The 114,688-nt window shown below is 70.8% G+C and carries 118 protein-coding genes and 1 tRNA gene (1 of these 119 cut by a window edge); 38 read left to right on the top strand and 81 right to left on the bottom strand.

Features of this window, described 5'->3' with window-relative positions:
• Positions 1 to 533, bottom strand: partial view of a sulfite exporter TauE/SafE family protein gene (locus VHU88_03910; GenBank protein ID HEX3610811.1) — the 5' portion only. It extends 481 nt beyond the left edge of the window; only the first 533 of its 1,014 coding nucleotides appear in the window; the start codon lies at positions 531 to 533; its stop codon lies beyond the left edge, outside the window.
• 166 nt (positions 534 to 699) lie between these two features.
• Between VHU88_03910 and lnt the strand changes: the two genes are divergently transcribed.
• Entirely contained in the window at positions 700 to 2,322 is a 1,623-nt protein-coding gene (lnt, locus tag VHU88_03905) for an apolipoprotein N-acyltransferase (protein ID HEX3610810.1), read from the top strand.
• A 52-nt stretch (positions 2,323 to 2,374) separates the two neighbouring features.
• Positions 2,375 to 2,866 carry an FxsA family protein gene (locus tag VHU88_03900; protein ID HEX3610809.1) on the top strand — a complete coding sequence of 164 codons (492 nt, stop codon included), beginning with the start codon at positions 2,375 to 2,377 and terminating at the stop codon, positions 2,864 to 2,866.
• Here VHU88_03900 and VHU88_03895 read toward each other — a convergent pair.
• From VHU88_03895 to VHU88_03870, 6 genes are all read right to left on the bottom strand, one after another.
• Complete coding sequence (locus VHU88_03895; GenBank protein HEX3610808.1) at positions 2,863 to 3,231, bottom strand: RNA polymerase-binding protein RbpA; 369 nt, start codon at positions 3,229 to 3,231, stop codon at positions 2,863 to 2,865. The two genes, VHU88_03900 and VHU88_03895, sit on opposite strands and share 4 nt — an antisense overlap.
• Positions 3,232 to 3,518: 287 nt before the next feature.
• Positions 3,519 to 5,180: a S49 family peptidase gene (locus tag VHU88_03890; protein ID HEX3610807.1), complete on the bottom strand. Its 1,662-nt coding sequence runs from the start codon at positions 5,178 to 5,180 to the stop codon at positions 3,519 to 3,521.
• Positions 5,181 to 5,257: 77 nt separating this feature from the next.
• Positions 5,258 to 6,331 carry an ABC transporter ATP-binding protein gene (locus VHU88_03885; GenBank protein ID HEX3610806.1) on the bottom strand — a complete coding sequence of 358 codons (1,074 nt, stop codon included), beginning with the start codon at positions 6,329 to 6,331 and terminating at the stop codon, positions 5,258 to 5,260.
• Positions 6,328 to 7,089, bottom strand: coding sequence for a molybdate ABC transporter permease subunit (gene modB / locus VHU88_03880; protein HEX3610805.1), 762 nt, complete (start codon positions 7,087 to 7,089; stop codon positions 6,328 to 6,330). Before modB ends, VHU88_03885 begins: the two co-directional genes overlap by 4 nt.
• Before the next feature lie 83 nt (positions 7,090 to 7,172).
• Complete coding sequence (modA, locus tag VHU88_03875; GenBank protein HEX3610804.1) at positions 7,173 to 8,033, bottom strand: molybdate ABC transporter substrate-binding protein; 861 nt, start codon at positions 8,031 to 8,033, stop codon at positions 7,173 to 7,175.
• Between the two features lie 30 nt (positions 8,034 to 8,063).
• Positions 8,064 to 8,465 (bottom strand): TOBE domain-containing protein, encoded by a 402-nt coding sequence (locus VHU88_03870; GenBank protein HEX3610803.1) that lies wholly within the window; start codon positions 8,463 to 8,465, stop codon positions 8,064 to 8,066.
• A 603-nt stretch (positions 8,466 to 9,068) separates the two neighbouring features.
• Between VHU88_03870 and VHU88_03865 the strand changes: the two genes are divergently transcribed.
• The gene (locus VHU88_03865; GenBank protein ID HEX3610802.1) at positions 9,069 to 10,259 is read left to right on the top strand and encodes a hypothetical protein; all 1,191 of its coding nucleotides are present in this window, start codon (positions 9,069 to 9,071) and stop codon (positions 10,257 to 10,259) included.
• A 196-nt stretch (positions 10,260 to 10,455) separates the two neighbouring features.
• On the top strand, positions 10,456 to 11,454 hold the full coding sequence (locus tag VHU88_03860; protein HEX3610801.1) for an ATP-binding cassette domain-containing protein: 999 nt from the start codon (positions 10,456 to 10,458) through the stop codon (positions 11,452 to 11,454).
• Positions 11,455 to 11,466: 12 nt separating this feature from the next.
• Here VHU88_03860 and VHU88_03855 read toward each other — a convergent pair whose 3' ends face one another.
• Entirely contained in the window at positions 11,467 to 12,084 is a 618-nt protein-coding gene (locus VHU88_03855) for a LysE family transporter (protein ID HEX3610800.1), read from the bottom strand.
• 74 nt (positions 12,085 to 12,158) lie between these two features.
• On the opposite strand from VHU88_03855, the gene VHU88_03850 reads away from it, so the two are divergent.
• From VHU88_03850 to VHU88_03840, 3 genes are all read left to right on the top strand, one after another.
• On the top strand, positions 12,159 to 13,025 hold the full coding sequence (locus tag VHU88_03850; protein HEX3610799.1) for an ArgP/LysG family DNA-binding transcriptional regulator: 867 nt from the start codon (positions 12,159 to 12,161) through the stop codon (positions 13,023 to 13,025).
• A 183-nt stretch (positions 13,026 to 13,208) separates the two neighbouring features.
• Positions 13,209 to 14,423, top strand: a complete 1,215-nt coding sequence (locus VHU88_03845; GenBank protein HEX3610798.1) for an Ig-like domain-containing protein — start codon at positions 13,209 to 13,211, stop codon at positions 14,421 to 14,423.
• Between the two features lie 82 nt (positions 14,424 to 14,505).
• Complete coding sequence (locus tag VHU88_03840) at positions 14,506 to 14,958, top strand: hypothetical protein (GenBank protein ID HEX3610797.1); 453 nt, start codon at positions 14,506 to 14,508, stop codon at positions 14,956 to 14,958.
• Positions 14,959 to 14,970: 12 nt separating this feature from the next.
• Here the strand turns inward: VHU88_03840 and VHU88_03835 are convergent, their stop codons facing one another.
• Entirely contained in the window at positions 14,971 to 15,234 is a 264-nt protein-coding gene (locus tag VHU88_03835) for a hypothetical protein (protein HEX3610796.1), read from the bottom strand.
• Positions 15,235 to 15,545: 311 nt separating this feature from the next.
• Between VHU88_03835 and VHU88_03830 the strand changes: the two genes are divergently transcribed.
• Positions 15,546 to 16,736 (top strand): trypsin-like peptidase domain-containing protein, encoded by a 1,191-nt coding sequence (locus tag VHU88_03830; GenBank protein ID HEX3610795.1) that lies wholly within the window; start codon positions 15,546 to 15,548, stop codon positions 16,734 to 16,736.
• Positions 16,737 to 16,920: 184 nt separating this feature from the next.
• Complete coding sequence (locus VHU88_03825; GenBank protein ID HEX3610794.1) at positions 16,921 to 17,097, top strand: hypothetical protein; 177 nt, start codon at positions 16,921 to 16,923, stop codon at positions 17,095 to 17,097.
• A 95-nt stretch (positions 17,098 to 17,192) separates the two neighbouring features.
• Here the strand turns inward: VHU88_03825 and VHU88_03820 are convergent, their stop codons facing one another.
• A complete protein-coding gene (locus VHU88_03820) occupies positions 17,193 to 17,411 on the bottom strand; it encodes a hypothetical protein (protein ID HEX3610793.1) in 219 nt (72 codons plus the stop codon).
• Between the two features lie 137 nt (positions 17,412 to 17,548).
• On the opposite strand from VHU88_03820, the gene VHU88_03815 reads away from it, so the two are divergent.
• The 3 genes from VHU88_03815 (at position 17,549) to VHU88_03805 (ending at position 19,131) form a co-directional block, all read left to right on the top strand.
• Entirely contained in the window at positions 17,549 to 18,010 is a 462-nt protein-coding gene (locus tag VHU88_03815) for a hypothetical protein (GenBank protein ID HEX3610792.1), read from the top strand.
• A 143-nt stretch (positions 18,011 to 18,153) separates the two neighbouring features.
• Positions 18,154 to 18,579 carry a peptidase inhibitor family I36 protein gene (locus VHU88_03810; protein HEX3610791.1) on the top strand — a complete coding sequence of 142 codons (426 nt, stop codon included), beginning with the start codon at positions 18,154 to 18,156 and terminating at the stop codon, positions 18,577 to 18,579.
• Between the two features lie 156 nt (positions 18,580 to 18,735).
• Positions 18,736 to 19,131 (top strand): hypothetical protein, encoded by a 396-nt coding sequence (locus VHU88_03805; GenBank protein ID HEX3610790.1) that lies wholly within the window; start codon positions 18,736 to 18,738, stop codon positions 19,129 to 19,131.
• A 353-nt stretch (positions 19,132 to 19,484) separates the two neighbouring features.
• On the opposite strand, the gene VHU88_03800 is transcribed toward VHU88_03805, so the two are convergent.
• Positions 19,485 to 20,939, bottom strand: a complete 1,455-nt coding sequence (locus tag VHU88_03800) for a carotenoid oxygenase family protein (GenBank protein HEX3610789.1) — start codon at positions 20,937 to 20,939, stop codon at positions 19,485 to 19,487.
• Between the two features lie 67 nt (positions 20,940 to 21,006).
• Here VHU88_03800 and VHU88_03795 point away from each other — a divergent pair, with 67 nt between their 5' ends.
• Both VHU88_03795 and VHU88_03790 read left to right on the top strand, forming a co-directional pair.
• Positions 21,007 to 21,678, top strand: coding sequence for a TetR/AcrR family transcriptional regulator (locus tag VHU88_03795; GenBank protein ID HEX3610788.1), 672 nt, complete (start codon positions 21,007 to 21,009; stop codon positions 21,676 to 21,678).
• A gap of 548 nt (positions 21,679 to 22,226) precedes the next feature.
• Positions 22,227 to 22,493 (top strand): hypothetical protein, encoded by a 267-nt coding sequence (locus VHU88_03790; GenBank protein ID HEX3610787.1) that lies wholly within the window; start codon positions 22,227 to 22,229, stop codon positions 22,491 to 22,493.
• A 32-nt stretch (positions 22,494 to 22,525) separates the two neighbouring features.
• Here the strand turns inward: VHU88_03790 and VHU88_03785 are convergent, their stop codons facing one another.
• A complete protein-coding gene (locus VHU88_03785; GenBank protein HEX3610786.1) occupies positions 22,526 to 22,783 on the bottom strand; it encodes a hypothetical protein in 258 nt (85 codons plus the stop codon).
• A gap of 285 nt (positions 22,784 to 23,068) precedes the next feature.
• On the bottom strand, positions 23,069 to 23,242 hold the full coding sequence (locus VHU88_03780; GenBank protein HEX3610785.1) for a hypothetical protein: 174 nt from the start codon (positions 23,240 to 23,242) through the stop codon (positions 23,069 to 23,071).
• Between the two features lie 125 nt (positions 23,243 to 23,367).
• Between VHU88_03780 and VHU88_03775 the strand changes: the two genes are divergently transcribed.
• Both VHU88_03775 and VHU88_03770 read left to right on the top strand, forming a co-directional pair.
• Entirely contained in the window at positions 23,368 to 23,742 is a 375-nt protein-coding gene (locus tag VHU88_03775; protein HEX3610784.1) for a YchJ family metal-binding protein, read from the top strand.
• 301 nt (positions 23,743 to 24,043) lie between these two features.
• Positions 24,044 to 25,462, top strand: a complete 1,419-nt coding sequence (locus VHU88_03770) for a PLP-dependent aminotransferase family protein (GenBank protein HEX3610783.1) — start codon at positions 24,044 to 24,046, stop codon at positions 25,460 to 25,462.
• Here VHU88_03770 and VHU88_03765 read toward each other — a convergent pair.
• The 3 genes from VHU88_03765 to VHU88_03755 form a co-directional block, all read right to left on the bottom strand.
• Positions 25,419 to 26,078, bottom strand: coding sequence for a hypothetical protein (locus tag VHU88_03765; GenBank protein HEX3610782.1), 660 nt, complete (start codon positions 26,076 to 26,078; stop codon positions 25,419 to 25,421). The two genes, VHU88_03770 and VHU88_03765, sit on opposite strands and share 44 nt — an antisense overlap.
• A 157-nt stretch (positions 26,079 to 26,235) precedes the next feature.
• The gene (locus VHU88_03760; protein HEX3610781.1) at positions 26,236 to 26,604 is read right to left on the bottom strand and encodes a hypothetical protein; all 369 of its coding nucleotides are present in this window, start codon (positions 26,602 to 26,604) and stop codon (positions 26,236 to 26,238) included.
• A gap of 109 nt (positions 26,605 to 26,713) precedes the next feature.
• Complete coding sequence (locus VHU88_03755; protein HEX3610780.1) at positions 26,714 to 27,508, bottom strand: DUF899 family protein; 795 nt, start codon at positions 27,506 to 27,508, stop codon at positions 26,714 to 26,716.
• Positions 27,509 to 27,803: 295 nt separating this feature from the next.
• Between VHU88_03755 and VHU88_03750 the strand changes: the two genes are divergently transcribed.
• Complete coding sequence (locus tag VHU88_03750) at positions 27,804 to 28,271, top strand: hypothetical protein (protein ID HEX3610779.1); 468 nt, start codon at positions 27,804 to 27,806, stop codon at positions 28,269 to 28,271.
• Positions 28,272 to 28,290: 19 nt separating this feature from the next.
• Here the strand turns inward: VHU88_03750 and VHU88_03745 are convergent, their stop codons facing one another.
• Positions 28,291 to 28,674, bottom strand: a complete 384-nt coding sequence (locus VHU88_03745; protein HEX3610778.1) for an MmcQ/YjbR family DNA-binding protein — start codon at positions 28,672 to 28,674, stop codon at positions 28,291 to 28,293.
• A gap of 422 nt (positions 28,675 to 29,096) precedes the next feature.
• On the opposite strand from VHU88_03745, the gene VHU88_03740 reads away from it, so the two are divergent.
• A complete protein-coding gene (locus VHU88_03740; GenBank protein HEX3610777.1) occupies positions 29,097 to 29,756 on the top strand; it encodes a pentapeptide repeat-containing protein in 660 nt (219 codons plus the stop codon).
• Positions 29,757 to 29,780: 24 nt separating this feature from the next.
• Here the strand turns inward: VHU88_03740 and VHU88_03735 are convergent, their stop codons facing one another.
• Positions 29,781 to 30,935, bottom strand: a complete 1,155-nt coding sequence (locus VHU88_03735) for a CpsD/CapB family tyrosine-protein kinase (GenBank protein HEX3610776.1) — start codon at positions 30,933 to 30,935, stop codon at positions 29,781 to 29,783.
• Positions 30,936 to 31,149: 214 nt separating this feature from the next.
• Here VHU88_03735 and VHU88_03730 point away from each other — a divergent pair, with 214 nt between their 5' ends.
• Positions 31,150 to 31,968, top strand: coding sequence for a hypothetical protein (locus VHU88_03730; GenBank protein ID HEX3610775.1), 819 nt, complete (start codon positions 31,150 to 31,152; stop codon positions 31,966 to 31,968).
• Between the two features lie 60 nt (positions 31,969 to 32,028).
• On the opposite strand, the gene VHU88_03725 is transcribed toward VHU88_03730, so the two are convergent.
• Positions 32,029 to 32,451 carry a hypothetical protein gene (locus tag VHU88_03725; protein ID HEX3610774.1) on the bottom strand — a complete coding sequence of 141 codons (423 nt, stop codon included), beginning with the start codon at positions 32,449 to 32,451 and terminating at the stop codon, positions 32,029 to 32,031.
• Between the two features lie 129 nt (positions 32,452 to 32,580).
• Positions 32,581 to 33,489 carry a glycerophosphodiester phosphodiesterase family protein gene (locus VHU88_03720; GenBank protein ID HEX3610773.1) on the bottom strand — a complete coding sequence of 303 codons (909 nt, stop codon included), beginning with the start codon at positions 33,487 to 33,489 and terminating at the stop codon, positions 32,581 to 32,583.
• Between the two features lie 354 nt (positions 33,490 to 33,843).
• Between VHU88_03720 and VHU88_03715 the strand changes: the two genes are divergently transcribed.
• Positions 33,844 to 34,614 (top strand): DUF222 domain-containing protein, encoded by a 771-nt coding sequence (locus tag VHU88_03715; protein HEX3610772.1) that lies wholly within the window; start codon positions 33,844 to 33,846, stop codon positions 34,612 to 34,614.
• A 345-nt stretch (positions 34,615 to 34,959) separates the two neighbouring features.
• Positions 34,960 to 35,313, top strand: coding sequence for an extradiol dioxygenase (locus tag VHU88_03710; protein ID HEX3610771.1), 354 nt, complete (start codon positions 34,960 to 34,962; stop codon positions 35,311 to 35,313).
• Position 35,314: 1 nt separating this feature from the next.
• On the opposite strand, the gene VHU88_03705 is transcribed toward VHU88_03710, so the two are convergent.
• On the bottom strand, positions 35,315 to 35,983 hold the full coding sequence (locus tag VHU88_03705; protein ID HEX3610770.1) for a lysophospholipid acyltransferase family protein: 669 nt from the start codon (positions 35,981 to 35,983) through the stop codon (positions 35,315 to 35,317).
• A gap of 215 nt (positions 35,984 to 36,198) precedes the next feature.
• On the opposite strand from VHU88_03705, the gene VHU88_03700 reads away from it, so the two are divergent.
• From VHU88_03700 to VHU88_03685, 4 genes are all read left to right on the top strand, one after another.
• Complete coding sequence (locus tag VHU88_03700) at positions 36,199 to 37,560, top strand: hypothetical protein (protein ID HEX3610769.1); 1,362 nt, start codon at positions 36,199 to 36,201, stop codon at positions 37,558 to 37,560.
• A gap of 160 nt (positions 37,561 to 37,720) precedes the next feature.
• Positions 37,721 to 38,332: a sigma-70 family RNA polymerase sigma factor gene (locus VHU88_03695; protein ID HEX3610768.1), complete on the top strand. Its 612-nt coding sequence runs from the start codon at positions 37,721 to 37,723 to the stop codon at positions 38,330 to 38,332.
• Between the two features lie 151 nt (positions 38,333 to 38,483).
• Positions 38,484 to 39,209, top strand: a complete 726-nt coding sequence (locus VHU88_03690) for an anti-sigma factor (protein ID HEX3610767.1) — start codon at positions 38,484 to 38,486, stop codon at positions 39,207 to 39,209.
• Between the two features lie 178 nt (positions 39,210 to 39,387).
• Entirely contained in the window at positions 39,388 to 39,591 is a 204-nt protein-coding gene (locus VHU88_03685; GenBank protein ID HEX3610766.1) for a DUF5999 family protein, read from the top strand.
• A gap of 66 nt (positions 39,592 to 39,657) precedes the next feature.
• Here the strand turns inward: VHU88_03685 and VHU88_03680 are convergent, their stop codons facing one another.
• From VHU88_03680 to VHU88_03630, 11 genes are all read right to left on the bottom strand, one after another.
• Positions 39,658 to 40,176: a MerR family transcriptional regulator gene (locus VHU88_03680; protein HEX3610765.1), complete on the bottom strand. Its 519-nt coding sequence runs from the start codon at positions 40,174 to 40,176 to the stop codon at positions 39,658 to 39,660.
• A gap of 269 nt (positions 40,177 to 40,445) precedes the next feature.
• Positions 40,446 to 40,916 carry a bifunctional nuclease family protein gene (locus VHU88_03675; protein HEX3610764.1) on the bottom strand — a complete coding sequence of 157 codons (471 nt, stop codon included), beginning with the start codon at positions 40,914 to 40,916 and terminating at the stop codon, positions 40,446 to 40,448.
• Between the two features lie 43 nt (positions 40,917 to 40,959).
• On the bottom strand, positions 40,960 to 41,634 hold the full coding sequence (locus tag VHU88_03670; protein HEX3610763.1) for a MerR family transcriptional regulator: 675 nt from the start codon (positions 41,632 to 41,634) through the stop codon (positions 40,960 to 40,962).
• Positions 41,631 to 42,173: an FHA domain-containing protein gene (locus VHU88_03665; protein HEX3610762.1), complete on the bottom strand. Its 543-nt coding sequence runs from the start codon at positions 42,171 to 42,173 to the stop codon at positions 41,631 to 41,633. Before VHU88_03665 ends, VHU88_03670 begins: the two co-directional genes overlap by 4 nt.
• Positions 42,174 to 42,306: 133 nt before the next feature.
• The gene (gene gcvH, locus VHU88_03660; GenBank protein ID HEX3610761.1) at positions 42,307 to 42,690 is read right to left on the bottom strand and encodes a glycine cleavage system protein GcvH; all 384 of its coding nucleotides are present in this window, start codon (positions 42,688 to 42,690) and stop codon (positions 42,307 to 42,309) included.
• Between the two features lie 39 nt (positions 42,691 to 42,729).
• Positions 42,730 to 43,734 carry a DUF881 domain-containing protein gene (locus VHU88_03655; GenBank protein ID HEX3610760.1) on the bottom strand — a complete coding sequence of 335 codons (1,005 nt, stop codon included), beginning with the start codon at positions 43,732 to 43,734 and terminating at the stop codon, positions 42,730 to 42,732.
• A 3-nt stretch (positions 43,735 to 43,737) separates the two neighbouring features.
• Complete coding sequence (locus tag VHU88_03650; protein HEX3610759.1) at positions 43,738 to 44,070, bottom strand: small basic family protein; 333 nt, start codon at positions 44,068 to 44,070, stop codon at positions 43,738 to 43,740.
• On the bottom strand, positions 44,067 to 44,864 hold the full coding sequence (locus VHU88_03645) for a DUF881 domain-containing protein (GenBank protein HEX3610758.1): 798 nt from the start codon (positions 44,862 to 44,864) through the stop codon (positions 44,067 to 44,069). Before VHU88_03645 ends, VHU88_03650 begins: the two co-directional genes overlap by 4 nt.
• 83 nt (positions 44,865 to 44,947) lie before the next feature.
• A complete protein-coding gene (locus tag VHU88_03640; GenBank protein HEX3610757.1) occupies positions 44,948 to 47,452 on the bottom strand; it encodes a sugar phosphate nucleotidyltransferase in 2,505 nt (834 codons plus the stop codon).
• 27 nt (positions 47,453 to 47,479) lie between these two features.
• Positions 47,480 to 48,097 (bottom strand): CDP-alcohol phosphatidyltransferase family protein, encoded by a 618-nt coding sequence (locus VHU88_03635; GenBank protein HEX3610756.1) that lies wholly within the window; start codon positions 48,095 to 48,097, stop codon positions 47,480 to 47,482.
• Positions 48,098 to 48,175: 78 nt separating this feature from the next.
• The gene (locus VHU88_03630; GenBank protein ID HEX3610755.1) at positions 48,176 to 48,826 is read right to left on the bottom strand and encodes an ACT domain-containing protein; all 651 of its coding nucleotides are present in this window, start codon (positions 48,824 to 48,826) and stop codon (positions 48,176 to 48,178) included.
• Positions 48,827 to 48,971: 145 nt separating this feature from the next.
• Here VHU88_03630 and VHU88_03625 point away from each other — a divergent pair, with 145 nt between their 5' ends.
• Both VHU88_03625 and VHU88_03620 read left to right on the top strand, forming a co-directional pair.
• The gene (locus tag VHU88_03625; GenBank protein ID HEX3610754.1) at positions 48,972 to 49,853 is read left to right on the top strand and encodes a class I SAM-dependent methyltransferase; all 882 of its coding nucleotides are present in this window, start codon (positions 48,972 to 48,974) and stop codon (positions 49,851 to 49,853) included.
• Positions 49,854 to 49,945: 92 nt separating this feature from the next.
• Complete coding sequence (locus tag VHU88_03620; GenBank protein HEX3610753.1) at positions 49,946 to 51,721, top strand: cytochrome c biogenesis protein DipZ; 1,776 nt, start codon at positions 49,946 to 49,948, stop codon at positions 51,719 to 51,721.
• Positions 51,722 to 51,738: 17 nt separating this feature from the next.
• Here the strand turns inward: VHU88_03620 and VHU88_03615 are convergent, their stop codons facing one another.
• Entirely contained in the window at positions 51,739 to 52,893 is a 1,155-nt protein-coding gene (locus VHU88_03615; GenBank protein HEX3610752.1) for a serine hydrolase domain-containing protein, read from the bottom strand.
• A gap of 748 nt (positions 52,894 to 53,641) precedes the next feature.
• Here VHU88_03615 and VHU88_03610 point away from each other — a divergent pair.
• Positions 53,642 to 53,905: a hypothetical protein gene (locus tag VHU88_03610; protein HEX3610751.1), complete on the top strand. Its 264-nt coding sequence runs from the start codon at positions 53,642 to 53,644 to the stop codon at positions 53,903 to 53,905.
• A 92-nt stretch (positions 53,906 to 53,997) separates the two neighbouring features.
• Here VHU88_03610 and VHU88_03605 read toward each other — a convergent pair.
• The 10 genes from VHU88_03605 to xerD form a co-directional block, all read right to left on the bottom strand.
• A tRNA-Pro gene (locus VHU88_03605) sits at positions 53,998 to 54,071 on the bottom strand.
• 66 nt (positions 54,072 to 54,137) lie between these two features.
• Positions 54,138 to 55,544, bottom strand: a complete 1,407-nt coding sequence (gene der, locus VHU88_03600) for a ribosome biogenesis GTPase Der (GenBank protein ID HEX3610750.1) — start codon at positions 55,542 to 55,544, stop codon at positions 54,138 to 54,140.
• A gap of 2 nt (positions 55,545 to 55,546) precedes the next feature.
• Entirely contained in the window at positions 55,547 to 56,287 is a 741-nt protein-coding gene (gene cmk, locus VHU88_03595; GenBank protein ID HEX3610749.1) for a (d)CMP kinase, read from the bottom strand.
• Between the two features lie 156 nt (positions 56,288 to 56,443).
• The gene (locus VHU88_03590) at positions 56,444 to 57,538 is read right to left on the bottom strand and encodes a prephenate dehydrogenase (GenBank protein ID HEX3610748.1); all 1,095 of its coding nucleotides are present in this window, start codon (positions 57,536 to 57,538) and stop codon (positions 56,444 to 56,446) included.
• Between the two features lie 7 nt (positions 57,539 to 57,545).
• Positions 57,546 to 57,935 carry a chorismate mutase gene (aroH, locus tag VHU88_03585; GenBank protein ID HEX3610747.1) on the bottom strand — a complete coding sequence of 130 codons (390 nt, stop codon included), beginning with the start codon at positions 57,933 to 57,935 and terminating at the stop codon, positions 57,546 to 57,548.
• 1 nt (position 57,936) lies between these two features.
• Positions 57,937 to 58,719 carry a pseudouridine synthase gene (locus VHU88_03580; GenBank protein HEX3610746.1) on the bottom strand — a complete coding sequence of 261 codons (783 nt, stop codon included), beginning with the start codon at positions 58,717 to 58,719 and terminating at the stop codon, positions 57,937 to 57,939.
• 13 nt (positions 58,720 to 58,732) lie between these two features.
• Positions 58,733 to 59,374, bottom strand: coding sequence for an SMC-Scp complex subunit ScpB (gene scpB / locus VHU88_03575; protein HEX3610745.1), 642 nt, complete (start codon positions 59,372 to 59,374; stop codon positions 58,733 to 58,735).
• A 172-nt stretch (positions 59,375 to 59,546) separates the two neighbouring features.
• Complete coding sequence (locus tag VHU88_03570; GenBank protein HEX3610744.1) at positions 59,547 to 60,476, bottom strand: segregation/condensation protein A; 930 nt, start codon at positions 60,474 to 60,476, stop codon at positions 59,547 to 59,549.
• 60 nt (positions 60,477 to 60,536) lie between these two features.
• Positions 60,537 to 61,580, bottom strand: a complete 1,044-nt coding sequence (locus VHU88_03565; GenBank protein ID HEX3610743.1) for a ParA family protein — start codon at positions 61,578 to 61,580, stop codon at positions 60,537 to 60,539.
• A 157-nt stretch (positions 61,581 to 61,737) separates the two neighbouring features.
• Complete coding sequence (gene xerD, locus VHU88_03560) at positions 61,738 to 62,727, bottom strand: site-specific tyrosine recombinase XerD (GenBank protein HEX3610742.1); 990 nt, start codon at positions 62,725 to 62,727, stop codon at positions 61,738 to 61,740.
• Positions 62,728 to 63,052: 325 nt separating this feature from the next.
• Here xerD and VHU88_03555 point away from each other — a divergent pair, with 325 nt between their 5' ends.
• Both VHU88_03555 and VHU88_03550 read left to right on the top strand, forming a co-directional pair.
• Positions 63,053 to 63,448: a hypothetical protein gene (locus VHU88_03555; protein HEX3610741.1), complete on the top strand. Its 396-nt coding sequence runs from the start codon at positions 63,053 to 63,055 to the stop codon at positions 63,446 to 63,448.
• A gap of 155 nt (positions 63,449 to 63,603) precedes the next feature.
• The gene (locus VHU88_03550; protein HEX3610740.1) at positions 63,604 to 63,825 is read left to right on the top strand and encodes a hypothetical protein; all 222 of its coding nucleotides are present in this window, start codon (positions 63,604 to 63,606) and stop codon (positions 63,823 to 63,825) included.
• Positions 63,826 to 63,863: 38 nt separating this feature from the next.
• On the opposite strand, the gene ald is transcribed toward VHU88_03550, so the two are convergent.
• The 26 genes from ald to VHU88_03420 all read right to left on the bottom strand — a co-directional run bounded on the left by ald (position 63,864) and on the right by VHU88_03420 (position 92,390).
• Positions 63,864 to 64,976, bottom strand: a complete 1,113-nt coding sequence (gene ald / locus VHU88_03545; protein HEX3610739.1) for an alanine dehydrogenase — start codon at positions 64,974 to 64,976, stop codon at positions 63,864 to 63,866.
• Positions 64,977 to 64,985: 9 nt separating this feature from the next.
• Entirely contained in the window at positions 64,986 to 66,776 is a 1,791-nt protein-coding gene (locus VHU88_03540) for an ABC transporter ATP-binding protein (GenBank protein ID HEX3610738.1), read from the bottom strand.
• A 494-nt stretch (positions 66,777 to 67,270) separates the two neighbouring features.
• Positions 67,271 to 67,423 (bottom strand): hypothetical protein, encoded by a 153-nt coding sequence (locus VHU88_03535; GenBank protein ID HEX3610737.1) that lies wholly within the window; start codon positions 67,421 to 67,423, stop codon positions 67,271 to 67,273.
• Positions 67,424 to 67,571: 148 nt separating this feature from the next.
• Entirely contained in the window at positions 67,572 to 68,195 is a 624-nt protein-coding gene (locus VHU88_03530) for an NUDIX hydrolase (protein ID HEX3610736.1), read from the bottom strand.
• Positions 68,192 to 69,904: a CTP synthase gene (locus VHU88_03525; protein HEX3610735.1), complete on the bottom strand. Its 1,713-nt coding sequence runs from the start codon at positions 69,902 to 69,904 to the stop codon at positions 68,192 to 68,194. The genes VHU88_03530 and VHU88_03525 overlap by 4 nt, the downstream gene beginning before the upstream one ends.
• Positions 69,905 to 69,989: 85 nt before the next feature.
• Positions 69,990 to 71,090, bottom strand: coding sequence for a glycosyltransferase (locus VHU88_03520; GenBank protein HEX3610734.1), 1,101 nt, complete (start codon positions 71,088 to 71,090; stop codon positions 69,990 to 69,992).
• Positions 71,087 to 72,748, bottom strand: a complete 1,662-nt coding sequence (locus tag VHU88_03515) for a lipid II flippase MurJ (GenBank protein ID HEX3610733.1) — start codon at positions 72,746 to 72,748, stop codon at positions 71,087 to 71,089. The genes VHU88_03520 and VHU88_03515 overlap by 4 nt, the downstream gene beginning before the upstream one ends.
• Complete coding sequence (locus VHU88_03510) at positions 72,745 to 73,452, bottom strand: hypothetical protein (GenBank protein ID HEX3610732.1); 708 nt, start codon at positions 73,450 to 73,452, stop codon at positions 72,745 to 72,747. The genes VHU88_03515 and VHU88_03510 overlap by 4 nt, the downstream gene beginning before the upstream one ends.
• 53 nt (positions 73,453 to 73,505) lie before the next feature.
• Positions 73,506 to 74,447 carry a copper transporter gene (locus VHU88_03505; protein ID HEX3610731.1) on the bottom strand — a complete coding sequence of 314 codons (942 nt, stop codon included), beginning with the start codon at positions 74,445 to 74,447 and terminating at the stop codon, positions 73,506 to 73,508.
• A gap of 26 nt (positions 74,448 to 74,473) precedes the next feature.
• Complete coding sequence (gene steA / locus VHU88_03500) at positions 74,474 to 75,649, bottom strand: putative cytokinetic ring protein SteA (GenBank protein ID HEX3610730.1); 1,176 nt, start codon at positions 75,647 to 75,649, stop codon at positions 74,474 to 74,476.
• Positions 75,650 to 75,732: 83 nt separating this feature from the next.
• Entirely contained in the window at positions 75,733 to 77,502 is a 1,770-nt protein-coding gene (gene recN, locus VHU88_03495; protein HEX3610729.1) for a DNA repair protein RecN, read from the bottom strand.
• Between the two features lies 1 nt (position 77,503).
• Entirely contained in the window at positions 77,504 to 78,409 is a 906-nt protein-coding gene (locus VHU88_03490; GenBank protein ID HEX3610728.1) for an NAD kinase, read from the bottom strand.
• 58 nt (positions 78,410 to 78,467) lie between these two features.
• A complete protein-coding gene (locus VHU88_03485; GenBank protein HEX3610727.1) occupies positions 78,468 to 79,286 on the bottom strand; it encodes a TlyA family RNA methyltransferase in 819 nt (272 codons plus the stop codon).
• A gap of 6 nt (positions 79,287 to 79,292) precedes the next feature.
• Positions 79,293 to 79,496, bottom strand: coding sequence for a hypothetical protein (locus tag VHU88_03480; GenBank protein HEX3610726.1), 204 nt, complete (start codon positions 79,494 to 79,496; stop codon positions 79,293 to 79,295).
• Positions 79,497 to 79,589: 93 nt separating this feature from the next.
• Positions 79,590 to 80,858: a tyrosine--tRNA ligase gene (gene tyrS, locus VHU88_03475; GenBank protein HEX3610725.1), complete on the bottom strand. Its 1,269-nt coding sequence runs from the start codon at positions 80,856 to 80,858 to the stop codon at positions 79,590 to 79,592.
• 65 nt (positions 80,859 to 80,923) lie between these two features.
• Positions 80,924 to 81,520, bottom strand: a complete 597-nt coding sequence (locus VHU88_03470) for a DNA-3-methyladenine glycosylase (protein ID HEX3610724.1) — start codon at positions 81,518 to 81,520, stop codon at positions 80,924 to 80,926.
• A 231-nt stretch (positions 81,521 to 81,751) separates the two neighbouring features.
• On the bottom strand, positions 81,752 to 82,558 hold the full coding sequence (locus tag VHU88_03465; protein HEX3610723.1) for a methyltransferase domain-containing protein: 807 nt from the start codon (positions 82,556 to 82,558) through the stop codon (positions 81,752 to 81,754).
• A gap of 80 nt (positions 82,559 to 82,638) precedes the next feature.
• Positions 82,639 to 84,069 (bottom strand): argininosuccinate lyase, encoded by a 1,431-nt coding sequence (argH, locus tag VHU88_03460; GenBank protein ID HEX3610722.1) that lies wholly within the window; start codon positions 84,067 to 84,069, stop codon positions 82,639 to 82,641.
• 120 nt (positions 84,070 to 84,189) lie between these two features.
• Entirely contained in the window at positions 84,190 to 85,395 is a 1,206-nt protein-coding gene (locus VHU88_03455; GenBank protein ID HEX3610721.1) for an argininosuccinate synthase, read from the bottom strand.
• Entirely contained in the window at positions 85,392 to 85,913 is a 522-nt protein-coding gene (locus VHU88_03450; GenBank protein HEX3610720.1) for an arginine repressor, read from the bottom strand. The genes VHU88_03455 and VHU88_03450 overlap by 4 nt, the downstream gene beginning before the upstream one ends.
• A 2-nt stretch (positions 85,914 to 85,915) precedes the next feature.
• The gene (gene argF, locus VHU88_03445) at positions 85,916 to 86,842 is read right to left on the bottom strand and encodes an ornithine carbamoyltransferase (protein ID HEX3610719.1); all 927 of its coding nucleotides are present in this window, start codon (positions 86,840 to 86,842) and stop codon (positions 85,916 to 85,918) included.
• A gap of 52 nt (positions 86,843 to 86,894) precedes the next feature.
• Positions 86,895 to 88,085, bottom strand: coding sequence for an acetylornithine transaminase (locus VHU88_03440; protein ID HEX3610718.1), 1,191 nt, complete (start codon positions 88,083 to 88,085; stop codon positions 86,895 to 86,897).
• Positions 88,082 to 88,963 carry an acetylglutamate kinase gene (gene argB / locus VHU88_03435; GenBank protein HEX3610717.1) on the bottom strand — a complete coding sequence of 294 codons (882 nt, stop codon included), beginning with the start codon at positions 88,961 to 88,963 and terminating at the stop codon, positions 88,082 to 88,084. The genes VHU88_03440 and argB overlap by 4 nt, the downstream gene beginning before the upstream one ends.
• A 13-nt stretch (positions 88,964 to 88,976) precedes the next feature.
• On the bottom strand, positions 88,977 to 90,122 hold the full coding sequence (argJ, locus tag VHU88_03430; protein ID HEX3610716.1) for a bifunctional glutamate N-acetyltransferase/amino-acid acetyltransferase ArgJ: 1,146 nt from the start codon (positions 90,120 to 90,122) through the stop codon (positions 88,977 to 88,979).
• A gap of 2 nt (positions 90,123 to 90,124) precedes the next feature.
• Positions 90,125 to 91,150, bottom strand: coding sequence for an N-acetyl-gamma-glutamyl-phosphate reductase (gene argC, locus VHU88_03425; protein ID HEX3610715.1), 1,026 nt, complete (start codon positions 91,148 to 91,150; stop codon positions 90,125 to 90,127).
• A gap of 76 nt (positions 91,151 to 91,226) precedes the next feature.
• On the bottom strand, positions 91,227 to 92,390 hold the full coding sequence (locus VHU88_03420; protein ID HEX3610714.1) for a glycosyltransferase: 1,164 nt from the start codon (positions 92,388 to 92,390) through the stop codon (positions 91,227 to 91,229).
• A 247-nt stretch (positions 92,391 to 92,637) separates the two neighbouring features.
• Between VHU88_03420 and VHU88_03415 the strand changes: the two genes are divergently transcribed.
• The 8 genes from VHU88_03415 to VHU88_03380 all read left to right on the top strand — a co-directional run bounded on the left by VHU88_03415 (position 92,638) and on the right by VHU88_03380 (position 103,076).
• Positions 92,638 to 93,126: a hypothetical protein gene (locus tag VHU88_03415; GenBank protein ID HEX3610713.1), complete on the top strand. Its 489-nt coding sequence runs from the start codon at positions 92,638 to 92,640 to the stop codon at positions 93,124 to 93,126.
• Between the two features lie 301 nt (positions 93,127 to 93,427).
• Positions 93,428 to 93,670: a hypothetical protein gene (locus VHU88_03410; GenBank protein ID HEX3610712.1), complete on the top strand. Its 243-nt coding sequence runs from the start codon at positions 93,428 to 93,430 to the stop codon at positions 93,668 to 93,670.
• Positions 93,671 to 93,764: 94 nt separating this feature from the next.
• Positions 93,765 to 95,543, top strand: a complete 1,779-nt coding sequence (locus VHU88_03405) for a hypothetical protein (GenBank protein ID HEX3610711.1) — start codon at positions 93,765 to 93,767, stop codon at positions 95,541 to 95,543.
• Between the two features lie 142 nt (positions 95,544 to 95,685).
• Complete coding sequence (locus VHU88_03400; protein HEX3610710.1) at positions 95,686 to 97,041, top strand: hypothetical protein; 1,356 nt, start codon at positions 95,686 to 95,688, stop codon at positions 97,039 to 97,041.
• 4 nt (positions 97,042 to 97,045) lie between these two features.
• The gene (locus tag VHU88_03395; GenBank protein HEX3610709.1) at positions 97,046 to 99,220 is read left to right on the top strand and encodes an ABC transporter permease; all 2,175 of its coding nucleotides are present in this window, start codon (positions 97,046 to 97,048) and stop codon (positions 99,218 to 99,220) included.
• Positions 99,217 to 100,836 (top strand): ATP-binding cassette domain-containing protein, encoded by a 1,620-nt coding sequence (locus VHU88_03390; protein ID HEX3610708.1) that lies wholly within the window; start codon positions 99,217 to 99,219, stop codon positions 100,834 to 100,836. Before VHU88_03395 ends, VHU88_03390 begins: the two co-directional genes overlap by 4 nt.
• 152 nt (positions 100,837 to 100,988) lie before the next feature.
• A complete protein-coding gene (locus tag VHU88_03385; protein ID HEX3610707.1) occupies positions 100,989 to 101,897 on the top strand; it encodes a hypothetical protein in 909 nt (302 codons plus the stop codon).
• 132 nt (positions 101,898 to 102,029) lie between these two features.
• The gene (locus VHU88_03380; protein ID HEX3610706.1) at positions 102,030 to 103,076 is read left to right on the top strand and encodes a hypothetical protein; all 1,047 of its coding nucleotides are present in this window, start codon (positions 102,030 to 102,032) and stop codon (positions 103,074 to 103,076) included.
• 49 nt (positions 103,077 to 103,125) lie between these two features.
• Here VHU88_03380 and VHU88_03375 read toward each other — a convergent pair whose 3' ends face one another.
• From VHU88_03375 to VHU88_03320, 12 genes are all read right to left on the bottom strand, one after another.
• Positions 103,126 to 103,890 (bottom strand): SOS response-associated peptidase, encoded by a 765-nt coding sequence (locus VHU88_03375; GenBank protein ID HEX3610705.1) that lies wholly within the window; start codon positions 103,888 to 103,890, stop codon positions 103,126 to 103,128.
• A 20-nt stretch (positions 103,891 to 103,910) separates the two neighbouring features.
• Positions 103,911 to 104,762: a hypothetical protein gene (locus VHU88_03370; protein HEX3610704.1), complete on the bottom strand. Its 852-nt coding sequence runs from the start codon at positions 104,760 to 104,762 to the stop codon at positions 103,911 to 103,913.
• 110 nt (positions 104,763 to 104,872) lie between these two features.
• On the bottom strand, positions 104,873 to 106,159 hold the full coding sequence (locus VHU88_03365) for a helix-turn-helix domain-containing protein (GenBank protein ID HEX3610703.1): 1,287 nt from the start codon (positions 106,157 to 106,159) through the stop codon (positions 104,873 to 104,875).
• A gap of 54 nt (positions 106,160 to 106,213) precedes the next feature.
• A complete protein-coding gene (gene pheT / locus VHU88_03360; protein ID HEX3610702.1) occupies positions 106,214 to 108,751 on the bottom strand; it encodes a phenylalanine--tRNA ligase subunit beta in 2,538 nt (845 codons plus the stop codon).
• Positions 108,751 to 109,875: a phenylalanine--tRNA ligase subunit alpha gene (pheS, locus tag VHU88_03355; protein ID HEX3610701.1), complete on the bottom strand. Its 1,125-nt coding sequence runs from the start codon at positions 109,873 to 109,875 to the stop codon at positions 108,751 to 108,753. The genes pheT and pheS overlap by 1 nt, the downstream gene beginning before the upstream one ends.
• 117 nt (positions 109,876 to 109,992) lie before the next feature.
• Complete coding sequence (locus VHU88_03350; GenBank protein HEX3610700.1) at positions 109,993 to 111,045, bottom strand: ATP-binding protein; 1,053 nt, start codon at positions 111,043 to 111,045, stop codon at positions 109,993 to 109,995.
• 99 nt (positions 111,046 to 111,144) lie between these two features.
• On the bottom strand, positions 111,145 to 111,960 hold the full coding sequence (locus VHU88_03345; protein HEX3610699.1) for an RNA methyltransferase: 816 nt from the start codon (positions 111,958 to 111,960) through the stop codon (positions 111,145 to 111,147).
• A 25-nt stretch (positions 111,961 to 111,985) separates the two neighbouring features.
• The gene (gene rplT / locus VHU88_03340; GenBank protein ID HEX3610698.1) at positions 111,986 to 112,366 is read right to left on the bottom strand and encodes a 50S ribosomal protein L20; all 381 of its coding nucleotides are present in this window, start codon (positions 112,364 to 112,366) and stop codon (positions 111,986 to 111,988) included.
• Positions 112,367 to 112,427: 61 nt separating this feature from the next.
• Positions 112,428 to 112,622, bottom strand: coding sequence for a 50S ribosomal protein L35 (gene rpmI / locus VHU88_03335; protein ID HEX3610697.1), 195 nt, complete (start codon positions 112,620 to 112,622; stop codon positions 112,428 to 112,430).
• A 54-nt stretch (positions 112,623 to 112,676) separates the two neighbouring features.
• Positions 112,677 to 113,303 carry a translation initiation factor IF-3 gene (gene infC, locus VHU88_03330; GenBank protein ID HEX3610696.1) on the bottom strand — a complete coding sequence of 209 codons (627 nt, stop codon included), beginning with the start codon at positions 113,301 to 113,303 and terminating at the stop codon, positions 112,677 to 112,679.
• Between the two features lie 254 nt (positions 113,304 to 113,557).
• The gene (locus VHU88_03325) at positions 113,558 to 114,331 is read right to left on the bottom strand and encodes an SseB family protein (protein ID HEX3610695.1); all 774 of its coding nucleotides are present in this window, start codon (positions 114,329 to 114,331) and stop codon (positions 113,558 to 113,560) included.
• A 33-nt stretch (positions 114,332 to 114,364) separates the two neighbouring features.
• The coding region (locus VHU88_03320; protein HEX3610694.1) for a hypothetical protein at positions 114,365 to 114,688 on the bottom strand (324 nt) is incomplete at its 5' end.

Genomic DNA, 114,688 nt, shown 5'->3' with positions numbered 1-114,688 from the left:
TAGAGGAACAGCAGCGCGACGATGATCAGCGACCCGGAACCGACCGAGGTCATGCCCACGATCAACCCGCCGACCAGGCCGATCAGCAACGTCGGGATGGGCTTCACGACCACCGGCGGCGGAGTGGTCCCGCGCGCCCGGGCCCGCTTCGAGAGCAGCGCCCGCAGCGCGATCCCGGTGGCCGCGACCAGCAAGGTGATGCCGAGCAGGAGCTTGACGGTGTGCTGGACCCCGGAGTTGTTACCCCCGACAGCGCGCAGCACGAGCACGCCGCAGAACGCGGCCGGGATCGACCCCAGCGACAGCCAGCCGACCAGCGGCTTGTTCACCGTGCCCCGCCGCAGGTGGACGCTGCCACCGATGGGCTTCATGACCAGGGAGGCGACCAGGTCGCTGGACACCGCGGCCAGCGGGGTGGTGTGGAAGAAGATGACCAGGATCGGCGTCATGAGCGCCCCGCCGCCCATGCCCGTCAACCCGACGACGAAGCCGACGATCAGCCCGGCGACGGACATCCACAGATCCAGGTGCACGTTGCTCCTCCGCACGAGGCCGAGCAGTTAATCAATTTCGATAACTGTACTTTAGTTTAGCGGGCCCCGCCAAAGCCGCGCCCGCCGGACCGTGCTCGGGAAGCACCGTCCCGACCGGTCGGCCTTACGCTGAGGTGGGGAGCGCGACAGGAGGCAGGCCGCGGTGATGCTGCGAGCCGCCACGCTGCGATTGCGCCGTTCACGATCGGGTGTGCGGGACCGGCGGCGCCGGTTCGAGGGCCTGCCGTGGGTCGTCGCGGCGGCCGTGAGCGGGGCCGCACTGGCCCTGGCCTTCCCACCCTTCGACCTGTGGCCGCTGGCCTTCGCCGCGGTCGCGGCACTGAGTCTGCTCACCCGGGGGCGGACCGGTCGGCGCGGCGGGGTGCTCGGTCTGGCCTTCGGGCTCGGCTTCTTCGTGGTGCTGCTGCGCTGGCTGCACGTGATCGGCTGGGACGCGGTGCTCGCGCTGGCCTGCCTGCAGGCGGCGTTCCTGGTGCCGTTGGGCGCCGTGCTGGCCTGGACCTCGCGGTGGCGGGCCTGGCCGGTTGCGCACGCCGTCCTCTGGGTCGGCGTCGAGGCGCTGCGGGCCCGGGAGCCCTTCGGCGGGCTGCCCTGGGGCCGGTTGGCGTTCTCGCAGGCCGACAGCCCGCTGGTGCGACTGGCCGCGTTGGGCGGCTCGCCGTTGGTGTCGCTGGCGGTGGCCGGCGTCGGGGTGGCGCTGGCGGCGACGGCCTGCGCGATCCGATCCGTTCGATTGCGGGCGCTGGTGCCGGTGGCGGCGGCCGGTGCGGTGTTCGGTACCGCCGCGCTCGCGCCGGTGACGCACGGCGGGCCAACGCAGACCACGGCGGCGCTCGTCCAGGGCAACGTGCCGCGAGCCGGGTACGACACCGCGCAGCAGCAGCAAGTGGTGTTCGCCAACCACGTCAAGGCGACCCACGACCTGGCCACGGCCGTACGGGCCGGGACGGCCCCGAAACCGGACTTGGTGATCTGGCCGGAGAACTCCTCCGACATGGACCCCTTCGGCCACCTGCCGGTCCAGTTCGCGATCGACGGGGCCGTCGACGACATCGGGGCGCCGACACTGGTCGGCGCGGTGCTGGACGCCGGACCGACCCACGTCCGCAACGTCGGAATTGTCTGGTCGCCGAACACCGGACCCGGCGCGTTCTACACCAAGCGCCACCCGGTGCCGTTCGGCGAGTACCTGCCGATGCGTGGCCTGGTCAGCACCCTGTTCGCCCGGTTCCACCGGGTGCCCCGCGACTTCGAGGCCGGACACACCCCGGGCGTGCTCGACCTCGGCAGCACTCGGATCGGCGACGTCATCTGCTTCGAGATCGCCTACGACGGCCTGGTCCGGGACGTGGTCCGCGGCGGCGGCCGGGTGATCGTGGTGCAGACCAACAACGCCACATACGGCCGCACCGGACAGCCGCAGCAGCAGTTGGCGATCACCCGCCTGCAGGCGATCGCGCACGGGCGGGCCGTGGTCGTGGCCGCCACCAGTGGGATCAGCGCCGTGATCGACCCGGACGGCACGGTGCGCCACCGCACCAAGGAGTTCACCCGGGAGGTCGTGGTCAGCCAGGTGCCGCTGCTGTCCGGGAGCACCTGGGCCGACCGGCTGGGCGGGTGGCCGGAAGCCGCCCTGAGCCTCGCGGCCCTGGCCTGCGCCGCTCTGGCCGCACCGCGGCGACGCCGGGCGGCACAGGAGGCTAGCGTCGGGAGCACGGCACCGGCGGAGGTCGCCCTGCCCGAGGGACCCGACACCGCACCGCCGTAGCAGCCCGCCGGAATCCTGGCGAACCCGGCGGCGCCCGAGGAGGACCTGCCTCATGCCCGGCTTGATTCTGGCGCTGCTGCTCGTGCCGATCGCGGAGATCTACGTGATCGTCAAGGTCGGCGAGACGATCGGCGCGGGACCGACCATCCTGCTGCTGATCGCCGACGGCGTGATCGGCGCCTGGCTGATCCGCCACGAGGGTCGCCGTGCCTGGCAGGCGCTGATGCAGACGCTGGCGGCCGGGCGGATGCCCACCCGGGAGCTGGCCGACGGCGCATTGGTGCTCATCGGCGGAACCTTGCTGATCGCGCCGGGCTTCCTGACCGACATCGTCGGCTACCTGCTGGTGCTGCCGTTCACCCGACCACTGGTCCGCGGCTCGGTGGTCCGTTGGGCGGCGAGCCGGGTACAGATCGTCGGGCCGCCGGGAGCCCGCGGCGGCCCGCAGCCGGGCAAACGCGAAAGCGGCCGCCCGAAACCAGGCGGCCGCGTCGTCAGCGGTGAAGTGATCGACGACGGCCCGCAGCCGCCGTTCGGCCGTTAGGCCGTCTTGCGACCACCGTTGTAGCCCTGGATGCCGCCGGCGCGCAGGACCGCCAGCCGCTCGGCGAGGATCTCCTCGAGCTCCTCGCGGGTGCGGCGCTCCAGCAACATGTCCCAGTGCGTCCGCGGGGGCTTGGCCTTCTTGTCGTCGCGTGACTCGCCGTCCGAACGCATCGCCAGGGACCCGCAGACACGGCACTCCCAGACGACCGGTACCTCGTCGGCCTCGGTCGAGAACGGGACCTGGAGGTGGTGACCCTTGGGGCAGTCGTAATGAACGATCCGACGCGGGGCCAGTTCGATGTCGCGGTCGGTCTCGTAGCTGGTGGAACCGAGTCGCGAACCGCGCAGTGCGCGCTCACTCATAGGTCTCGCTCACCTTCCGGGCCGAGGCTCCGACCGTGCGGCCGGATCCCTTCGCCCCCGACTCCAACGATCCGGAGGCAGCAAGAATTCCCGCGTACTTGCCGGTAACCACTGCTGCCGTCTTGTCCGAACATCGGAGTACGAGGTCGTTCCGTTTCCATTCGACACCTGGATACCGGTGGTTCGGTCGCCGCGCCACCGAATTTCCAGGCTCCTTGCCTATAGCTGTTCCCCAGCACACGCGAACCAACCGCCGGGAGCTCCGGATGGCCGTCCGGACCACGCCCTCAGCCGACGACCACCCCGAACGGGACGGTCAGCGGACCGGCGACGGGCAGCCGCAGCGATTCGGCCAGTTGACTCCACGACCCCCAGCCCGCCACCCAGAGCGAGCCGGCCGCAGCCCGCGGGTCCTCGCTGGACCGTGGGGTCCGCAGGGCCGCCAGCGGGTGCGGCGCGGGCAGCTGGCGCACCGGGGCGTTGGCCGGCAACCCGGCCAGCCGTCGGGCCGCGGCGCCGGCCTCCGCCAGCCCGCCGAGCTCGTCGACCAGGCCGTGGCGCAAGGCATCCGCTCCGGTCCAGACCCGGCCCCGGGCCACCGCGTCGACCGCGGCCGCGTCCAGGCCCCGGGCGGCGGCCACCTTGCCGGTGAAGTCGGCGTAGATGCGGTCCAGCGAGGCCTCCATCGCGGCCAGTTGGTCGGAGTCCCACGGCTGCCGGCTCGAGTGGTGCAGCGCCCGCCGGCCGACGCTCACCGCGTCGTATCGCACGCCCAGCCGGTTCAGCAGCTCACCGATCGTGAACTTGCCGCCGAACACCCCGATCGAGCCGGTCAGCGTCCCGGGCAGCGCCACGATCCGGTCGGCGGACATCGCCACGAAGTACCCGCCCGAGGCGGCCGTCCGGGCCATCGAGACCACCAGCGGCTTGCCCAGCTGGGCGGTGGCCCGCCAGATGGTGTCGGAGGCGACGTAGGAGCCACCGGGGGAGTCGACCCGGAGCACCACCGCGGCGACGTTCTCGTTCCGGGCCGCGGCGCGCAGGGCCGCGCAGACCCGGTCGGAGCCGGCCGACCGGGACTGCCCGCCGCGGCCGTCGCTGCCCAGCCGGATCGTGCCGGAGACGTCGATCAGCCCGACCTGGCGCCGGTCGCGGCGCACGACCCGCCGCAGCGTCTCGCGCCGGCCCGGGCCGGGCCCGTAATGGGCGAGGCTGCGCAGCTCGACGTCGCCGAGCTCGCGACGTATCTCCGCGTAGACCTCGTCGCGGTAGCCGAGGCGGTCGACCAGGCCGGCGGCCAACGCGGCCGTGGCGTCCAGCGGGGCGGTGTCGACGCACTCCCGCACGGCGTCGCCGGACAGCCCGCGGGCAGCTGCCACCGTGGCGACGACTTGCTCGGCGATCGACTCGACCAGCGCGGTGACCCCCTGGCGGTGGGCGTCGGTGAAGCCGGTCTCGGTGAACAGGTTCGGGGCGTTCTTGTACTCGTGCCGGGCGCCGAACTGGGTGGCGACGCCGAGCCGGTCGAGCCCCTCCCGGACGAAGGTGGCCTCGACGGCCACCCCGGTCAGCGCCACGTCCCCGGACGGTTGCAGCCAGATCCGGTCGGCCACGCTGGCCAGCAGATAGGCGACGGTCCCGCGGCCGTACTCGCCGAACGACTCGGCCCAGGCCCACACCGGTTTGCCCGCCGCCCGGAATCCCGCCAGCCCCGTGCGAAGCTCCTGGGCGGTGGCCAGCGGCTGCGGCGGCCCACCGGTGCGCACGATCAGCCCGACCACGGAGGAGTCCGCGCCCGCCCGCCGCAGCGCGGCCAACGTCGTCCGCACCACCGGCGTCCCGCGCTGGGTCACCCGCGCCACCGGTGAGGTCGGCGGCGGGTCGAACATCGGGCGGGTCAGGTCGAGCTCGAGCAGCCACCGGTCACGGCCGGGCAGGGGAAGGTCCACGTCGCAGTATCCCTCGCAGCTGTGATCCCTCGCAGCGGTGCCACTTCCCATGGCGTGCGGGGGATCCGGGGCCGGGGTCAGGCTGGGTACACCTGGGTCTCGGTGGCCTTGACCGCCCACCAGACCTCGCAACCCGGCACCAGGCCGAGGTCGGCCACGGCCGCCGCGGTGACGTCGGCCAGCACCGTCTGCGGCCCGGCCAACCGGACCCGGACGACGCCCCCGTGCATCTCGACGTCGGCCACCGTGGCCGGCATGACATTTCGCGGGCTGCCCTGCGGACGTTCCCGGAAAACCGAGACCGCGTTGGGCGGGAACGCCACGTAGACCTTGCCGTGCGCCGCTTCGTGCGTGGCCATCTCGAACCCGCCGGGCAGCAGCACCACGGTGCCGGCCGCGGTGCCCTGGTACAGATTCAGCCCGACCAGCCGGGCGACGTACTCGGTCTGCGGGCGGCGGGCCACCTCGGCGACCGGTCCGCGTTGCACGACCGCACCGTCCTCGAGGACGATCACCTGCTCGGCCAGGACCATCGCGTCCAACGGGTCGTGGGTCACCAGAATTCCGGCCCCGCCGAACGAGCCGAGGTGCTGACGCAGGTCGGCGCGCAGGTCGGCGCGGGTCGCGGCGTCCAGCGCGGCCAACGGCTCGTCGAGCAGGAGCAGTTGGGGCTGCGGGGCCAGCGCCCGGGCCAGCGCCACCCGCTGTGCCTGGCCGCCGGACAGGGTGGACGGTCGGCGACTCGCGAACGCGCTCAACCCGACCCGCTCGAGCCAAACGCCGGCGACCCGGCGGGCCTCGCGGCGGGCCGTGCCCCGCGCGCGCAGACCGAAGGCCACGTTGTCCAACGTCGACAGGTGCGGGAACAGCCGGTAGTCCTGGAAGACCATGCCGATGCGGCGGCGCTCGGCCGGGACGTGGTGGGCCTCGTCGTCGAGCACGACGCCGGACAGTTCGACGCGCCCGGACCCAGAGCGGAGCAACCCGGCCAGCACCCGCAACGTCGTGCTCTTTCCGGCGCCGTTGGGGCCGAGCAGCGCCAACGTCTCACCGGCCGCGACGTCCAGATCGAGGTTCAGCTCGAACCGGTCGCGACGCACCTCAATGCGCGCGGCCAGGACGGTCCGCCGGTGCTCCGCAAGCTCGGTCACGTCGGGTTGATCCACCGCTCGCGCAACGCGGCCAGCACGATCACCGAGACCGCGAGCAGCACCAGGCTCAGCACGATCGCGGCGGCCGGATCGGACTCCAACGCCTGGTAGACGGCCAACGGCATGGTCTGCGTGGTGCCCGGGAAGCTGCCGGCGAACGTGATCGTGGCACCGAACTCGCCCAGTGCCCGCGCCCAGCACAGCACGGACCCGGCCAGCACGCCGGGCATGACCAACGGCAGCGTCACTGTCCGGAACGTGTGCCAGCGACGCGAACCGAGGGTCGCGGCGGCCTCGGCGTACCGCGGGTCCACGCCGCGCAACGCGCCCTCCACCGCGATCACCAGGAACGGCATCGAGACGAAGGCCTCGGCCACCACCACCGCGGTCGTGGTGAACGGCAACGAGTAGTGAGTGCGTTCGTACAGGTACTTGCCCAGGATCCCGGTCCGCCCAAGCGCGGAGAGCAGGGCGACACCGCCGACCACCGGCGGCAGTACCAGGGGGACGGTGACCACCGCCCGCAGCAGCGTTCGGCCCGGGAACCGGCCGTAGGCCAGCACCACGGCCAACGGCACCCCGAGCAAGAGGGCGACCCCGGTCGCCAGGGTCGCGGTCTCCAACGACAGTCGCAGCGCCTCACGCACCGTCCGCTCGGTCAGGCGATGCGGCATGGTGTGCCACGGGGCTCGGCTGAGAAGGCCGAGAAGGGGGACGATCAGGAACGCCAATCCGAGCAGCGCGGGCAGGATCAGCACCGGCGGAATCCGTGACGGGCCGGTCGTCCACCGGCCCGTCGCGGGTCTCGGAGCTTCTGTCCCGCCGTCCTCCTGACGGACCGTCACGGGTTCTGGAAGCCGGCGTCCTGGAGGATCTGCCGGGCCTGCGCTCCGGTGATGAAGGCAACCCACGCGGCCGCGGCCGCGGGGTTGGCCGCGGTGGTAAGCGCGGCGATCGGGTACTCGTTGACCGCCGCGGAGGCCTCGGGGAAGTCGATGCCCTTCACCTTGCCGGCGGCGCGTTTGACGTCGGTCTGGTAAACCAGGCCGGCGTCGACCTCACCGGACTCGACCTTGGTCAGCACGCCGGTCACGTCCTGCTCCTGGGTCGCCGGGGTGACGGTCAGGTTGGCGGCGGTGAACACCTTCTGGGCCGCGGCGCCGCACGGGACGGCCGGTGCGCACACCGCCACCTTGACGCCGGACTTGGCCAGGTCGGACAGCGAAGCGATGTTGGCCGGGTTGCTGGTCGGCACGGCGATCTCGAGGATGTTGCTGACGAAGTTGACCGGGGTGCCGACCGCGTCACCGGCGTCGGTGACCGTCTTCATCGTGGTCGGCGAGGCGGCCGCGAACACGTCGGCCGGCGCCTTGGCCACGATCTGCTGGGCCAGTGTGGAGGATCCGCCGAAGCTGAACTCGACGTCCACGCCGGGGTTCTGCTGCTGGAACACGGTCTTCAACTGCTGGAAGACGTCGGTCAGCGACGCGGCGGCCAGCACCGTGAGCTTGCCGGTGACCGGGCCGGAGCTGGCCGACGGCGTCGGGCTCGCCGAGTCCGACGGCGCCACGCTCGTGATGGGGGCCGGCGGCGGAGCACTGTTGTTGGAGGACTTCTTCAGGCTGCAGCCGGTGCCAAGAAGGCTCACGGCAAGGACCGAGGCGACCAGAGCGGTCCGACGACGGGCGGGCGGCATCGACATGGCAAATCTCCTTCGGCTGCGGCGGGTGCGTCAGCCGGTTTCGGGGATCTCCACCACGACGTTGGTGGCCTTCACCGTTGCGACGGCCAGGACGCCGGGTTGGAGATCGAGTTGGTCTGCGGCCTCGCGGCTCATCAGCGAAACGATCCGGTGCGGTCCGGCCTGGATCTCGACCTGAGCCATCACCGTGTCCCGGACGACGTTCGTGACTATGCCGCGCAACCGGTTCCGCGCGGAGGCACCGACAACCCGGCCGGGTTCCGGGTGTTCGGCCATCGAGCGGGCAAACTCAGCCAGGGCGTTACCTTCCACGACCCGGTGCCCGTGATGATCGCGCGTGGCGGGCAGACGCCCACCATCGGTCCAGCGGCGAACCGTGTCAGTGCTGACACCCATGAGGTCGGCGACCTCGCTGATACGGAACGTGCTCACGTCGGCACCCTATGGCAAACGCCAGATGGGCTAGGTCTCGGTCCCGACGCAAATCGGCAAAAACGATTCGAATGATCGTAAAACGCACTTGCGAGGCGCCTGATTACCGACCGGTCGGCGGGCCGCAGGCGCGGGCGGGCCGGTGCGCCTGCCCGGGCCGGAACAGCCTTCGACCCGCACCCTGCCGGCGGGAGGCGGGGTGCGGGTCGGGGCTGTCACGACCGGAGAGGGGTTTCCGGCTGCTCTGTGTTGATCGTCCGGTACCGCTGCTCAGCGGTGGTGCCGGCGCTTCTGGCGACGCAGCCAGCGGCGGTACGCGGCCACTTCCTCCTCGTACTTCCGCCGACTCTCGCCGTGCCTGCGAATCGGGAAGTGCTTGAACATGAGGTGCTCCTAGTTTCTCGGGGGATCGGCCCCACCGGCTTTCCGGTGGGAGCTCCGTGCACCTCTTGAAAGTAGAAATCCATTCTGTGCGGGCCATAAATGCGCGATTCGGATTTCCCTGGAGCTTGGGCGCACGGGTGACTGCCCGTCAGATGGCCACTGGAGTTGGATGGCTTCGGAACCGATCAGCAAACCTCGGACTCCAGGAGGGCGCCGGGCATGACAGTTCGGAAGAGGCAACCCGCGGCCGAGGCACCGCACGTGGCCGACAGCCACGGCCTGATCCGCGTGCACGGCGCCCGAGAGAACAACCTCAAGGACGTCAGCGTCGAACTGCCGAAACGCCGGCTCACCGTGTTCACCGGTGTCTCCGGGTCAGGCAAGAGTTCGCTGGTCTTCGACACGATCGCCGCGGAGTCCCGACGACTGATCAACGAGACCTACAGCGCGTTCGTGCAGGGATTCATGCCGACCCTGGCGCGTCCCGAGGTCGACCTGCTCGACGGCCTGACCACGGCGATCATCATCGACCAGGCGCGCATCGGGGCCGACCCGCGCTCGACCGTCGGCACGGTCACCGACGCCAACGCGATGCTGCGGATCCTGTTCAGCCGCCTGGGCAAGCCCCACATCGGGCCGCCCGGTGCGTTCTCCTTCAACGTCGCCTCGGTGAAAGCCGCCGGCGCGATGACCGTCGAGCGGGGCAATGCCAGAGCCAAGAGGGTCACGTTCAGCCGGGTCGGCGGGATGTGCCCGCGGTGCGAGGGCCGGGGGAGCGTCACCGACTTCGACCTGGCCGCGCTCTACGACGACAGCAAGTCGTTGAACGAGGGCGCGCTCACGATCCCCGGCTACAGCATGGGCGGCTGGTACGGCCGGATCTTCCGAGGCTGCGGATTCCTCGACCCGGACAAGGCGATCTGCAAGTACACCAAGAAGGAACTGCACGACCTGCTGCACAGGGAGCCGACCAGGATCAAGGTCGACGGGGTCAACCTCACCTACGAGGGCCTGATCCCGAGAATCCAGAGGTCGATGCTGGCCAAGGACGTCGAGGCGTTGGCGCCGCACGTCCAGGCGTTCGTGCAACGCGCGATGACCTTCGCAGTCTGCCCGCAGTGCGACGGGACCCGCCTGGCCGCCGCAGCCCGATCATCGATGATCGGAGGAAGCAACATCGCGCAGGCCTCGGCGATGCAGATCACTGACCTGCTCAGCTGGGTCCGCGAGCTGACCGAGCCGTCGGTCGCACCGTTGCGCACCGCGCTGGAGGACAGCCTGGAGGCGTTCGTAGAGATCGGGCTGGGCTACCTGTCGCTGGATCGACCCGCCGGCACGCTGTCCGGCGGCGAGGCGCAGCGGGTCAAGATGATCCGGCACCTCGGCTCGTCGTTGACCGACGTCACCTAGGTGTTCGACGAACCGACCGCCGGCCTGCACGCGCACGACGTCGGGCGGATGAACGACCTGCTGCTGCGCCTGCGGGACGCGGGCAACACGGTGCTGGTCGTCGAGCACGAACCGGGGACGATCGCGATCGCCGACCACGTGGTCGACCTCGGTCCGGCGCGGGCAGCGCCGGCGCACGGTCTGCTTCGCCGGCACCGTGGCCGACCTACGGCGCAGCGGATCCCTGACGGGCCGTCACCTCGACGACCGGGCCGCGCTGAAGGAGAAGGTTCGGACCCCCACCGGGAAGCTCGAGGTCCGGGGCGCGAGCACGCACAACCTGCGCGACGTCGAGGTCGACATCCCGCTGGGGGTGCTGGTGGTCGTGACCGGGGTCGCCGGGTCCGGGAAGAGTTCGCTGATCTCCGGCTCGGTCGCTGGTCGGGACGGCGTGGTCTGCGTGGACCAGAGCCCGATCCGCGGCTCGCGGCGCAGCAATCCGGCCACGTACACCGGGCTGCTAGAGCCGATCCGCAGCGCGTTCGCGAAGGCCAACGGCGTCAAGCCGGCGCTGTTCAGCGCGAACTCCGAGGGCGCGTGCCCGACGTGCAACGGTGCGGGCGTGATCTTCACCGACCTGGCGATGATGGCCGGGGTCGCCATCGTCTGCGAGGACTGCGAAGGCAAGCGGTACCGGGCGGCGGTACTGGAGCATCGCCTCGGCGGTCGCGACATCAGCGAGGTGCTCGCGATGTCCGTCGCCGAGGCCGGCGAGTTCTTCCGGTCGGCGCCGGCCCGAACCCCGGCCGCCGCCGCGATCCTCGACCGGCTGAACGAGGTGGGCCTGCGCTATCTGAGCCTGGGTCAGCCGCTGACCACGCTGTCAGGTGGGGAGCGCCAACGCCTGAAGCTGGCCACGCACCTGGGCGGCACCCAGCGGGTCCTCGTGCTGGACGAGCCGACGACCGGACTGCACCTGGCCGACGTCGCCCAACTGCTCGACCTGCTGCACCGGATGGTCGACTCCGGCAAGTCCGTGATCGTCGTCGAGCACCACCAGGCCGTGATGGCGCATGCGGACTGGATCATCGACCTCGGCCCGGGCGCCGGGCACGACGGCGGTCGGGTCGTGTTCTCCGGCACTTCGGCCGAGCTGGTGGCGACCCGCTCCACCTTGACCGGCGAGCATCTGGCGGCCTGCGTGGCGGCGGCGTAGGGCCCGGCGAGGTCAGCCGGCGAGCAGGCGCATGCCAGTTGTGGTCAGGACCAGCGCGACGAGGACGTCGAGCGCCTGCCACGACCGGTGGTGCGCGAACACGCCGGCCAACAGGCGCGCGCCGAAGCCGAGCAGCAAGAACCACACCACGCCGCCGGCGCCGGCGCCGGCGGCGAACCACCACCGGCCACCCGTTTGCGCGTTGGCCACCGAACCGAGCACGACCAGCGTGTCGAGGTACACCCCCGGGTTGAGCCAGGTGAACGTCAGCGTCGCCGCGACGATCGCCCGACGCGAGGATGCCGGGAGGCACCCGGCCGTGCTCACCGCCGCCGGTCGAGCGGCCCGCCGCGCGGCGGCGACCGCGCAGCCGAGCAGGAACGCCGCCGCACCGAGCCGCACTGCCGTGAGCAGCCACCGACGATCGCCCAGTACCGCACCGCCCGCCGCGACACCGGCGACGGTGAGGACCAGTTCCGAGACCGAGCACAGCGAGACGACCAGCAGCACGTGCCGCCGGAGCAGGCCCTGCCGCAGGACATGTAGGTTCTGCGGCCCGATCGCGACGATCAGCGAGAGCCCGAAGACCAGGCCGGCGATACCGGTGGCGAAGGAGTTCGAATGCAGCACGCCGGCGAGTCTGCGGTCCGGTGCTCTTCAAGTCCAACTAATTGTTCTTCGGAATCATTAATTATGCTTACTATGTGGAATTCGACCAGGCCCAACTCGCGGCGCTTGGCGCCGCGGTCTCCGCGGGCACCCTCGAGGCGGCAGCCCGCCGGCTGCACGTGACACCGTCCGCGGTCAGCCAGCGGATCAAGGCGTTGGAGACCCAGGTCGGCCGGGTGCTGCTGATCCGTTCGAAGCCGGTACGAGCGACCGCGTCCGGACAGGTGCTGGTCCGGTTGGCGTTGCAGATGCAGGCCGTCGCGCAGGAGGCCACCGCAGAGCTGACCGACGAGCACGACGGCCAGGGCCTGCGGATCCCGCTGGCGGTCAACGCCGACAGCCTGGCCACCTGGTTCCTGCCGGCCCTGGTCGACGCCGGGCCGGGACTGTTCTTCGACCTGCACTGCAGCGACGAGCAGGGGACGGCCGAACTGCTTCGCGAGGGCGCGGTGATGGCCGCCGTCACCGCCGCGGCACGGCCGGTCCCGGGTTGCGCCGTTCACCGACTGGGCCGCATGCGCTATCGCCCGCGGGCCCGCGCTGCCTTCGCGGCCCAGTGGTTCCCGGACGGCGTCACCCCCGCGGCGCTCGCCCGCGCACCGGTGGTCTGCTTCGACCAGCGCGACCAGCTCCAGGACACCTACCTGCGGCGACACAACCGGAAGCCGCTCAACCCGCCGCGGCACCACGTTCCCGCGTCCACCGAGTTCGCCACGGCGATCCGACTCGGGCTCGGCTGGGGAATGGTGCCGGACCTGCAGACCGGCGAAGAACTGGTCGAGCTCGACCCGAACAGCAAGGTCGACGTCCTGCTGCACTGGCAGCAATGGCGGCTGCCCAGCCCGACCCTCGAGCTGGTGTCCGCCGCGGTCACCCGAGCCGCCGCGAACGCCCTGCGCTGAGGCCGAGCAACCGCACGCTGACTGCCCGTCAGATCCATGCCCCGGATGCGCATCACGAACGGAAGATCAAGATAAAAGGAAATTTCCCGTATACGACCTTTCCAAGATCCTTCCCAGCTCTTGCTCGCGGAGAGTCATCGGTGCGCTACTGCTAGCAACGTCAGTGGCGCGGGGGGATCAGGAATGGGTGCTCGTCGAATGGACGCCGCCGGGTGGCGGCTGGTCGCGCTCGCGGTTGCCGCACCTCTGCTGGCAACCGGTTGCGCGGCCGCCATCGCGTCGAACGACACCCCGCCCGCAGCCGGGCAGATCGGGCCGGTCACGCCGGTCGCCGCAAGCTCCCCGATCCGGATCAGCCCGCCGGACGGCTCGACGCAACTGCCGCCCGGTTCGCGGGTCAGCGTCAACTCCGTCGGCGGAGCGCTGAAGCACGTCGACCTGACCGACCCGGCCGGCAACTACCTGCCGGGCGAGTTCAGCCTCGACCGCACGGTTTGGACCTCCGCCGCCCCGCTCGCACCGGGCCAGAACTTCGCCGTCGACGCGAGCACGCTGGGCACGAACGGCCGCAGCATCGAGCAGCGCTCCACGATCAGCACGGCGGACGTCCCGGACCCGAACCGGCTCGCGATCGCCTCGGTCACTCCGTCCGACGGCAGGCAGATCGGCGTCGCCTATCCGCTGATCGTGACCTTCAACCACCCGGTGACCAAGCGCAAGGCGGTGTCCGACGCCCTGACCGTCGAGACCTCCCCGCACGTCGAGGGGGCCTGGTTCTGGATGGACTCCTCCACGGTCGACTACCGACCGGAGAACTTCTGGACCCCCGGCACCCTGGTCACCCTGCACGCCAACCTGGCCGGGGTCGCGGGCGGCGACAACCTCTGGGGGGTCGCCAACACCACCTCGGCGTTCACCGTCGCCCGCAGCGAGGTCATCAACGTCGACCTGAAGAACGACCGGATGACCGTCGAGCGCGACGGTGCGACCGTCGGCGACTTTCCCGTGTCGGCAGGCAAACCGGGCTGGCGTACCCGCGACGGGATCATGACGGTCATGGAGAGGGACACCGACAAGACCTGGACCAACACGGCGATCGACGCGCCGGAGGCCTACGTCCTGCACTCCAAGTACGCGATGCGGATCACCAACTCCGGGGAGTTCATCCACGACGCCCCGTGGAACCGCGGCAAGATCGGCGAGTACAACTCCAGCCACGGCTGCGTCGGCATGCTGACTTCGGACATGGCCAAGGTTTTCGCCGGGGCGATGGTCGGCGACGCGGTGATCGTGACTGGCTCCGGCCGGCCGTTCGGATCGGTGGCCAACCGCATCGGCGACTGGAACGTGCCGTGGGCGCAGTGGGTCGGCGGCAACTACGACCTGTCGTTCCGGTGATCTGACCCACCGTCAGCTCCACTCATTCGATGCCGGCGACCCCGCCCCCGGTCGGCCGCCGCAGGTGGGGAAGAGTCGGGGTGTGGGCGGACTCGGAAGACTGCTGGTGCTCGCCGGCGCAGGGGGCGTGGCGGCCGGGGTTGCGCTGCCCTGGGTACGGGTGAAGAACGCCGTGCCGGGCCTGACGATCCTGGGCGCCCACCTCGGGCCCAGTGACGCCACGGTGCATGGGCAGAACACGTCGGCGTGGCCCGTGCTGGCCGGGCTGGGCGCGGTCGTGGCACTGCTCGCGCTCCTGGGCCGCGCACGGCGCACGGTCGCTCTGCTCGGCGTGCTGATCGCGGCGGCCGGTGGCGGGTTGCTCTACTACCTGTCCAACGTGATCGACATCAAGACCGCGCACCGCTCGGACCTGGAGCGGACCCTGGCGCACCTGGCCGTCCACACCAGCGTCCAACCCGGACCGGTGGTCCTGCTCGGCGCCGGCGCGCTCATCACCCTGGGCGCCTTGGTCAGCCGACCGCGGGCCGGCTGAGGGATCGGGCGCTCAGCCCGCCCCGGAGTCAGCCGGCGGCGGCGGCAGATCCGGCGGTCTCGTCGGGCACGGAACCGCCGACGGACCGGAACTCGGTGCAGCGCTCGGCGCCGGCCCAGCGGTCGGAGACGGGCAGGTCAGATGGTCCTGGGCGGCGACGAAGCTGATCAGCGGCGGCTGACCGGCCCGGCCGATCGCGCCGAAGGCCGTGGTCGCGATCGCGGAGGCCAGCGCACCGGCGGCCACGACGAGGGCCGCAGCCGCACCCGTCCGCATCGCTGCCGCCCTCCGACTCCGAACGCCGGTTGTCACCTACCCCGACGGGGCCCGTCGTCCCAATCAGCTGCGACGACGGCACGCGGACGCGGCGTCCGTGATCATTCTGCGCCTCGTCGAGCCCGGCGTGGAGGCCCCCACGCCGGGGTATCCGGATCGGAGGGCTTCTTCGGTGATGCATACCGGGTTCCAAGCCCATTCACAGGTGGCTGGGGAGGCCCGGCGTCATGGACGAAAACCTCGAAAACCCAGCGAACAACCCCTCCGACGACCTCGCCCCAGGAGGTTCCCCGACCCCGCCCCCGGCGCCCATGGGTTCACATCGCAGCCGCAAGATTGCCGTGGCCGTCCTGGTCGCGGCGCTGGTCGGCGGGGGAGTCGGGGTTGCCGTCGGGCACCGGGGCGGCGCCTCGGGCTCGATCCAACCGGTCGCCGACAGCCGATCCGGCGGCGACGCCGGAGGCATCCCGCAGGTCGCCGCGAAAGTGCTGCCCAGCGTCGTGTCCATCGACGTGAACAACCTTCCCAGCGCAGGCAACGGCGCGATGATCCCGGGCATGCCAGGTCTGGGTGGGCAGAACGGTAATGGCGGATCGGGAAACGGGGGATCCGACTCCGGTGCCGTCGAGGGCAGCGGCAGCGGCATCGTGCTCAGCAAGGACGGCTTGATCCTGACCAACAATCACGTGGCCGGGCAGGGCGATCTCGCAGTCACGTTCCAGAACGGCAAGACCGTGAAAGCCAAGCTGGTGAAGGCGGACCCAGTCACCGACCTCGCGGTGATCAAGGCCGACGGCGTCAACGACGCCACCCCGATCAACCTGGGCAACTCGGCCGATCTGAAGGTCGGGCAGCCGGTGGTCGCGATCGGTTCCCCGCTGGGCCTGTCCAGCACCGTGACCAGCGGCATAGTGAGCGCGCTGCACCGGCCGATTCAGCCGCAGCAGGAGAGTGGCGGCGGGGACGACGGGTCGGCCGCGGGCGGCGCCTCGTCGCCGAACGTGATCGACGGTATCCAGACCGACGCACCGATCAACCCCGGCAACTCCGGCGGGGCGCTGGTCGACATGAACGGCAACCTGATCGGCATCACCTCGGCGATCGCGAGCCTCGGCGGCGGTCCGTTCGGCGGGCAGAGCGGCTCGATCGGCCTCGGCTTCGCCATCCCGATCAATGAGGCCAAGGTCGCCGCCGACCAGTTGGAGAAGGGTCAGAGTGTCGCGCACGCCGTGCTCGGGGTCGGTGTGAAGAGCTCGCCGGACGTCGGGCAGCGGGGCGCGCTGATCGGCCGGCTCACCTCGGGCGGAGCCGCGGAGAAGGCCGGCCTGAAGACGGGCGATCTGGTCGTCAAGGCCGACGACCGGATCATCGACACCGCCGACGCCCTGGTCGCCGACGTGCGGTCGCACCAGCCGGGCGAGAAGGTCACGTTGACCTACGTCCGCGGGGGCAAGACCCAGACAGCCGACGTGACGCTGGGCAGCGACGCAGCCAATTCCTGACGTCACCGAACGCCTCGCCACCGTCGCCAGGGCGGTTCTGACGCCGGGTCAGAACTGACTGCCTGCGAGCCCCGACGCATTCGGCGCCGACCCGCTCGGCCCAATGGGCCATCCGCGCCGGGTTGTGTTCCGAATCATTGGTGAGCGGCGATCCGGAAGCCGTCCGTGGACGTCGTCGAGGGAGGTGGCGCGCGATGCACTGGTCGCCGTCTGGTACGTGCTTGTCGTCGCGCCGGCTCCGATCGCGCTGGTCCGCCGACGCACGCCCGCCCGCGTGCCGATACGCGCGGAGCCCGCTCGGCACGAACCGCTGACCGAGGGGTACACCGCTTGCGACGCCGCCGCCGGCTGGCCGTACTGAACGCGGCCCGGCCGGGTGTGAGCGGAGGACCGTACGCGCCGGCTGGTCGTGTCTGACTCACCGTCAGTATCGGGTGTGGCGGGTCAACGGGCTGCTCAGTTGAGCGACGGATGCGCGGGCCGTGCGGCTCGCAGGGCGACCATCGGCGAGCTCATGGCGCGCCCGTCAGCCGCTCGGCGGTTCTGTTCCCGCAGCCAGTGTTCAAAGCGCCGCGTGCTCGCGTCCAGGTCGGCAAGGACCAAGGCGATCGTCGCCGGGTCGAACGGACCGCTGTCGTCGCCCGACTCGGCCCCTTCAGTCTGCTCGTCCTGCATGGTCGCTTCCACCTTCGTCCGCGTCGGAGCACCTGCAGGTACGCAGCTCTCCGAGGACCGATTTTGTTCCCGGCGCCGGGGCACCGGCGATCGGCGCGTCGGGATCGCGACGCTGTGCCATGGGGCATGCTCGAGGGATGACGGTTCGGGGGGCGGGCTCGGCGCTGCCGGCCGATTGGGTGCGGCTGCGGCCGTCCCTGCCGCGGCGTTTCCCCTTGGCGGTGATGGTCGCGTATTTCGCGTCCACGGCCGGCTCCGGTCATCACGCCGTGCTGTGGTGGCTGCTGCTGGTCGCGGGCGGGTTGTTCGGCGCGGTGAGCCTGCTGGACAGCGTGACGTTGACCCCGACGCAGGCGGTGGTGCGCCAGGGCCCGAAGATTTCCGTGCCTTGGGACCGCGTGCAGGCGGTGCTGCTGGTGCGCGGTCGGGTGGCCCTGGTGACCGCGGACCGACGCGGGATGGTGCGGGCGCCGTCGTTGGCCTGGGACCCGCGGACCAACGAGGCGGCCCGAGCGCGGGTCGAGCAGTGGTGGGTCGAGCACCGCAGCCCGGACTGGACGCCGGCGCAAGGCCCAGCGAACGGCTCCGCCCCGGCCTGATCCACGGCAGTCCGCACCGTCCCCCCGCGCCTGTCCGGAAACGCCCGGTGAACTGCGCCGTTGCCGGCGTGTCGACAACCGGCGCGGCTCGCCTCCGGGCAACATTTCGCTCGAAGGATGTGCGGGATCCGGGGAGGCAGGGCATGAGGTACGGCGGTCGTCCTCCGTCGCGGGTCGGCGCCGCGGGCGCCACGCTGCACCGAGTCTTGCTGGTGGCCGGGCTCGCAGGCGCCGGCGTGCTCTCGCCGGTCGGTCTGTCGGCAGCGTCGGCCGCGACCAGCTGCCCGAAGGCCGCCTTGTGCATGTACCCGCAGGCGGACTACCAGGGCACGCCGAAGGTCGTGAAGCTGCCCAAGAGCCAACGTGAGCGGGCGCGGATGACCGACGACGCCGGCTGCATCCGGTTCGGCTTCCGGTCGTTGATCGACAACAGTCCGTTCGGCGGCACGGTGTACGGCAACGCCAAGTGCGACGACGGCGGCCAGAGCCAGGACTTCGCCGCCAAGGCCAAGATCGCCGGGTTCACCGGCTGGCCGGCCAAGAGCATCGTGTTCCCGACCGACTACTGAGCCCTGATACCGCGAGGCCGGTCGCCGATAATTGCGATTATGTCAAGTGGTTCAGCCGCAGCGCCGAGCGCGAATCATCCGAACGGGTGAGCAACCTGCTGCAGGCGTCGCACGTCCAATGTCGTGGCGAACGGACCAGGCACAGGAGTGAGGCCGATGAAGATTGGCCGGACTGTCGCGAAGGTCGGCGTGGTTTGCGTAGTGGTCGGCATCGGGCTGACTGTGAGCGTCGCCGCCCACGCGGCACATCACTCCACCGACGGCACTGTCCCCGGCGGCGTGTCGCCGGCGCAGACTCTCCAGTCCTGTCTGAACAATCCCGACGTCCAGCACGTCACCGTGGATGCGAACGACGACGTGTCCGCGGTGAACATCTACACCACGCTCGGCGGCGACATCGGCAGCTCGCTGGGCCAGGACCTGAACGACCAGATCACCGGGAACCAGATCGTGACGCAGTTCGACGGCTGCAACGCCGGTCAGTACGGGGCGAACGGCTTGGTCACCGTGTACAGCAAGAACGGGACCACGCTCGCCGGCATCGGCTACTGAGAATGGGCGCCCAAGGGCCGGCCGGGCACCTGTGCAGTGCCCGGCCGAGCCCCGAGGCGGAACTCTCCCGCCGGGGCGCGTGCAACGGTCAGTCGTCGTAAGGACCGTCGTAGCCGTCGCGGTCATAGCCGTCGTCGCCGCTGTAGCCGTCGTCGCCGCCGTACCGGTCCCAGTGGTGATGGTGATGCCAGTAATGGAAACGCATCCTTGAACCCCTTCCGTTCATCGGCCCACGCTGTTCCTGAGGTGCTGCGCAGGCATCCCGATGAAGGTCGCTTACCCAAGCGATTCCGCGAGTACGCAAGGGCCACCGAAATTCGGGCTGTAGTACAGGTCACGATGTGCGCCGGCGCTCAGTCCTCCGGTGCCCAGTTGCCGTGGAAGCCTGCAGGTACCCGAACCGGCAGGTGCACGGCGGCGACGGTCTCCAGGGTCTGCGAGTCCAGCAGCAGCAGGTCGCTGCGGTCGGTGCTCGGGTCGTACACGTAGCCCAGCAGGGTTCCGCGGTCCTCGGCGCTGTCGGGGGCGTCGGGCACGAACACGAACTCACCGACGTTGCTGCCGGTACCGAAGTGTCGGGTGATGATCTGCCGGGAGCTCAGGTCGTGGCGGATCAGGGACTCCGCGCGGGTGCCACGGAACCCCACCGCGTAGCCGTACCGGTGCCGGCGGCTCACCAGCCGTTCGTCGACCCTCGGGAACTCCTGGCCGACATCGCTGACCCGTTCCTCGATCACCTTCCCGGCGCCGAGGTCGACCCGCCAGCGGTCCAGGGTCGCGTCGCCCTCGTCGGGGCCGAGGCGCTTCACGTCGAACATCTTCGGGTGCCGGACGACGTCGAGCACGATCTGGTCGCCGTCGTCGTAGGCGTTCAGCGGGTGGAAGACGTAGCACGGCTCGACGTCGAACCACCGGACGTCGGCCGCGGTACCGGTGCGCGGCAGGACGCCGATCCGAGCGGGATAGGACGGGTCCCAGGCGTAGGGGAAAGCCGGTGTCGAACCGTCGAGCGTCTTGTGCGTGAAGTACTTGGCGAGGAGTCCCGGCGTCGGCCGCTTGCCGACGAACCGCGCGGCGCCCCACCGGGCGATGTCCCCGATCGGGCGCGGCCACAGTTTGCCGACCGGTCCGACGTCGAACACGCACGGTAGGTCGTAAAGCACTACGTGGTTCTCGGTGAGGGAGAAGTCGTGCATCATCGGGCTTCCGCCGACCTGGATGTCGACGATCCTCCGCACCCGCGCATCGGTGCCCAGCACGGTGTACTGAACCTTGTTGCCCCAGCCCCAGTAGTACGAGACCGCATGCAGTTCGCCGGTCGAGGGATCCCGTTTGGGGTGTGCGGACCATCCGCCGGGCAGCGTGCCGTCGAAGTCGCAGGCGCCGACGGTCTCCAACTGCTCGGTGAGCTCGTAGGGACGGGCGCCGGCCTCGACGATCGCGAACGTACGCTTGCCCTGGGTAATCACGTTGGTGTTGGCGGGGAAATCCCACCCGGCATGCGCCGTCGCGCCCGGACGAGGCTGCTCCCCCAGCGCCCGCGCCACATCGGCGGAGCGCACATACCGATTGCGGTACCACTCGGCCTTGCCGTCACGCAGTCGCAGCCCGTGCACCATGCCGGTGCCCAGGAACCAATGGTGCCGGGCCGGGTCCACCGGGCCCACCGGGTTGGGGCCGTTGCGCAGCACCCGGCCGTTCAGATGGGCCGGCACCGTGCCGGTGACAGGTAGGTCGAACGCCGTGGTCTCGGCGTCGACCGGGCCGAAATTGCCGGTCAGGTAAGGGTTTTCCGCGGTCACCGTCATTGCGGACCTCGATTCATAGCGACGCTATGCGATGTATTCATAACACTGTTGTGCAAAAATGCCAAGCATGAGTCCGAGACTCGCCGACCCGGGCGTGCGCAGCGCGCTGCTGGACACCGCGGCCCGACTGATCGCCGTCGACGGTTCGGCCGGACTCACGCTGCGCCGCCTGGTCGAGGAGGTCGGCACCTCGACCATGGCCGTGTACACGCACTTCGGCGGCATGCAGAACTTGCGTCAGGAGATCCGCCTGGAGGGCTTCGCGCGACTCAAGGCCCATCTCGAGGCGGTGCCGCCGGGGTCGGACCCGTTGAGCGACATCGCCCTGCTGGGCCGGGCGTACTACGACAACGCGATCGAGAACCCGCACATGTACCGGGTGATGTTCCTGGAGACCCACGAACCCGCCGAGGACCTGATCGGCCTGGACACCTTCCAGATACTGGTCGACTGCGTCGCCCGCTGCGTCGAGGCGGGCCGGTTCGACGCGGCCCAGCCCTTCGACCTGGCGATCCAACTCTGGGCAACCGCGCACGGCCTGGTCAGCCTGCAACTGGCAGGTTTGCTCAGTGCTGAACTGGCCGCCGAGATGCTCGTCGCCGGCCAACGGAGTTTGCTCCTGGCGTTCGGCGCCGACGGTCGGGCCCTCACCCGTGCCCTGGGCCGCGCGAACCGCAACCGAGGCGCTCCCCCGCGCGCGTCCCGCCGCGAACTTGGCTCGGCGACGCCCCGCGTATGAGAGAACCCGGCCCCGCGTATGAGAGAAGCCCATCCGATCATCGATGATCGGATTCGCGCCCCGTTTGTCCCATGCGTACGAGGGTGGGGCGCGAGCGGCCGTCGCCGGCTCGGCCCCACCCCCCGGCGGGCACGGTGCGACGGCCGGTACGGCCAGGCGTCGCGGTCCCCCCGCCTGCGTCGGACACCCGTCCCGAGGTGTCGACGCGGCTCACGGATGTCGGGCACCCTCGACCGACAACGGCAAACTAACCCGGCCGGCGCCGACGCGCCCGGCAGGACCGGTGTGATCCGGCTTTCTTCGACGTCGAAATCTGGAGACTTGGAGCTTCTCGGCCCCGCGGATCCGGTCAATCGTCACGGCCGACGGAGGACGCGGTCACGCCCGCCTTGTGAAGACTGCACGACCTGGCCCGCTGCGGCAGTCCGGTGGCCGGAACGCGCGGCAGGTGCGTTTTCCGGGGTAGAAGCGGGACGTCCGTCCGGCGCCACCGGTCGAGCCGCGCGGTGCTCGACCAAGGGCCGGAACCTCGCCACCGGGAGGTCCCCGTGCAGGTGCACATCGAGCCGAGCGAACCGTCTGTCCGGGGCGGGGAGCACTTGATGCTCGCCGCGGTTGTCGACATCGGCGCCGGCCCCTACTCGTTCAGGTGGAATTGCGCCTGTCCCGGCCTGTCGGTCGGAGACACGTACGGCGGCAGCCTCAACGTGACGGTGCCGCTGACAGTTGGCACCTTCGGCGTCCACGTCGTCGTCTTCGACCCCGCGACCGGTTCGCGCGCGGAGGCCGGCACCGAGGTCACGGTCACTGCCTGAGCCGCCCTACCCGAACTCCCCCGCTCCTCGGATCAGCGGAGCATTGTTCGGCACGAGGGGCACAGGCGTACAGCGACAAGTCCGGACTCGTCGGTCGCCGCCACCGGGTTGCCGTTGACCAGATCGCTGACGGCGTTCGGCGAGTCGAGCACGCGGCCCCAGCCTTCGAACAACCCCCCGCCGTCCGGGTTCTCCCCAACCTGTGCGCACACGCCGCCAGGCAGGTGGGCCAGCGAACCCCGGGTCTGGCCGTCGGCGCCGTACATCACCGTGGTCGGGCCGACCCACAACTCTCCGCTGCGGGCACGTGACGCGGCTTCGCGTGATCGCGACGCGGATTCGGTCCTCGCAGCCGCGGCGGTACCGCGGGGCTTGGCGGACCGACTGCCGGGCGGATCGACCAGACCGGCCCGTTCCGCCTGACGGCGGCAGACGGCATCGCGACAATCACTGCGGTCATGTGAACGGCATCGATACGAAGGCACGACAGACAACCCTAGTCGCGTGACCGGTGCCCGGGCGCCCCGAGTCCCCCGCTGTGCCAGGACTCGGGACGCTCCTGCGCCGTGCCGGGCTCAGTACCAGCCGCGCCATCCGCCGCCGTAGCCCGCGCCGGTGTACCAGGCGTTGTCGTAACGCCACTCGGGAACGTAGTCGTAGTCGTAGTCGCCGTAGTCGCCGTAGTCGCCGTAGTCGCCGTAGAACCCGTCGTCCCAGCGGTGGTGGTGGCGCCAGTGGCTGAATCGCATCAGATGACTCCTTCCGATATGGGCCCGTGCCACGCTGCGGTGAAGCACAGGAGATTCCAATACAGAGCCCCTACCCGACCGATCAATCGATCAAGCCTGGTAAAGAACACTGGTTGACTACGGTCATGGCACGAAACCGGAGTTGCCCGTGCGGCAGCGCGAAGGCCTACCAGGCATGCTGCGGGCCTTTCCACGCCGGCCGCTCGACGGCGCCGACCGCTGAGACGTTGATGCGGTCGCGTTACAGCGCGTTCGTGCACCACGAGGCCGACTACCTGGCGGCGACGTGGCATCCGAGCACGCGACCGGCCCAGCTCCACCTGGATCCCGACCGCGTCTGGACGCACTTGGAGGTCGTGCGGGTGCGCGGCGGCGCCGCCGATGACCCTCGCGGCATGGTGGAGTTCCGGGCCCATCACACCACCGGCGTGCAGGCCGAACGCAGCACCTTCCTGCACGAGGACGGACGCTGGTTCTACCTGGACTCCGAGCCCCTGTAGCCACCTCGGCGCTGGGCAGGCATCGGTGCCGAGTCCCAGTAGACCAGGGTTCCGCACACGCACCGCAGGCGGACGTGCACGACGCCCTCGCCCGGGGCACCGAACTCAACTATGCGACGGGTACCCAGCAGGACTCGGCAGCGGCAGTGCGGACACCAGGGCGCGAACACCGTCCCATCGTGACCGATGAGCCCACCCGCAGCCTGAGCCAATCCGAAGAGAATGGCCTACCTGTCTCCAGGCCAATGCCGATACGGTGGCGTGGACCGGTCGCCGAGGGCTCGGAGGGGTGGACGCGATGGTGGCCACTGCGCGTCTGGTGTCCTGGTTGGCGCCGAGTCTGGTGCATGGCGCGCTGAGCGAGGGTCTCGCGGCTGGGCTGCGCGGGCTGGTTCTCGACGGCAGGCTGTTGAGCGGCACGCGGTTGCCGGCCGAACGCGAACTGGCCGCGGCACTCGGCTTGGCCCGGGCCACGGTGAGCCATTCGTACGACCGACTTCGCTCCGAGGGCTACCTGGTGAGCCGGCAGGGCGCCGGCACAGTGGTGCGCCTGCCTGCTCCGCGGTTCGACCGTCCGGACGAGGGCGCAGTTTCCGGACCGGACGTGATCGACCTGACGGTAGCGGCGCTTCCCGCGCCGTCGGTGCTCACCCAGGCGGCAGCCGCGGCGCTCGACGGACTGTCCGGACAGGTGGCCGGCAACGGCATGCACCCACTGGGCCTGCCCGCGCTGCGCAGTGCCGTGGCCGCCCGCTACACCGCCCGAGGCCTGCCCACCACCGTCGAGCAGGTCCTGATCTGCTCCGGGGCACTGCACGGCTGGAACCTCTTGCTGCGCACACTTTCCCGCCCCGGGGCCCCTGTCGTGGTCGAGCAGCCGACCTACCCCGCGGTGCTGGACGCCGCGTTGGCCTACCACGTGCGCGTGCACCCGTTGCCGGTGGACGCGGGCGGCTGGGACCTGTCCCAGTTGGCCACCCCGGCCCGCGCGCCGGTGCTGGCCCATCTGACCCTGGACGGGCAGAACCCGACCGGCCTGTGGGCCGATGACCCGTCCCGCCGCAGGCTGTTCGCGGCCCTGCACCCCGAGACGGTCGTTGTTGTCGACGAGACCTTGACCGACCTGCCGCACGGCGCCCCGGTCACCCGGCCCGGCGCGGCCCTCGCTCGCCGCGGCACCACGGTGGTGGCGCTCGGGTCGATGAGCAAATCGTTCTGGGCAGGGCTACGGGTCGGCTGGATCCGCGGCCCGGCCGAGCTGATCCGACGCCTGGCCGCGGCCCGTTCCTCCGACAACCTGGCCACCTCGGTGTTCGACCAACTGCTTTCCGTGCAATTACTGGGCCTGGCCGACCAGGTGCTGCCGGACCGGCGCGCAATGCTGGCGGCCCGCCGCGACGCACTGCTCGACGCGCTGGCGACCTATGCCCCGGGCTGGTCGGCCGCCTCGCCGCAGGGCGGCCTGTCGTTGTGGGTCGACCTCGGCGGAGTGTCCAGCACCCGGTTGGCCCAGCGCGCCAGGGAATTCGGGGTGCGAATCACCCCGGGCCCGCGTTTCACGGTCACCGGCACCCACGACCGATGGACGCGGCTGCCGTTCGTGCTTCCCCAGGACCGATTGGCCGAAGCGGTGCGCCTGCTCGCGACTGCCGCGGCAACGGATGCCGGCGGCGCGGTCAGCCGCCGGCGAGGCGGGCCGGAGACCGCTTGGACCGCCTGACCGATCGTGGCGTCGCCGGACGCAACTGCAGCGCGGGCAATGTGAAGTGCACGATCGGCCCGATCGCACCGGCGTAGGCCAGCGTGCCGATCCCGACATTGCCACCGAGCAGCCAACCGGCGGTCAACGCGCCGACCTCGATGGTGGTCCGGACCACCCGGATCGACCGTCCGCGGGCCGCGATGCCGGTCATCAGGCCGTCGCGCGGCCCGGGCCCCAGCCCGGCCCCGACGTAGAGCCCGGTCGCGATTCCGCTCAGGCCGATGCCCGCGACCAGCAGGACGGTGCGGGCGGGCGTTCCGCTCGGTGCCGGCGCGGTGGCCAGCACGATGTCGACAACGGTTCCGATCGTGAGGATGTTGGCCAACGTCCCGATGCCGGGCCGTTGGCGCAACGGCACCCAGGCCAGCAGAACCACTGCCCCGACCAGGTTGGTCCACATCCCCACCGACAGGCCGACCGTCCGGCTCAGTCCCTGGTGCAGCACGTCCCACGGGTCGACGCCCAACCCGGCCAGGAGCAGCAGAGCGTCGCTGACCCCGTAGAGGACCAACCCGGCCCCGAGCCGCACGAACCGTTCCGCCCGCCGGTCCCCCGGCAACCCCCGAACTTCCATTTCCTGATGCTCACAGAATTGGACTACAGTTGAGTAGTCCAATTCCGAGTTCGTGGTCTGGGCCCGGTACGCCAATGTTGCGGTCCGCCACGTCGGCGTGCTGTACGGGAACGGCAAGGTGTTCGGAGCCGGACGCCCGCCGCGGCTGAGAAGGCTCTCAGTGCTGGGCGGGGTGCTGCTGCTCGTAGTACTGCTGCTCGGCAAGAATCGTGGCGTCCTGATAGATCGGCGTGCTCAGCGTCGTGCACGACGACGGGGTGATCACCGTTCCCCCACCCTCCGCGACGGCGATCTCCGGGACCAGCGCGGTCTGACAGGCCGTCGCGACCGCCCGGACCTGGTCGGGCAACGCATCGATCGCTGCCTGGGGGCTGACCGGGGTCGGTGCCGGCGAGGCGGTAGCCCCGGGAGACGGCTCCGGTCCGGCCGAGCCTTTGGACGCACCACTGCTGCCCCCGCAGGCTGCCACCACGGAGAGCAACGCGGCGGCCGCCCCGAGGGCACACAGGGATCGGCTGAGGGTCACGGTGTCTCCTGTCGGGCGGATCGGCTCCTGACCTTGGACGTCCGATCGCCCCGAACGCGTTCCCAGCTACACCCGTTCGGCGGTTCCGGGACCCGCGGAGGACGGCGCGTCACCGAATGTCGGACCCGCCGGGCGCCGTCGGCGCTGTGGCACCGGGCCGGGTCCACTGCGGCACGGGCCGACCGGTCGGGCCCCAGGTACCGGTCCCGGACGCGTCCATGCTCCAGTACCAGCACGAGTGCCGTCCCTCGGGCCAGCCGACCGGCTTGTCCTCCCAAGCCTCAGCGCGACCGTACGGCGTCATGTCGAGCAGACCGAGCGAGAAGTTGGCCGGTTCGTTGCCGCGGCCGGTAGTGGCGTAGGTGAGGAATGCCCGGGCGCCGACGCGTAGGTAACAGGTGATCTGCCCCATTTCGTCTTCGTCGCCGATGGGCGCGGGCAGGTCGCGCACCGAGTACCAGGACTGGGAGTAGCCCATGAACGCCACATAGGCGGCGACCTCATCCCATCGCCCGGTGGTCAGGATCGCGAACGACACGCCTCGGGCATTGAGGTACACCGCGTCCCGCACGTGCCAGGCGGTTGTCGTGCAGCCCGCGCACTGCCCCTCGTGCGGCTGCCCGTCGTGCCACATGTGCTTGTAGACGACGAGTTCCTCGCGGCCACCGAACAAATCCAGGAACGGCACCGGTCCATCAGGTCCGACGACCCGGACCGTCGGATCGAACTCCACCATCGGCAGCCGGCGGCGGGCGGCGGCCAACGCATCGCCCGCCCGGGTATGGGCCTTCTCGCGGACCAGCAGCTCGTCGCGGGCCTGTTGCCAGGTGGCCCGGTCGACGACGGGCGGGCAGCCGGACGGCATCGCGTTCGGGTCGTTCGGGGCGTTCGATTCGGTCGTCATGGGTCCTCCGTGGCGCAGCGGTCCGAGGACAGTCTCCGCGGGAACGACTCATGTCGGACAGCGGGTCCACTCGGTGGCATGCGCCCGCAACCTGGATCACGGCATCCGTCAAACCGGCCCGTTCGGGTTCCCGTTTCCGCAACGGGGTGTTCGCCGTGGTGAGGGCACCGCGGCGCCGGGGGCGAGCCACGCCATTGCGCCCGGCCCGGGCGGCTCCTAGCCTCGCCACGTCACCCGCGTCGCCGTGAACTGCATCCAGAACTTCACCGGATGGATGATTTCCAGGAGGCAGGAAATGATTCGCGTCCTTGGCTGGGCCACTGCGCTGGCCCTGCTGGCCCCAGCGGCGCCGGCATCGGCAGCCGGCACAACGGTGAACCTGGACATGTCCAACCTCAGGTTCTGCCGCCAGGCCCCGTGCCCACCGAGCGCCCAGGGATACCTGCGCAACCCGACGAGCGGGCCGATGCCGGGCACCGACAACCCCGCCGCAATCATCGACGTGCCGTCAGGTTCAACCGTGGTGTGGACCTACCGGGACAGCATGTGCGACCCGTTCCCGATGTGCCCGGGCCACATGATCATGATCGAGAACGGCACCCCGGACGGGCAGAAGGTCGGCATGGCGCAGGCTCGCAAGGGCCCGACAACCATCTCGTACCAAGTCACCCAACCGCCCGGCACGCTGATCCACTACTTCTGCAACATCAACCACCACGACGCATTCGGTCAGACGGGGATCCTGCGCGTCACCGGCTACTGACGGACCGTCAGCTCGAGGGTCAGCTCGACGGCCAGGTTGCCTCCGTTCCCTCCCGGAGGAGGTCGGTCGGTGCGCGCATCCGCCAGGCATCGGTGACCAGCTCCTCGAGACGTTCGAGGTCGACCTTCGCCAGGCGGAGCATCACCAGCGGCCAGCCGTCGTAGCCAGGGGCGGTGAAGAAGACGTCGGGTTCACCGAGCAGCAGCGCCTGCTTCTCGGCCTCGTCGCCGACGTAGAGCACGGCGATGTCCCTGCGGATCACCCGGCCTCGACCGGTCGATCGGTCCGGATAGGACCAGACGAAGCCCTTGCCCGCGACGCGGAAGTCGAATCCGTCGCTGTCGATCTCGACGACGTGCGACAGCGCCAGCGCGAGCCGGCGGACATCCTCGGCGTCGGCCATCCAGGCAGGATAGGCCGACCTCGACCACCTGCACCGGCCAAGGACGGCCTGCCCGCCGCAGTCGCCCTGAGACCGACGCCGGCGGTAGTTTCGTGTATCACGTGGTTCCGCGAGAGATATATCCACGGTTGGGCGCAAGCTCCGTGATTACCAATTTATTCTGATTGATCGTCAGATCACACCTGCGCATGACTTTTCGGTAATCTCTGGCTCGATCGGGTTTCCGACGCTTGTTCCGATGGTCCGGGACAGGAATTCAGTCGGGAAGACTTTGCCGTCTTCGGCCATCCGTGTGACGCCATATCCGGACAATTCCTCGTACCGTAACGGGCGCTTGGATCTTGATGATCAACTCTTGACCGGATGCCGGCCATATGGGCGGGCTCGGCTGCGCAGCGACGCCGGGCCGGTGCCGTTAGGAGATGATCGTTGTGAAGAAGATCGCCACGAACGTCGCAGTCGGGCTCGCGGCGGGACTCCTGGTCCTGGCCGGCGGGGCGGCGGGCAACGCCTCCCCGTACGGGCCGAGCGGATCGGTGGCGGTCAGCAGCCCATCGCCGTGCGCGGGGACAGCGATCACCGTGCAGCTGAGCGGATTCACCGCGAACGAGACGATCGACGTCTACCTCGGCACGGCGTCCGCCCCGGTGCAGAGCGTTACCGCCGGTAGCACCGGCGGGGCGACACTCACCATCGCCATCCCGGCGACCGATCGCGGCCCGCTGGTCGTCTCCGCCGTCGGCCGGACCAGCCAACTGACCGGGTTCGCCTCGCTGACCGTGCTCGACTGCTCGCGTTCGGGTGCCGGTTCCCTCAACACCGGCGACGGCAACGAGGGCTCGGACAACATCGGCGACGGCAACCAGGGCAACAGCAACCGCGGCGACGGCAACCAGGGCTCGAACAACATCGGCGACGGCAACCAGAGCAACGGGAACATCGGCGACGGCAACCCCGCGCTCGTCGAGCACGACCATGCGATCCAGAACTCCTCCGGCGACCACGATTCCCTGGCCATTTGGGTCGGAATCGGTGCCGCAGCGGCAGTCTCGGTGGCGCAGCGCAGGCGTCGGCGGTCCTGAGCCGGGCGGGGCAGCCCCCCGAAGCTACCGGCCGGCGCCGGACGCCGCCGCCTCCAAGCCCTGGTCGGTGACCACGGGACCCGTTACCGGCTCGGGCCGACCCCCACCGACCCGGTTCACGTGGACCGACGACCGACGGATCTGCCGGGGCAGGGCCGGGACGGCCGACGCCAGGGCGGCCGGAACCGGGTCGGCCGCCGGCCTCGGGCTGATCTCGACAGCTGGGGTATCTGCGGCGGACTCCGCCCAGCGGCGGCTCCGCCGGCTCGGAGCCATCGTCAGGACAGCACCGAGGATCGGGACCGAGCCACGAACCTTCCGCATGGCCGCCTCGACCTGCTGGCTACGCACGTGCCGGTACCGGGCGACGAACAGCAGTCCGTCGCAGTGCGAGGCCAGCAGCGGGCTGTCGAGCGCGGGGAGCAACGGTGGGGTGTCCAGGACGACCAAGTCGTAACGGGCAGCCAGCTCACCCAGCGTGCGGCCGACGGTCGGCGTCATCATCAACGCCGGCGGGTCCGGAACCGGACTGCCGCCGGAGAGGAAGTCCAGCGCCGCGCCCGGCCACCCACGAACCGCTGAGCGTAGATCGATCGTCTCGCGCAACACGTCGGCGAGCCCGAACGGTCCGGCCTCCACCCGCAGGCACTCGAGGACCTTGGGGCGGTGCAGATCGGCCTCGACCAGGACGACGCGCAGGCCCAGTCGGGCCGCGCCCAGAGCCAGGTTGCAGGCCGTGGTCGTCTTGCCCTCGTCCGGGATCGCGCTGGTGACCAGCACGATCCGTCCGGTCCGCCCCGCGGCGATCGTCCGGGAGAGGTGGCGGTAGGCCAACCCGGGCTGACTGTCCGGAGCCTCGAGCACCACCGTGCACCGCCGACCCCGCATGAAGCGCTGATGATCGGTCACCGCCAGGACCGCCGCGTCGCACAGCTCGGCCAGCGAGTCCGGTGAACGGAGGGTTGACCGCCCCCAGTTCCGCTCGATCTGCGGGGCCACCTGTCCGTCCGCCGCAGTCCCGGCACCACCCTGCGCGTTGAGCAGGCTGAACATGGCGACCTCCAGGAAGCCTTCGGCGGGCGGCCCGGTGTCCCCCCAGAGATCTGGCGAGCCGGGTTCGTCGGCGTCCCCGGTCGCCGTCGTGGTGAAGCCGGACAAGGCCAGATCATCTGGACCCAAGCCGCCCACCGGTACCGGATGCGGCCGAATGGGACATCTTGCCGCGAGTCGCCGCGGGTCGGGCGTCCTGCTACTTGCTCGGCAGCGGCCGCCGGCTGCCCCAGGAATGCGGGCCGGTGGGACGCCCGGACGGGCTAGTCGATCTTGACGGTCGCCCCTGCCGGAGCCGGATCATCTGCGCGGACGGAAGCTGAAAAATCCGAAAGGCGATGACATGCCGAGCAAGGTCTCAAAGGCACTCGTTGCCACCGCCCTGGTGGCCTCCGTCGCCCTCATCGGCTCCAGCGTTCCAGCCGCCGCGGCGACCCCGCCGGGCGGCGGCGGAACCATCAACGGCTCGGTCGAGCACCTGCTCACCACCCTGCTCGGCAGCCAGAGCGGCACCACGCCGACCGGTGGCGGCGACACCGGAAGCACGCCGCCGGGCGGGACGGAGAGCGGAGCGATCACCCAGCTGATCAGCACCTTGCTCGCCCAGCCCGGGGACACCCCCAACACCACCCCGACGACCCCGACGCCCGGGCCCCACCCGACTCTCATCAAAGCCCTGCTCGGCGGCCCGAGCGGATCGCCAAACCCCAACGGCAACGACTCGACGCTCGCGCTGCTGCTGGCGGGCCTGGTCGGCCGGCAGCCGAACCACGGTTTCGTCGGGGGCAGCGTCATCACCGTGCTGAACGAGTTGGCGGAGGTGCGCGACCTGGCGGTCCCCCACGGCTCGTCCGGCGGTTTCTTCGGCAAGACCTTCCGAGGCACCCTGGGCAGCCTGCTCGGCAACGGCGCCGGTTCGACCAACGGGTCCCCGACCGGTACCCCGAACACGCAGAGCCCGAACACGACCAACGGCACCAACAACGGCACGAACGGGTCGAGCAGCACGGTGGATCCCGACACGGCAAACGGGTCGGCCCAGGGTTACCCGAGCCTGTCCGAATTGCTCCTCGGCGGCGGCCTGATCACGCTGTGCATGCACAGCGGCGGCCAGACTCCCCCGCCACCCGGTGTGATTCTCATCGCCTGCCCGCTGATCTGACGCGCCGTCTGATCTGACGCGCAGTCATCGGTCCGGATTCGGACATCCGGCCGGCCATGGTCAGCCCAGCATCAGCGCCGTGATGTAGCCGGACATGGCCATCGTGGCGACCGCCGCGATCAAACTGCCGATGCGCAGCCAGTCGACCGGGGTTCCGGCCCGGTGCGCCGACCACGACAGCGCGGCCAACGCAACCAGACCGACCGACGCGGTCACGGTCGGCACGAGGTAGGTGAACAGCGCCACCAACCAGGCCAGTGCGCCGACCAGCGACGCCGGCCACGCCCACCGGCGCGCGGCGCCGATGGTCGGTGTGCCGCACTCGTCGGCCTCGTCCTCGCGCTCCTCGACCCAACGCAACCCCGCCGGTGCCATGTCCAGGTCCTCCAGTCGCGCCCGCGGCGCGGGAATGCGGGGGCGGGCAACCCGGACAGCCGCCTCTGAGGAGCCGGACAACTGGACTCGGGCACCGAGTCGGGTCACGGCGACTCCTCAGGACGTGGCACGCGGTTGGTTGACCGACTGGATCGGTACCGGGGGCGCGGGCCTTGAGGGCAAAGCCGCTCAGGGCGGGAAGAACGGAGGAGAACTTGACCTTTCCCGCCGGGCCGATCAGGCCAGGTGCTGCATGCTCGCGTCGAGATCGTCGACGGCAACGTCGTGCGCACCGAGTGCGAGCAGCGTGTTCAGCGACTGGGGGTGCCCGGCCGAGGCGATCAGTTGGCGGCCCTGCTTGGCGACCGTCGCGATGTCCGAGGCGGTGAGAGTCGCGTCCCAGGAGTACAGCACCGGGTAGGTCGTCTGGGCCACGGCCCAGTGCTTGTCGTAGCCGTGGAAGACCAGGCCGAGTCGCTTGCCGCCCGCAGCCTTGAGGCGCCGCAGGAGCGTGGCACTGTCGGCCAGCAGGGTCGTGCGGGTGCCCTGATCGAGGTGGTACTGCTTGACCGCGGCGACGACCACGGCGGCCTGATGCGTGTTCGCGACCGTCTTGGTGTGGATGTAGATCTTGACCGTCGAGGAGTGCGCGGTGATGTACGCCAGCGCCTCGTTCAGGGTCGGCACCGCCTGGAAGCCGAAGTTCTTGAATCCGTCGTTGGCGTTGCACTTCTCGAGCTTCGCCAACGTGTAGTCCGAGACCGTGCCGGTGCAGTTCGTGGTGCGGTCCAGCGTCGCGTCGTGCATGACAACCGGGACGCCGTCGGAGGTGTATCGGACATCGAAGACGATCCCCTGCGAACCCTGCTGGATCGCGTTGGCGAACGCGGCGATCGTCGATTCCGGGGTATCGATCTCCCCACCGCGGTGGGCCACGACCGCCACACCGGAGGTGCCGACGGCTGTGGAGTTGGTGGACGCGGGGCGCACTGCCGCCGGGGCCGCGGCGGGCGCAACCGGCGTCGTGGCCGCGACCGCATGTCCGGCGTGGAACGGAAGCCCGGCGGTCGTGATCGCGGCGGTGCCGGCTACCAGCGCCGCGACTCCACCCCGGACACTCCACGCGAATCGCCCGATTCTGCGCATGCTGTTTTGCCCCGTCCCCCCGGATCCCCACCGATTCGACGTACGAGACAGCGTTTCGGATCCCGAGCCGCGATCCTCGGCCGGCGCGCCGGCGTCGCGCAGAATTCAGCCGTCCGTCACCGGCCGGGAGGACTCACTCCCCCGCGACGCCGGTTCAGTCGTTCACGCGGGTCGATTGGTGGTCGCTCGCCGTTGGCTCGATTTTCGTGGTTGGTCGCCGTTCGTGGTTACCGATTTGGGTATCTGCTAGTGCGTCAGATCCCGGAATTCCCTTGCAGAGATGGGAATCAAGACGGATAATGGGACATGACCACACGATCCGATCCGGGGTTTCGACCCTGACCCGTTCGAGTCGTGGACGGTCGGGCCGGAACCGGGCACGGCGTTCGACGAGAGTACGACCTGGCCTGCATCGCCCGCTACGAACGCGCGGGCGCCGCGGTGCAGGGTGAGCAGGTCATCGCGATCGCCGCGTTCGTCGAGACCTACGTGTCGGACTACGAGGTCTCATACCGCGCCGCCGAGCCAGGGTCGCGGAACGTTCGGCCTACGCCGAGATCGCCCTGGCCCTCGGGATCGTCGAACGGACCAGCCGCTCGGGTCGCCACCGCCTGCGAACTGGTCGAGCGCCTGCCCGCCACGGTGGCGGCGATGCGAGCGGGGCAGGTGACCTTGCCGCGGGCGCGGGTGCTGCTGGAGGAGACCGTCCACCTCAACAGCGAGCAGCGCCTGGTGGTCGAGGAGACCCTGCTGCCCAAGGCACCCGCGCTGACCCCGGGCAACCTGCGCCGCTCGACCCGGCGGCTGGTCGAGAAGATCGATGCCGCGGCTTTCCTCAAGCGCACGGCCGCCGCGAAGGCCGACCGATGGGTGCGCTGGTGGGAGCTGCCGGACGGGATGGCCGAACTGTGCGCCCAACTTCCGGCGCAGGACGCCGCGGCGATATCCGGGGTCATCGACGAACTCGCCCACGCCGCCCGGGCACCCGGCGACCCCAGCTCCATCGAGCAGATCCGCGCCGACGCTTTCGTGGACGCGATCCTGCGCCCCGCGGATCTCTCCGAGCGGGTACACCGTCAACGTCACAGTCCCCGCGAACGTGTTGGTCGGCGCCACCGGTATTGACACGGTCGAGCAAGCAGCCGCCTGCCTGGCACCGACATCGATCACACCATCCCGGCCGAGAACGGGGGACCAACGATCCGTCGGAACCTGAGTTGCTTATGTCGTAAGCATCATCGGCTGAAACACTCCCCCGGCTGGAACTGCGAACAGGACAAGGACGGAGTCCTGACCTTCACCACCCCGACGGGGCAGGTGTAGCGCACCCGACCACCGACCGCCCACGGCGAGGAGCACCCCACGTTCTGACCCGCGGCGGGCAGCGGCGCCCGACCAAGGGGAATCGAGCCGGGGGCCGGCGTGGTCGCGCCGTTCCCCGGCCGGCCACCCGCCCCTAACCTCGCAGGCATGTCGATCTTCGGGGCGCACGCGGTTCTGCACAGCACGGACGCCGAGGCGGACCGGACCCTTCTGCGCGACGTCCTCGGTCTGGAGTGGGTCGACGCCGGACACGGTTGGCTGATCTTCGCGTTGCCGCCGGCCGAGGTGGCGGTGCACCCGACCGACGGCTCCCCGGCGGCGGAGCTCTACCTGATGTGCGACGACCTGTCCGCCGAGATCGACCGCCTGCGCGAGCACGGCGTGCGGTGTGCCCCGGTCCAGGAGGCCCGGTGGGGCTCGGTGACCCGGATCGAGCTGCCCGGCGGCGGGACCCTCGGCCTCTATGCGCCCCGCCACCCGTCCCCGGTGCGCCGCGGGTGAGCTACTGCGCGGCCTCGCGAGCGGCGGCCAACTCTTCCTTGACCGTGGTGGCGTAGATGTCGACGTACTCCTGGCCGGACAGATCCTGGATCGCCCGCATGATGTCGTCGGTCATCTCGCGGAACAGGCGGGCGTCGCGCTTGCGGCCGTCGTAGCGGCGCAGGTCGAGCGGCGGACCGAAGCGCACGGCCACCGGCGCCAGCCGCGGCACGCGTCGGCCCGGCGGTTGGACGACGTCGGTGCCGATCACCGCACACGGCAGCAGGGGCGCCGCGGACTCCAGCCAGAGGCGCGCCACACCGACCCGGCCGCGGTACAGCTTCCCGTCCGGCGAGCGGGTGCCCTCGGGGTAGATCCCGAGCAGGTTGCCCTCGGCGAGCACGTCGACGGCGGTCTGGATCGCAGCGAGCCCGGCCCGGCCGCTGCTGCGGTCGACCGGCTTCTGGCCGGCGGCGTTGAAAAAAGCGGCGGTCAGTCGGCCGCGCAGGCCCGGACGGTCGAAGTAATCGGCCTTGGCCAGGTAGATGACCTTGCGGGGCACGACCAACGGCACGAAGAAGTGGTCGGAGAACGAGACGTGGTTGCCGGCCAGGATCGCAGGGCCGCTGGTGGGGACGTGCTCCAAGCCGTCGACCCGCGGGTGGTAGGCCACGGTCAGCGCCGTACCCACAACCAGTTTGACGCCCTGGTACAGCAAACGTTCCTCGCAGACGTCGCTCGGCCCACCCGGTTGTCCCGGCAGTGGGACTCTACTGCGCGGCCCGTGCACCGCCCGCCGCCGTGCGGCACCCGCGGCGACCGGACGCCCTTGTCGGGCGGCAGACCTGGGTCCATTAATCTGTCTGCGCAATCCAAGCGTTCCGGACCCCTTGCAGCCTGACTGGAGTGAGAGTGCAGCGCCCATCGCGAGCGGTCGCCGGGGCCGTTCTGGCGACGATGCTGACGGTCGTCGCCGGGTGCGGCTCCGGTTCCTCGACCCGTACCGGGGCAGCGGCCGCGGCCCCCAGCCCGACGAGCAGTGCCGCCGCCGACGTGGGCGACCCGTTCAGCGGCGCCCGCGCCGCGGACGCGACCATGCCCCCGCTGGCCGACCTGCTCGGCACCGGCCTGGCCAAGTCCGCCGGGTGGTCCGGCAATGCCGCCTCGGCCGCCGCGGACCTGCGCGCGAAGCTGACCTTCCTGTTCACCGAGCACACCCAGCTGCTCGGGATGGTCTTCGCCGCGATCGACACCAAGGGCCCGAGCAACTCGGTGACCAAGGCAGCACAGGCCGCGCTGGACGCCAACTCGGCAGCGGTGATCGCCGAGATCGCCGAGATCAGCCACCCGGTCGCGGCGAAGAAGGGCAAGGCGACCGCGACCCCGACCGCGGACCCGAACTCCGACACCGCCGACCTGACCAGCGGCAACTTCGCCACCGCCTGGAAGGCCCACAACACCGAGCTGGTCAACTACGCGGTCGCCGCCAAGGACAAGGTCGACAGCGACACGTCCGACGCCAAGCGCAACCTCGGCGTCTGGCGGCAGTCCGCCGCGTCGAACCTCAAGGCCGCGGCCGGCAACAAGCTGCGCTCCACCGACGTCCGCGACGGCTTCGAGAAGTACACCAACGCGCTGACCGACGCCGCCGACTCCCTGGCCAAGCAGGACGGCAAGGGCTACGACGCGCTGCGTACCGCGGCCGGCGCGCTGTCCGACACCGCCGGGCTGCTGGCCGACGGCTTCGCCAAGGCAGGCAAGCTTTCCGGTGACAGCACCGACGACGCATCAACCGGCCGCGCGCGGCTCACCTACCTGCTCACCGAACACGCGGACCTGGTGACCGACGTGGCATACGCGGGCTATGCGGCCGCCGCCGACGGGGGGATGACCGGCGCCGCCGCGAACGCCGCCAAGGCGTCGCTGGACGCCAACGGCAAGGACCTGTCGGCCGCCTTCGGCAACGCCGCAAATGCCGCGAACCAGGCCTTGTTCGTCGAGGACTGGCGTCGACACATCATCGACCTGGTCGGCTACGCGACGGCGACCCAGCCGGCCAACTCGGCCGGCCAGGCCAAGTACCTGGGCGAGTTGGGCACCTACCGGACCACCGCGGCGAGCTTCTTCGCCTCGATCAGCGGCAATCAGGTCGACACCACCAAGGTCGCGGCCGCCTTCGCCACCCAGTTCGCCGCGCTGACCGCCGACATCCGGGCACTGGCGGCCGCCCTGCCGCCGTCCTCCGGTTCGGACGACAACGGCTCGTGAGCTCAACTCCACCTCGGCGGGGGTACGCGCCGACCCGCCAACCGGGGTACCGGCCCACCGCCGCGCGGAGACCAATCCTCGAGGGCGCCACGGTCGAATCCCAAGCGACTCGATTCCCGATCGGGTCGTCAGGAGAACTGCTTCCGATGGAATCCCGAGCATGACGCGGACCGCGACACTACGGGCCGTCACCCCGACCGAGGTGACCATGTCGCGACGCGTCCTCGTCGAACCACTCGAGGACCTGCTCGACCTCGTGGCACGCGGCGACGAGCGGGCCTTCGAGCACGTCTACGCCCGCGTCTCCGGTCCGGTCTACGGGCTCGTGCGACGCGTGCTGCGCGACCCGGCGCAGTCCGAGGAAGTTGCCCAGGAGGTCCTGGTCGGCGTCTGGAAGTCCGCGGCCCGCTTCGACTCGAAGCAGGGCAGCGGGATGGCCTGGATCATGACCATGGCGCACCGCCGCGCTGTCGACCGGGTGCGCTCCGAGCAGTCCGCCGCCGACCGGATACGCCGACTGGCCGGCCGCGACATCGAACCGGATTACGACCAGGTGGCGGAGACCGTCGAGATCCGCCTGGAGCGCGAAGCCGTGCGGCGGTGCCTGGACTCCCTGACCGAGCTGCAACGGGAATCGATCGACCTGGCCTATTACGGTGGCTACAGCTACCGCGAGGTGGCCGAGCTTCTGAACGTACCGCTGGGCACCGTGAAGACGCGGATGCGCGACGGCCTCATTCGACTGCGTGACTGCCTGGGGGTGACCGCGTGAGCGAGCTTGCGAGTGAACAAATGTCACAGTGTCCGCCAAGTTCCCACGCACACCGATCGACGGCGGTGAACCGCGTGAGCGAACTTGCGAGTGAACAAATGTCACAGTGTCCGCCAAGTTCCCACGCACACCGATCGACGGCGGTGAACCGGTGAGCGACTTGCACTCGCTGACCGGCGCTTACGCAGCCGGCGCGCTGGACTCCGCGGAGGAGGCCGAGTTCCTCGAGCATCTGTCCGGGTGTTCGCAGTGCGAGCTCGAGGTCCGCGAGCTGCTGGAGACGGCCGCACTGATGGGTGTGGCCGTAGCGCAGCCGACGCCGCCGGCGCTCCGCGGCGCCGTGCTGGCCGAGATCTCCCGGACCCGCCAGCTGCCGCCGAAGGTGGCCGTGCTCAGTGAGCACGCGCGCCGCCGTCGGCCGGGCAGACGTTGGACGATGACCGCCGCGGCGTGCCTGGCCGTGTTCACCATCGGCCTGGGCTCCTACACCTGGCAGTTGCAGCACGAGAACTCCGACCTGCGCGACCGCAGCGCCCGGATCGCCGCGCTCGCGGCGGCCCCGGACGCCCACATGTTGGCCGGGCGCGGCGGCGGCGGTACGGCGCAGCTGACGATGTCACGCTCAGCCAACCAGATGGAGCTGGTCACCTCGGGGCTCACCCAGCTGCCCGGCAACCGCACCTACCAGATCTGGCTGATCGGCCCCAACGGCCCGAAGTCGGCGGGCGTATTCAACTCGAACCGCACCCGGCCGGCCACGGAGATGTTCGTCGGACCGGGCGATGCCACCGCGCTGGCCGTGACCGAGGAGCCTCGCGGCGGGTCGGCCCAGCCGACCACCACACCGTTCCTGGTCATGCCGATCTCGGCGACCTGAGCGCTCCGACGCCGCTCGGACCCCTGCCGGCTGCACCCGTAAGACGGCCGGCCGGCGCGTTCTTGGCGAATTCCACCCGTGTTGGTCAGTGCGCTGGTGTCGCGCCACCAGTCACTATCAGAATCATCAGTATCAATAGGTATCAGAAGTAGTGGGTCAGCAGACCAGGAGAAGCACGATGACGTGCCCGCATCAGCCCCTGTGCCCGGCGCCGGATGACGCCGACCGCGAGGCAGCTCACACGATCGCCCACCACCCCGAGCAAGGCTGGAGCCTGCTCTGCAACGGCGTGGTGCTCTTCGAGGACAACGGTGAACTGCTGCCGAACGGGGCCGTCGTGGGACCCCGCCGCCCCAGCGACCGCCTCGTCAGCGTCGCCTGACTTCGCAACGTCAGCCAAAGCGTGCGCTGTAGCGCACGCTTGCGCTGACGTTGCGAAGGAGGAAGCTCAGCCGGTCCGACGGGCGCGGCGTGCGGCCAGCTCGTCGGCGGCATCGAGTCCGTCGTCGGACTCGGGGCGCTCGCCCGGCAACTCGGCCAGCGAGCCCTCAACCTCACGCCACACCCGGCCGACCGCGATGCCGAACACCCCCTGGCCGTTGGCCAGGATGTCGACGACCTCGTCGGGCGAGGTGCACTCGTAGACCGTGGCTCCATCGCTCATCAGCGTGAGGGTCGCCAGCTCGGCGATCCCGTGATGACGCAAGTACCCGACGGCCTGCCGGATCTGCTGCAACGAGACCCCGGCGTCCAGCAGGCGCTTGACGATCTTCAGAACCAGGATGTCGCGGAACCCGTACAGCCGCTGCGAGCCCGAGCCGTGGGCGGGGCGGATGCTCGGCTCCACCAGACCGGTGCGTGCCCAGTAGTCCAGCTGGCGGTAGGTGATCCCGGCGGCCGCGCAGGCGGTCGGTCCTCGGTATCCGAGGTCCTCAGCCAACGGCGTCAGTTCAGGGCCGAACAACAATCCCTGTTCGCCGCCCGGCGGGGCGGCCCGAAATTCACCGGGGCCACTGGCAGGCGTGTCCCTAGTGCTACTCATTCGATGACCTCACTTCGCGGGGCAGACCACCTGGCATGGCGGTACGCCGCTGGAATTACAATCGTCGATTTCCATTTGCGACGCTAGGCCCGGCCTGCGGAGACGTCAACGCAACGCGCCGCTCATCTGACGATGAGTAAGATTCCCCTGTGGCTGGTGTTGCACAAGTGAACTAAAGTCCGCGTTTTGCCTGGTCAACCTGTGGTTCCGAAGTCCTCGGGCGAGATCGTGTCGAGGAACTCGCGGAACTTCTCGACCTCGTCCTCCTGCTCGTCCGGGATGGCGATCCCGGCCTCGTCGAGCACCTGCTCCGACCCGAAGATCGGAGTGCCGGTGCGCAGCGCCAAGGCGATCGCGTCCGACGGGCGGGCGCTGACCTCGACGCCGCCGCCGAAGACCAGTTCGGCGTAGAACACGCCGTCGCGCAGCCCGGTGATCCGGACCTGCTGGAGCTCCTGGCCCAACGCCGCGAGCACGTCGCGGAACAGGTCGTGGGTCATCGGGCGGGCCGGCACCACACCCTGTTGCGCGAACGCGATCGCGGTCGCCTCGACGGCACCGATCCAGATCGGCAGGTAGCGCTCGCCGGAAACCTCACGCAGCAGGACGATGGGCTGATTCGCAGGCATCTCCACACGGACGCCCACCACGTCCAGGGCCACCACGCCGAGAGGATTCACTCTGCAACAGTACTCGGCCGAGATCGGCTCAAGTGGTCATCTCCCGGCGGGCACCGGTGCGCAACAGAGCGGCATGAAGTTCCAGGAACAGCTCCAACAGTTCGTCGGCCTCGGCCCGCGCCCGCGCCGTCTCCGCGGCGTCGCGATTGCGCGTCCCGGTCCGGACGGCCTGCTGCAGCAGACCCAGCTCACGGTCGGCCGCGCCCTTGAAAGCCCGCAGGTGTCGAGGTTCCAGGCCGAACTTCTCGATGCGCCCGACCAGCCGGACCAGCATCAGGTCGTCGGCGTCGTACTGCCCACCACGGCGCCGGTGCAGCAGACCGGAGTCGTCCAACGCGTCGAGTGCCGCCGCGCCCATCCCGGTCTCGGCCAGCATCTGCTCGCGGGTCAGCCGGATCGGCGGGGCCGGCGACCGGGTCGACGGCTCGGTCGGCACGGCGCCGGCGTCGAGTGCGTCGACCTGGTTCTTGATGACCTTCAGCGGCAGGTACTGGTCGCGCTGCGCGGTCAGCACGAACCGCAGTCGCTCGATGTCGAACAGGGAGTACTTGCGATAGCCCGCCGGGGTCCGGGACGGGTCGACCAGACCCTGCGCCTCGAGGAAGCGGATCTTGGAGACCGTCACGTCCGGGAAGTCCAGGCGCAGCGAGGCAAGGACGTCGCCGATGCTCAACCGAGCCTCGGACGACGCCGGGGAGGTCACAGCGCGGACTCCCCCGCCTGACTGGACACCGCGCTCGGCGCGGCGGCGAAGAACACCAGTCGGTACTTGCCGATCTGAACCTCGTCGCCGCCGGTGAGCAGGGTCTCCTCGATCCGCTCGCGGTTGACGTAGGTGCCGTTGAGGCTGCCGATGTCACGGACACTGAACCCGGAGCCCACGCGTAGGAACTGCGCATGACGCCGGGAGACCGTGACGTCGTCCAGGAAGATGTCACTGTCCGGATGCCGGCCTGCGGTGGTGGTGTCCGCGTCGAGCAGGAAGCGGCTGCCGGACTCCGGGCCGCGCTGGACGATCAGCAGCGCCGAGTCCGGCGGCAGGGCGTCGACTGCGGCCTGGTCGGCCGGCGAGAGCAGCCCGGCCTCGGACTCCATCAGTTCCAGACCCGAGATCTGGATGCTCGAGGTGATCTCCGCACCACTGCCGGCGGACGACCCGACCCCGGCCAACGCGGCTCCGCAGTTCGCGCAGAACCGCGCGTCGGCACCGGCCTGGTGCCCACATTGACTGCAGAACGGCATGACGGCGCCTTTCGCGCTCAACTGCTGGTTCGCGGTACCCGGCCGACCCCGAGGGCGTCGACCGCACCGGCCACCCTAAAGGTTCAGCGTAACGTCACGGTCGACGGAGGACCCAATGTCACACGACCCGGGTTCAATGCTCGATCAATGCCCGGTATTCCCCCGCCGACAGCAGCGAGTCCACGTCGGCGGAGGCAGCCGGCCGGACCTCGAACATCCAGCCCTTGTCGTACGGGTCGGAGTTCACCAGCTCCGGTGCGGTGACGATCGCGGCGTTCACGGCGACCACGGTCCCGGACACCGGGGCGTAGATCTCGCTGACGCTCTTGGTCGACTCGAGCTCGCCGCAGGCCCCGCCGGCGGTGACCTCGGCGCCCGCCTCAGGCAACGACACGAACACGATGTCGCCGAGTTGTTCCTGGGCGTGGTCAGTGATCCCGACCCGGACCGTGCCCGCGGACCCCGAAAGGGCCCACTCGTGCTCCGCGGTGTATCCGCGGTCCTCCGGAATCTCCATGTGCGGGGGCCTGCCCTTGTCTGAAGGTGTGCGGGGGGTTCAACTGCTGCCGACCGGCTTGGCGTACTGCGCGGCCGTGGCGGGACGGACGGCGTCGACCACCACGTCCTGCGCGGACTGCAGCGTGGGCGTGGCACCGCGTTCGTCCAGCACGGCGAACACCCCGCCGGGGATCCGGAGAGCGGGTTCGAGGGTATCCGGGTCGCCGATGACCGCTAACACGTACGGCTGCGTCAACAGATGACCGTCGAGCCGGATCTGGCCCGGGCCGGCGTCGAGGAACGCGCTGTTGGCGACCACTCGGACACCGTCGATCTGCATCGCCTCGGCACCGGCGTCGCGCAGTTCCTCCATGGTGTCCAGCAGGACCGCGCCGTCGATCTTGTGGTTGGGGTCGGCGATCTTCAGCGTTACGCCTGGCCCGTGCGCCGGGACGGTGCCGGACAGGATTCCGAGCACGGCCTTGCGCTTGAGCGCCTCGGACAGTGCGGCCTTGCCGGCGTTCGACCCGGACTGCAGTTGCGCACGCCGGTTCTCCAGGTCGCTGATCTCACCGGACAGCCGGTCGGACTTGGCGTTCAGGTCGTCGAGGATGCGGATCAGGTCGCTCTGCCGCGCGTTCTCCAGGCCTCCGTTGCCGGCCTGCAGCCGCAACTGCACGACCGCGAAGAAGCCCAGCAGACCGAGCAACGCGGCAATCATCAGCCGGGTCCCGCGGGGGTGCGGACGGCGCAGCACCAGCGACAGCAATGCCAACCCGTGCGGACGCGGCCCTCCCGCCGCCTCCGCGGTCGCCTCGCCCACCTCGGCGGGGGCGGCCGCGGCCGGCGCCGGGGCGATCCGCCGGATCCAGCCCAGGCGGTCACCGGACCTGGCCGGCTCCGCGGGCGGTGCCGGCGGCCGGGCCGGTTGCCTCGCGCCCATCGAGCCGCCGAGTGCGCGACCGTCGATCAGGATGGTCTCGTCCTCGTCGGTCTCGTCGGCCGGGACGACGTAGTCGAAGCTGGCGTCGGCCGCGGCGGGTTCGTCGGGTTCGGTGGACACGGTTCAGGCCGAGAGCAGATGGCGGCGGATCGCCGCGACGTTGGAGAAGATCCGGATGCTGAGCACGACGATGACGCCGGTGGTCAACTGGCCGCCGACGCCGAGGCGGTCGCCGATGAACACCAGCATCACCGCGACGAGCACGTTGGCGATGAACGAGACCACGAACACCTTGTCGCTGAAGATCCCGTCCAGCAGCGCCCGCAGACCGCCGAACAGCGCGTCGAGAGCCGCGACCACCGCGATCGGCAGGTAGGGCTGCAGCCAGAACGGCACGCCCGGCTGGAGGAACAGGCCCAACGCGATACCGGCGGCCAACCCGAGTGCGGCGATCACGACGGGTTCGCCTCCTCCGCGATCCGCAGGGTCGCTCCGGTCGAGCCGGGCAGCGACAGATCCTGCGCGGTGGCCACGTTGAACTTGATGCCGTACCGGTCGGCCAGGGTGTGGAACCAACGACCGCCCGGCCCGTCCACGAAGTCGACCTGCAGGTCGTTGGGCGACCCGATCGCCAGTACCTCGTACGGCGGGGACAGCGGCCGGTAGGCGACCAGGATCGCGTCGCCCGCGGTCCGGACCGCGGTCAGCACGGTCAGCCGTTGCCCGTTGACCGAGATCGCCTCGGCGCCGGCGGCCCACAGTCCGTTGAGCAACCGTTGCAGGTCGGTGTCGCGCACCCGACCGGTGGCGCTCGCGCTGTGGCCCGCGTCGGGTGCGTCGTCGACGATGACCCTCAGCCCGGGGCCATGCGCCGGATTCACCCCGGCCAGGATCGCCAGCCGGCCGTCGTCGCTCTGCACGGCGGAGTTGGCCGAGGCCACCGACAACGACTCGTTGCGGGCGCCGTCCAACGCATCGCGGGTCGAGGTGAACTCCTGCTGCAGGGAGTTGGTCGCGGCCGTGCTCGTGCGCACCTGGTCGATGAGCTGGTCGCGGGCGGCCTTCGCGGCCGGCGCGCTGTCGTGGGTCTGCCGCGCCGAGGTGCCGAGCACCAGACCGGCCAGCACCAGTGCCCCGCACAGCATCAGCTTGCGGCCGGCTCGGGTGATCGGTGGCGGGGTGTCCGGCGGCCGCGCGGCCCGGTAGGCGGCCTCGACCGTCTGGTTGGTCAGATCGGAGATCAGCGCCATCGACGCGTCAGGCCGCCGCGGGGCGTTCGATGATCCGGATTGCGGCGGCACGAGGTGAATCGTGTCATGCATGCCGCGTTGGGTCAGGCTCCGGCTCGCTTGACCTGGTCGATCCAGCCGGTGAGCAATTGCTCGGCGGCGTCGTCCTCGGCGGCCTCGGTCCACAGGTGGATCACCGCGGCTGCGGGGTCGGGCAGCACCAACGACCAGCTGCCGTCGCGCTCGACGACCCGGACCCCGTCGGTGGTGTCCAGAACCCGCTGCCCGGCGGCCTCGACCACCGCCCGCATGACGGCTCCCTTCGCCGACCAGGGGGTGTCGATCGCCCGGTAGCGCACGTGGGCCCGCGGGATCCGGGCGTCGATCTGACTGAGCGTCAGTTGGGTGCGGGCGACCAGGCCGACCAGGCGGACGAACGCCGCCGTCCCGTCGACCGCGTTGCCCACCTCGGGGATCACGAAGCCGCCCTTGCCGTCGCCGCCGAGGATCAGCGCCGAGTCGGTGACCGCCCGGGCCAGGCCATCCGGCGCGGTCCCGGTCCAGGTGATCTCGACGCCGTGGAAGCCGGCCACGGCCTGGGCGACCCGGGTCGTGGTGACCGGCAGCGCGATGCGGCCGGTGCGCCGTTCGGCGGCCACCAGGTCCATGACCACGAGCAGGGCCCGGTCGTCCTCGATGACCTCGCCGCGTTCGTCGACCAGCGAGATCCGCTCCCCCAGCGGGTCGAACGCGACGCCGAAGGCGGAACGCGAGGAGGCCACGAGTTCGCCGAGCCGATTCAGCGCGACCGCGCGGTCCTCGACCGTGCGGGTCGGTCGGGACTCGTCGATGCCGAGGTTGACGGTGAGCACGTCGACACCCAGACCGCCGACCAGGCCGGGCAGCAGCAAGCCCGCGGCGCCGTTGCCTGCGTCGACGACGACCTTCATCCGGGCGTCGGTGCCGGACGGCACCCCGGTGATGTCGATCGCGTCGAGCACCGCCCGGACGTAGGTCTCCCCGGCCCGCGGCGAGTACGTCAGGTCGCCGATCTCGCCGGGGAACGCCCGGCGGAACTCCTGGCGGCGGTAGAGCCGCTCGAGTCGGCTGCGTTGCGCTGCCGACAGGTCCGTGCCGGTGGCGTCGAGGAACGCGATGTCGACGCGGTCGCCCTGCCCGGGCGTGGTCCGGATCAGCACCCCACCCGCGATCCCGCGGGAGGCCTCCATGCGGGACACGGCCGGCGGCTGCATCTCCAGGTCGCGGACGTTGATCGCGGAGGCCTGCAGCGCGGAGATCACGGCCTGCTTCAGCGCCCGGGCGGCCCGGGATCCGTCGCGGGCGGTCAGCACCGTGTCGCCCTTCTTCAACGTGGTCGCGTAGGCGCTGGCCAGGCGAACCGCGAGTTCCGGAGTGATCTCCACGTTCACGATCCCGGACACCCCGCGCGGGCCGAACAATGTGCGGGCCCCCCGGGACTCCCAGATCACGCTCTGGTTGACCACCGCGCCGGCCTCGATCGTCTTGGCCGGGTAGACCTTGACCCCGGCGGCCAGGATCGCCTCCTCCTCGACCAGGCACTCGTCGCCCACCACGGCGCCCTCGTTGACCCGCGCCCCCCGCATGACGTCGGCGTTCTTGCCGATCACACAGCCGCGCAGGTTTGTCTGGGGCCCGATGTAGACGTTGTCGTGCACGACGGTCCGGTGCAGGAACGCCCCGTGCTTCACGACCACGTTGCTGCCCAGCACGGTGTACTCGCGCAGTTCGGCGCCGCTCTCGACCTGGGCGTAGTCGCCGATGTACAGCGGCCCGCGCAGCACCGCGGCCGGGTCGACGTGGGCACCCTCACCGACCCAGACGCCCGGAGCCATCTCGAACGCGTCGATCTCGACGTGCACCCGTTTGGCCAGCACGTCGGCCTGGGCCTGCAGGTACTTCTCGTGGGTGCCGACGTCCTCCCAGTAGCCCTCGGCCACGTAGCCGTACAGCGCCTTGTCCTTGGCCAGCAGCGCCGGGAACACGTCCTCGGACCAGTCGACCTGCTCCCCGGCCGGGATGTAGTCGAAGACCTCCGGCTCCATCACGTAGATGCCGGTGTTGACGGTGTCCGAGAAGACCTGGCCCCAGGTCGGCTTCTCCAGGAAGCGCTCGATGCGGCCGTCCTCGCCCAGGATCGTGATGCCGAAGTCCAGCGGGTTGGCGACCCGCTTCAGGCACGCGGTGACCAGCGCCCCGCGCTCCTGGTGGAAGCGCAGCAGGTCGGAGAGGTCGATATCGGTGAGCGCGTCGCCGGAGATGACCAGGAACGTGCCGTCGCACAGCGCGTCCTCGGCGTTCTTGATGCTGCCGGCCGTGCCCAGCGGGGTGGCCTCGTTGGCGTAGGAGATGGACATACCCAGCTCCTCGCCGTCGCCGAAGTGGTTGCGCACCAGTGCGGCGAGGAACTGGACGGTGACGACGACCTCGGTGAGCCCGTGACGGCGCAACAACCGCAGCACGTGCCCCATCAGCGGCTGACTGACCACCGGCAGCAGTGGTTTCGGGATCGCGGCAGTCAACGGGCGCAGGCGAGTCCCCTCGCCGCCGGCCATGACGACCGCTTTCACCCCGCATCACCTCCGTGCTACCCGTCGTCAGACCGGTGTCGGAACCCCGGTCTGCTCAACGGCCGACAGTGCACGCACCTGCATCACATAGAGGATTCCTGCCCACCAGTACAACCCGGTACCCCAGATTGCAAAAGCCCAGCCGAATACCGAGGCCAACGTCTGCATCGCCGTCATGCCGGCCCCCGAGTGGTCGGCGAGCAGCAGGAACGGGAACGCGTAAAGCAGATTGAAAGTGGCTGCCTTCCCCAGATAGTGCACGGGCAGGGCCGGGCCGTACCCGAGGCGACGCAGCCGCGGCACGCAGCCGGCGAGCATGACGTCGCGGGCCACCAGGAACAACGTGAGCCACACCGGCAGGATCCCGCGGATCGTGAGTCCGATCAACGTGGCCACGATGTACAACCGGTCGGCGGCCGGGTCGAGCAGCTGCCCCAACCGGCTGGTCTGGTTCAGCTTTCGGGCCAGCCAGCCGTCGAAGTAGTCGGTCGCCCCGGACAGCATCAGGATCGCCAACGCGGCGCCGTCGGCGTGCGGGCCCAGGATGAGGTACAGGAACAGCGGCACACCGAGCACGCGGACCAAGCTCAGCGCGTTCGGCAGCGTGAGGACCCGCTCCAGCGACGCCCCAGTCGGCTCGGCCACACGCTCCTCCTCGCCACCCGCCTTCGACCCTACTCGGGACGGGGCGGAGCGGCGGGGTCAGCGACCGACTGCCGCCGATCAGCCGGAGTGCGCCCGTTCGCGGGCCGGACTGCGCAGCGCGCCGGTCCCGGCGATCGCGCAGGCCACCTCGACCAGGCGGGTCAACCGAGCCAGTTCCACCCGGTGGAACAGCGGGCCGCCGCTCGAGCGGGCCACGTAGACGGTGGCGCCGGGGGTGGGCACCGCGGCCAGGTGGATCCCCGGTCCGGAGCTGAACGCGAGCGGGTGGGTCGGGCGGATGTCCGGTAGTGAGTCCTCCGGGGCATCGGGGCTGGCGGCGATCGTCGTCCGCTCCGGTCCGGTGGCCAGCACGACTGCCCAGTCCGCGTTCAGCGCCCCGGGCAGGGCGTCGACCAGCGTCTGGACGGCGCGCTCCGGTTGGGCCTTCACGTGCAGCAGCACGTCGAGGTCCGGGAACGCGTCCGGGCGGGCCAACGTGCGCCACGCCCCCTGCAGCACAACCCCCGGCACCGCCGTCAAAGCCTGTGCGAGCCGGTCGTCACCCGGGTAGTTCGACCACTCGACCGTGAACTCGTCGATCACCCGAGCCCCGATGTGGTCCAGCACGTTCATAGCCCGGATGTCGGCCCCCAACGCACCCAGCACCCGGCCGACCCGGGCCAACGACCCCGGACGGTCCGGCAGGTCGATCCGCAATTGCAGCAACACCGGCGACTCCTCCCCCGACGGCCTTCAGACTGACCCGCCGGTGTTTCCGGGATATTGCGCACGTGTCAACTCCTCGACCCGCTGGTTGTGCGAACCGGCGTTTTCGTGACGGTGTGTCAGAAAACCTCCGACGTAGGCTCAGGGGATGGAGACCGAGGGGATGCCGGACCGACGGGGCCGGGTACGGACCGATCTCGCGGGGGTTCCGGAGACGACGTTGTGGACGCTGTACCACCGGGCACGCGAGGCCGACTCGGCGTACTCGGTGATCGAGGACCCGAAGGCGATCGACGTGCTCGCCGCGATCGACTTCGACTTCTACGGCCGCTTCGGGTCGGCCCCGCCGTGGCTGGGTCGGTTCATCGGCCTGCGGGCCGCGGCCTTCGACACCCAGGTGCGGCAGTTCATGAACGCCTACCCCGGCGCGACCGTGGTGGTGCTCGGCGAGGGCCTGGAGACCCAGTTCTGGCGGGTCGACGACGGCAAGGTGCGTTGGTTCACCGTCGAACTGCCGGAGACCGCGGCGCTGCGGACCGCGCTGCTGCCCGACGACCCGCCGCGGCGGCGGACGCTGGCCGGGTCGGCGCTGGACCCGAAGTGGATCGAGGAGTTGGGCGCCACCGCGGACGACCACGTGATGGTCGTGGCGCAGGGGCTGCTCATGTACCTGCCACCGGCGCAGGTTCGGGCCCTGATCCAGCGCTGCGCCGAGGAGTTCCCGGGCGGGTCGATGGTGTTCGACACGGTGCCGCGCCGGGTGTCCCAGCTGACCGTGCGCGGGCTTCCCGGACCCGGCGGCTACCGGCCGCCGCCGATGCCCTGGGGGGTCACCCCGGGTCGACTGGTCGACGAACTGAGCGAGGACCCGGCGATCGGCCGGGCCCGACTGGTCGATCCACCGGCGATCGGCGACCCGCTGTCCAGCACCGTGCTGACCGCGCGCCGCCTGCTGCCGCTGATGCGCCGGCACGGGCCCGCTGTCGTGCGGCTGGACTTCCAACGCGGATGTCCGGGGAAACGACCTTAATAGGTCGGTAATCCGGATCGGTCTGGGCGCCGAATCCCTTGCGAACCTAACCTCGCAAGAGACGCCGCTCGACGATCGGAGTGCCCCGGCCCATGATCACCATCCTGATCGGCTTGCTGGCCGGGATGATCACCAGCCTCTCACCGTGCGTGCTGCCGATGGTGCCGATCCTGCTGGCCGACCCGGCCACGCTGGAGGAGAGCGACGCGCCGGCGCAGGCGAGTGTGGAGGAGGGCGGCGGGCCGGCAGTCGCGGCACCGCCCCGCAAGCGGGTGAGCGTGCGCCGTCCGTTGGGGATCGTCAGCGGGCTCGTGCTCAGCTTCAGCCTCTCCGCGCTGTTCGGCTCGATCGTGCTCGACGCGTTCGGTCTGCCGGAGGACCTGTTGCGCAAGATCGGCATCGGCGTTCTTGCGCTGATCGGCGTCGGGCTGGTCTCGCACCGGGTGGCCGCAATCCTGGAACGGCCGTTCGCTCGGCTGCCCAAGCGGGCGGTGAACACCCGCGGGAACGGTCTGGTCCTCGGGCTCGGCATGGGGCTGCTGTTCGCGCCGTGCGCCGGGCCGGTGCTGGCGACGATCGCGGTGGTCGGCGCGACACATCGGTTCGGGTTCCGGACGATCACGTTGACGTTCGCGTTCGCGATCGGGGCCGCACTTCCGTTGTTGGTCCTGGCCCTCGCCCGCGACGCGATCCTCTCCCGCGCCGGCTTCCTGCGTCGGCACGCGGTGCGACTGCGGACGACCGGCGGCGTGGTCATGATCGCGATGGCGGTGGTGCTCGCGTTCAACCTGGCCGACCCGCTGCAGCGACACGTGCCCCGCTACACCGAGGTGCTGCAGAGCAAGGTCGAGGAGAACAACGACGCCGCGTCCCGGCTGCGCTCGCTGGTCACCGGTGAGGACCGGAAGGCCTCACCGCTGGCCACCGACGAGGGCTGCGCCCCGGACAGCGACGTCATCCAGAACTGCGGACCGGCCCCGGAGTTCGCCGGGATCACCAGTTGGCTGAACACGCCGGACGGCAAGCCGCTGAAGATCTCCGACCTGGCGGGCAAGGTCGTCCTGGTCGACTTCTGGACCTACAGCTGCATCAACTGCCAACGCACCCTGCCCTACGTGGAGGGCTGGGCGAAGAAGTACGCCGCGGACGGCCTGGTCGTGGTCGGAGTGCACTCCCCCGAGTTCGCGTTCGAGCACGTGAAGTCCAACGTGGTCGAGCAGGCGGCCCGCCTGGGTGTGCGGTACCCGATCGCACTGGACAACGACTTCTCGACCTGGAACGCCTACTCGAACGAGTACTGGCCTGCCGAGTACCTGATCGACGCGACCGGAACGGTACGGCACCGCTCGTTCGGCGAGGGCAGCTACCAGACCACCGAGAACCTGATCCGGCAGTTGCTGAGCCAGGCCAAGCAGGGCGTGAACCTGGGCACGGCGTCGGTCGGCACCGACCCGGAACCGATCACCGGCGGCACCGGTGAGACCTACCTCGGCTACGGCCACGCCCTGGCTGTCTCCGGCACCGCGCCGGATCCGGTCAAGGACCGCCCGACGCCGTACCGATACGACGGCCGGCTGTACCCGGACACCGTGGCGCTGAACGGAACCTGGACGATCGGGCCGCAACAGATGACCGCCGGTCCGGGCGCCGCGCTGCGCCTGGACTACCAGGCCGACAAGGTCTACCTGGTGCTCGGCGGCGACGGCACGGTCGACGTCGTCCTCGACGGCAAGCACGTGAACACCGTGCCGGTGAAGGGGGTACCGACGTTGTACCAGCTGACCACGGCACCGCCGAAGAAGGGCCGAGGCGTCCTGCAGTTGAGCTTCGGGCCCGGCATCCAGGCCTACGACTTCACGTTCGGCTGAACCGATCTGACACAGCGTCAGACCAGGTCGTAGATCGCCTTCTCGAAGTCGGCGTACATCTGCACGTAGCCCGGGGTCGCGAACGGCAGGTACTGGGAGAAGATCGCGCCGGTGATCCCGCTGGTCGGGTCGATCCAGAAGTGAGTGTTGGCCAGTCCCGCCCAGGCCCCGCTGCCCGCGCGGCGTCGACCGGGCTCGTCCTTGGTGTTGAGCAGCAGACCCCAGCCCCATTTGCGATCGGGTCCGTAGACGAAGTCGCAGCTGTGCGCAGGCGAGGCAGCTGACACGCGCTCCGGGACCTCGAGCCCGCCGATCCGGTTGGTGAACGCCTCCGCGACGGTGTCCTCGGCCAGGATCCGGCTCCCGCTGAACACGCCGCCGCCCAGCAGCATCCGGGCGAAGCGCAAGTAGTCCTGCGCCGTGGAGTACAAGCCGTGGCCGCCGCTCCAGTAGTCCGGGTCGGCCGGCAGCTCCATGTCGGAGGCGACCCAACCGCCGCCCTCGGCCGGGAAGTGCAACGCGACCTTGCGCTCGCGGCGCTCCTCGTCAACTCCGAAAACGGTGTCGACCATGCCGAGCGGGCCGGTGATGTGCTCGGCGAAGTACGTGTCCAGTCGCTGGCCGGCGACCTCCTCGACAACGCGGCCCAGCCAGTCGGTGTTGGTGCCGTACTCGAACTTCGTGCCCGGATCGACCACCAGCGGCAGGAACAGCGCAGCGGTCGTCCCGCTGATCACGTTGGGGTGCCCCGTCAGTTCCTCGTACCGGACCATGTCGGCGTTCCAGAACCAGTACGTCTGGCCGGCGGTGTGGGTGGCCAGCTCACCCACGGTCGCCCGCCGCGTGGGCTGCCGCAGCCGCGGCGTGTCGCCGGCGAAGCCCTCGAGCACCTGCATCTTGTCCCACTCGGACAGGTATTCCGCCACCGGCGCGTCGAAGTCGAGCTTGCCCCGCTCCCGCAACTGCAGCGCGGCGACGGTGGTGACCATCTTGGTCATCGACGCGATCCAGAGGACCGAGTCGACCGCTACTTCCTCCGGACTGCCCACCGCTCGCGGACCGGCCGCGCCCTGGTAGCGGATACCGTCACGATCCGCCGCCACGGCCACGACGTTGGGCACCGCGCCGGTCTCAACCGCATTGCGCAGGACGTCATCGACAGCAGGGGACATAGCAAACTCCTGTAGACACTTCGAGACTTCCACCCAATCACCGGAATCGGCGGGTAGCCACAAGTCGGGACCGACATCACATCCGTGGGGTTAATCGATTTCGCCGCTTCGGAGATACTTGCAAATTCACGCAACAGTCGCGGGACGACGCCCGTGCCGGGAAACGGAAATCAGGCCCGATCCCGGGGTGGCGTCGGACCCGAATCTCGCGGTTGACCTGCGAATTCTCGGTCGGCGCCTGCGGCCAACCTTCGGGCCTTTGCCCGGACGACACGCCGGGAAGCGTCGCGGAAGCCAAGGCGACCGTGGCATAGTGCGACGCCGCTGCCCAGACCCCGCAGTTTCCAACGTGACACCGGGCCATACCCGTCAGGGTGCCCGCACACAGATGGAGCTGCCCTTGCGTCGGGCCACGCCCGCTTCGGTGTGTCCACCCCCACCCCACCCCAACGACACGTTGCGGCGATGCCGCCGATGACGTGTGCCGGCCCCGTCGACGCGTGAACATCGACGGGGCCTTCGACCATCCCGAAGCTAGCCGGGAGAACGTGAGGTCAGCATGGAGCACTCCGGGCCGCAGCCGAACCACTCACTCCTGCCGGCCGACTCCGCGCTCCTGTCCGGGAACGGCGGCGTACTCAGCGAGTCCGACGTATTGGCGGTCGGCCTCCCGAGCTGCCCTGCCTGGTGCGGTCGTGGAGACTTGGCCCGCTATTGCGTCGACTCCTGGGATCTCGAAGGCGTTCACGTGATTCACGGCGCGTACCACGCCAGCGACACGGGCCCTGGGTTCGGAACGCTGCGCACAGGCGGCGGGACGGCGCGGGTATATGTCTCCCGCAATGATGTACCGGACAGGCAGGGCCCGGTCGAGGTCAACCTCGACGAGGACTCCGATCTGCTCGCGTACAACCGGATGTCACCGGAGGTAGCACGGCAACTCGCGGTCGAGCTGGCCGCCGCAGCGGAATTCGCCGCCCGACTCAACGCCGCGGGAGTTACGCGCGCCTGACCGATCGACCGAACAACGGCGGCGAGGCAGTCAGAAACGACCGAGGCGGCCCATCGGGGAGAAGGGAACCAGCTTCACCTGCATTGTCTCTGTCGGGCTGGCCGGATTTGAACCGACGACCCCCTGACCCCCAGTCAGGTGCGCTACCAAACTGCGCTACAGCCCGTATTCCGTGCAGTCACCCGGCGGAACGGGCGGGGTTGACCCTACCGCACGCGAGCTGCCGTTCGTGTCAGCGCTTGCGCTTCTCCCTCACCTTGACCGAGATGTCGATCGGGGTGCCGACGAAGCCGAACTCCTCACGCAGCCGGCGCTCCACGAAACGCCGGTAGCCGGCCTCCAGGAACCCCGACGCGAACAGCACGAACCGGGGCGGGCGCGCCGCCGCCTGGGTGGCGAAGAGGATGCGCGGCTGCTTGCCGCCGCGGATCGGGTGCGGGTGGGCGGCGACCAGGGTTCCGATGAACGCGTTCAGCCTGGCCGTCGGGATCCGCTGGTCCCACGACGCAAGCGCGGTCTCCAACGCCGGGACCAGCTTGTCCACGTGGCGCCCGGTACGGGCGGCGATGTTGACCCGGGGCGCCCAGGGCACGCGCACCAGCTCGGTCTCGATCTCGCGCTCGAGGTAGTAATGGCGTTCCTCGTCGAGCAGGTCCCACTTGTTGTAGGCGATGACCAGCGCCCGGCCGGCGTCGACGACCATCGAGATGATCCGGGTGTCCTGCTCGGACAACGTCTCGTGCGCGTCGATCAGCACGACGGCGACCTCGGCGGCGTCGAGGGCCGCGGCGGTGCGCAGGCTGGCGAAGTACTCGTGGCCGGACGCGGTCGCGACCTTGCGCCGGATGCCCGCGGTGTCGACGAACCGCCAGGTCTTCCCGCCCAGTTCGATGAGCTCGTCGACCGGGTCGACGGTGGTGCCGGCGACCGCGTCGACCACCACGCGGTTGGCCCCGGCCAGCTTGTTCAGCAGCGAGGACTTGCCGACGTTCGGCTTGCCGAGCAGCGCGACGCGGCGCGGGCCGCCCACCGGTGCGGTGGTCTCGGCCGGGGTCTCCGGCAGCGCCTCGAGCACCGCGTCGAGCAGGTCGCCGGAACCGCGGCCGTGCAACGCCGAGACCGGGTACGGCTCCCCCAGGCCCAGCGACCAGAGCATCGCGGCGTCGGCCTCGGCCGAAGGCCCGTCGACCTTGTTGGCAGCCAGGACCACCGGCTTGCCGGAGCTGCGCAGGATGCGAACGACGGCCTCGTCGTGGTCGGTCGCGCCGACGGTCGCGTCGACCACGAACAGCACCGCATCAGCCGCCGCGACCGCGAGTTCGGCCTGGGCGGTGATCGAGGCCCGCAGGCCCTCGCCGTCCGGGTCCCACCCGCCGGTGTCGACGACGGTGAACCGGCGGCCGGCCCACGAGGCGTCGTAGAAGACCCGGTCGCGGGTCACCCCCGGCACGTCCTCAGTGACGGCCTCCCGGCGACCGATGAACCGGTTGACCAGCGTGGACTTGCCGACGTTCGGCCGACCCACGACGGCCAGCACCGGCAGCGCCTCGGCGGGGGCATCGTCGTCGAGGCCCTCCGGGAACTTGCCGTCGAAGTCGGCGTCCGCGAGGTCCTCGTCGAGGTGGTCGAGGGATTCCACGATCAGTGCGCCAGATCCGGGGCGACGGGCATCGGCCGCACCGCCGCGACCTGCGCGACCACGGCCGAGACGACCTGGGCGAGGTTCAGGGAGGTGGTGTCGATCGCCACCGCGTCGGCGGCCTGCAGCAGAGGTGCGGCGGCGCGGGTGGAATCGATCCGGTCGCGCCGGGCGAGGTCGGCGCGGGTCGACTCGACGCTGACAGCGGCTGCGGCGGCGGAGTTGATCTCGGTCGCCCGACGGTCGGCACGGGCGTCGATCGAGGCGGTGAGGAAGACCTTGACGCACGCGTCCGGGGCGACGACCGTGCCGATGTCGCGGCCCTCGACCACGATCCCGCCGTCGTCGGCGCGGCAGCGGGCGATGATCGCCTGCTGCATGGCCACCAGTCGGGTACGCACGGCTGGCACGGCGCTTACCAGGCTTACCGCCGCGGTGACCTCCGGACCGCGGATCGGCTCGGCGACGTCGGCGCCGTCGACGGTGATCGTGGGTTGCGCCGGGTCGGTGCCCGAGCAGATCGAGGGCGCCTCGGCGGCTGCGGCGACTGCTTCGGCGTCGGCGACGTCGATGCCGGCCTGGAGCATCCACCAGGTCATCGCCCGGTACATCGCACCGGTGTCCAGGTAGCGCACGCCGAGCGCGGTTGCGACCGCACGCGCGACGGTGGACTTGCCCGATCCGGAGGGTCCGTCCAGCGCGACGACGAGGGTCGTCGCCTCCGGCGCGGGACACGACTCCACGGTGCGAACTCCTGGGCCTGGGTGTCGCCGGTGCACGCGCAGGTAGGCGGAAAGACAGAGCCTTCAGACCTGTCACTTGCCTACCGAAGCGTGCATCGGTGAAGAATTACACTGTGACCGCCGGTCGGCCGGTCACCCCATCCTAACGGGGCTGCGTCACCAGTGGACGATCCAGCCGAGGGCGCGCAGTTGGGCGACCAGTTCCGCGGCGTTCGGCGGCCGGACCGCGAGCTCCACCAGGCCGACCGCCTGCCCGGGCGAGTGCTCGATCCGCATGTCCTCCAGGTTGATCCCGGAGCGGCCCACGTCGGCGAGCAGGCGGGCCAGCTCGCCCGGTTCGTCCGGGACGAGCACCGGGACCGGGGTCCACCGCGCGGGCGGTTGGCCGTGCTTTCCGGGCAGCTGGGCCCGGCCCTCGTTGCCCGCCCGCAGTGCGGCCGTCACCGGCTCGAGGGCTTCCGGGTCGGCCGGGTCGGTGGCCACCGCGCGCAGTGCGCGGACGACGTCGTCGAGGTCGGCGGCGACGGCCGCGAGCACGTCGGCGACCGCGGTGGCGTTGCTGGCCAGGATGTCCGTCCACAGCCGCGGGTCCGAGGCCGCGATGCGGGTGACGTCGAGCAGGCCCTGCCCGGCCAGGCCGACGGCGTCCGGGTCGGCGTCGACCAACCGGGCGGCGACCAGGCTGGCCAGCACCTGCGGGGTGTGCGAGACCAGCGCGACGGCGAGGTCATGGGTGTGGGGGTCCATCAGGACCGGGATGGCCTCGCAGAGCTCGACCAGCGCGGTCGCCCGGGCCAGGGCCGCCGGGTCGGTCCGGACTGAGGGCGTCAGCACCCAGGGCCGGCCGGTGAACAGGTCGGCCCGCGCCGCGCCGGGACCGGACAGCTCCCGTCCGGCCAACGGGTGCCCACCCACGAAGGTGGTCGGGTCGGCGATCGTGTCCACCGCACGCTGGGCCGCGCCCTTGGTGCTGGCCAGGTCGGTGTACGCGGCCGCGACGTCCTGCCGTTGCAGCTCGGCCAGCACCACGGCCACCGAAGCCGGCGGAACCGCGATGATCGCCAGATCCACGCGCGGGGTCGAGCGGGTCCGCGGCTCCCCGGCCCCCAGCGCGACGGCCAGTTCCACCGTCGCCCGGTCGCGGTCGTCCAGGTGCACCACGACCCCGTTCGCCCGCAGGACCATGGCCACCGACGTGCCCATCAGCCCCGAGCCGACGACGAGAGCGGATTCCAGCCGGTCGCCGCTCACCGGTGCGTCACTGTGCGATGTCCTTGCGCAGGGCGACCGCGCCGCGCAGGTAGACGTGCGCGACCGCGGACTTGGCCAGGTCGGTCTCGACGTGGGCCAGGATCCGGACCACCCGCGGCATCGCGCCGGCCACGTCGATCTCCTGGGCGCACAGCAGCGGCACGTCCGTGATGCCCAGGTCGCGGGCCCCGACCGCGGGGAACTCGCAGTGCAGGTCCGGCGTGGCCGTGAACACGATGCTGATCAGGTCGTCGACGGCGAGACTGTTGCGCTGCAGGATCGCCGAGATCAACTCCGTCACCGAGGCGAGCATGTGCTCGCGCTCGTCGGAGTCCAACTGGACCGCCCCGCGGATCGCCCGTACCGCCACCGGTTCCTCCCGTCCGTCGGCGGACACCCTAAGGCATCTTGCGGGCCACCCTTTTCTTCTTCGGTTTCGAGGCGGCCTCGGAGGCGGTGTACAGCGCCGAGACCTCGTGGGAGGTCAGGTGGCGTAGGCGGCCAGGAGCCAGGTTCCCGGTGGTCAGCGGGCCGATCTCGGTGCGGACCAGCCGACTGACCGGGTGGCCGGCGGCCTCCAGGAGGCGGCGGACGATGTGCTTGCGGCCCTCGTGGATGGTCACCTGCACGACGGCCCGGCCGTGGTGCAGGTCCAGCAGGCGGAAGCCGTCGATCTTGACGAGGCCGTCCTCGAGCTCGAGGCCGCGCCGCAGCGTCTTTCCCAGATCGCGGGCGATCGGTCCGGGGACCTCGGCGATGTAGGTCTTCGGGACGCCGAACGAGGGATGGGTGAGCCGGTGGGTCAGGTCCCCGTCGTTGGTCAGCAGCAGCAGCCCCTCGGTGTCGGTGTCCAGCCGCCCGACGTGGAAGAGCCGGTCGTTCCGATCCATCAGATAGTCGCCGATGCAGGGCCGGCCCTCGGGGTCGCTCATCGTGCTCACGACCCCACGCGGCTTGTTCAGCAGCAGATACACCGCGTCGGTCCGGGTCGAGACCACCAGGCCGTCCACCCGGATCCGGACCTGGTCGGGATCGACCCGCATTCCCTGCCCGGTGACCAGTTTCCCGTCGACCTCGACGCGGCCGGCCGCGATCATCTCCTCGCAGGCGCGGCGGCTGCCGAGGCCGGCTACGGCCAGAACCTTCTGCAGGCGGATGCCTGACGATTCGTCAGATTGCATGTCGGATTGCATGTCAGTTGGCCGGAAGTTCGGTGTCGCCCTCGAGGGCGGCGATCTCGGGCAGGAACGGCGCCAACTCCGGCAGGTCGTCGAGGCTGTTCAAACCCAACCGATCCAGGAAGTACGACGTCGTCCGGTACTGCATCGCGCCGAACTCCGAGTCGGTCCCGGCCTCCTGCACCAGTCCGCGGGCCAGCAGGGTGCGCATGACGCCGTCGACGTTGACCCCGCGCACCGCCGAGACGCGCGACCGGCTGACCGGCTGCCGGTACGCGACGACCGCAAGGGTCTCCAACGCAGCCTGAGTCAACCGAGCCTGCTGCCCGTCACGCACGAAGCGTTCGACGATCTCGGCGCACGCCGCGTTCGAGTACAAGCGCCACCCGCCGCTGACCTGACGCAGCGTCATGCCGCGGTTGCCCGCCGCGTACTCCGCAGCCAGGGCGGTGAGCACGTCGAGGACCTGACCCGGCCCGCACTCGCAGGCCTGCGCCAGCGCGACCTCGGTGACCGGGCTGTCGACCACCAGCAGCACGGCCTCGACCGCGCAGCGCAAGGCCGGCAGACCGTCCGCCGCGTCGCTCGGCGCGGGCTCGTCGACCGCGACGACCGCCCGGGAGCCGAACAGCACCTCGTCGATCACCGAACCACTCATCGGCCGACCTCGCTCGTTCCTCGCTCGCTCGACCGATGAGGCACAGGCGATTGAGGCGCGCGGAGCGCCGGCAGCGAGCCTGCGAGCCGTCGAGCGTTCCCGAGCCGATTGAGCCTGTTGACCGCAGGGAACACGGGAACGCTGTGTTGATTGATTCGCTCGCTGCGCTCACTCATGACTGTGCCTCGCCGTCGTCGTCGTTCATGGGCTCGTCGTTCACGGGCTCGTCGTCCCCGGCCAGTTCCGCTTCCGGCGCCGCGGCCGGCTCCTCCGGCACCGCGTCGAACTCGTCGCTGATCGCGATCTCGCCGTCGCCGCCGCCCGTCCACTGCACGTGCAGCTCGGCGAACGGGCTCTCCTGCTCGAAGCTGACATCGGCCGCCCGGAACAGCTCGAGCAACCCGAGGAACCGGGCCACCACGGTAAGCGTGTCCGGGCAGTCGGCGATCAGCTCACGGAACGTCGAGCGGCCCGTCACCCGCAGTCGCCCCACCAGCACCCCGACCTGCTCACGGACGCTGACGGTCGGTGCGTGCAGGTGGGCGACCGAGATGCCGGGCGGTGCCGGCCGCGGGGTCATCGCCCGCGCGGCCAGCGCGGCGAACTGCTCCGGTCCCAGCCCGATCAGTACCTCAGGCAGTAGCTGCGCGAACGGCTCCTCGAGCGCCACCGAACGGGCGTGGTAGCGCTCCTCCGCCGTGATCCGCTGGGCGAAGATCGCGGCCACCTGCTTGTAGGCCCGGTACTGCAACAGGCGGGCGAACAGCAGGTCACGGGCCTCCAGCAGTGCCAGGTCCTCGTCGTCCTCGACCTCGCCGGCCGGCAGCAGGCGGGCGGCCTTGAGGTCCAGCAGCGTGGCCGCGACGACCAGGAACTCGCTGGCCACGTCGAGGTCCCAGTCGCTGCCGTAACCGCGGATGTAGCCGATGAAGTCGTCGGTGACGGTCGCCAGCGCGACCTCCGTGATGTCGAGCTTGTGCTTGGCGATCAGGCCGAGCAGCAGGTCGAACGGACCCTCGAACATCGGCAGCTGGACGTGGAAAGCAGTGCTGCGCACCTCCGTCGCAGCGACCTCGGGTGCCTCGACGACCGGCGCGCTCACCACCGAACCCTAACCGACCTCAGGGGATGCCTGGCACCGCAGACGACGGCCCGCACCGGCTCAGCCCAAGCGGCCGAGGACCTCCAGTGCGAGTTGCCGGTACGCCTTCGCGCCGGCCGAGGTCGAGGCGTAGGAGGTGATCGGCTCGCCGACCACCGTGGTCTCCGGAAATCTGACGGTGCGTCCGATCACCGTGTGGAAGACCGCGTCGCCGAACGCCTCCACGACCCTGGCCAGCACCTCGCGGCCGTGCACCGTGCGGGAGTCGTACATCGTCGCGAGGATGCCCTCGAGCCGCAGGCCGGGGTTCAGCCGCTGCTGCACCTTGTCGATGGTGTCGGCCAGCAGCGCGACGCCGCGCAGCGCGAAGTACTCACACTCCAACGGGACCATCACGGCCTGCGCGGCGGTCAGTGCGTTGACGGTCAGCAGACCGAGCGAGGGCTGGCAGTCGATGATGATGAAGTCGTAATCCGGCAGCACCGGGGCCAACGCCCGCTGCAGGGCCTGCTCACGGGCAACCTCGGAGACCAGCTGCACCTCAGCCGCAGACAGGTCGATGTTGCACGGCAACAGGTCGACGTTCGCCATGTTCGTCGGGAACAGCACGTCCTGGATGTTGACGCTGCGGTCGAGCAGCAGGTTGTACAGCGAGAGCTCCAGCTCGTGCGGGTTGATCCCGAGGCCGACGCCGAGCGAGCCCTGCGGGTCGAAGTCGACGAGCAGCACCTTGCGGCCGTGCTCGGCGATCGCGGCACCGAGATTGATCGTCGAGGTGGTCTTCCCGACGCCGCCCTTCTGGTTGCACATGGCGATGACCCGGGCCGGGCCGTGAGTGGTGATCGGCGCCGGCAGGGGGAAATCGGGCAACGGGCGACCGGTCGGGCCGATGACCGGCTCAGACGCGACCTCCCCTGCCTCGGGAACCGGCGCGGGAGCGGTCGGCTCGGGCACGAACGCGGCCGGCCTTTCGACCATCCGACCGGTGGAGACCCAGCGGTCGTTGGGCACCTCGGCACGGAGCCCGGGCAACGGTGGGAAGACCTCGTCCGCCCGAGCGGTCGCACCGTGCTGCGATCCGTACCCGTAGGTCGGCGATTGCATTGCGAGCCTCATTCCCCTCGCGACCGGCGGTTGTGGTCCCACCATCGCGCACCACGTCGCCGCTCCTCGGCTCATCCGGCGGCGTGTCGCCGCGGTGCTTGACAGCCGGTCCGGAATGTGTTGTGGAAGTGGCCAGAGTGTCTTTTGTGCCGAATGTTCAGATGGCGGGAGGCACGACCCGAGCCCGCGGATGGGAGGTCGCGTAGACCTCACGCAGATGCTCGACGCTGACTTTCGTGTAGATCTGCGTGGTCGACACCGAGGCGTGGCCGAGCAGTTCCTGGACGACCCGGACGTCGGCGCCACCCTCCAGCAGGTGGGTGGCGAAGGAGTGCCGCATGGTGTGCGGCGAGACCTCCGCGCGCACCCCGGCGCCCTCGGCCGCGGCGCGCAGCGCGGTCCACGCGCTCTGCCGCGACAGCCGGCCGCCACGAGCGTTCAGGAACAGCGCGCTGCACCGGTCGGTGGTCCGCCGTGGCCGGCCGATCGGGCCGGTGCCGGTCGGGGCGCTGTCGACCAGCGCGGGCCGTGCCCGGACCAGGTACGCCTCGACCGCGGCGCGGGCACAACTGCCCAGCGGGACCAACCGTTGCTTGCCGCCCTTGCCGGACAGCAGCACCGTGCGCGATTCGAGGTCGATCGACTCGAGGTCCAGCCCGACGGCCTCGGAGATACGGGCCCCGGTGCCGTAGAGAACCTCGACGAGGGCGACGTCGCGCAGCATGAGCTCGGTCCGCGAGCCCTGGCCGGCAGCGTCGATCAGCGCGGTCACCTCGGTCACCGAGATCGCCTTGGGCAGCCGCTGCGGCGGACGCGGCGGACGCACCGGTCGCGCCGGGTCGGTCTCGGTCAGTCCCTCGCGCAAGGCGAACCGGTGGAAGCCGCGGACCGCAATCACCGCACGCGCCGCCGAACTGGCGGCCAGGGCAGGGTGGTCGGCGTCGCCGGTGCGCAGCCGGACCAGGAAGTCGGCAACGTGGTGCTGGGTGACCTCGGTGACCTGGTCGACCCCGTGCGAGCCGAGCACGTCGCGGTAACGCAGCAGGTCGCGTCGGTAGGAGGTGAGGGTGTTTGCCGCCAGCCCTCGTTCGATCGCCAGGTGGTCCAGGTAGCCGCGCAGTGCATCGGCCAGTTCGGCCTCGGCCACGGTGCTCCTCTCCGGACTTCTCGCGTGGCGAACCTAGTCGCGAAACCCCCGGGCAGACCGCTCGACACGCAGCGTCGGCGGAGCCCACGCACAGGCCGCTCCGATCATCGATGAGCGGAATGCGCACTCTCATACGCGGGATGCGCACTCTCATACGCGGCGCCCAACGAACGGCGCGCGCCGAACCGGGGCAATGCGTCGGCACTGGACGTTCGAACGGCCCATGCGAGGCGACCCGAAAGTACGCCGCCGGATCAGGCGCTCGGCGCGTCCAAGTTCCGGACCGATTTCGCAGGTCCGCCCGCGCTGAGAGGGACTGCCGCTGATGGCCACTGCTGCCGACGCCCCGCAGACCAAGTTCCCGAAACTCCCGAAGTTCCCGCGGCGCCGGCAGGCCGGGCTGGCGCTGATCGGCGTGGGCGTGGTGGTCGCGGCAGTCTCGGGCGGGATGGCCCTGTTCGGCGGCGGGGGCGGCACCACCAGTGCCAAGAAGCCGGCGGCGACGGTGAACAAGTACACCTACACGACCGGCGTCGTGGACAACTGGTGGAACAAGGCGCTGAGCGCCTCGGACCGCACGACGTACTGCACGGCGTGGAAGCGCGACCCGACGAGCACGGTCGCCACGATCCAGTCCGGTGTGAACACCAACGCGACCGCCGCGGCAGTCTTCGACCCGACCGCGATCAGCGCCTACTTCACCAGCCACTGCCCGAAATGAACCCGCCCGTCCGGATCTGACCTGACGTCAGAAAGCGACGGTGTAACCAAGATCCCTATCTGTTCACGTGTGCGACAACCTCCGTGCACCCACACCCGGCGCGCCGGCCCGAGCCACGGGCCGCCGCGTCGGGCCCGGACCTCAAGGAGACCACCGTGAACGCTTCCGCTCTGCGCACCTTCGTCCGTCCGCTCACCGGCCTCGCCGTCGTGGCGGCTCTGCTCGGTGTCCCGGCCGCCACGGCCTCGGCCGCCACCGCCCCGCACGCGGAGAATTCCTACTGCGACTTCGACTCCGGCTTCGGCTGCGCGGGCTACGGATACGGCTCGGACTACGGGTGGGACTACTCCGGTCATGGCGGCCACCACCGTTACTGAGCAGCTGTGCGTTGCAAAACCCGGTCCGGCCGCGCGGCTCAGAGCACCTGCTCCAACGGTGTGACGGGCAAGCCATGCGCGGCCGCGACCGGTTCGCAGACCACCGATCCGGCATGGGTGTTCACGCCCAGGCCCAACGCCCGATCGGCCCGGCAGGCATCACGCCAACCACGGTCGGCGATCGCCAGCACGTAGGGCAGGGTCACGTTGGTCAGCGCGTAGGTCGAGGTGTGCGGCACCGCGCCGGGCATGTTGGTCACGCAGTAGAACAACGACCCGTGCGCCTCGAACACCGGGTCGGCGTGTGTGGTGGGCCGGGAGTCCTCGAAGCACCCACCCTGGTCGATCGCGATGTCGACCAGCACGGTGCCGGGCTTCATCCGCGAGACCAGTTCGCTGGTGACCAACTTCGGTGCTTTCGCCCCGGGCACCAGCACGGCGCCGACGACCAGGTCGGCGTCGAGTACCGCGGCCTCGATCTCGTAGGCGTTCGAGGCGACTGTCTGGGCGTGCCCCTGGTAGATCCGGTCGGCCTCGCGGAGCTTGGCGATGTTGCGGTCCAGCAGCAGCACCTCGGCCTGCATGCCGATGGCGATCGCGGCCGCGTTCATCCCGGACACGCCCGCGCCGATCACCACGACCTTTGCCGCGTACACCCCGGACACGCCACCCATCAGCACACCGCGGCCGCCGCCGGACCGCATCAGGTGGTAGGCCCCGGCCAGCGGCGCCAGCCGCCCGGCCACCTCGCTCATCGGGTACAGCAAGGGCAGTGACCCGTCGGGCAACTGCACGGTCTCGTAAGCGATCCCGGTGGCGCCGGCGACCAGCAGGGCGTCGGTGCACTCCCTCGAGGCGGCCAGGTGCAGGTAGGTGAACAGGACCAGGTCCGGGCGTAGCCGGTGGTACTCCTCGGCCACCGGCTCCTTGACCTTCAGCACCAGTTCGGCGCTGCCCCAGACCTCGTCGGCATCAGCCACGATCCGCGCCCCGGCGCGGGTGAAGAGGTCGTCGGAGATGGAGGACCCGGCGCCGGCCTCGTGCTCGATGAGCACCTCGTGGCCGTGCCGGGTCAGTTCGTTCACCCCCGCGGGTGTGATCGCGACGCGGTACTCGTGGTTCTTGACCTCGCGGGGGATTCCGATCCGCATGGACGGACTCTAGGTCTTCACCTCGAGTGCCTCGGACAACGCCACGTGCGTGCCGTTATTCGGAGCTTTTCCCGAGCCGTTCGTCCGGGGGGTCGGCTCCAGTCGCACGATCACGTCAGCCTTGGTCAACGTGGTCATGTCGTGGGTCGCGACGATCACCGTCCGGTCGGTGCTGAGCTTCCGCAGCGTCGCCAGGAAGCGCTCGGCTGCCACGGCGTCCAGCCCGGTGGTCGGTTCGTCGAGGATCAGCACCCGGGCGCCCCCGACCAGGGCCCGCGCCAACGCGATGCGTTGCCGCTGCCCGCCGGAGAGCAAGCGGCCGCGCTGCCGCAGCCGGGCGTCGAGCCCGCCCTGCAGCACCTTCACCTCGTCGTCGATCCCGGCCAGGCGCAACGCCTCCCAGACCTCGTCGTCGCTGGCGTCCGGCTTGCCGAACGTGATGTTCTCCCGGACCGTGGCGTCCAGGACCGGTGCCTCCTGCAGCAGCACGGTGACGCTGTCACGCACCGTGCGCAGCTTGAGGTCGCGCACGTCCATGCCGTCCAGCCGGACCTGCCCGGAGGCCGGGTCGTCGAGCCGGGCGAGCAACCGGATCATCGTCGACTTGCCCGAGCCGCTCGGCCCGGCGATCGCAGTCAGCCGGCCCGGGAAGAACCGGGCGCTGGCCGACCCGAGCACCGGGTGCTTGGCGCCCGGGTAGGTGAACGTGACGTCGCGCAGTTCGACCTCGCCGCGGACCTGCGCCGGGTCGAGCCCGATCGCGTCCTTGCGCTCGGTGACCCCTTCGGGCACGTCCATCAGTTCCGCGACGCGCTGCACACCGGCCGTCGAGGAGACGATCGTGTTGCCGAGATCGCCCAAGGAACGGACCGGGGTGTACATCTGCGACAGGTAAGTGAGGAACGTCATCAGCCCACCGAGGGTCATCTGGTGGTGCTTCAGCGCCCAGGCCCCGGCACCCATTACGGTGAGCATGCCGAGCAGTTCGAGCAGGTTGACGACCATCGGGTACGTCGCCCGCAGTCGGGCGGCGTCGAGTTCGGCAGCCAGCGCGGCGCGGGCCTCGCGGTCGAACCGCGCGGCCTCCTCCGCCTCGCGACCGTGGACCTGGACCAACGCCATCGCGGAGATGCTCTCCTCCGCGACGGCCGTCAGCGAGCCGTAGCGGCGGCGCTTCTCCCGGGAGACCTTCTTCAGCCGACGGGCGAAGCGTGCGGCGACGAACCAGAAGATCGGGATCACCGCGGCGGAAATGAGGGCCAGCCGCCAGTCCAGCCGGACCAGGGCACCGCCGAAGAAGACGATCCGGGCAATGGCGCCCACGGCGGTGACGACGATGCCGATCATCAACGTCTCGACGCTGTTCACGTCGGAGTTCAACCGGGTGAGCATGTCGCCGGATCGGAGCTTGTCCAGCACGGTCGTCGAGGTCCGCTGCAGGCGGTGCAGCATCTTGGCCCGCACCCGCAGTTGCAGGTGCTCGCCGATCCACGTCGACAGGTACGAACTGACCCACCCGAGCAGGCCGCCCCAGATCGTCAGCGTCACGTACAGCAGCGCGATGTGCTTGATGTTGTTGAGGTTCATCGGCACGAGGACCTGGTCGATGACCCGCTGGAAGATCCAGATCTCGACAGCCTCGATACCCGGAACGGCCACCGCCAGAACCAGCAGCAGCAGGATGCCGAACCGGTACGGACGGACATCCGGCCAGAATCGCCGGATCAGTCTGCGCAGCGGCACGTCCGGGGTCGCCTCGACCAGACCCGGTCCTTGTGCCCGCGGCGCGGCCCCCCGCATGAATCGGCGCAGGCTCCCCGAGGCGCGGGAGCGCCCCGGCCGGGGGGACCGGCCGGGGCGCGCCACATTGCTAGTGAGCGGCAAGCTCAGTCACACCAGTCGTCACAGTCGTCATCCCACTCGTCGTCACAGTCCCGCCAACGCCAGCTGCAGTAGTCGTAATCGTCCCAGGAATCCCAGCCGCCCCGCCAGCCGTGCCAGCGGTGCAAATGATGAAAGAAGCGCATTGTGGTGCCTACCCTTTCCCTCGTGACGGACGAAATGTCCGAATTGGGCGCTTCGGACGATAGCCCTGTGCACTGGAGGGATCGAAGGTGCCGCAGAGACAATTTGAGAAGATCGTTACTGCCGTTGACTAAAGATCCACTTCTTCGGTTGCCCGCCGCAGTCGCCTGCAGGCGCGCGACGGACGACTGGGAAGAGCGCCGTGCCCCCGACCAGGTACAGTCGAGGGCACGAAACGCATGTTGCTAGATGTAACTCACGAGGACTGATCAGTACCAGTCGTCACAGTCGCCGAAGTCGCCGCCGTAGTAGCTGTTCGACGCCCAGGCGCGGCTCTGGTAGTCGTTCCACGGGCTGTAGTAGCCGCCGTAGCCGCCGTCGTAGTAGTTGCGGTACCAGTGGTGACGGAATGCGAATCTCATTGCCTGCCCTTTCGAAAACCGGGCTCGCGGCCCGGAGAGATCGGCGCGGCGCTGACGCTGTGTCGCCAAGACCGTGCAGCGTCCGACCGGGACAACTTGACGTATTCGTTACCGGTGCGCGCCAATTACAACAATCAATGGCTGTTTGCTACCCGCTGCGACCACCGTCATGCAGCGATTCAACCCCGGGACCTGCGACAACGGCGGCCAGGGCCGGCGCGCCCATCACCAAGAGCGGGTTATGCAGCTCTCCGCGCAGCACACCGCGGACTATCTCGTCGAGCGGAACCCAGCGCAGTTCGATGTCGAACTCCTCATGCTTGCCGGGCGTCCGCTCCCCCGGCGCGGGCGCGTGGCCGCGGGCGACGAAAATCCGCACGGCCTCGTCGCTGATGCCCGGGGACGTGTAGGCGTCGACCAGCACCCGCCAGTCCGACGCGGTCAGGTGGGCCTCCTCGGCCAGCTCCCGCTGGGCCGCCTCGACCAGCGGCTCACCGGGCTTGTCCAGCAGACCGGCGGGCAACTCCCACATCCGTAGCCCCACCGGGTGCCGGTACTGGCGCAGCAGCAGCACGCGGTTGTCCTCGTCGAGGACCATCACGCCGACCGAGCCGGGATGCACGAGCACGTCGCGGACCGCGAGATCCCCGTCGGGCATCTCGACGTGGTCCACGCGCATCCGGACCACACCGCCCTGAAACGCCGTCACCGAACGCCGGACCGGCCAGGACTCGTCCGAATCGGCCAGGCGGTCGGCAAGCTCGGCCGTCACGAGCCGATCCCGGCCAACCGCGCGGTCTCGCCGGAGGGATCCGCGGCGCCTGCGGAGTTCTGCTGACGCCGCGTCAGACCGGCGCGCACCAGGCCCGCGAACAGCGGGTGCGCCCGGGTCGGGCGCGACCGGAACTCCGGGTGCGCCTGGGTGGCCACGAAGAACGGATGCTGCTCGCGCGGCAGCTCCACGTACTCCACCAGCCGACCGTCCGGCGAGGTCCCGGAGAAGTCGATGCCGGCCCGCTCCAGCTCGGCGCGGTAGTCGTTGTTGACCTCGTAGCGGTGCCGGTGGCGTTCGGAGACGTAGGGCTCGCCGTACAGCTCGCGGACGAGCGAACCCTCGGCCAACTTGGCCGGGTACAGCCCGAGCCGCATCGTGCCGCCGAGGTCGCGCTCGCCGGAGACGACGTCGCGCTGGTCGGCCATCGTCGAGATCACCGGGTGTGCGGCGGCGGCGTCGAACTCCGCGGAGTTGGCGCCCTCCAGGCCGGCCACGTTGCGGGCGAACTCGATCACCACGCACTGCAGGCCCAGACACAGGCCGAGCAGCGGGATGCGCTGCTCACGCGCGTAGCGGACGGCGCCGAGCTTGCCCTCGATCCCGCGGACCCCGAACCCGCCGGGGACGCAGATCGCGTCCACGTCGCACAGCGTCGTCGAGGCGCCCTCGTAGGTCGAGCAGTCGTCGGAGGTGACCCACTTGATGATGACCCGGGCATCGTTGGCGAAGCCGCCGTGCCGCAGGGCCTCGGTCACCGACAGGTAGGCGTCGGGCAGGTCGACGTACTTGCCGACCAGACCGACGGTCAGCTCCCGGGCCGGGGCGTGCACCCGGCGCAGCAACTCGTCCCAGGCAGCCCAGTCGACGTCGCGGAAGGGCAGGCCGAGTCGGCGCACCATGTAGGCGTCGAGACCCTCGCCGTGCAACACCTTCGGGATGTCGTAGATCGACGGTGCATCCACCGCCGCGGCCACGGCTTCCGTGTCGACGTCGCACATCAGCGAGATCTTGCGCTTGACCCCGGCCGGGATCGGGCGGTCCGCGCGACAGACGATCGCGTCGGGCTGGATACCGATCGAACGCAGCGCGGCCACCGAGTGCTGCGTGGGCTTGGTCTTCATCTCCCCGGATGGCCCGATGTACGGGACCAGCGAGACGTGCAGGAAGAAGACGTTGTCGCGGCCGACCTCATGGCGGACCTGCCGGGCGGCCTCGAGGAACGGCAGCGACTCGATGTCGCCGACCGTGCCGCCGATCTCGGTGATCACCACGTCGATCGGGTCGCCACCGGGGCCCGGGACGGCCATCTTCCGGATCCGGGCCTTGATCTCGTTGGTGATGTGCGGGATCACCTGGACGGTGTCGCCGAGGTACTCCCCGCGCCGCTCCTTGGCGATGACCGCGGAGTACACCTGGCCGGTCGTGACGTTGGCCGAGCCGTGCAGCGCGACGTCCAGGAAGCGCTCGTAGTGTCCGACGTCGAGGTCGGTCTCGGCGCCGTCGTCGGTCACGAAGACCTCGCCGTGCTGGAACGGGTTCATCGTCCCGGGGTCGACGTTGAGGTACGGGTCCAGCTTCTGCATGGTCACGCGCAGGCCGCGGGCGGTCAGCAGATTGCCCAGGCTCGAGGCGGTCAGACCCTTGCCCAACGACGACGCGACGCCGCCGGTGACGAACACGTGCTTGGTGATGTGCGGCGTGACCAAGGGGCGCTCCGTGGGCGATCGGGCCGGCAGGAAACCGCCGGGTGGTCCACGGGATTCCAGACTAGTAGTTACCGGGCGGTCCCGCTCACCGGCGTGCGGTGATTTCCCGGTAGAGCTCGATCAGTTGTTGCCGGCCGTCCTCCTCGGTCGGCCAGGCGGCGGCCTGCGCGGGGCCCGCCGCGGCCAGTCCGGCCCGCAGGTCCGCGTCGGTCAGGACCCGCCGGAGGGCGGCGCCGAGCGCAGCCGGATCCTCCGGTGGGACCAGCAACGCGGCGTCGGCGACCAACTCCGGGATTCCGCCCACCCGGGTGGCCACCAGTGGGACGCCCGCCGCCAGGACTTCCTGGGCGAACAGGGACCTCGCCTCCCAGCGACTGGAGATCACCGCGACGTCGGCGGCGACCAGCAGTTCGGCGACGTCGTCCCGGGCGCCGAGCAGTCGGACCGGCAAGCCCGCCGCGTCGATCCGGCTCCGGATCCGGTCGGCCAGCGGTCCCACCCCGACGACGACGAGCAGCGGTTGCGGACGCAGGTCGGCCCAGCCGCCGACCGCGTCGAGCAAGCTCGGGTAGTCCTTCTGCGGGGCCAACCGCCCGACCGTGAGCAGTACCGGGCCCGGGCCCAGCCCGAGCTTGTCCCGGACGGTGTCCCGGTCGACCTGCGCCGCCGGCCGGACCGGCGCGGCGACCGGACCGAGGCGGGCGTCGCGGGCACCGAGGGCCCCGGCGCGCCCGACCAGGTCGCTGGAGGCCCCCAGGGTGACGTCGGCACCCCGGGCGACGAGCAGTTCCAGGCCGGTGAGCGCCGTGCGGCGCGGGCCGGAACCGAGCAGCGCGTTGTGCCACGAGACGACCAGCGGCGGACGGCGGCCGGGCCGGCGACCGGCCAGCACGGCTACCACGCCGGCCCGCAGACCGTGCGCGTGGATCACGTCGGGCCGGACCCGCCGGATCACCTCGGCCAGGTCGGTCACTGCGCGCAGATCGTGCGCCGGCCGGGGCCGGTCGGCGATCTCGACCGGGTGGTACGGCGCGAACTCGGCCATCCGGAACCGGCTGCCGGTCGCGGCCGGTCCGGCCACGTGCACCGCGAGGCCGGCGGCGCTGAACCCACTCGCCAGTCCGGTGACGTACCGGCCGACGCCGCCCTCGCTGGCGGCCAGGACCAACAGCGGCCGAACGGTCATGTCCGCGGCCCGCTCGGCCGCACGAGGCGGGGCAGGTCGAGACCGGACAGGCAGGAGCGATCCGCGGACGCCACCGCCACGACGTACGCGAGGGTGACTGCCGCGCCCACGGCCACCGAGGCCAGACAGGCACCGACGGTGTCGGTGGCGCCGAGGCGCTCGGCGAGCCATCGACCGCCGCCGGCCGTCAGCGCCGCGGCGGCGAGGGTCACCGGACCGGTGCGCCCGAGCGCGGCCAGACCGCCGGCGTCGTTGACCCGGCGCACGGCGATCAGCAGCAGCACCCCGGACAGACTCATCCCGACACCCGCTCCGGCGCACAGCGCCGCCACCGCGTGCCGGGCCGACAGCGCCGGCACCACCGCAACGTCGAACCCCGCCGCCACGGCCCAGCCGATCACGATCGCCATGGCCGCGCGACGTCCGGCGTGGGCCGCGTAGAGCACGCGGGACAGGTGCGCCGCCAGTCCGTAGCCGATCAGCCCTGGCGCGAGCGCAGTGATCCCGGCGGCGACCTGGCCGGCGTCGGCCACCCCACCGGCCGCGAACACTCGGGACACGGGCCCGGCGACGGCGACCAGGACCGCCGCGCCCAGGCAACTTGCGGCCAGCACCCCCCGGGCGGTCGCCGCGGTGAGCCGGGCCGCTGCTCGATCGTCGCCGGCCGCTGTCGCGGCGGCGATCCGCGGGAAGGCGCTCGTGGCCAACGGGACCGCCAGAACCGCGTACGGCACGAGGAAAACCGCCCCGGCCCAGGTGTAGGCGGTGACCGATCCGGGCGTGCCATGGCGATCGGCCAGCCAGGTGACGAGCAGCAGGGTGCCCTGCTGCGCGACCAGGGCGGCGACGCCTGCCCCGGCCAGTGCGCGGGCCTGCCGCGCCGCACCGGCCGGAAACGTCAAGACCGGTCGCGGTCGCCAGCCCACGGCCGCCATCGGAACCAGAACCGTCAGGGCCAACGCCGCGACGCCGAGGGTGGTGCCGAGCGCGAGTGCCGTGCGGGCCGAGCCCGGCACCGAGTCGACGGCGGTGTCGCCGTGGGCCAGGTGGGCGAACAGCAGGTACGAACCGATGACCACGACGCTGGAGGCCAGCGGGGCGAGCGCCGCGGCGAGGAAGCGGCGGTGGGCCTGCAACACCCCGGCCAGCACCACCGCTACCGCGTAGCAGAACAACTGCGGCAGGAAGATCAGGAGCATGCGAGTGCCGACGTCGACCGCCGCGGCCGGGCACCGCCCGTCGCCCAGGAACGCGCGCATGACCGGCCGCGCCAGCAATGCACCGGCCAGGCCGAGCGGCAGCAGCAGGACCAGCGACCACGTCAGCAACGCCGAGACCGTGCGGTGGACAGCCGCCCGGTCGCCGCGGGCGATCGCCGGCGCCAGCACCGGGACGATCGCACCGGCCAACGCCCCACCGGCAGCTACCTCGAAAAGCACGTTGGGCAGCAGGTTCGCGGTGTTGTAGACGTCGGCCAGGCAGCCGCCGTGCACGGTGCGGGCGAACACCACCCAACGCCCGAAGCCGACCACGCGGGCCAGGATCGTGAGCGCCCCGACCGCCAATGCTGCCCCGGCCAGCCCGGCTCGGCCCATACCCGGACCCAGAGCTGACGATGCGTCAGTTCTATCCGGTACGCCGGTGACGGACTCGGTCATCGCGCAGGTCTCCCGAACGCGTCGAGCCAGGAGAGCACGGGGTCGGCCGCGATGATGTCGCTGAAGCTGCGCCCTTCGCCGGCCGCGATGACCGACAAAACCGTCGCCAGGTGGGCGATCCGTCCGGCGCGACTCCGCAGGCGCACCAGCGCGGCGGCACCCAATGCGGCACCCAGTGCGTTGGCGCCGCAGTCTCCGAGCATCGTCCGCTCACGCAGGTCCAGGGCAAGCATGGTTGCGGCCGCAACCGACATCCCCGTACTCCCCGGCCCCGGCGGTAACGCGGCCCGCAGGAGCGCGAACTTCAAGCACCGCCCCGGGCGCAGGTCGAACAAGTTGGCCAGGTGCGCTTCACCGGCCACGATCGCGGCGCCGAGGAACACATCGACCGGAGCGCGGAACAACACGCGCGCAACGCCGACCCCCGTGGCGGCCAAGCCGACCGCCTTCACCGCGCCACTGGTCACGTTGCCCGAGACCAACGCGTCCAGGTGGCCGCGCAGACCCTTGCCCGGCGCATGCCGGTGCTCGCGCACGTCGTCGTACAGTCCGGCCGCCCCGCCCCCGAGCAGCGCGACGATCGATGCCGCCCGGGCGCGCCGCGACAGGCCGGGCGCAAGCAGAGTTCCCGCGCCCGCGAGCGCAACCAGTGCCGGCCCGCCGAGCAGACTGACCTCGGCGCCGGCGTGGTTGACGCGCCGCATTCCGGCAGCGGTTGTTCCAGCGGTGGTTGAGACGTAAGACATGTGACGTAGCGTCACTTCTTTGCCGGGGGCACCCGGAACTGCGGCAACGGCGCGTCCCCGGAGTCGGCGCCGCCGTACTGACCGGAGCTGCCCGCGATCTGCTCGACCAACGCATACGCGACGGCGACCTGGCCGAACGGGCTGTCGATGCCGTCGACGGTGGACACGGCCGCCGACACTGTCCCGTCCCGGCGAACGGCGACCACCGGACCGGCCAGGGCGGCAGTGGCCGGTCCGGCCAGGACCGTGCCCTCGCCTGCCGTCTCCAACGCGGCCGCCAGTCGGACACTGCCGGTGGTGATCCGTTCGTCGGCGGGGCCCGACTTGCCGGCCGGGTTGCCGGTCAGCAGCACCGCCAGGTCGCCGCGGTCGGTCAGCTGCTCGCGACTGATCAGCCCGGCGCGGTCGAGCTGGTTGACCAGTTCAGCGGCCGCGGGCTCCAGACCCTTCGGCGTCCGGGAGACCAACGCCCCGGCCAGTTGGGCCTCGGCGCCGCTGCCCTTGACGTCGGAAAGCGCGTAGCTGCGGATCGTCTGGTCGCGCAGGATCGCCTTACCGACGCTGTCGGACTGGCTTGTGGTGTCGAAGAAGTCGGCGTTGACGTCGATGCGCCCGGCGATCTGCGCGCCGGCGTCCTGCAGGGTCTTGGTCAGGCCGTCGACGTCCTTGCGGGCCGTGCCCGGCAGCGCCACCAGGACGACGTGGTGCCCGACGAGGCGTCCGGCCAGCAACGTGTCGTGCAGGGATGCCAGGTACTCGTCGCGGTAGCCGACCTGGTTCTGCGCGGTGGCCAGGTCGTGGCGCAGGGCGTCCTTCTCATCGGCTAGGCCGGCGATCGTCGAGCGCTGAGAGTCGATCAACGACTGGTTCAGCAGCGAGGTGCCGACGAGGATCCCGGTCGCCAGCGCCATGAACACGGCCACCAGCGAGACCAGGTGATAGCGGAAGTCGATCAGCGCAAGCTCCGTCGCCGCAACGGTCAGAACAGGCCGTGCAACCAGTAGTCGATGTCGTCCCAGCGGGCGCCCAGGGTCGTCATGATGGCACGGCCGGACGGGGAGGCGGTCACCGCGACGGCCATCGTGACCAGAGCGGCCAGCAGGAGCAGGAGCAGTTGGGAGTTGCTGATGCGGCTGCGGTAGAGCCGGGACACGCCTTTGGCATCGATGAGCTTGCTGCCGACCCGCAGTCGGGTGAGGAACGTGCTGGCCATCCCGTCGCGGCCCTTGTCGAGGAACTCCTCGAGGTTCGCGTGGGTACCGACCGCGACGATCAGGTCGGCGCCGGCGTCGTCGGCCAGCAGCATCGCGACGTCCTCGCTGGTGCCGATCGCCGGCAGCGTCACCGCGTCGCGGCCCAGTCGCTCCAGCCGGGCCAGGCCGGGCGCCTCCCCGTCGGCGTAGGCGTGGACCACGAGTTCGGCACCGCACGACAACGCCTTGTCCGACACCGAGTCCATGTCGCCGACGATCAGGTCCGGGGTGAACCCAGCCTCGAGCAATGCGTCGGCACCGCCGTCGACGCCGATCAGCACCGGCCGGTACTCGCGCAGGTATGGGCGCAGCGCGGCCAGGTCCTCGCGGTAGTGCGGGCCGCGGACGACGATCAGCACGTGCCGACCGTCGAGGCGGGTACGCAACGTCGGGGCGGCGAGTGGATCGAGCAGCACGGTGTGCTCGCGCTCGAGGTGCTCCATGGTGTTGGTGACGAATGCCTTGAGCTCGTCGGACAGCCCGGCCCGAGCCGCGGCCATCGCGGCCTCGACGGAGGCCGGGTTGGCGATCTGACCGGCGGCCACGGCGGCGTCGGCCCGGTAGAGGGTGCCCTCGTGCAGTCGCAGCACCTCGCCCTCGACGACGCAGTCGAACAGGTCGCCGCCGGCCTCGTCGACCAGCGGGATGCCCGCCTCCAGCAGGATCGCCGGACCGAGGTTGGGATACCGGCCGCTGATGCTCGGCGCGATGTTGACCACGGCCCCGGCCCGGCAGGCGACGAGGGCCTCGGCGCTGACCCGGTCGAGGTCGACGTGGTCGATGATCGCGATCTCGCCGGGGCGCAGGCGCTTGGTGAGGTACTTGGTATGCCGGTCGATCCGGACGGCGGCGGTCATCCCCGGTTCGGCGGCTCTGGCACGCTCACCCCGGGACAACCTCACGCCGGGCATCCTCGCACGGCCCCGCGGACCCGCGACTTCACCTGACAAGCGCGGCAGAGGGATAGGCCAGGTCGGGCCCTGGGTCACTTCCGGGAGCGAGACTTCTTCGGCTTGGCGGCGGCGACCGGACGGCGCGCCGCGGCGAGCAACTCCTCCGCGTGCGCCTGCGCGCTGGCCGAGTCGGTCTGGCCGGCCAGCATCCGGGCCAGTTCGCGGACCCGGTCCGCGCCGTCCAGACGGCCGACCTCGGTGCGGGTGCCGGAGCCGGCGGCCCGGGAGACGAGCAGGTGCGTGTCGGCGAATGCCGCCACCTGCGGCAGGTGGGTCACCACGACGACCTGCGCGACCTCGCCGAGCCGGGCCAACCGGCGGCCGACCTCGACCGCGGCCTTGCCGCCGACGCCGGAGTCGACCTCGTCGAACACGAACGTGGCGACCGGGTCGGCGCCGGCGAGCGCGACCTGCACCGCGAGCATGATCCGGGACAGCTCGCCTCCGGAGGCGGCCCGCTGGATCGGCCGCGGCGGGGCGTCCGGGTGCGCGGCCAGCAGGAACTCGACCTCGTCGACGCCGTCGCGCCCGAACGCGACGGCCCGACCGCCGACCTCGAGCCCGGCGGCTGCGTCGCCCTCGCGGGCCGGTGTCTGGGTGACCGACACGGTCAGCTCGGCGGCGCCCATCGCCAGCCCGGCGAGTTCGGCGCCGATCGCGTCCGCGAGGCGCCCCGCGGCGGCGACCCGCGCCGCCGAAAGCTCCCTGGCATGGCCGGCCAGCGTGCTCCGCAGTTCGGCCTCGCGGTGCCGCAGTGCGCCGGTCGTGTCGGCGTCGGAGTCCAGCTCGGCCAGCCGTTGCGCCGCGTCCTTGGCCCACGCCAGCACGTCGTCGATCGTGTCGCCGTACTTGCGCATCAGCCGGGCCAGGCCGGCCCGCCGTTCGTTCGCCGCGGCCAGGCGTGCCGGGTCGACCTCGATGCCGGCCGAGTAGGAGGCCAGGTCGGCGGTGACGTCGGCCAGCAGGTACGAGATCTCGCTGACCCGCGTGGACAGCTCGGCCAACCGCGGGTCGTGGGCGGCCATCGGCTCCACCGCCCGGCGGGCCGCCGAGACCAGGGTCGTGGCGTCCGCGCCGGAATCCGGTTCACCGCCGAGCGCCTCATGGGCGGTGACCGCGGCGATCCGCAGCGCGTCGGCGTGGTCGAGCCGGCTGATCTCGGCGGTCAACTCGGTGTCCTCACCGGGCTGCGGGTCGAGCGCGGCCACCTCGTCGAGGCCCAGGCGCAGCGCGTCGGCCTCCCGGGCGCGCTCCCGGACCGCACCGAGCAGGTCGGCGAGCCGCCCGCGGACGTCCATCAGCTCCCGATGGGTCCGCCGGTAATCCGCCGACGGACCGGCGACCTCGGCGGCACCGTAGCTGTCGAGCAGTTCCCGCTGCAGCGCCGGGCTGCGCAGGTGCTGCTGGTCGTGCTGTCCGTGGACGGCGACCAACTGCTCGCCGAGTTCGGCCAGCATCCCGACCGGGACCGCACGGCCGCCGACGTGGGCCCGCGACCGGCCCTCGGCGGTGACGGTCCGGGCCAGGATCAGCGCCCCGTCGTCGAGTTCCCCACCGGCCTCGACCACCCGGTCGACCAGCGGACCGCTGCCGGCGACCCGGACCCGGCCCTCGACCTCCAGCCGGGCACCGGTACGGACCAGTGCGGCATCGGCCCGGCCGCCGAGCAACAGGCTCAGGCCGGTCATCACCATGGTCTTGCCGGCGCCGGTCTCCCCGGTCAGCACCGTCAGTCCCGGGCCGAGTTCGAGGCTCGCCGCCTCGATGACCCCCAGGCCCCGGATCGTGATCTCCTCGAACAACTCAGTCCTCCGAGCCGAAGATCGCGCCGCGCCATCCCCGGACCGGCAACTGGAACTTGCGCACCAGCCGATCGGTGAACGGCGACTCGTGCAGGCGCGCCAGGCGCACCGGCATCGTCCCTCGGCAGACCTCCACCCGGGCACCGGCGGGCAGGCTCCAGGTGCGGCGCCCGTCGACCCACAGCACACCGTGCGGGGTGTCGGAGATGACCTCCACCGCGAGTGTCGAGGCCGGTGACACGACCAGCGGCCGCGCGAACAGAGCATGAGCGGCGACCGGGATCATCAGCATCGCCTCGACCTCCGGCCAGACGATCGGGCCGCCGGCCGACATCGCGTAGGCCGTCGACCCGGTCGGGGTCGCGCAGATCACGCCGTCGCACCCGAGCCGCGACAACGGCCGCCCGTCGATCTCGATGATCACTTCGAGCATCCGGTCGCGGGAGGCCTTCTCGACCGACGCCTCGTTCAACGCCCAGGTCGCCGCGATCTCCTCGGACCCGCACCGGGCGACCACGTCGACGGTCATGCGTTCCTCGACGAACCACTCGCGATCGACGACCCGCGAGGCCACCTCGGCGAGTTCGTCGGCCTCGACGTCGGCCAGGAACCCGACGTGGCCGAGGTTGACCCCGAGCAACGGCACGCCGGCCGCACGGGTCATCTCCGCGGCGCGCAGCAACGTGCCGTCCCCGCCGAGCACGACGGCCAACTCGCAACCCTCGGCCGAGGCTGGTTCGGCGGGCACCGCGGTGACGTCGGCCAGGCCGATCGTCTCGGCCTCGGTCTTGGGCGCGCGCACGCCCAGCCCGGCCTCCAGCAGTCGCTGGGCCACGGCCCGCGCCGCCTCGACCGCCGCGGGCCGCCAGGCGTGCGCGACCAGCAGCACCTCTCGTTGGTCAATCACCGCCCGACCCCCTTCCCCCGTCGCCGCCCGCCACGCCGGTCCCTGCCTACGCCCCGGCTCATTGCGGCCCGGCCGCCACGGCGGCCGCCAACTCGCCCGGCTCGAGCACCGCCGCGGTGCGGTCGAACCACAGGAAATACTCGACGTTGCCGCTCGGCCCGGGCAGTGGGCTGGCCGCGACCCCGCGCACCCCGAGGCCGAGTTCGACCGCCGAATCAGCCACGCACCGCACGGCGTCGGCCCGCAGGTCCGGGTCGCGGACCACACCGCCGGACCCGAGCCGCTCCCGACCGACCTCGAACTGCGGCTTGACCATCAGCACCAGATCGGCCTCCGGCGCGGCGCACCGCAGCAGCGCGGGCAGCACCAGCCGCAGCGAGATGAACGACAGGTCGGCCACGACCAGGCCGGGCGGCGCGCCGATCTGATCCGGCGTCAGATCCCGCACGTTGGTCCGGTCGCGGATCTCCACCCGCTCGTCGGTCTGCAGCCGCCAAACCAGTTGGCCGTAGCCGACGTCGACGGCGACCACCGATGCCGCCCCGCGCCGCAGCAGGACGTCGGTGAACCCACCGGTGGAGGCACCCGCGTCGAGGCAGCGCCGGCCGGCCACCACGGGCCCGCCGCCGGGACGGGCGTCGAAATCATCGAGGGCACCGGCCAGCTTCCAGGCTCCGCGCGAGGCGTACCCCGGGTCGGACTCGGCGGACTCGAGCACGATCGGGTCGGCCGGCGAGACCTGGGTGGCCGATTTGGTCGCCGCGCCTCCGGACACGTTGACCCGGCCGCTCGCGACCAGTTCGGCCGCGTGCTCCCGCGACCGCGCCAGGCCGCGGCGCACCAGCTCCGCGTCCAACCGAACCCGACGACCGGCCAAGACGGATCAGTCCGCACGGCCGGGGCCGACGTCGGACAGGCAGTCGTGCAGCCCTCGCTGGACGGCCTCGTAGACCGGCAGCTGCTCGGCCACCTCGGCACCGGACAGCTTCCCGAGCCGCGCCAGGACCTCCTCGACCTGCAGATCGCCGGTGTACGGCAGCTCGCGTGGCGCCGCCGCCGCGACCGGACCGCCGGTGCCGTCCTGCATGGCCTGCTCCCCTCGTACGCCGACGCGGCCCACGCTACCTGCCGGCTGCGACGAATCCCGCCGCGCGAGCGAAGGAGAACTCGTGCCGCGCGGCTACCCGGCCTCGACCCGCACGGCGGCCAGGCTGCGCTTGCCCCGGCGCAGCAGCAGCCACCGGCCGTGCAGCAGGTCACCGGCACCCGGCACCGCGGCCTCGTCGGTGACCTTGACGTTGTTCACGTAGGCGCCGCCCTCGCCGATCGTCCGGCGCGCGCTGTTGCCGCTCTTCTCCAACCCGGCGGCCACCAGCAGCTCGACCACCGTCGGCAGCGCACCACGCACTGTCGTCCCCGGCAGTTCGGCGAAGGCCGCGGCCGTGGTGGCGGCGTCCAGCTCACTCAGCTCGCCGCGGCCGAACAGCGCCGCACCGGCGGCCTCGACCGCTGCGGCGGCCTCGGTGCCGTGCACCAAGCCGGTCAGCTCGCGGGCCAGCGTGCGCTGGGCCTCCCGAGCGGCCGGCCGATCGGCGGTCGCCTTGGTCAGCTCGTCGATCTGATCCCGCGTCAGGAACGTCAGCGACTTGCAGTAGCCGATCACGTCGCGGTCGTCGACGTTCAACCAGAACTGGAAGAACGCGTAGGGCGAGGTCAGCTGCCCGTCCAACCACACCGTCCCGGATTCGGTCTTCCCGAACTTCGCCCCGTCGGCCTTGGTCAGCAGGTTGGTCGTCAGCGCGTGCGCCCGCCCGGCGTCCACCCGGCGGATCAACTCGACGCCGGCGGTGATGTTGCCCCACTGGTCCGAGCCGCCGATCTGCAGCGAGCAGCCGTGGCGCCGGTACAGCTCCAGGTAGTCCAGCGACTGCAGCAGCACATAGCTGAACTCGGTGTAGGAGATGCCCACATCCGAGCCCAGCCGTTTGGAGACGGCGTCCCGGGCGAGCATCCGGTTGACCGGGAAGTGCTTGCCGATGTCCCGCAGGAAGTCGACGGTCGACAGCGGTGCGGTCCAGTCGAGGTTGTTGACGAGGGTCGCCGCGTTGTCGCCGGACAGGTCGAGGAACGGCTCGATCTGCGCGCGGATCTTGCCGACCCAGTCCGCGACGATGTCCTTGGTGTTGAGGTTCCGCTCGGCGGTCTCCTTCGGGTCGCCGATCAGCCCGGTGGCCCCGCCGACCAGCGCGATCACCCGGTGCCCGGCCTGCTGGAATCGCGCCAAGGTCAGCACCTGCACGAGGTGGCCGACGTGCAGGCTCGGCGCCGTCGGGTCGAAGCCGCAGTAGAGCGTGACCGGGCCGGCGGCCAGCGACGCGGCCAGCGCGTCCGGGTCGGTGGTCTGTGCGACGAGGTCGCGCCAGGCGAGCTCGTCGAGGATGCCGGACACCGCTGTCCTCTTTCCGTTCGCGTGGGGACGTTCCGGCGCGGATTCTCCCACGCCGGCCCGACCGCTCAGACCGTCCGGCGTACCCGGGCCACCGCGGGCCGGTAGGCGCTGACCGTCGGGTCGTCGGCCACCCAGAACCGCCACGGCCGGTCCGCGGCTGCGCGAATCCCCACCCGGGGGCCCGTGCGCAGCCGGGTCGGGTCGACCCGATCCCCGGCGAGGGCCCGCAGCGTCGGGTCGGTGCAGACGTCGCGCCCGTTGTCCGCGCGACCGAGGCCGAGGGAGCGCACCAGGTTGGCCGGGCCGCGGGCCAGCCCGACATCGGCGACCCCGGGCCGCCGCTCTCGCGCGTGCTCCCGGCCGGCCACGACCTCACCGGCCCGCAGCAGCACAGCGGCCGGCACGCCGGGCGGCCCGCAGACCAAGTTGGCGCACCAATGCATGCCGTAGGTGAAATACACGTAGAGCAGGCCCGGGCCCTCGAACATGACGCAGTTTCGACCGGTGCGTCCGCGGAAGGCGTGCGATGCCGGGTCGTTCGGGCCGTCGTAGGCCTCGACCTCAGTCAGTCGCACCCGCACCGGCCCGTGCTCGACCACAACCCCGAGCAGGTCCGCGGCGATCTCGAGGACGGGCCTGTCGAAGAACCCCCGGGGCAACACCTGCACGAGGCCAGCAAATCAGCCCCGGTCCGGATTTGTTGCGCAACATCGGTGACAACTGCGACTACTGCTCATCTACGGAACCCGAGTTACTGAATGCAATAACTGATTCTCAGGGGGTAGCAGATGTCCTTGCTCGGGATTCTCACTTCACCGGCGATCACCGGCGTGGTTCACGCAGTCAGTTGGCTCATGCACTTCTTCGGCCACGCCCAAGGGAAGGCCTAGTTCTCAGGAGGGCCCGGGCTTCCTCGCCTGTACGCAGAACTGCAGACAGGCGAAGAAGAACTCGCCGCGGCCGTCGAGTTCCCGCTGCTCGACGGCCCACTCCTGGGCCTCCGCCGCGCTGACGCCGGCGCGGTCGGCCACGAACGACTCGATCAACGGCAGCAGCGCGCCGGCGTAGTGGTCGCGGTCCAGCCGACGCGCCATGAACGGATGGCCGGTCACGGCGACGTCGACGAAGCCTGCGGTGCCCAGGCACGCACCGAGGATGCGTGGCAGCGACGGGTGGACCAGGTGCTCGTCCCAGGCCCGCAGTACCCGGGTGCATCGACCCGGGTCGGCGGAGTGCCAGGACACGGTGGCCCAGTCGACGTCCCAGATCACCAGGCGGCCGCCGGGCCGCAGCACGCGGTGCATCTCGGCCAGCGCACCCGGAACGTCCTGGACGTACTCCAGGACCTGCACGCAGATCAGGCCGTCGTAGGCGGCGGAGTCCACCGGCAACGCCTCGGCCGCACCGACGTGAAACCCGACGTTGGGCCACTCGGCGTTACGCCGTGCCGCCAGCGCCAGCATCGGCCGGCTGGCGTCGACCCCGTCGACCCAGCCGTCGGGGCCGACCTGCTCACGCAGTTCGGCCAGGTAGAACCCCGGACCACAACCGACGTCCAGCACCCGCTCGCCCGGTTTCGCGGACAGCGCCTCCCCCACCAGCGTGCGGCGGCGCAGCACGTCGGCGGTGTCGTAGATGGCCTCCAGCCGACGAGCGGTGTTCTCGTCGAAGTCCAGGGCCGGGGCGCGGTCGGCTTCCATCGGCGGTCCTGTCTCTCGGGGCAGGCGGGCTGACGAGACGTCAGTTCCGGGTCGAGCCGGCGCCGCGATCTCGCCGCAGGCTAGCCCCGCAGCCGGGTAGCTGCCCAGGTCCGCTGGTGCTTCAATTCCGCGTCCAGTTCGGTGATCTGGGCCTCGACCTGGCTCTGGGCGGTGCCGCCGCGGGACGACCGCGAGGCGATCGAACCGGCCACGGTGAGCACCTCGCGCACCGCGGGACTCAACGTCGGGGAGATCGCGGCGAAGTCGGCGTCGGACAGGTCGGCAAGTTCCACGCCGAGTTGCTCGCACCGGCGCACGCACTCCCCGGCGACCTCGTGCGCCACCCGGAACGGCACCCCGTTCCGCACGAGCCACTCGGCAACGTCCGTGGCGAGTGAGAACCCCGCCGGGGCCAGCGATTCCAGTCGATCGGTATGGAAATGCAGGGTCGCCATCATCCCGGTGAAGGCGGGCAGGAGCACCTCGAGTGTGTCGACCGAGTCGAACACCGGTTCCTTGTCCTCCTGCAGATCCCGGTTGTAGGCCAACGGCAGGCCCTTCAACGTGGCCAACAGTCCAGTCAGGTTGCCGATCAACCGCCCCGCCTTGCCGCGCGCCAGTTCCGCGACGTCCGGATTCTTCTTCTGCGGCATGATCGAGGAACCGGTCGAGTAGGCGTCGTCGAGGGTGACGAACGAGAACTCCTTCGTGGCCCACAGGATCACCTCCTCGGCGATCCGCGAGAGGTCCACCGCGATCATCGCGAACACGAACGCCGCCTCGGCCGCGAAATCGCGGGCCGCGGTGCCGTCGATGGAGTTCGCGACAGAGCCGACGAATCCAAGTTCGGCGGCGACCTGCTCCGGGTCCAGACCCAGCGAGGACCCGGCCAACGCTCCGGACCCGTAGGGCGAGATCGCCGCCCGGGCATCCCAGTCGCGCATCCGTCCGACGTCGCGCGACAACGCGTGCACGTGGGCCAGCAGGTGATGCCCGAGCAGCACGGGCTGGGCGTGCTGCAGGTGCGTCCGACCGGGCATGGCCACGCCGCGGTGCGCCTTGGCCTGCTCGACCAACGCCTCCTGCAGGTCCACCAGCAGCCCGGCGACCCGGCGGGCCGCGTCGCGCAGGTACATGCGGAACAGCGTCGCCACCTGGTCGTTGCGCGACCGACCGGCGCGCAGCCGGCCACCGAGCTCGGTCCCGACCCGCTCGATCAAACCCCGCTCCAGCGCGGTGTGCACGTCCTCGTCGGCGACGGTCGGGGTGAAGGCGCCGGAGGCCACGTCCTGCGCCAACTTGTCCAGCCCGCGCAGCATCCCGGCGAGCTCGTCGTCACCTAACAGCCCGGCCCGGTGCAGCACCCGCGCGTGCGCCTGGGAACCCGCGATGTCGTACGGGGCCAGGCGCCAGTCGAAGTGCACCGACACGGACAGCGCGGCCAGCGAGTCGGCCGGCCCGGAGTTGAACCGGCCGCCCCACAACCGCAGCCCCTGCGTGCTCTCGTTCAACGCTCACTCCGAGTGACATCCGATTTTGCAGTCGTCGACTGTTGTCACCGCATGTCGGCGGAAATAACCGCCGACAGGCATGGATAAAGGTCGACGACGGCAGACGATGGTGACTGGCCGTCACTGTCCCTGCACGCGGCGATCGCGCCCGGCGGCGATGCGGCTGGACATGCCGAAGATCTCGATGAAGCCCTTGGCCAGCGATTGGTCGTAAGTGTCCTCGGCGTCGTAGGTGGCCAGGTTGTAGTCGTACAACGACCCGGCCGAACGACGGCCGGTCGGCACCGCACGGCCGGCGTGGAGGGACATCCGGATCTCGCCGGACACCGGCTCGTTGGCCTCGATCAGGAAGGCCTCCAACGCGTTGCGCAGCGGGGAGAACCACAGGCCGTCGTAGACCAACTCGGCCCAGCGCTGCTCGACGCCGCGCTTGTACCGGGCCAGCTCACGCTCGACGGTGAGGTTCTCCAACTCCTGCTTGGCGGTGATCAGCGCGATTGCGCCGGGGGCCTCGTAGACTTCGCGGCTCTTGATGCCGACCAGCCGGTCCTCGACCATGTCGAGGCGACCGATTCCCTGCCCGCCGGCGCGCTTGTTCATCTCGACGATGGCCTCGAGCATGGTGACCTGACGGCCGTCGATGGCGACCGGTCGGCCGGAGTCGAAGGTGAGCAGGACCTCGTCGGCGTCCCGCGGGGTGGCCGGGTCCTGGGTGTAGGAGTAGATGTCCTCGATCGGCGCGTTCCACACGTCCTCGAGGAAGCCGGTCTCGACCGCGCGACCCCAGACGTTCTGGTCGATCGAGTACGGCGACTTCTTGTTGACATCGATCGGCAGGTTGCGCTCCTCGGCGAACGCGATCGCCTTGTCGCGAGTCATGCCCGAGTCGCGGACCGGGGCCAGCACCTTGATGTCCGGCGCCAGCGCGCCGATGCCGACCTCGAAACGGACCTGGTCGTTGCCCTTGCCGGTGCAGCCGTGACCGACCATGCCGGCGCCGTGCTGCCGAGCGGCCGTGACCAGATGCTTGACGATGATCGGGCGCGACAGCGCCGAGACCAGCGGGTAGCGCTGCATGTAGAGCGCGTTGGCCCGCAGCGCAGGCAGGCAGAACTCCTCGGCGAACTCGTCCTTGAGGTCCAGGACGATCGACTCGACGGCGCCGCAATCCAGAGCGCGCTGCCGGATGACGTTCATGTCCTCGCCGCCCTGGCCGACGTCGGCGGCGACCGCGATGATCTCGGCACCGGTCTGGGCGGCGATCCACCCGATGCACACGGAAGTGTCCAGGCCGCCGGAGTAGGCGAGGACGACGCGTTCGGTCACGGTTGTGCTCCTTCTTCGTACTGCGGTTGGCGTTGCGCGAGAGAGAGGAAGTAACGGGCGCAGGCAGCCCCGCCGGCCGGTTCGCGCGTGATCAGCAGGACCGTGTCGTCGCCGGCGATCGTGCCGAGCAACTGGGGCACCTGGGCGGAGTCGACGGCGGAGGCGTAGAACTGAGCGGCGCCCGGCGGAGTGCGGAGCACGACGAGATTGGCCGACGCCTCGGCGCTGACCAACAACTCGGCGGTGATCCGGGCCAATCTGGCAGCGGTGACGGCCGGTTCGGCAGCAACCTTGGGACTGCGGTCGCCGCCCTCGGCCGGGACCGCGTAGACCAGGGCGCCGTCGGAGGCACGGATGCGGACCGCGCCGAGCTCGTCGAGGTCGCGCGAGAGAGTTGCCTGAGTGACCGTCAGGCCGTCGCTGCCCAGCAGCCCCGCAAGTTCGGTCTGTGAATGCACGCGGGTCCGCGAGAGCAGTTCCACGATCCGCCGGTGACGCGCGGCCTTGGTCGCGGGCATGGTCATGACGTGGACCGCTCGATCAGCCAGGCCAGCAAGGCCTTCTGGGCGTGCAGTCGGTTCTCCGCCTCGTCCCAGACGGCCGAGGCCGGGCCGTCGAGGACGGCGGCGCTGATCTCCTTGCCGCGGTAGGCCGGCAGGCAGTGCAGCACGATCGCGTCCGGGTCGGCCAACGCCAGCGCGACGTCGTCGAGGACGTAGGGCGCGAAGACCGTCTCGCGTCCGGAAGCCTCCATGCCCATCGAGATCCACGTGTCGGTGGCCAGCACCTGCGCGCCGGTGCAGGCCTCCTTCTGACTGTTCGTCACATGCACCGAACCGCCCGTGGTCGTGGCAATCTCGCCGGCTCGGGCCACCACCGCCGGGTCCGGGCGGAAGTTCGGTGGGCAGCCGATCCGCACGTGCAGGCCCGCGGTGGCCCCACCGACCAGGTAGGAGTGGGCCATGTTGTTGGCCCCGTCGCCCAGGTAGGTCAGCGTGACCCCGGCCAGGCGGCCGAAACGCTCCCGGATCGTCTGCAGGTCGGCGAGCACCTGGCACGGATGGAACTCGTCGGACAGCGCGTTGACCACCGGGACGCGACTGATCGCGGCCATGGCATCGATGCGGTCCTGACCGAACGTGCGCCAGACAATCGCGGCGCACTGCCGGTCGAGCACCCGGGCGGTGTCCTCGATCGGCTCGCCCCGGCCCAGCTGTGAACCGGCGGCCTCGATCACCAGCGGGTAGCCGCCGAGTTCGGCGACGCCGACGCTGAACGACACCCTGGTCCGGGTGGAGTGCTTGTCGAACAGCACCGCTACCGTGCGCGGACCTTCCAGCGGTCGGAAGCCGAACCGGTCGGCCTTCATCCGGTCGGCGAGGTCCAGCACCTCGAGCTGCTCGGCCGGCGTGAGGTCGTCGTCACGCCGGAAATGACGGAGAGTCACTGTGCCCACGCTCGTTTGTGTTCCTCGCTCGTTCCTCGCTCGTCACAGTCGCTCACGACGCGGCTCCGGCGACATTCAGGATGCCCGGCAGCGCGTCCACAAACTCCTGTGCCTGTTCCGCGGTCAGCACCAGCGGCGGAGCCAGCCGGATCGCGTTGGGCTGTACCGCATTGACCAGGAACCCGGCGGAGCGGGCGGCGGCCTCGACCGCCTCGGAAGCCTCGCGGGCGAGTTCGAGTCGCAGCCACAACCCGGCCCCGGACACGGAGTTGAGCAATTCGTGCTCGACGTCGCCGAGGCCGACGGTCAGCGCCGAGCCGACCTTGAGCACGTTCTCGAGCAGTCCCTCGGCGGCGATCGTGTCGATCACGGCCAGTGCGGCCGCGCAGGAGACCGGGTTGCCGCCGAACGTGGTGCCGTGGTCGCCACGCTGGAACGTGTGCCCGAACTCTCCGAGCCCGATGCAGGCGCCGATCGGCAGCCCACCACCCAGGCCCTTGGCAAGGGTCAGCACGTCCGGTCGGACGCCGACCCGCTGGTGGGCGAACCAGTGCCCGGTGCGCCCGATCCCGCTCTGGATCTCGTCGAGCACGAAGACCGCGCCGGTGGCGTCGCACAGTTCCCGCGCCGTGGCCAAGTAGTCGGCCGGTGGGAAGATCACCCCGCCCTCGCCGAGGGCCGGCTCGAGGAACACCGCCGCGGTGTCCGCGTCGACGGCGCCCCGCAGTGCGGACGCGTCGCCGTACGGCACGAAGGTGACCGTGGCGCCATAGGGCTCGAACGGCTTGCGGATCGTCGGCTTCCCGGTCAACGAGAGCGACCCCATCGACCGACCGTGGAACCCGTTCTCGGCCGCGACGATCTTCGTCCGCTCCGGGTGTCGGCGGCGCACGATCTTGAACGCCGCTTCGTTGGCCTCGGTCCCGCTGTTGCACAGGAACACCCGGCCGTCGGTGCCCAGCAGTTCCAGCAACTTCTCGGCAAGTCGCACCCCGGGTTCGTGCAGGTACAGGTTGGACGTGTGAGCCAGCACGGCGACCTGGCGGGAGACGGCCGAGAGGATGGCTTGGTGCCCGTGGCCCAGCCCGGACACCGCGATCCCGGCGAGCAGATCGAGGTAGCGCTTGCCCTCGACGTCCCAGATCTCGGCGCCGCGGCCGTGCGAGAGCGCGACCGGTGGGGTGCCGTAGTTCGGCATCAGCGCCGCGTCCCAGCGGGCCTGGAGTTCCTGCGTGCGTGTCATGCCGGTAGCACCATCGTTCCGATTCCCTCGTCGGTGACCAGTTCGAGCAGGACCGAATGCGGCATGCGCCCGTCGAGCACGTGGGCCGAGCGGACGCCGCCGCGGACGGCGGCCACGCAGGCCTCCATCTTCGGGATCATCCCGGAGGACAGGCCGGGCAGCATGTCCGTCAACTGATCGACCGTCAGTTTGCTGATGACCTCGTCGTCGGCGGGCCAGCTGGCGTACAGACCCGCGACGTCGGTGAGCATGATCAGCTTCTCGGCCCGCAAGGCGATCGCCAACGCGGCAGCCGCGGTGTCGGCGTTCACATTGTAGATCTCGCCGTCCTCCCCGCGGGCCACCGACGACACCACCGGAATGCGCCCATCGGCCAGCAGACCCTCGACCACACCAGGATCGACCTTGGTCACCTCGCCGACCAGTCCGATGTCGACAGCCTCGCCGTCGACCATCGCCGCCAACCTCGTGGCGGTGAACAGCCTGGCGTCCTCACCGGACAGGCCGACGGCGAACGGACCGTGGGCGTTCAGGCGACCGACGATCTCGCGTTGCACCTGTCCGACCAGGACCATGCGAACCACGTCCATGGCCTCCGGGGTGGTGACTCGCAACCCCGCCTTGAACTCCGTGTGCACGCCCATCCGGTCCAGCGCGGCTGTGATCTGCGGACCGCCGCCGTGCACGATCACCAGGCGGATCCCGGCGTACCGCAGGAACACCAGGTCCTGGGCGAAAGCTTCCATCAACGCGTCGTCGGTCATTGCGTTGCCGCCGAACTTGACCACGACCGTACGGCCGTGGAACCGCGCCAGCCACGGCAGCGCATCGACCAGCACCATGGCCTTCGCCTGCGCTGACGCGCGGTCGCGACTCATGAATTGCCCCCGCTCACGTCGAGTACGCCGAATTCTCGTGGACGTAGTCATGGGTCAGGTCGTTCGCCCACACGGTTGCCTGCGCGGCGCCGGCCTTCAGGTCGATCCGCACCTCGACCTGACGAGGGGTCAGATCCACCTTGTCGCGGGACTCCCCCAGCCCACCGTTGCGGCAGACCATGACGTCGTTGAACGACACGTCGAGGTCGACCGGGTCGAAGGCGGCCGCGGTCGTGCCCACGGCGGCCAGGATCCGGCCCCAGTTCGGGTCGTTGCCGAACACCGCTGCCTTGAACAGGTTGCTGCGGGCCACCGAGCGGCCGACCTCGACGGCCTCGTCCTCGGAGGCCGCGTTGACCACCTCGATCGCGATGTCGTGCGAGGACCCCTCGGCATCGCGCAACAACTGCAACGCCAGGTCCAGGCACACAGTGCGCAGCACCCCGGCGAACTCCGCCGTGTCCGGACGGACGCCGGAGGCCCCGGAGGCCAGCAGCAAGACGGTGTCGTTGGTCGACATGCACCCGTCGGAGTCCAAGCGGTCGAAGCTGACCCGGGTCGCCGCCCGCAGTGCGGTGTCGAGTTCACCTGCGGGCACGTCGGCGTCGGTGGTGATGACGACCAGCATCGTGGCCAGCCCGGGTGCGAGCATCCCGGCGCCCTTGGCCATCCCGCCGATCACATAGCCGGAACCGGAGACCGTCGCCTGCTTGGGCACCGAGTCCGTCGTCATGATGGCCAGGGCCGCCGACCGGCCGCCCTCGGCGGCCAGGGCCGCTGCGGCCGCGTCCACGCCACCGAGCAACGCCGGCATCGGCAGTCGCTCCCCGATCAGACCGGTCGAACAGACCGCCACGTCGCCCGCCGAGACGCCGAGTACCTCGGCCACGTGCTCGGCTGTGCGGTGCGTGTCGGCGAATCCCTCCGGCCCGGTGCACGCGTTCGCGCCACCGGAGTTGAGGATCACGGCGTCCACTCGGCCGTCGCCGACGACCTGCCGGGTCCAGACGACCGGTGCAGCCTGCACCCGGTTCGACGTGAACACCGCGGCGGCCGCGAACGCCGGCCCGTCGTTGACCACCAGGGCCACGTCCGGCTTGCCGCTGGACTTCAGGCCGGCCACCACCCCGGAGGCGCGGAAACCGGCGGCCGCGGTCACACTCAAGGCCCCACCCCGATCGCACTCAGCCCCAGGCCTTCGGGCAGACCCAGGGCGATGTTGGCGTTCTGCATCGCCTGGCCGGCCGCGCCCTTGCCGAGGTTGTCGATCGCCGAGATCACCACAGCCCGCCCGGACACGGAGTCCGCTGCGGCGGCCAGGTGCACCGCGTTGCTGCCGAACGTCGCAGCCGTGTGCGGCAACTGACCCTCCGTCAGCAGGTGCACGAACTGCTCGCCCGCGTATGCCGCGCCGAGACAGTCGCGCAGGGCGGCGGTGTCCACGTCCGAGCGCAACCGCGCAGTGCAGGTGGCCAGGATGCCGCGGGGCATCGGGGCCAGCAGCGGCGTGAAGCTGACGGGTACCGACCGGCCGGCCGCGGCGGACAGGTTCTGCACGATCTCCGGCGTGTGCTGGTGCACCCCGCCGATCTTGTAGGCGGCGACGTCGCCCATCACCTCGGAGCCGAGCAGGCCCACGGTCGCCTTGCGCCCGGCCCCGGTGGTCCCCGAGGCGGCAACCACGACGACGTCCTCGGCCTCGACCAGACCGGCGGCCAGCAGCGGCGCGAGTGCCAGGCTGACGGCGGTCGGGTAGCAACCCGGGTTGGCGATGCGACGGGAGGCCGCGATCGCCGGTCGCGCGCTGGGCAGCTCCGGCAGCCCGTAGGTCCACGTCCCGGCGTGCGGCAGCTTGTAGTACTTCTCCCAGGCCGCCGCGTCGGCCAGCCGGAAGTCCGCGCCGAGGTCGACCACGAGCTGCTCCGGCCCCAGCTCGCCGACGATCGCGGCCGAGGCCCCGTGCGGCAGCGCCAGGAAGACCACGTCGGCCCCGGCCAGCTCGGCCGGGTCGGCCGAGGTCAGAACCGCGTCGAAGGTCCCGGCCAGATTGGGGTGCACCGCGGCCACCGACTCCCCGGCGCGGCTGTCGGCCTGCATCACCACGACATCGAGCTCCGGGTGCCCGGCGAGCAGCCGCAACAGCTCGCCGCCCGCGTACCCGCTGGCCCCGGCGACCGCCACCCGCATGCCCACGTCGACCTCCTTCCCTCCGATAGAATGAATATACCTGGTTCTGCAAGTTCATTAGGTGTCGGGGCGCGGCTCATCGCTTCTTGCGGCGTTTGGCGGGCGGGCGGCGGGCCGGTGCCGCCGAGGCCCCCGGCGCCTGGGCGGCGGGCCCGCTGTGCTGCTCGGCGAGGTCCAGGTTGGCCCGCACCCGATCGGTCTCGCTCTCCGGGAGCAGGCCGCCGTCCAGCAGCATCCGGCAGGCCGCGGCGCTCTCCTCCCAGTGCCCGGTCCATGAGGAGCACACGGCGAACTCGTCGAGCCGGCGCCAGTCGTAGACCTCCTCGTCGATCCAGAGCAGGTCGTCCGGCCGCGGGATCGAGATCGCGTGGGCGGCGAACATCCGCCCCAACGCCCACCGCTGCTGCTCCCGGCAGAACCGGGCCAGCCCGGCGAGCGGCTCGGCCCGGCTGGGCCGCGACTCCCAGGCGGTCAAGTACGCGGTGACCACCTCGTCGAAGGGCGCCTCTCGCTTCTGGACGTAACGGGCGACCTCCAGCAACGAGTCGGCGATCTCCTCGGCAAACCCGCCGTCCATCTCTGCCCGGCGCCGGTAAGCCGCCTCGGCCAACTCGGGCTGCTCGCTGTCGCGGTAGCTCCGGGCCAGGTAGTACTGGTACCGGTGGTTGTCGGGCTCCTTCTCCACCGCCTCGGCCAGCACGCGGGCGTCGCGGGCGTACTTCTGGACCGTCGACAGGCCGACGCTGCGGCCGCCGTCGTAGAAACCGTCGACCTCGGGTTCGACGAGCTTGGTGGACGAATCCTCGCCGGGCGCCTCGGGATATTCATGAAGAACTCCCACGTAGCCCCACTGCAGACGATTGGCGAACACCGTCTTGCGCCAGTAGACCGTCGACCCGGTGCGATGCCGAAGCTGCACCGAATCGGTGGTCAATGCCGGCCAGGTCCAACCCGCCGGCGCCGCGAAGGTCTCATCGGCATCGATCATCAACGTGTATGCCGTGTGCGGTCGAGCGGCCGCCAACGCGATCGATCGGTTGTGCCCGAAATCGACCCAGGGCTCCTCGAGCAGCTGCCCCGGGATCCCGTCGAGCAGGCTGCGCACGAGGTCCTGCGTGCCGTCGGTGGATCCGGTGTCGACGATCGTCCAGTACGAGATCCACGGCCGCACCGACTCCAGACACCGGGCGATCACGTGCGACTCGTCCTTGACGATCATGCACAACCCGACGTCGCTCACCCGATGTCCTCCGACTCCCGTCACCGACGATGTCCATTTCGTTCGACGTCACACCGATCGCGCCGGGAAGATCCTATTGGGAGGCCGGAAAATGCCATAAGTCACCCGGCGTCCGGTGACATCTCAACGGCATTTCGTGTCCTGCGAACGCTCGCCTCCCGTACGGACCAACCTTCCTTGACGTTGCTTTCGGATAACCGTTTGATCGCAACGATCTCGCCCAAGCCAGACCGCGAAAGGTGTTCCGATGTCGGTCAAATTCAGGAAGTCGTTGCAGGCGTTGACCGTTGTGTTGCCGCTTGCATTCGTCGGGGGACAGATGCCTGCCATGGCCGCCACCATCTCCCCGATCGCCCACCAGGCCGTGACCTCGGACGCGCCGCCGGCGCCGCCCGCTCCCACCGCTCCGACCCAGCCCGCCCCGGCCGAGAACTCCGCGTCGACGCCGCAGGCCGTCGACCCGCAGTCGCAGGTCACCCAGACCGGTTCGGCCAACAATCCCGGCATGACCATTCCCGCGATGGACCTCAAGGAGGACATCGCGCAGGTCTGCGCCGGCGCGCCGATCCTGCCCTTCAAGATCGGCAGCGCGGCGACGCTGAAGGACCTGCTGGTCAAGCTGCACCTGATGGACGGCCTCTCCGAGGTCTGCGCGACCACCAACACCATCGGTGCGGGCATCGAGAAGATGACCGGCCCGGGTGGCTCGCTCGACCTCGACGCTCTGTTGCACTGACCGCACCGTTGCACTGACCGCACTGTTGCACTGACCGTAGCGAGCAACCCCGGTGTGAACTCCGGAGTCGGTTCCGTCCCGCCGGATTCCGGTGGGACGGAACCCGCGGCGGCCGACCGAACAATTCCGGGCCGCCCGATCAGCCCAATTCGATTGACTCCGCAAGCCTCCGACGACCGTCTTGCCGCGCCGTCGGAATTCACCCTCCGGACCCACCCTGACGGCTCAGTTGATCTTGACGGACACCGGCCGACACATCGGATCATTTCCTGAATCCAGTGGTCCACGGAGAGGCGCCGAGATGGCCGGCAAGGTCTGCAAGTCGTTCGTGGCGACGGCTGTAGCGGTGTCCTTCGCTCTCCTCGGCGCCCCGGGCGCCCCGAGCGCCTCGGCCGCGTCAGCCGCACCCGGCAGCAACCAGCCCACCCCGCCGCGCGGTGCGCTGGGAGGCCTGCTGGGGGGCGGCCTGATCGAGGTCTGCCTGATCAATCCCCCGGCCCCGCCGCCGCCCGCGATCCTGATCACGGCCTGCCCGGTTCCCTGAGTCGGTCCCGTACCGAATGTTGATTCGGGCAATCCGCCCAAGTCGGTAACCGAGGGCCGGACCGTCGCATACCCTCACGAGTGAGGACCCTCCAATGGGGAGCGACAGCTTGGCTTCGGACCCGGTGCGGCGGCGTGGCGCGGATCGACTGATCCTGCGCGGCTACGGTCCGCTGGCCGCCCTGCTGGTTGTGCTGCTGCTGATCACGATCATCGTGCCCAGCAAGCCGCGTACCACGGCCGACACCACCACTCAGCTGTCCGGCGTCGGAAACGCGCCCGACGTCGCGACCGGGTCCGCAAATGAGCCGGCCGCGCCCGCGCGCGCCGGCACCGCCACCCGTTCCGGCGGAACCGCGACCTCGGCAGGCAAGGGGTCGGCCTCGAGCACCGCGGCCGCGCAGCGTGGCACGGCCGCGGGTCCAAACATTCCCCAGGCCGCCGGGGCACCGGCACTGGGCTATCTGCCCGCCGGGGTGACCCTCGGCAACAACTGCTCCGGCGGCGCCAAGCAGGACGGCAACTCCGCGTACTCCCCGCCGTGCCTGGACTTCCCCGGGCTCGACAACGGCGGCGCCACCACCCGCGGGGTCACCAAGGACACGATCACCGTGGCCTACCGCGACATCGGCCTGCCGATCAGCAAGAACAGCGAGCTGGAGAAGACGGCGGAGAAGAAGGGCCTGGTGTCCTCCCCGGAGGCCCAGCAGCGCACCCGCGACGCGCTGCTGGCGTACTTCAACAGCCACTTCCAGCTCTACGGCCGCAAGGTCAGGATCGTCGGGTACAAGGGCCGCGGCGACTCGTTCTCCGAGCTCAGCGGCAGCGGCCAGGAGGCCGCGAACGCCGACGCGTTGAAGGTCGGCCAGGAGATCAAGGCGTTCGCCGACCTGTCCGCGGTCAGCCAGCCCTACCTCGACGCACTGGTCCGCCAGAAGGTCGTCGCGTTCGGCGGCCTGCACATGCCGATCAGCTACTACAAGGCCCGCGCCCCGTACGCCTGGGGCCAGCTGATCGACTGCACGACGTTGCTGGCCTCGGCCGCCGACCTGCTCGCCAAGCGGTTCCCGGCCAACCAGGACGCGGTTCGCGCGGGCAGTGCGAAGCTGCGCACCCAGCCGCGCAAGTTCGGCCTGGTGGTCCCGGACGACGCCGTCTACGCGCAGTGCCTCAACGAGGCGCGGCCGAAGTTCGCCGCAGCCGGCATCAGCTTCAAGGAGATCCGGTACTCGCTGGACTTCTCCACGATGCAGCAGGAGGCGCCGAACATCGCGGCGCAGTTGAAGAACGCCGGTGTCACCACCGTGATCATGGTTACCGACCCGGTGCTGCCGTTCTTCCTCTCCGGCTCGGCGACCCAGCAGGATTACTGGCCGGAGTGGTTCCTGACCGGCACCGTGCTCACCGACGCCGACGCCGCCGGGCAGTTCTACGACCAGGACCAGTGGCAGTTCGCCTACGGACAGAGCTTCATCTCCGACATCAAGCAGGGCATGGCCTCGGAGTCCTACCGGGCCTACAAGTCGATCCGGCCCAACGACGAGCCGACCCCCACCCGCGACCTCGAGTACTACTCGATGCTGATGCTGTTCATCGGCCTGCAGATGGCCGGGCCGGACCTGACTCCGACGACCTTCGAGCAGGGCATGTTCCACTACCCCGGCGCGAACGGTCCGCTCGGCCATTGGAGCTGGGGTCCCAACGACTTCACCGCGGTCGACGACGCCCGGGAGATCTACTGGGACCGGAAGGCGATCAGCTCGTTCGACAACCAACCCGGCCGCTACGTCGCCCCGGACGGCGACCGGCGATACCGGAGCAACTGGCCCACCAAGGCGCCGCCCGCGCCCATCCCGCCGCCGGCCGCGCCATGACCGCCCTGCGTATTCGCATCTCCTGGGCGTGTCCACGCCCTTCGACCCCTCCCGTAGGACGCGGGCACACAGCTGAGTCGGGGTCTCGGTGAGCCGGGGCATCGGCAGCGGCCGGCGTGGCAGACACGCCCGGCGGGGGGCCGTGATCGGCCCGGTTAACAGGACCGGCGGGCGGCTCGCGCTGCTCGCGGCCCTGGGCGTGACGGCCGTACCGGTCGTCGCGTCAGGTGTCGCCCGGGCCGACGCGGCTACTCCCACCAGCGACGGCCACGCCCAGGCCGTGTTCGCGAAACTCGTTCCCTACCTGGGGCTTCCCGGCGTCGACACCAGCCTGGGCACCACCACCGCGCAGGTCTCCGGCGGCACGGCGCAGGCGTCGGCGGGTGTCGCGGACTTCGGGCTGATCGGTGCCATAGCGAACGCCAATGCGGACGATTCATCGAGCAAGGCGCCGAAGCTGGCGCTGCCCGAACCGATCAGCGCCGACAGCCAGCGCACCCAGCATGCGGAGGGCAACCCGTTCGACCCGCCGGGTGCTCCCGCGCCGCCGGCGAACTCCCCGTTCAGCGACGCGCACCAGTCCGCCACGGCCACCCCGCAGCCGTTGGCCGCGGAGGGTTCGGCAACCGGCCCGAGTCTGAACCTGCCGGGGGTGCTGTCGATCGTCGGCGGGTCGAGCCTCTCAACCGTCCGCGGCGGCACGTCCACCGGAACTGTGACGATCAGTCAGATCGAGCTGGGCGGCGGCGCCGTGGTGCTCTCCGGCCTGCGGTGGTCGGCCACCGAAGTTGCCGGCAAGGCAGGCGTCCCGACGTTCTCCGTCGGCTCGTTGACCGTCGCCGGACAGTCGCTGCCGGTCGGGAGCGCCGAGCAGATGGCAGCGGCCGTCGACGCCGCGAACAAGCTGCTGGACCCGACCGGACTGTCTTTGACGGCGCCGGTGGCGACCACCGGCGCCGCCCAGGGCGACATCGGCCCGCTCACGATCCAGTTCCGCAACCCGCAGTCGCTGGTCGGCCCCTCCGGGCAGGCAGGCGCGGCCGCCGCGCCGGTGATCCAGGCGCTGGTGAAGCAGATCATCGCGGCCTATCCGGACGCGGCCGCAGCCCAGATCGTCGCAAACGCCTTGGTCGGCGCCTCCGGCGGCCGCAGCGGCGGTCGACTCGAACTGGGCGGCGTCAGCGTCCAGGAGGTACTCCAGCAGGCCGACGACAGCGCGGGCGCGGTACCCGCGGCTCCCCCGGGCACGAACCCCGGCCTGCCCTCGCCGGTGCCGCCCGTCGGCAACCCGGCGGTGGCCGTCGGCCCGGCCGGCGTCGCCGCACCCGGCACCGTCGGCACGGCCGAGCCGAGCGCCCCTGCGACCCCGGTCGGCACCCGGACCGTGGCGTTCCCGGTACCGCACAGCTCCAACCGGGCATGGGCCGCCACCGCGGTCGGCATCGGCCTGCTGCTCCTGCTGATCCTCGCCGTGGTCGACCGCCTGCGCGCTGCCTGAGACGTTGCGCGAGCACTCGGACCGCCGGGCCGCGGGCCGCGCCGTGCTCGGCCGCCCGCACCTGCGCAACGCGCTCTTGGCGGTGGCCGGACTGCCCGTCCTGTGGACGGTGCTCAACGCGACGCTGCCGTCCGGACTGCCGATGGGCGTGGTGCTGCAGGGCACCGTGCTCGGCTCGCTGACCGGATGTTCGGCGCTGGGCCTGGTGCTGGTCTACCGGTCCTCGCGGGTCGTGAACTTCGCCCAGGCCTCACTGGGGTCGGCGGCCGCGACACTGTCGGTGCAACTGTTCACGACCAAGCACTGGAACTACTACGCCGCGGTACTCACCGGCGTCGCCGCCGCCGCGGCGGTCGGCGCAATCTGCGACCGACTGGTCGTGCAGCGGCTGTTCTGGGCGCCGCGACTGATCCTGACCGTCGCCACGATCGGGTTGGCCCAGGTCCTCTCCGGCGCACAGTTGGGGGTTCCGCGACTGCTGGGCGGCGAGACCGGGCTGGCGGCGGGCCTGCAGGGCGGCTTCCGGACCCCGCTGCATCTGGACTTCGAGTTCGGCGGGCTGCGGTTCAGCGGGGCGCACCTGATGGTGCTGCTGGTGATCCCGGTAGTGCTCGGAGTGTTCGCGCTGTTCCTGCGAGCCACCGCACTCGGCGTCGGGATCCGCGCGACCGCGTCCAACGCCGAGCGGGCGATGCTGCTGGGCATCCCCGTCCGCCGGTTGTCGATGCTGGTGTGGGCGTTGGCCGGCTTGCTGTCCGGCCTGGCCGCGATCCTGGCCTCGCCGCTGGTCGGACAGGGCGGCGATCTGGAGTCCGGCCCGACGCTGCTGCTGCCCGCGTTGGCCGCGGCCGTGATCGCGCGGATGGAGAGTCTGCCCACAGCGGTTTTCGCCGGGGTGGGCATCGGGATCTTCCAGCAGGCCGTGTTCTGGAACACGTCCCGGTCCAGCTACGTCGACGTCGGCCTGTTCGTCGTTGTCCTGCTCGCCCTGCTCGCCCAACGCCAACGGCTGACGCGGATCGCGGATGTGAACACCGGCGGCTGGACCGGGGCCGAGGAGACCCCGCCGGTGCCGTGGGAGCTCGCCCGCCTGCCGGAGATCGTCTGGGGTCGCCGGGTCGTGCTGGCCCTGCTCGCCACCGCCGTGATCGTGCTCCCGCTGTTTCTGACGCCCAGTCAGACCTCGCTGATCGGGACCGTCAGCATCATCTACGGGCTGGTCGCGGTCTCGCTGGTGGTGCTCACCGGGTGGGCCGGGCAGATCAGCCTCGGGCAGTTCGCGATCGCCGGGCTGGGCGCGGTGGTCACCGGCGATCTGGTCGTCAAGGCCGGGGCCGACCTGATCCTGGCGATGCTGGCCGGCGCCGCGACCGGGGCGGTCACCGCGTTGGCCGTCGGACTGCCCGCGCTGCGGATCCGCGGCCTGTTCCTCGGCGTGACCACGCTGGCCTTCGCGGTACCGCTGTCCACGTTCCTGCTCAACCCGGCGAACTTCCCGGCGTTGGTGCCCACGACCGTCGACCGACCGCTGGTCATCGAACGTTTCGACCTGTACTCCGAGCGAACCTTGTACTGGTTCGCATTGGCGGTGCTGGCGCTGGCGCTGGTGCTCTCCTCCGGTATCCGGCGTTCGCGGGCCGGGCGGGCGATGGTCGCCGTGCGCGACAACGAACGGGCCGCCGCGGCCCGCGGCCTGTCCCCGACCCGGATCAAGCTGGTCAGCTTCGCGGTCAGCGGTGCACTGGCGGGGCTGGCCGGCGGGATCGACGTGATCGCGTTGGACGGCGTCCGGGCCGGCAGCTTCACCCCGAACATGGCCTTCGAGGCGTTCTCGATGGTCGTGCTCGGCGGTGCCACGTCGATGCCCGGCGCCCTGGCCGGGGCGGCGTTCCTGCGTTCGGCGCAGTACTGGCTGTCCGGCGGCCTGCAACTGGTGGTCACCGGTACCGGAGTGCTCGCGGTCCTGCTGGTACTGCCCGGCGGATTGGCGCGGGTCCTCAACGCAGGCCGCATGGCAGCTTTCCGGGCAGTCGCACGGGCCCGTGGCATCACGCTGTCCGGCCCGGGCGGGCAGACCGGCGCGACCGAGGTCGACCTCGCCGCGCTGGGCCGACCGGGCCGCCTGCATGCGGCCACCGACGACACCGAGCCCACCGCGGACCTGCGAGCTCATCAATGAGCACAGCGCGAACGTCCTTGCTCGAGTGCGCGGGCTTGGAGGTCAGCTACGGCCGGAACCATGTGTTGCACGGCGTCGACCTGACGCTGGCCGCCGGTGAGGTGCTGGCCGTGCTCGGCACCAACGGGGCGGGCAAGTCCACGTTGCTGCGCGCGATCTCCGGGCTGACGCCGCCGCGCCGGGGTCGGGTCAGCCTCGACGGGCGCGATGTCACCGGCGCCGATCCGATGCGGATGGCCCGGGCCGGGCTGGCCTACATGCCTGGCGGGCGTGGAATCTTCCCCGACCTGAGCGTCGGGGAGAACCTGCGGATGGCGACGTGGGTCGGCCGCGCCGACCGCGCCCACTGCACGCGAGCGATCGAGCGCACGATCTCGTTGTTCCCGGCATTGCGCGGCCGGCTCGACGAACGGGCCGGGTTGCTGTCCGGCGGCCAGCAGCAGATGCTCGCGTTGGCCCAGGCCCTGGTGCAAGGACCGCCCGACCACGACGGCCGACCCGGCACCCGGGTGCTGCTCATCGACGAACTGTCCCTCGGCCTGGCCCCGGCGATCGTGGCCGAGCTGCTCGACGTCGTCGGCCATCTGCGCGACACCGGACTGGGCATCGTGCTGGTCGAGCAGTCCGCCGAACTGGCGCTGCGGATCGGCGACCGCGCGATGTTCCTGGAGAAGGGCGAGGTGCGCTTCAGCGGCCCGGCAGCCGAGATCGTCTCCCGCGGCGACCTGGTCCGCTCGGTGTTCCTCTCCGCCGCGCTCGGCGAGGACGACGCGGCGGACACCGCCGGGGCAATCGACCGGGTGTGGGCGGCCGGCCGCGACGCGTCGGCCATCCCCGCCGGCCCGGCGATCTCGTGCCACGGGCTGCGGAAGAGCTTCGGCGGCGTGGCCGCGATCGACGGCGTCGACCTGGAGGTGGCGGCAGGCGAGATCGTCGGCCTGATGGGCCCGAACGGGGCCGGGAAGACCACGATCCTCGACGCCCTGTCCGGGTTCGTCGTGCCGGACGCCGGCCGGGTCGTGCTGGCCGGCCGCGACGTCACCGGGTTGGCCCCGCACGCCCGGGCCCATCTCGGGCTCGGGCGATCGTTCCAGGACGCGAAGCTGTTCCCCGGGCTCACCGTGACCGAGACGATCGCCGTGTCCTGCGAGCGTTGGGTCACCTCGCGCGAACCGGTCGCTGCGGCACTGCGCCTGCCCGCCTCACTGGTGTCCGAGGCCGACATCGCCGAGCGCGTCGAGAACGTGATCGGGATGCTCGGCCTGCAGGTCTTCCGCGACCGGTTCACCGCTCAGCTGTCCACCGGGTCCCGGCGCCTGGTCGAGTTCGGCTGCCTGCTCGCCCAGGCCCCCGACGTCCTGCTGCTCGACGAGCCCGCAGCCGGCCTGGCCCGGGCGGAGGCCGAATTGATGGGCCCGCTGCTGCACCGGATCCGGGAGGCTACCAACAGCGCGCTGGTGATCGTCGAGCACGACGTCGGCCTGCTGCGCCGCACCTGCGACCGCATCGTGGCGCTGGACGCCGGCCGGGTCGTCGCGGTCGGGCCGCCCAATGACGTTCTGGCAGACCCCATCGTGATCGCCACGTACCTCGGCGGTGCAGCCGTCACGGGATGATTTCCGGCCACCGCACCAGATGTCGGGACATCCTTGATCGCGAAAACCTGTGGACTGGGTAAAGGGCCAGTACAGAAAGCCACTGATCGAGCACTCTGGGTTGAGCCGCGCCGGGACCGAGGCGGTCGCGCGGGGCCCAGGGAGAGCTGAAGATGGCTGGACGACGGACCGTCCGACGCCGACGCGAGTGGCACCTGCCGGCCGCGTTCGGCCACGGCCCGGTTTTCGCGTTGGGCCTGGGCGTGCTGGTGATCGTCGGCGCGGCCACCGTGGGGATGACCTGGGCCTCCGGCGGCGGCAACGCCAAACCGGTCGCCGACGTCTCGCCGCTCGCCTCCACAGACGCGGGCAGTTGCACACTGCTGGTCGGCAACCGCCTGCACTCGATGGACGTCGACCGCGCCCGGACCCTGACGATGATCGCCGGCGTCGGCACCCAGGTCGGGGCGATCCCGCAGCAGACCGCGCGCGCCTTCGACATCGTCCTGACCGACCGCGCCAAGTACCTGCCGAACGTCACCCAGACCCTGACGATCCTGGCCCAGGAGGACGCGATCGCCGCGACCCCCCTGAGCCTGGCCGAGGTCCAGGCGGTAACTCAGCCGGACGCGATGACGTGCTCGGTGCCCCCGACCACGCTGCCGGCGCAGAAGCCGGGCACCGACGGGCTGACCCCGCGCGCCGAGGCAGTCAGGACCGGAGTCCAGGACGCGTTCGGGAAGCTGCAGCTGGCCGGGGCGACCGGCGCGGCGGCGGCGCAGGCCTCGTCGGGCACCGGGTTGACCGTCTCCCTAGGGCCGATCAACCCGACCCGGCTGTCCACCGGCTGGGTGCTGGCCAGCTGGCTGGTCGCCCGCGAGTCCTCGTACGGGGTCGGGCAGATCAGCTTCGACCAACACAACTGGCAGCCTTCCGGCGGCTGGAACATGTCCCCCGCCGCGCCGTCGGCCGGCGCTTCGGCCACCGCCGCCGGCAGCCCGTTGAGCCAGGCCGCCGCGCTGGCCGCGAACAAGGCCGCCTCGACCCGCAACCCGAGCCAGCTGCAGATCGTCGTCGACTGACCCTGGATTCCGGCGCCGCTGCGTAGGCGGGGCGCCACCTTCGGTGAATTTGGACGGCGATTCGCCGAAATTGTGACCGGATGCATCCTTTCCGCCGGTTAACTCCGGGCCGTCCGAGCTCAGAACCCGATGATGAGCGCTGCCCACCGGCGCTGGACGCCCCGCCGTCGGCCCCTGCTCGGAGTCGTCGTGGCAGTGGCGCTGACGGTAGCCGGGACCCTGGCACTGCGCGGCGGAGCCAGTGACTCCCCCGCCGGGTTCGTCGTCGCCGCAGCTGCCGCACCGGCCGCGACTCAGGCTCCGGCCCTCGACGACCAACCGATGCCCGCCGCCTCCCGCTCGGTGACCCGCAGCAGCGGCCCGCACCTGGTCCCGGCGGTCGTCGGCACGAACCCGCAGTGCCGGCTTACGTTGCCGTCCGGTGCGTGGTCGCTGGACCTGACCGCGGCTCGCGCGCTGACCATGATCACCGCGGGCGCCTACCGCACCAACGCCTCGGTAGCGACCGCCGCCCTGGCCTTCGAGCACGCCCTGCACGAGAAGCACCTGCGTCGGGTCCCGACGCCGGTGCAGACCCAGCGCATGCTCAAACACCGCTACCAGCACCTGCCGCCCACCTGGGCCGTCGACTCCGTGCTGGCGCTGTACGACCCGCAAAAGCTGACGTGCACGGTTGCGGTGCGTCCGGTGCCCCGTGAGGAGATGCTCACCAACGGGCTGACCATGCGGGCGCAAACGATGTTGTTCGCGTTCTTCGAGGCCTACGGCGGGCGCCCGGTCGGCGGGTTCGAACCCGGCGGGATCTTCACCGGCCACATCGAGAACTCCGCGCATTACGAGGGCCGGGCGATCGACGTCTCGTTCCCGACCTCGGACCCGGAGAACAACCGACGCGGCTGGCTGCTGGCCCAATGGCTCGTGGCCCAGGCCGACTTTCTCCAGATCGCCACGGTGATCTTCGACGACCATCTGTGGAGCGCGCTGCACTCCGACCAGGGCTGGCGGCCCTACACCCACCCCAGCGGCAACACCACCGACCCGACCCTGCGACACCTGGACCACGTCCACGTCGACGTCGAGCACGGCCTGCCGGCCGGTCCACCCCCGGACATCGCCGCCGCCGAGGCCGCAGCCGCGTGCCTCCCTCCCCGCACTTCTGCTGCCTGTCCCACGCATTGACCGCGCCGGACAGGTGGAACAGGCAGCACAAGTCGGGGAGCGGGGTGGCTCAGAACAGCGTGTAGGACGCGGCCTCGTCGACCGGGGCGACCAGTTCGGGCCCGTTGTTGCGGTGGTTGTTCACGGCCGTCGAGACCGGATGCGCGATCAGACCACTGGTGGGCCCGGCGACCAGCAGGTCGGCCACCACGGCGGCATCGGAGACGGTCGGGTCGAGCCAGGTCGACCAGGCCTGCGGCTCGACGAACATCGGTTGCCGGTCGTGGATGTGGCCGATCGCATCGGTGGCCGTGGTGGTGAGCACCGTGCAGGTACGCAGCCACGCTGACGGGTCGTCACGTCCTCGGGTCGGGTCGCGCCAGAACTCGTACAGGCCGGCCATCGCCAACGTCCCCCCGTCCTGGCGGCGGATGAAGTACGGCTGCTTCGTCGGCTTACCGGCCGGGGTGTCCGTGGCATACCACTCGTAGTAGCCGTCGGCGGGCAGCAGGCAGCGCCGCCTGGCGAACGCCTCACGGAACGCCGGTTTGGTCGCCGCGGTCTCGATCCGGGCGTTGATCATCCGGCTGCCGACCTTGGGGTCGGATGCCCAGAACGGGACCAGACCCCAACGCAGCACGACGAGTCGCCGGGTGGCCGGTTCCTCGGCGGGCGCGTCCTTCTGACGCCGCGTCACCACTGCGTACACCGGTTTGGTCGGGGCGACGTTCCAGTCCGGCTCGAGCCGCTCGGCCTCTCCGAAGTCGACAGAGTCGAGCCCGAACTCCGCGACCAGGTCGTCCACGCCCCAACTGGCGCCGTAGCGTCCGCACACGGGTACAGATTGCCAGGCGCTCAGATGTTGTTGAGCACCCGCGGGTGAGCCTCCGGGCGCAGCCAGGCCACCAGCCAGCCCATCTGGTTGGGCAGCGAGACGTTTGTGCAGCCGTAGGTCGGCAACCATCGGGTCGAGGGCCAGGAGGTGTGGTAGAAAATCCCGCTGCCCAGGGACGGGTCCGGCTCCGGCGCCGCGCCGGGGTGCATGCGCGGATGGTTGTAGTCCAACCAGAACCCGTACTGCATCGAGGGACGGTTGCCGCCGTGCCCGTTCTCCAGCCAGGTGTTGTACGTCGGCCCCGGCTCCGAGCCGATCACCGACGTCGCCAAGCGGCGGCGCCACGGCATGGGCCCCGGCGCCGTGGGCGTGGTGGAGAACGTCAGGTAGATGTCGTAGACGCCCGACGGCGTCCGCCCGTCGTCGGTGCGCCGCCGACCGACCGGCGCGAACCCCTTGGGCCCGACCGTCGAGCGGAACACCGCCTCTCCGTCCAGCCCGGGCCCGGCGGCCAGGCGCCAGGCGCCGCCGATCTTCTCCCAGGCCTCGGTCCTGGTGCAGTAGACCTCCGAGCACCACTGGTGGCTGTAGACGGTGCGGATGATCTGACTGGTCTCCGCCGGCAGTCCGGCCGCCCAGGGGGGCGCCTGCGCGCCCGGTTGCGCCGGGGTCGGCTTCTGCCCCAGGTTCGGCAGGAGCGGGATCGGCGGCAGGCCTGGGATCGGCGGGGACGGGGTCCCGTCGGCTGAGGCGCCTCCGGTGCCGAGCACCAGCGCCACCGCGAGCCCGGCCGCAGCGGTGGCCACGGCCCCGGCGAACGCGGCCCGCCGCGCCCGCCGGGCGCCCACGCGCGGCTCGGAGTGATGTCCCATTTCTCCGACGATCGGCGGGAGTGCCCCGGATCGCAATCGGCTTGGGCCGGCCGAGAAGAAACCGTTGCCCCGCGCCGGAGGTCGCCTGCTCACGGCGGCGTGTCGACCGCTCATGCGGCCCGCAGCGCCAACGTCGGGACGCCGGCGGCGGTGACCACCTCGGCCTCGATGTCGAGCATCCGGCGCATCCACTCGATCGCGGCGCGGGCGATCACGCCCCGGTCCAGCGATGGCTGCCAGGCATGCAGGCCGAGGCTCATGGAATAGGTCATCTCGGCCAGGAATCGCTCGTCGCAGGTCCCGCGGATCCGGGCCAGCGTCAGGGCGAGCGCCCGTTCGCGGCGCTCGTCGACCGCGCGCACGGCCGACGCCACCGAGGGGTTCGAGTGGGACCAAGCCCGCCAGGCGACGGCGGCCTGTGTCGGGCCGACCAAGAGATCGGCGTGGAGCAGTTCCAATCGGCGCCAGGGATTACGTTCCGCCAGCAGTTCCTCGACCCGGTGCAGTTCCGCCGCGGCCCAGGCGGCGGCCAATTCCGTCACGAAGTCCGGCAATGCCCCGAAGTGATGGTGAAACGAGCCCTTGGTCAGCTCGAGTCGGTCTACCATCGCGGCGACCGTCAGGCCGTCGGATCCCTGCGCCGCGAGCAATTCACCGGCGGCGCCGAAGTACCGATCCCGCGAGCCGGACGCGGTGCCCAACCTCGTCCAAGCGTCGGCGCCCGGGACGATGCCGATCGCATCGACCAGGTCCGCCACGTCGCCGGCCGAGGTCGCCACCGTGTCCATGCGGCGCCAGGAGTGGACCTGCAGACAGGGACGTCCTTCCACGCGGATGACCCCGCCGGTCACGCCGAGGCCCTCGTAGATGGCGGCACACCACAGGATCCAGCGTTCGGCCGACAGCACCCGCGGACGCGATTGCGCCCCGATGGCCACCGAATTCGCCATCGGACCGAGAACCGCGCCGGTGTCGGAATCACCCGCCCAGTCCGTGAAGCTGCCCGCGCTCAGCGCCCACACGCTGCGATAGACCTCCCCGACCGCATCGGCTATCGCCTGGTTGGTCCGGGCCCAAGCCAGGACGCTGCGCACCCCCGGGGAGATGGACGCCCCCGCGTTGTTCGCACAGGCGGCCAAGCGCCGACGCGCGTCCGGCACCTGCGCGAAGGAGTCGAAGAACCCGACGAAATACGTCTGCCACCGCTGCGCGAAGGCCGCGACGAACGCCGGCATGTCCTCGAAATGGTGGTAGAACGAGCCCTTGGTCACGCGCAGTCGCTCGCACATCGCGGCGATCGTCAGCCCGGTGCAGCCGCGTTCGGCCAGCAGTTCGTAGGCGGCACAGAAAAACGCCTCCCGGTCCCGTACCCCCGCTCGGGCGCCCTGCGTGTTCACGGTCGACCTCCGACGCAGCGAGAAACGTTCGACAGGCCGCAGCTGTGGGGTAGGTCAGGCACGGCGCAGCACTGCGCCGGTCAGTTCGCCGGCCCGGGCCACCGCAGCCTCGCGTGCCGCGCTCGCCTCCTCGGCGGTCAAGGTGCGGTCCGGCGCCCGGAAGCGCAAAGCGAACGCCAGCGACTTGTTGTCGGCGCCGAGTTGCTCGCCGGTCCAGACGTCGAACAGCCGGATCGACTCCAGCAGCTCACCCGCGCCTTCCCGCAGTGCGGCGGCCACGTCCTGTGCCGACACGTCGGCGGCGACGATCAACGCGACATCCTGAGTGGCCGGCGGGAATCCGGAGATCCGCGGCGCCGGGGTGACGGCGTTCGCGTGCTCGAGCAACAGGTCGAGGTCGAGTTCCATCGCCACGGTGCGGGCCGGCAACGACAGCTCCCCGATCACCCGCGGGTGCAGTTCACCGGCGTGCCCCAGCACCAGGTCGCCGTCGTCGGTGGCGACGGTCAGCGCCGCACACCGTCCCGGGTGCCACGGCGCCAGGTTGTCCTGATGCACCGTCAGATCGGTGCCCGCCGCGGCTGCGACGGCCCGGCCGGCCTCGATCGCGTCGGCCCAGTCGGCCTCACGGCCGGCGCCCCACCAGCCGTTCGGCAACCGCGCGCCGGTCATCACCACGGCAACGTGCCGGGGCTGGTGCGGCAGGGCGGCCTCGGTCGCGGCCAACTCCTCCGGCGTGGCACGTCGGTCCACCGGCGGCCGGGGCGCGGGTCCGCCGGTCAGCGACGGCCGGAACACCCGACCGACCTCGAACAGGGCCAGGTCGGCCGTACCGCGGCCGAGATTGCGCCGCAGCGCCGCGAACAGGCCCGGCAGCAGCGTCGTGCGCAGCAGCGGTTCGGCCTCCGAGATCGGGTTGGCCAGCCGCAGCGCGGAACGCCGCACGTCGTCGACGGGCAGGCCGAGCGCGTCGAACTCGCGGGCCGCGACGAACGGGTAGCAGAGCACCTCGGCTAATCCGGCGCCGGCCAGGGCGCGGGAGACGCTGCGGCGCCGCTGCTGCTCGAACGTCAGGCCGCGTCCGGCCGGTGCCCGTGGCAGCAGGGCCGGGACCGAGTCGTAGCCCTCGAGGCGGATGACCTCCTCGGCGACGTCGGCCGGGTCGGTCAGGTCGGGCCGCCACGACGGCGGGGTGACGGTCAACGTCGCACCGTCGACTGCGCAGGTCGCGCCGACCTGGACCAACCGCCGCTGCACGGTCCCGCCGTCCAGGTCGCGGCCGGCCAACCGAGCGGGGTAGGCGACGTCGAGGGTGATCGTGGCCGGCGCAGGAAGCATGTTCTCGTCCGTGCCGGCGTCCTCGATCGTGCCGCCGCCGAGTTCGGCGAGCAGGCCCGCGATACGGGCCGCCGCGATCGGCGGCAGCATCGGGTCCACGCCGCGTTCGAAGCGCCGGGAGGCCTCGCTGGCCAGGCGGTGTCGTCGGGCCACCCGGGCGATCGTGACCGGGTCGAAGTGCGCGGCCTCGATCACGACGTCGGTGGTTCCCGCGCCGATCTCGGTGCTCGCGCCGCCCATCACGCCGGCCAGGCCGATCGGGCCGGAGTCGTCGACGATCAGCAGGTCGCCGGGGTCGAGGTCGCGCACCGCGCCGTCGAGGGTCTCCAACTTCTCCCCTGACGCGGCCCGGCGTACGCCGATCGCCCCACGCAGCTTGGCCCGGTCGTAGGCGTGCGTGGGCTGACCGAGTTCGAGCATCACGTAGTTGGTGACATCGACGGCCAACGAGATCGACCGCATCCCGCAGGCCTGTATCCGGCGGCGCATCCACTCCGGCGACGGCGCGCTCGGGTCCAGCCCGGTGACGACGCGGGCGACGAACCGGTCGCAGCCGGTCGGGTCGGCGACACGGACCGGGTAGCCCGCCGCGGTCGGCGCGGTGATCGGTGCGGCCGGGTCGACGAACTCGACGTCGAACGCGGTGGCCACCTCGCGGGCCACACCGCGGATCGAGAGCGCGTAACCCCGGTCCGGGGTGACCGCGATGTCCAGCACCTCGTCGCCCATGCCGAGCACGGCCTTCGCGTCCGCACCGATCGGGGTGGTCGGCGGGAGCACGATGATGCCCGCGTGGTCGCCCTCGGGGATGCCGAGTTCGCGCTCCGAGCAGATCATCCCGTCGGAGACGTGCCCGTAGGTCTTGCGGGCGGCGACGGCCCAGTGCTCACCGGGTTCGGCACCCGGCAGGACGGTCCCCGGCAGCGCGACCACGACCACGTCGCTGAGCGCGAAATTCCTTGCCCCGCAGACAATCCCGCGCGAACCGGCGCCGACACCGTGAGTCTCGTTGTGTTCCGGGCCGACGTCGACCCGGCAGTACCGGATGTCCTTCTTGAGCTTCTCCTTCTCCCGAAGCTCCTCGATGGACAGCACGCGACCGACCACCAGCGGACCGGTGACCTCGCCGCCGACGGACTCGACGGTCTCCACCTCCAGGCCCGCGGCTATGATCTTCTCGGCAACCTGACGCCCCGTCAGATCAACAGGCAGGCCGGGCACGAAGTCCCGGATCCAGGAGATGGGCGCGCGCATCAGACCTCCACCCCGAACGGCAGGGTGAACCGAACGTCGCCCTCCACCATGTCCCGCATGTCGTCGATGCCGTGGCGGAACATCACCGTGCGCTCGATGCCCATGCCGAAAGCGAAGCCGGTGTAGATCTCCGGGTCGACCCCGCAGGCGATGAGCACGCGCGGGTTGACCATCCCGGCGCCGCCCCACTCGATCCAGCCCTCGGAGCGGCATGTCCGGCACGGCCCGAAGAAGTCAGGCGCTGCCGGGTCTCCGACCGATTTGCCGCGGCACACGAAGCACTGCAGGTCGAACTCCGCGGAGGGTTCGGTGAACGGGAAGTACGACGGCCGCCACCGGGTGCGGATGCCATCGCCGAACAGCGACGACGCGAGGTGGTCGAGGGTGCCGCGCAGGTGGGCCATGCTGATCCCGCGGTCGACGGCGAGGCCCTCGATCTGGTGGAACACCGGGGTGTGGGTCGCGTCGAGTTCGTCGGTGCGGAACACCCGGCCCGGGTGCACGACGTACACCGGCAACTGACGGTCCATCAGCGCGCGGATCTGCGTCGGCGAGGTGTGGGTGCGCAGCACCAGGCCATTCTCCGGCGGGTCGATGAAGAAGGTGTCCATCATCGTGCGCGCCGGGTGGTCGGGCGCGATGTTGAGCGCGTCGAAGTTGAACCACTCGGTCTCGACCTCGGGGCCCTCGGCGATCTCGTAACCCATCGAGACGAAAATGTCGGCAAGCAGTTCGGCGGTGGTCGACAGCGGGTGCCGGGCACCGCGCGGGGCGCGGTCGGTCGGCAGCGTGACGTCGACGGCCTCCTCGACCAGCGCCCGGGCGTCGCGCTCGTCCTCGAGTTCGACGGTGCGGGCGGTGATCGCGTCGGCGACGGCCTTGCGGGCGGACCCGACGCGCTTGCCGGCATCGGCCTTCGCGGCCGGCGGCAGCGCGCCGATCTCCCGGTTCGCGAGCGCCAGCGGCGATCGGTCGCCGGCCACGTCGAGACGGACCTGCTTGAGGGCGGCGAGATCCCCGGCGGCGGCGATCGCCGCGATCGCCTGGGCGGTCAGCCGCTCGATGAGCTCAGGATCGAGCGCGGCGACCTGCACTGGGTCGAAGGACGAATTAGGCGCAGACACCCAGGAATCCTATGGCCGCCACCGTCCCGAACTCTCTCGCGTCTTCTGCGCGCGTCCGCGCCCTTCGAGGGCCCCCGAAGGGCGCGGACGCGCACAGAAGATGCAACTTAGGGTGACTCAGGCGGCGGGGAGGGTGAAGCGGAAGGCGGCGCCGCCACCGGCCGCGCGGCCCACGCCGATCGTGCCGCCGTGCGCCTCGACCAGTCCGCGCGCCACGTACAGCCCGAGCCCGCTGCCGCCGCGGCGCCCGTCGCGCCAGAAACGCTGGAACACCAGGTTCTTCTGCTCCGCCGGGACGCCGTCGCCCTGGTCGCTCACCGTCACGGCGACGCCGTCCGGGCAGGCCTCGAGCCGCATCGTCACCCGGCCGGCGCCGTGCCGCACCGCGTTGTCCAGCAGGTTCGCCAGCACCTGCTCGACGCGGTCGGTGTCGACGGCGAGTACACCGACCGGGCCACTCTGCTCGACGCGGAAGCGTTCAGCCGGCACACCGGCGGCCACCTGGGCGGCCACCTGCCGCTGGACCAACTCGATCAGGTCGACCGGGCTGCGCCGCAGGTCGAGACGCCCGGCCTCGATCCGGCCGACGTCGAGCAGGTCACCGACCAACCGGCCGAGCCGGTCGGCGTCGGACCGGACGGCGGCCACCAGTTCGCGGCGCTCGGCATCGTCGAAGCGGTCCCACCGGCGCAGCAGCGTGGTCGTGAAGCCCTTGACCGCAGCCAGCGGGGTGCGCAGCTCGTGCGCGACGGTGGCCACCAGATCGGCGCGTGCCCGTTCGGCCCGTTCCCGGCCGGCCCCACCACGCAACGTAACCACGAGCCGGTGGACCTGACCCAGGGGCTGCTCACGCACGAACGTGGCGCAGACCAGCATCTCCCGGGAGCCCAGCAGCAGCGACTGCTCCGGGTGGCCGGTACGGGTCGCCAGGCCGCCGTAGGGGTCCGCAACCTCCCACCAGTCCCGACCGCAGCGGTCGACCAGCGGGAGTACGTGCGGCAGGTCCTTGCCGATCAGCTCGTCGGCCGGCAGACCGAGCAGGCGTTCGGCGCGACGGTTGACCAGGATCACCTGGCCGCTGTCGTCGGCGACGACCAGACCGTCGGGCAGTTCGTCGTACGCGATGCGACCGTCGAGCTGGTCACCGCAAGGGCGGCGGGTTTCCCTCACCTTTGCAGGATCGCGGAAGCGTGGCAGCTGTGCGGATGGTTTGCGGCAACGCGACGAAACGGGAGAACAGTTTCGTCCGGACTTGGCCTGTTCGGGAGTTTAATCTCCGCGCCGGTGCGCACGGGCCGAGGCGTAGAGGCACACCGCGGCCGCGGTGGCGAGGTTGAGGCTCTCGGCCCGGCCGTGGATCGGCACCCGGACGACATCGTCGGCCAGCTCGGCCACCTCGGCCGGCAGACCCCAGGCCTCGTTGCCGAAGATCCAGGTCGTCGGCGCCGCGAGCCCGCCGGAGTCGGCCAGGTCGTCGAGGTCGAGGCGGCCGCGACCGTCGGCGGCCAGCACCCGCATCCCGGCCTGCCGCAGCGCGGCCACCGTCCGCGCGGTGTCCACGTCGACCGTGATCGGCAGGTGGAACATGCTGCCCGCCCCGGCCCGGACGCACTTGGCGTTGTAGACGTCGACCGAACCGTGGGACAGCAGCACCGCGGCGGCACCGGCGGCGTCGGCCACCCGGATCACCGTCCCGGCGTTACCCGGATCGCGCACCTGGGCCAGCAGCACGGACAACCGCGGGGCGGCGTCGAGCACCGCCGGCAACCCCACATCGACGAACCCGCAGACGGCCACGATCCCCTGCGGGGTCGTGGTCTGGGCGAGAGCTTCCATCACCGGACCGGACACGCGGTGCACGGCCGGCCCCACGACGTCGGCGGCCGCCATCAGGTCCGGGTGCCGGGCCTCGGCCTCCGCGGTGACGAACAGCGCGCTGACCGTGCCCGGGCAGGCCAGTGCCTCGCGGACGGCCTGCGGCCCCTCGGCGAGGAACCTCCGGTCGCGGGTCCGGAAGGCGCGCTTGCCCAACCGGACAGCTGCGACAACAGCGGCCGCCCGGGCCGAGGTGATCTCCCCCGGCATCGAGCGGCTGCGTGGTGCGCTTATGTCAGGCCGCAGGAGCGTTGCGGTCGGCCGGCAACGCCGCCTTGGCGATCTCGACGAGCGTGGTGAACGCCGCCGGGTCGTTGACCGCGAGCTCGGCGAGCATGCGGCGGTCGACCTCGATCTCGGCCAGCTGCAGGCCCTGGATGAACCGGTTGTAAGTCAGGCCGTTCTCCCGGGAGGCGGCGTTGATTCGCTGGATCCACAGCCGACGGAAGTCGCCCTTGCGCTTCTTGCGGTCCCGGTAGGCGTAGACCAGGGAGTGGGTTACCTGCTCCTTGGCCTTGCGGTACAGCCGGGAACGCTGGCCGCGGTAACCGCTGGCCTGCTCGAGAACCTCTCGACGCTTCTTCTGGGCGTTGACCGCCCGCTTCACGCGTGCCATGTCGCTTCAAACTCCTGGATCAAACTGAGGGCGGACGCGCACTGCTGCGCGCGAGGACGGACTACTTGCGCAGCAGCTTCAGGACACGCTTGCGGTCGCCCGGCGCCAGCTCGGCCTCCATCGCCAGCCGACGGGTACGACGGGAGGACTTGTGCTCGAGCAGATGCCGGGCGTTCGCCTTCTCGCGCATCACCTTGCCGGTCCCGGTGATCTTGAAGCGCTTGCTGGCGCCGCTGTGGGTCTTGGCCTTGGGCATCGTCGGGCTCTCTCCGTAGTTCGTTCAGCCGGCTGTGCGGGACTTGCGGACGGCTCAGCTCTCGGCGACCGCTTCGGTTTCGGGCGCGTCGTCCTCGGCGGGTTCGGCGGACCCCGCATCCTTGCGGCGCTCGTCGCGGGCCTGCCGAGCCTCGGCCATCGCCTCGGCCTTCTTCTTCGTCGGGGCCAGGACCATGAGCATGTTCCGGCCCTCCTGACGCGGCTCGTACTCGACCACGCCGAGTTCCTGGACGTCGTCGGCCAAGCGCTTGAGCAGGCGGAAACCGAGCTCCGGACGGGACTGCTCCCGGCCGCGGAACATGATCGTGATCTTCACCTTGTCGCCGGCCTTGAGGAACCGGACGACGTGGCCCTTCTTCGTCTCGTAGTCGTGCGGGTCGATCTTGGGACGCAGCTTCATCTCCTTGATGACGGTCTGCGCCTGATTGCGTCGCGCTTCACGGGCCTTCATCGCGGACTCGTACTTGAACTTGCCGTAGTCCATGAGCTTGACCACCGGCGGACGCGCGGTGGCGGCCACCTCGACCAGGTCCAGGTCGGACTCGCGCGCAAGCTCGAGAGCCTTGGCGATCGGCACGATTCCGACCTGTTCGCCATTCGGCCCGACGAGCCTGACCTCGGGAACCCGGATCCGGTCGTTGATGCGCGGTTCTGTGCTGATGTGCCCTCCTCGGAGTACTGCCGTTCGACCCCCCGAACACGGAAAAGGCTTCCGCGCCCGTGCTTCGCGGAAGCCGACAAACCGAACCCCACGGTTGCCGGGGCAACCGCTGAAGACGGACCCGAAGATCCGCCCGGGCCCAGAACCCGACGACCGGTAGGTCGTTGCGGGTGGGAGTCGGACTCCGCTTTCACGCCCCGGAAATCGGATCTCCGGGGAGGCCGTCCGTCAGCTTAGCAGTCGGGCTCGCCGGCTCAGCAGTCCGCGGCGCCCCTGGGTTCGCCGACCAGCAGCACGCCGCCGGGCAACGCGGCCTCGGGGACCAGTGCGAGGTCCAGGCCCCGGCTCAGCCGGTCGCGTAGCACCGGGTCGGCGGCCAGGTCGGCGGACAGCGCGTGCAGGCACGCGGCCGGGTCCGGGCAGCGGGTGACGTCGAGTACGAGCGCCAGCGTGAGGTCCGGGCCGCTCGGGTCGGCGCAGCCGACGAGAACAGCGGCGGCGACCGCCGGTTCGCTCGCCAGCCGGGCCCGCAACGCGCCCGCGACCTCGGGATCCTGCACCGGTGGCACCGGCACCCGGCCCTCGGCAAGGGCGCGCAAGGCCCGGCCTTCGACCAGGAACGGGACCGGGCCGGCCGGGTCGAGCACGAGCAGGTCGGCGTTCTCGAACAGCGCCGCCTGTGCCGCCCGGACCGCGGTGATCGGCAGCGGCCGCGCCTCGGGATGCCATCCGGACAGCCGCTCGATCGAGGTGAATGCGGGCAGGGCGACCCGGCCGTCGTCACCGCGCAGGGTTACCACTGCCATATCGGTGGCCTTCTCCGCCCCGGTCGCATCGTCGCTCGCGCTGAGGATCGCGACGATCGGGACCAGCACCCGGGTATCCAGCAGCGCGCTGAGCACCGGTTCGGCGGGCCCGGCGGCGCTCCAGCCGGCCAGGACGGCATCCAACGCCGCGTCAGCCCCGCCGACGTCGTCGGGAAAGCCTGGGTCGCTCAGTACCCGGGGCGGGCTGCCTGCGTCGTGCACGGTGCAATCATCGCCGGGGCGCCGCGCTCCGGCTCAAGCGGCACTGCGCAGGTACTCGAGCCAGCGCTCGACGCTCCAGTCCAGGTCGTAGTCGACCGAGCTCTGCTCCGGGGTCTCGGGCCGGTCGGCAGCCGGCTCCACCGGCGGTTGCGTCGGCTCCGCTGCCACCGGGTCGGTGGACAGGTACTCGCGCCACCGATCGAGGCTCCAGCCCAGGTCGTAGCCGGCGGGATTCCGGTCCGGGATCTCCGACTGGTCGACGACCGGATCCGCCGGCGGTTGCGACGGCTCCACCGTCACCGGGTCGGTGGACAGGTACTCGCGCCACCGATCGAGGCTCCAGTCCAAGTCGTAGCC

The organism is Sporichthyaceae bacterium (assembly GCA_036269075.1).
Taxonomy (GTDB): domain Bacteria; phylum Actinomycetota; class Actinomycetes; order Sporichthyales; family Sporichthyaceae; genus DASQPJ01.
The sequence above is the reverse complement of the archived record's forward strand: the minus strand, read 5'-3'. Positions and strand labels throughout refer to the sequence as shown.

Bases quoted from the DNA above. Each gene is read 5' to 3' on its own strand.
- lnt (HEX3610810.1), top strand. From the start codon at position 700: ATGCTGCGAGCCGCCACGCTGCGATTGCGCCGTTCACGATCGGGTGTG.
- VHU88_03900 (HEX3610809.1), top strand. From the start codon at position 2,375: ATGCCCGGCTTGATTCTGGCGCTGCTGCTCGTGCCGATCGCGGAGATC.
- VHU88_03895 (HEX3610808.1), bottom strand. From the start codon at position 3,231: ATGAGTGAGCGCGCACTGCGCGGTTCGCGACTCGGTTCCACCAGCTAC.
- modA (HEX3610804.1), bottom strand. From the start codon at position 8,033: ATGTCGATGCCGCCCGCCCGTCGTCGGACCGCTCTGGTCGCCTCGGTC.
- VHU88_03865 (HEX3610802.1), top strand. From the start codon at position 9,069: ATGACAGTTCGGAAGAGGCAACCCGCGGCCGAGGCACCGCACGTGGCC.
- VHU88_03845 (HEX3610798.1), top strand. From the start codon at position 13,209: ATGGGTGCTCGTCGAATGGACGCCGCCGGGTGGCGGCTGGTCGCGCTC.
- VHU88_03835 (HEX3610796.1), bottom strand. From the start codon at position 15,234: ATGCGGACGGGTGCGGCTGCGGCCCTCGTCGTGGCCGCCGGTGCGCTG.
- VHU88_03830 (HEX3610795.1), top strand. From the start codon at position 15,546: ATGGGTTCACATCGCAGCCGCAAGATTGCCGTGGCCGTCCTGGTCGCG.
- VHU88_03820 (HEX3610793.1), bottom strand. From the start codon at position 17,411: ATGCAGGACGAGCAGACTGAAGGGGCCGAGTCGGGCGACGACAGCGGT.
- VHU88_03815 (HEX3610792.1), top strand. From the start codon at position 17,549: ATGACGGTTCGGGGGGCGGGCTCGGCGCTGCCGGCCGATTGGGTGCGG.
- VHU88_03810 (HEX3610791.1), top strand. From the start codon at position 18,154: ATGAGGTACGGCGGTCGTCCTCCGTCGCGGGTCGGCGCCGCGGGCGCC.
- VHU88_03805 (HEX3610790.1), top strand. From the start codon at position 18,736: ATGAAGATTGGCCGGACTGTCGCGAAGGTCGGCGTGGTTTGCGTAGTG.
- VHU88_03800 (HEX3610789.1), bottom strand. From the start codon at position 20,939: ATGACGGTGACCGCGGAAAACCCTTACCTGACCGGCAATTTCGGCCCG.
- VHU88_03795 (HEX3610788.1), top strand. From the start codon at position 21,007: ATGAGTCCGAGACTCGCCGACCCGGGCGTGCGCAGCGCGCTGCTGGAC.
- VHU88_03780 (HEX3610785.1), bottom strand. From the start codon at position 23,242: ATGCGATTCAGCCACTGGCGCCACCACCACCGCTGGGACGACGGGTTC.
- VHU88_03775 (HEX3610784.1), top strand. From the start codon at position 23,368: ATGGCACGAAACCGGAGTTGCCCGTGCGGCAGCGCGAAGGCCTACCAG.
- VHU88_03765 (HEX3610782.1), bottom strand. From the start codon at position 26,078: ATGGAAGTTCGGGGGTTGCCGGGGGACCGGCGGGCGGAACGGTTCGTG.
- VHU88_03755 (HEX3610780.1), bottom strand. From the start codon at position 27,508: ATGACGACCGAATCGAACGCCCCGAACGACCCGAACGCGATGCCGTCC.
- VHU88_03750 (HEX3610779.1), top strand. From the start codon at position 27,804: ATGATTCGCGTCCTTGGCTGGGCCACTGCGCTGGCCCTGCTGGCCCCA.
- VHU88_03745 (HEX3610778.1), bottom strand. From the start codon at position 28,674: ATGGCCGACGCCGAGGATGTCCGCCGGCTCGCGCTGGCGCTGTCGCAC.
- VHU88_03740 (HEX3610777.1), top strand. From the start codon at position 29,097: ATGATCGTTGTGAAGAAGATCGCCACGAACGTCGCAGTCGGGCTCGCG.
- VHU88_03730 (HEX3610775.1), top strand. From the start codon at position 31,150: ATGCCGAGCAAGGTCTCAAAGGCACTCGTTGCCACCGCCCTGGTGGCC.
- VHU88_03720 (HEX3610773.1), bottom strand. From the start codon at position 33,489: ATGCGCAGAATCGGGCGATTCGCGTGGAGTGTCCGGGGTGGAGTCGCG.
- VHU88_03710 (HEX3610771.1), top strand. From the start codon at position 34,960: ATGTCGATCTTCGGGGCGCACGCGGTTCTGCACAGCACGGACGCCGAG.
- VHU88_03695 (HEX3610768.1), top strand. From the start codon at position 37,721: ATGACGCGGACCGCGACACTACGGGCCGTCACCCCGACCGAGGTGACC.
- VHU88_03685 (HEX3610766.1), top strand. From the start codon at position 39,388: ATGACGTGCCCGCATCAGCCCCTGTGCCCGGCGCCGGATGACGCCGAC.
- VHU88_03665 (HEX3610762.1), bottom strand. From the start codon at position 42,173: ATGCCGTTCTGCAGTCAATGTGGGCACCAGGCCGGTGCCGACGCGCGG.
- gcvH (HEX3610761.1), bottom strand. From the start codon at position 42,690: ATGGAGATTCCGGAGGACCGCGGATACACCGCGGAGCACGAGTGGGCC.
- VHU88_03645 (HEX3610758.1), bottom strand. From the start codon at position 44,864: ATGGCGCTGATCTCCGATCTGACCAACCAGACGGTCGAGGCCGCCTAC.
- VHU88_03625 (HEX3610754.1), top strand. From the start codon at position 48,972: ATGGAGACCGAGGGGATGCCGGACCGACGGGGCCGGGTACGGACCGAT.
- VHU88_03620 (HEX3610753.1), top strand. From the start codon at position 49,946: ATGATCACCATCCTGATCGGCTTGCTGGCCGGGATGATCACCAGCCTC.
- VHU88_03615 (HEX3610752.1), bottom strand. From the start codon at position 52,893: ATGTCCCCTGCTGTCGATGACGTCCTGCGCAATGCGGTTGAGACCGGC.
- VHU88_03580 (HEX3610746.1), bottom strand. From the start codon at position 58,719: ATGCAATCTGACGAATCGTCAGGCATCCGCCTGCAGAAGGTTCTGGCC.
- scpB (HEX3610745.1), bottom strand. From the start codon at position 59,374: ATGAGTGGTTCGGTGATCGACGAGGTGCTGTTCGGCTCCCGGGCGGTC.
- VHU88_03565 (HEX3610743.1), bottom strand. From the start codon at position 61,580: ATGCAATCGCCGACCTACGGGTACGGATCGCAGCACGGTGCGACCGCT.
- VHU88_03555 (HEX3610741.1), top strand. From the start codon at position 63,053: ATGGCCACTGCTGCCGACGCCCCGCAGACCAAGTTCCCGAAACTCCCG.
- ald (HEX3610739.1), bottom strand. From the start codon at position 64,976: ATGCGGATCGGAATCCCCCGCGAGGTCAAGAACCACGAGTACCGCGTC.
- VHU88_03540 (HEX3610738.1), bottom strand. From the start codon at position 66,776: ATGCGGGGGGCCGCGCCGCGGGCACAAGGACCGGGTCTGGTCGAGGCG.
- VHU88_03535 (HEX3610737.1), bottom strand. From the start codon at position 67,423: ATGAGATTCGCATTCCGTCACCACTGGTACCGCAACTACTACGACGGC.
- VHU88_03520 (HEX3610734.1), bottom strand. From the start codon at position 71,090: ATGACCGTTCGGCCGCTGTTGGTCCTGGCCGCCAGCGAGGGCGGCGTC.
- VHU88_03515 (HEX3610733.1), bottom strand. From the start codon at position 72,748: ATGACCGAGTCCGTCACCGGCGTACCGGATAGAACTGACGCATCGTCA.
- VHU88_03510 (HEX3610732.1), bottom strand. From the start codon at position 73,452: ATGCGGCGCGTCAACCACGCCGGCGCCGAGGTCAGTCTGCTCGGCGGG.
- VHU88_03480 (HEX3610726.1), bottom strand. From the start codon at position 79,496: ATGCAGGACGGCACCGGCGGTCCGGTCGCGGCGGCGGCGCCACGCGAG.
- VHU88_03465 (HEX3610723.1), bottom strand. From the start codon at position 82,558: ATGGAAGCCGACCGCGCCCCGGCCCTGGACTTCGACGAGAACACCGCT.
- VHU88_03450 (HEX3610720.1), bottom strand. From the start codon at position 85,913: ATGCCCGCGACCAAGGCCGCGCGTCACCGGCGGATCGTGGAACTGCTC.
- VHU88_03440 (HEX3610718.1), bottom strand. From the start codon at position 88,085: ATGACACGCACGCAGGAACTCCAGGCCCGCTGGGACGCGGCGCTGATG.
- argB (HEX3610717.1), bottom strand. From the start codon at position 88,963: ATGAGTCGCGACCGCGCGTCAGCGCAGGCGAAGGCCATGGTGCTGGTC.
- argC (HEX3610715.1), bottom strand. From the start codon at position 91,150: ATGCGGGTGGCGGTCGCCGGGGCCAGCGGGTACGCGGGCGGCGAGCTG.
- VHU88_03415 (HEX3610713.1), top strand. From the start codon at position 92,638: ATGTCGGTCAAATTCAGGAAGTCGTTGCAGGCGTTGACCGTTGTGTTG.
- VHU88_03410 (HEX3610712.1), top strand. From the start codon at position 93,428: ATGGCCGGCAAGGTCTGCAAGTCGTTCGTGGCGACGGCTGTAGCGGTG.
- VHU88_03405 (HEX3610711.1), top strand. From the start codon at position 93,765: ATGGGGAGCGACAGCTTGGCTTCGGACCCGGTGCGGCGGCGTGGCGCG.
- VHU88_03390 (HEX3610708.1), top strand. From the start codon at position 99,217: ATGAGCACAGCGCGAACGTCCTTGCTCGAGTGCGCGGGCTTGGAGGTC.
- VHU88_03385 (HEX3610707.1), top strand. From the start codon at position 100,989: ATGGCTGGACGACGGACCGTCCGACGCCGACGCGAGTGGCACCTGCCG.
- VHU88_03380 (HEX3610706.1), top strand. From the start codon at position 102,030: ATGAGCGCTGCCCACCGGCGCTGGACGCCCCGCCGTCGGCCCCTGCTC.
- VHU88_03370 (HEX3610704.1), bottom strand. From the start codon at position 104,762: ATGGGACATCACTCCGAGCCGCGCGTGGGCGCCCGGCGGGCGCGGCGG.
- pheT (HEX3610702.1), bottom strand. From the start codon at position 108,751: ATGCGCGCGCCCATCTCCTGGATCCGGGACTTCGTGCCCGGCCTGCCT.
- VHU88_03345 (HEX3610699.1), bottom strand. From the start codon at position 111,960: ATGCCGGGGGAGATCACCTCGGCCCGGGCGGCCGCTGTTGTCGCAGCT.
- rplT (HEX3610698.1), bottom strand. From the start codon at position 112,366: ATGGCACGCGTGAAGCGGGCGGTCAACGCCCAGAAGAAGCGTCGAGAG.
- rpmI (HEX3610697.1), bottom strand. From the start codon at position 112,622: ATGCCCAAGGCCAAGACCCACAGCGGCGCCAGCAAGCGCTTCAAGATC.